The organism is Burkholderia sp. YIM B11467, from assembly GCF_052952715.1.
In genome coordinates, this window is sequence record NZ_JBQVSQ010000002.1 from 1 (window position 1) to 114,504 (window position 114,504).

At 67.5% G+C, this 114,504-nt stretch carries 98 protein-coding genes and 3 pseudogenes (1 of these 101 only partly in view); 70 read left to right on the top strand and 31 right to left on the bottom strand.

Features of this window, described 5'->3' with window-relative positions; translation table 11 throughout:
- Window positions 1-719, top strand: a pseudogene (locus tag ACTRWB_RS07225) (dicarboxylate/amino acid:cation symporter); the annotation flags it as partial.
- 2 nt (window positions 720-721) lie between these two features.
- Here ACTRWB_RS07225 and ACTRWB_RS07230 read toward each other — a convergent pair.
- Both ACTRWB_RS07230 and ACTRWB_RS07235 read right to left on the bottom strand, forming a co-directional pair.
- Window positions 722-1,111, bottom strand: a complete 390-nt coding sequence (locus ACTRWB_RS07230; RefSeq protein WP_129515293.1) for a DUF3331 domain-containing protein — start codon at window positions 1,109-1,111, stop codon at window positions 722-724.
- A gap of 44 nt (window positions 1,112-1,155) precedes the next feature.
- Complete coding sequence (locus tag ACTRWB_RS07235) at window positions 1,156-2,448, bottom strand: NAD(P)/FAD-dependent oxidoreductase (protein WP_446901423.1); 1,293 nt, start codon at window positions 2,446-2,448, stop codon at window positions 1,156-1,158.
- Between the two features lie 148 nt (window positions 2,449-2,596).
- Here ACTRWB_RS07235 and ACTRWB_RS07240 point away from each other — a divergent pair, with 148 nt between their 5' ends.
- Complete coding sequence (locus tag ACTRWB_RS07240; RefSeq protein WP_446901424.1) at window positions 2,597-3,250, top strand: TetR/AcrR family transcriptional regulator; 654 nt, start codon at window positions 2,597-2,599, stop codon at window positions 3,248-3,250.
- Window positions 3,251-3,271: 21 nt separating this feature from the next.
- Here ACTRWB_RS07240 and soxR read toward each other — a convergent pair whose 3' ends face one another.
- Complete coding sequence (soxR, locus tag ACTRWB_RS07245) at window positions 3,272-3,751, bottom strand: redox-sensitive transcriptional activator SoxR (protein WP_034180419.1); 480 nt, start codon at window positions 3,749-3,751, stop codon at window positions 3,272-3,274.
- Window positions 3,752-3,831: 80 nt separating this feature from the next.
- Here soxR and ACTRWB_RS07250 point away from each other — a divergent pair, with 80 nt between their 5' ends.
- From ACTRWB_RS07250 to ACTRWB_RS07275, 6 genes are all read left to right on the top strand, one after another.
- Window positions 3,832-5,064 (top strand): efflux RND transporter periplasmic adaptor subunit, encoded by a 1,233-nt coding sequence (locus ACTRWB_RS07250; RefSeq protein WP_446901425.1) that lies wholly within the window; start codon window positions 3,832-3,834, stop codon window positions 5,062-5,064.
- A gap of 13 nt (window positions 5,065-5,077) precedes the next feature.
- Window positions 5,078-8,251 (top strand): efflux RND transporter permease subunit, encoded by a 3,174-nt coding sequence (locus ACTRWB_RS07255; protein ID WP_412024215.1) that lies wholly within the window; start codon window positions 5,078-5,080, stop codon window positions 8,249-8,251.
- Window positions 8,248-9,750 (top strand): efflux transporter outer membrane subunit, encoded by a 1,503-nt coding sequence (locus tag ACTRWB_RS07260; RefSeq protein ID WP_446901426.1) that lies wholly within the window; start codon window positions 8,248-8,250, stop codon window positions 9,748-9,750. Before ACTRWB_RS07255 ends, ACTRWB_RS07260 begins: the two co-directional genes overlap by 4 nt.
- A 159-nt stretch (window positions 9,751-9,909) precedes the next feature.
- Window positions 9,910-10,365, top strand: a complete 456-nt coding sequence (locus ACTRWB_RS07265) for a MarR family winged helix-turn-helix transcriptional regulator (RefSeq protein WP_446901427.1) — start codon at window positions 9,910-9,912, stop codon at window positions 10,363-10,365.
- A gap of 189 nt (window positions 10,366-10,554) precedes the next feature.
- On the top strand, window positions 10,555-11,202 hold the full coding sequence (locus ACTRWB_RS07270) for a glutathione S-transferase family protein (protein WP_446901428.1): 648 nt from the start codon (window positions 10,555-10,557) through the stop codon (window positions 11,200-11,202).
- A gap of 202 nt (window positions 11,203-11,404) precedes the next feature.
- Window positions 11,405-12,922, top strand: a complete 1,518-nt coding sequence (locus tag ACTRWB_RS07275; RefSeq protein WP_446901429.1) for a purine-cytosine permease family protein — start codon at window positions 11,405-11,407, stop codon at window positions 12,920-12,922.
- Between the two features lie 115 nt (window positions 12,923-13,037).
- Here ACTRWB_RS07275 and ACTRWB_RS07280 read toward each other — a convergent pair whose 3' ends face one another.
- The 3 genes from ACTRWB_RS07280 to ACTRWB_RS07290 form a co-directional block, all read right to left on the bottom strand.
- Window positions 13,038-13,793 carry a glucose 1-dehydrogenase gene (locus tag ACTRWB_RS07280; protein ID WP_193100192.1) on the bottom strand — a complete coding sequence of 252 codons (756 nt, stop codon included), beginning with the start codon at window positions 13,791-13,793 and terminating at the stop codon, window positions 13,038-13,040.
- Between the two features lie 43 nt (window positions 13,794-13,836).
- Window positions 13,837-14,373: a VOC family protein gene (locus tag ACTRWB_RS07285; protein WP_446901430.1), complete on the bottom strand. Its 537-nt coding sequence runs from the start codon at window positions 14,371-14,373 to the stop codon at window positions 13,837-13,839.
- 188 nt (window positions 14,374-14,561) lie between these two features.
- Window positions 14,562-15,479 (bottom strand): LysR family transcriptional regulator, encoded by a 918-nt coding sequence (locus ACTRWB_RS07290; RefSeq protein ID WP_446901431.1) that lies wholly within the window; start codon window positions 15,477-15,479, stop codon window positions 14,562-14,564.
- A gap of 318 nt (window positions 15,480-15,797) precedes the next feature.
- Between ACTRWB_RS07290 and ACTRWB_RS07295 the strand changes: the two genes are divergently transcribed.
- The 4 genes from ACTRWB_RS07295 (at window position 15,798) to ACTRWB_RS07310 (ending at window position 20,323) form a co-directional block, all read left to right on the top strand.
- Window positions 15,798-17,114 (top strand): citrate-proton symporter, encoded by a 1,317-nt coding sequence (locus tag ACTRWB_RS07295; protein WP_446901432.1) that lies wholly within the window; start codon window positions 15,798-15,800, stop codon window positions 17,112-17,114.
- 147 nt (window positions 17,115-17,261) lie between these two features.
- Window positions 17,262-18,086 carry a hypothetical protein gene (locus ACTRWB_RS07300; protein WP_446901433.1) on the top strand — a complete coding sequence of 275 codons (825 nt, stop codon included), beginning with the start codon at window positions 17,262-17,264 and terminating at the stop codon, window positions 18,084-18,086.
- Window positions 18,087-18,286: 200 nt separating this feature from the next.
- Window positions 18,287-19,537, top strand: coding sequence for an MFS transporter (locus tag ACTRWB_RS07305; protein WP_446901434.1), 1,251 nt, complete (start codon window positions 18,287-18,289; stop codon window positions 19,535-19,537).
- A gap of 174 nt (window positions 19,538-19,711) precedes the next feature.
- Entirely contained in the window at window positions 19,712-20,323 is a 612-nt protein-coding gene (locus ACTRWB_RS07310; protein ID WP_446901435.1) for a cysteine hydrolase family protein, read from the top strand.
- Between the two features lie 19 nt (window positions 20,324-20,342).
- On the opposite strand, the gene ACTRWB_RS07315 is transcribed toward ACTRWB_RS07310, so the two are convergent.
- From ACTRWB_RS07315 to ACTRWB_RS07325, 3 genes are all read right to left on the bottom strand, one after another.
- Window positions 20,343-21,968, bottom strand: a complete 1,626-nt coding sequence (locus ACTRWB_RS07315) for an amidohydrolase (RefSeq protein WP_446901436.1) — start codon at window positions 21,966-21,968, stop codon at window positions 20,343-20,345.
- A 407-nt stretch (window positions 21,969-22,375) separates the two neighbouring features.
- Window positions 22,376-23,191 carry a helix-turn-helix transcriptional regulator gene (locus ACTRWB_RS07320; RefSeq protein WP_446901437.1) on the bottom strand — a complete coding sequence of 272 codons (816 nt, stop codon included), beginning with the start codon at window positions 23,189-23,191 and terminating at the stop codon, window positions 22,376-22,378.
- Between the two features lie 226 nt (window positions 23,192-23,417).
- Window positions 23,418-23,894, bottom strand: coding sequence for a nuclear transport factor 2 family protein (locus tag ACTRWB_RS07325; protein WP_446901438.1), 477 nt, complete (start codon window positions 23,892-23,894; stop codon window positions 23,418-23,420).
- Window positions 23,895-24,226: 332 nt separating this feature from the next.
- Here ACTRWB_RS07325 and ACTRWB_RS07330 point away from each other — a divergent pair, with 332 nt between their 5' ends.
- Window positions 24,227-24,613, top strand: a complete 387-nt coding sequence (locus ACTRWB_RS07330; protein WP_193100201.1) for a winged helix-turn-helix transcriptional regulator — start codon at window positions 24,227-24,229, stop codon at window positions 24,611-24,613.
- A 503-nt stretch (window positions 24,614-25,116) separates the two neighbouring features.
- Here ACTRWB_RS07330 and ACTRWB_RS07335 read toward each other — a convergent pair.
- On the bottom strand, window positions 25,117-25,488 hold the full coding sequence (locus ACTRWB_RS07335) for a YXWGXW repeat-containing protein (RefSeq protein ID WP_193100202.1): 372 nt from the start codon (window positions 25,486-25,488) through the stop codon (window positions 25,117-25,119).
- A gap of 607 nt (window positions 25,489-26,095) precedes the next feature.
- On the opposite strand from ACTRWB_RS07335, the gene ACTRWB_RS07340 reads away from it, so the two are divergent.
- Window positions 26,096-27,229, top strand: coding sequence for a porin (locus ACTRWB_RS07340; protein ID WP_446901439.1), 1,134 nt, complete (start codon window positions 26,096-26,098; stop codon window positions 27,227-27,229).
- 178 nt (window positions 27,230-27,407) lie between these two features.
- Here the strand turns inward: ACTRWB_RS07340 and ACTRWB_RS07345 are convergent, their stop codons facing one another.
- Window positions 27,408-27,806: a GreA/GreB family elongation factor gene (locus ACTRWB_RS07345; RefSeq protein ID WP_048247266.1), complete on the bottom strand. Its 399-nt coding sequence runs from the start codon at window positions 27,804-27,806 to the stop codon at window positions 27,408-27,410.
- A gap of 512 nt (window positions 27,807-28,318) precedes the next feature.
- Between ACTRWB_RS07345 and ACTRWB_RS07350 the strand changes: the two genes are divergently transcribed.
- Window positions 28,319-28,648, top strand: a complete 330-nt coding sequence (locus tag ACTRWB_RS07350) for a DUF4148 domain-containing protein (RefSeq protein ID WP_048247268.1) — start codon at window positions 28,319-28,321, stop codon at window positions 28,646-28,648.
- Between the two features lie 154 nt (window positions 28,649-28,802).
- On the opposite strand, the gene ACTRWB_RS07355 is transcribed toward ACTRWB_RS07350, so the two are convergent.
- Window positions 28,803-29,264, bottom strand: a complete 462-nt coding sequence (locus ACTRWB_RS07355; RefSeq protein ID WP_048247270.1) for a CBS domain-containing protein — start codon at window positions 29,262-29,264, stop codon at window positions 28,803-28,805.
- 169 nt (window positions 29,265-29,433) lie between these two features.
- Here ACTRWB_RS07355 and ribA point away from each other — a divergent pair, with 169 nt between their 5' ends.
- Together ribA and ACTRWB_RS07365 are read left to right on the top strand one after the other, a co-directional pair.
- Complete coding sequence (gene ribA / locus ACTRWB_RS07360; RefSeq protein ID WP_129515272.1) at window positions 29,434-30,084, top strand: GTP cyclohydrolase II; 651 nt, start codon at window positions 29,434-29,436, stop codon at window positions 30,082-30,084.
- Between the two features lie 142 nt (window positions 30,085-30,226).
- A complete protein-coding gene (locus ACTRWB_RS07365) occupies window positions 30,227-30,787 on the top strand; it encodes a GNAT family N-acetyltransferase (RefSeq protein WP_446901440.1) in 561 nt (186 codons plus the stop codon).
- Between the two features lie 21 nt (window positions 30,788-30,808).
- On the opposite strand, the gene ACTRWB_RS07370 is transcribed toward ACTRWB_RS07365, so the two are convergent.
- The 4 genes from ACTRWB_RS07370 to ACTRWB_RS07385 all read right to left on the bottom strand — a co-directional run bounded on the left by ACTRWB_RS07370 (window position 30,809) and on the right by ACTRWB_RS07385 (window position 33,567).
- Window positions 30,809-31,195: a VOC family protein gene (locus ACTRWB_RS07370; protein ID WP_048247277.1), complete on the bottom strand. Its 387-nt coding sequence runs from the start codon at window positions 31,193-31,195 to the stop codon at window positions 30,809-30,811.
- A 292-nt stretch (window positions 31,196-31,487) separates the two neighbouring features.
- Entirely contained in the window at window positions 31,488-32,252 is a 765-nt protein-coding gene (locus tag ACTRWB_RS07375; RefSeq protein WP_446901441.1) for a hypothetical protein, read from the bottom strand.
- A gap of 51 nt (window positions 32,253-32,303) precedes the next feature.
- The gene (locus ACTRWB_RS07380) at window positions 32,304-32,912 is read right to left on the bottom strand and encodes an acyl-homoserine-lactone synthase (protein ID WP_129515270.1); all 609 of its coding nucleotides are present in this window, start codon (window positions 32,910-32,912) and stop codon (window positions 32,304-32,306) included.
- 211 nt (window positions 32,913-33,123) lie between these two features.
- A complete protein-coding gene (locus tag ACTRWB_RS07385; RefSeq protein ID WP_446901442.1) occupies window positions 33,124-33,567 on the bottom strand; it encodes a DUF4902 domain-containing protein in 444 nt (147 codons plus the stop codon).
- Window positions 33,568-33,640: 73 nt separating this feature from the next.
- Here ACTRWB_RS07385 and ACTRWB_RS07390 point away from each other — a divergent pair.
- Window positions 33,641-34,063: pseudogene (locus tag ACTRWB_RS07390) on the top strand (autoinducer binding domain-containing protein); the annotation flags it as partial.
- A 35-nt stretch (window positions 34,064-34,098) separates the two neighbouring features.
- Here ACTRWB_RS07390 and ACTRWB_RS07395 read toward each other — a convergent pair.
- The 6 genes from ACTRWB_RS07395 to ACTRWB_RS07420 all read right to left on the bottom strand — a co-directional run bounded on the left by ACTRWB_RS07395 (window position 34,099) and on the right by ACTRWB_RS07420 (window position 41,222).
- The gene (locus tag ACTRWB_RS07395; protein WP_129515267.1) at window positions 34,099-34,806 is read right to left on the bottom strand and encodes an MgtC/SapB family protein; all 708 of its coding nucleotides are present in this window, start codon (window positions 34,804-34,806) and stop codon (window positions 34,099-34,101) included.
- A 307-nt stretch (window positions 34,807-35,113) separates the two neighbouring features.
- Window positions 35,114-36,658 carry a TolC family protein gene (locus ACTRWB_RS07400; RefSeq protein ID WP_446901443.1) on the bottom strand — a complete coding sequence of 515 codons (1,545 nt, stop codon included), beginning with the start codon at window positions 36,656-36,658 and terminating at the stop codon, window positions 35,114-35,116.
- Entirely contained in the window at window positions 36,645-38,690 is a 2,046-nt protein-coding gene (locus ACTRWB_RS07405) for an FUSC family protein (protein ID WP_446901444.1), read from the bottom strand. The genes ACTRWB_RS07400 and ACTRWB_RS07405 overlap by 14 nt, the downstream gene beginning before the upstream one ends.
- Window positions 38,671-39,720, bottom strand: a complete 1,050-nt coding sequence (mdtN, locus tag ACTRWB_RS07410) for a multidrug transporter subunit MdtN (RefSeq protein WP_446901445.1) — start codon at window positions 39,718-39,720, stop codon at window positions 38,671-38,673. Before mdtN ends, ACTRWB_RS07405 begins: the two co-directional genes overlap by 20 nt.
- Window positions 39,717-40,010, bottom strand: a complete 294-nt coding sequence (locus ACTRWB_RS07415; protein WP_446901446.1) for a hypothetical protein — start codon at window positions 40,008-40,010, stop codon at window positions 39,717-39,719. Before ACTRWB_RS07415 ends, mdtN begins: the two co-directional genes overlap by 4 nt.
- Before the next feature lie 309 nt (window positions 40,011-40,319).
- Entirely contained in the window at window positions 40,320-41,222 is a 903-nt protein-coding gene (locus ACTRWB_RS07420) for a LysR substrate-binding domain-containing protein (protein WP_048247295.1), read from the bottom strand.
- A gap of 188 nt (window positions 41,223-41,410) precedes the next feature.
- On the opposite strand from ACTRWB_RS07420, the gene ACTRWB_RS07425 reads away from it, so the two are divergent.
- Window positions 41,411-42,559, top strand: coding sequence for a metallophosphoesterase (locus ACTRWB_RS07425; RefSeq protein ID WP_446901447.1), 1,149 nt, complete (start codon window positions 41,411-41,413; stop codon window positions 42,557-42,559).
- Between the two features lie 10 nt (window positions 42,560-42,569).
- Here the strand turns inward: ACTRWB_RS07425 and ACTRWB_RS07430 are convergent, their stop codons facing one another.
- A complete protein-coding gene (locus tag ACTRWB_RS07430) occupies window positions 42,570-43,157 on the bottom strand; it encodes a malonic semialdehyde reductase (protein ID WP_412024238.1) in 588 nt (195 codons plus the stop codon).
- Between the two features lie 236 nt (window positions 43,158-43,393).
- Between ACTRWB_RS07430 and ACTRWB_RS07435 the strand changes: the two genes are divergently transcribed.
- From ACTRWB_RS07435 to ACTRWB_RS07470, 8 genes are all read left to right on the top strand, one after another.
- A complete protein-coding gene (locus tag ACTRWB_RS07435) occupies window positions 43,394-43,990 on the top strand; it encodes an alpha-ketoglutarate-dependent dioxygenase AlkB family protein (protein ID WP_412024239.1) in 597 nt (198 codons plus the stop codon).
- Window positions 43,991-44,293: 303 nt separating this feature from the next.
- On the top strand, window positions 44,294-44,500 hold the full coding sequence (locus tag ACTRWB_RS07440) for a hypothetical protein (protein WP_129515258.1): 207 nt from the start codon (window positions 44,294-44,296) through the stop codon (window positions 44,498-44,500).
- Between the two features lie 314 nt (window positions 44,501-44,814).
- Window positions 44,815-45,246, top strand: coding sequence for a type II secretion system minor pseudopilin GspI (gene gspI / locus ACTRWB_RS07445; RefSeq protein WP_419689171.1), 432 nt, complete (start codon window positions 44,815-44,817; stop codon window positions 45,244-45,246).
- Complete coding sequence (locus ACTRWB_RS07450; protein WP_446901448.1) at window positions 45,230-45,892, top strand: PulJ/GspJ family protein; 663 nt, start codon at window positions 45,230-45,232, stop codon at window positions 45,890-45,892. The genes gspI and ACTRWB_RS07450 overlap by 17 nt, the downstream gene beginning before the upstream one ends.
- 188 nt (window positions 45,893-46,080) lie before the next feature.
- Window positions 46,081-48,303 carry a tetratricopeptide repeat protein gene (locus ACTRWB_RS07455; protein WP_446901449.1) on the top strand — a complete coding sequence of 741 codons (2,223 nt, stop codon included), beginning with the start codon at window positions 46,081-46,083 and terminating at the stop codon, window positions 48,301-48,303.
- 42 nt (window positions 48,304-48,345) lie between these two features.
- Entirely contained in the window at window positions 48,346-50,589 is a 2,244-nt protein-coding gene (locus ACTRWB_RS07460) for a tetratricopeptide repeat protein (RefSeq protein WP_446901450.1), read from the top strand.
- Window positions 50,586-52,826 (top strand): tetratricopeptide repeat protein, encoded by a 2,241-nt coding sequence (locus ACTRWB_RS07465; protein WP_446901451.1) that lies wholly within the window; start codon window positions 50,586-50,588, stop codon window positions 52,824-52,826. Before ACTRWB_RS07460 ends, ACTRWB_RS07465 begins: the two co-directional genes overlap by 4 nt.
- Before the next feature lie 311 nt (window positions 52,827-53,137).
- Window positions 53,138-65,884 (top strand): filamentous haemagglutinin family protein, encoded by a 12,747-nt coding sequence (locus ACTRWB_RS07470; protein WP_446902030.1) that lies wholly within the window; start codon window positions 53,138-53,140, stop codon window positions 65,882-65,884.
- A gap of 440 nt (window positions 65,885-66,324) precedes the next feature.
- Here ACTRWB_RS07470 and ACTRWB_RS07475 read toward each other — a convergent pair whose 3' ends face one another.
- Entirely contained in the window at window positions 66,325-67,650 is a 1,326-nt protein-coding gene (locus tag ACTRWB_RS07475) for a substrate-binding domain-containing protein (protein ID WP_419689694.1), read from the bottom strand.
- 642 nt (window positions 67,651-68,292) lie between these two features.
- Here ACTRWB_RS07475 and gspF point away from each other — a divergent pair.
- A complete protein-coding gene (gene gspF, locus ACTRWB_RS07480) occupies window positions 68,293-69,510 on the top strand; it encodes a type II secretion system inner membrane protein GspF (RefSeq protein ID WP_419689693.1) in 1,218 nt (405 codons plus the stop codon).
- 8 nt (window positions 69,511-69,518) lie between these two features.
- Here gspF and ACTRWB_RS07485 read toward each other — a convergent pair whose 3' ends face one another.
- Entirely contained in the window at window positions 69,519-69,965 is a 447-nt protein-coding gene (locus ACTRWB_RS07485; RefSeq protein ID WP_193100218.1) for a type II secretion system protein N, read from the bottom strand.
- Between the two features lie 64 nt (window positions 69,966-70,029).
- Between ACTRWB_RS07485 and gspG the strand changes: the two genes are divergently transcribed.
- The 8 genes from gspG to ACTRWB_RS07525 all read left to right on the top strand — a co-directional run bounded on the left by gspG (window position 70,030) and on the right by ACTRWB_RS07525 (window position 75,860).
- Window positions 70,030-70,509, top strand: a complete 480-nt coding sequence (gene gspG / locus ACTRWB_RS07490) for a type II secretion system major pseudopilin GspG (RefSeq protein WP_446902031.1) — start codon at window positions 70,030-70,032, stop codon at window positions 70,507-70,509.
- 4 nt (window positions 70,510-70,513) lie between these two features.
- Window positions 70,514-71,017, top strand: a complete 504-nt coding sequence (locus tag ACTRWB_RS07495; RefSeq protein ID WP_446901452.1) for a GspH/FimT family pseudopilin — start codon at window positions 70,514-70,516, stop codon at window positions 71,015-71,017.
- Window positions 71,018-71,045: 28 nt separating this feature from the next.
- Window positions 71,046-72,389 (top strand): type II secretion system protein GspL, encoded by a 1,344-nt coding sequence (gene gspL / locus ACTRWB_RS07500; RefSeq protein WP_446901453.1) that lies wholly within the window; start codon window positions 71,046-71,048, stop codon window positions 72,387-72,389.
- Entirely contained in the window at window positions 72,353-72,865 is a 513-nt protein-coding gene (gene gspM / locus ACTRWB_RS07505) for a type II secretion system protein GspM (protein WP_446901454.1), read from the top strand. Before gspL ends, gspM begins: the two co-directional genes overlap by 37 nt.
- 165 nt (window positions 72,866-73,030) lie before the next feature.
- Window positions 73,031-73,777 carry a secretin and TonB N-terminal domain-containing protein gene (locus ACTRWB_RS07510; RefSeq protein WP_193100222.1) on the top strand — a complete coding sequence of 249 codons (747 nt, stop codon included), beginning with the start codon at window positions 73,031-73,033 and terminating at the stop codon, window positions 73,775-73,777.
- 6 nt (window positions 73,778-73,783) lie between these two features.
- Window positions 73,784-74,335, top strand: a complete 552-nt coding sequence (locus tag ACTRWB_RS07515; protein WP_048247329.1) for an RNA polymerase sigma factor — start codon at window positions 73,784-73,786, stop codon at window positions 74,333-74,335.
- An 11-nt stretch (window positions 74,336-74,346) separates the two neighbouring features.
- A complete protein-coding gene (locus ACTRWB_RS07520; RefSeq protein WP_419689687.1) occupies window positions 74,347-75,342 on the top strand; it encodes a FecR family protein in 996 nt (331 codons plus the stop codon).
- 257 nt (window positions 75,343-75,599) lie between these two features.
- Complete coding sequence (locus ACTRWB_RS07525; protein WP_226800344.1) at window positions 75,600-75,860, top strand: FecR/PupR family sigma factor regulator; 261 nt, start codon at window positions 75,600-75,602, stop codon at window positions 75,858-75,860.
- A 213-nt stretch (window positions 75,861-76,073) separates the two neighbouring features.
- Here ACTRWB_RS07525 and ACTRWB_RS07530 read toward each other — a convergent pair whose 3' ends face one another.
- Entirely contained in the window at window positions 76,074-76,898 is an 825-nt protein-coding gene (locus ACTRWB_RS07530) for a hypothetical protein (protein WP_446901455.1), read from the bottom strand.
- A 164-nt stretch (window positions 76,899-77,062) separates the two neighbouring features.
- Here ACTRWB_RS07530 and ACTRWB_RS07535 point away from each other — a divergent pair, with 164 nt between their 5' ends.
- The gene (locus tag ACTRWB_RS07535; protein WP_446901456.1) at window positions 77,063-78,712 is read left to right on the top strand and encodes a type II toxin-antitoxin system Phd/YefM family antitoxin; all 1,650 of its coding nucleotides are present in this window, start codon (window positions 77,063-77,065) and stop codon (window positions 78,710-78,712) included.
- A 25-nt stretch (window positions 78,713-78,737) separates the two neighbouring features.
- Here ACTRWB_RS07535 and gspK read toward each other — a convergent pair whose 3' ends face one another.
- Window positions 78,738-79,733, bottom strand: coding sequence for a type II secretion system minor pseudopilin GspK (gene gspK / locus ACTRWB_RS07540; RefSeq protein WP_446901457.1), 996 nt, complete (start codon window positions 79,731-79,733; stop codon window positions 78,738-78,740).
- Window positions 79,734-79,766: 33 nt separating this feature from the next.
- A complete protein-coding gene (locus tag ACTRWB_RS07545) occupies window positions 79,767-80,333 on the bottom strand; it encodes a hypothetical protein (RefSeq protein ID WP_193100227.1) in 567 nt (188 codons plus the stop codon).
- An 812-nt stretch (window positions 80,334-81,145) separates the two neighbouring features.
- Here ACTRWB_RS07545 and ACTRWB_RS07550 point away from each other — a divergent pair.
- From ACTRWB_RS07550 to ACTRWB_RS07620, 15 genes and pseudogenes are all read left to right on the top strand, one after another.
- Window positions 81,146-82,789, top strand: coding sequence for a ShlB/FhaC/HecB family hemolysin secretion/activation protein (locus ACTRWB_RS07550; protein ID WP_419689682.1), 1,644 nt, complete (start codon window positions 81,146-81,148; stop codon window positions 82,787-82,789).
- A 67-nt stretch (window positions 82,790-82,856) separates the two neighbouring features.
- Window positions 82,857-84,662, top strand: coding sequence for a DUF2341 domain-containing protein (locus ACTRWB_RS07555; RefSeq protein ID WP_446901458.1), 1,806 nt, complete (start codon window positions 82,857-82,859; stop codon window positions 84,660-84,662).
- A 27-nt stretch (window positions 84,663-84,689) separates the two neighbouring features.
- A complete protein-coding gene (locus tag ACTRWB_RS07560; RefSeq protein ID WP_048247341.1) occupies window positions 84,690-85,097 on the top strand; it encodes an ExbD/TolR family protein in 408 nt (135 codons plus the stop codon).
- Window positions 85,098-85,105: 8 nt separating this feature from the next.
- Window positions 85,106-85,804 carry a TonB family protein gene (locus ACTRWB_RS07565; RefSeq protein ID WP_446901459.1) on the top strand — a complete coding sequence of 233 codons (699 nt, stop codon included), beginning with the start codon at window positions 85,106-85,108 and terminating at the stop codon, window positions 85,802-85,804.
- A 92-nt stretch (window positions 85,805-85,896) separates the two neighbouring features.
- On the top strand, window positions 85,897-87,711 hold the full coding sequence (locus tag ACTRWB_RS07570; protein WP_446901460.1) for a putative porin: 1,815 nt from the start codon (window positions 85,897-85,899) through the stop codon (window positions 87,709-87,711).
- Between the two features lie 12 nt (window positions 87,712-87,723).
- Window positions 87,724-88,401, top strand: coding sequence for a hypothetical protein (locus ACTRWB_RS07575; protein ID WP_446901461.1), 678 nt, complete (start codon window positions 87,724-87,726; stop codon window positions 88,399-88,401).
- 58 nt (window positions 88,402-88,459) lie between these two features.
- Window positions 88,460-89,053 (top strand): YbjN domain-containing protein, encoded by a 594-nt coding sequence (locus ACTRWB_RS07580; protein ID WP_446901462.1) that lies wholly within the window; start codon window positions 88,460-88,462, stop codon window positions 89,051-89,053.
- A gap of 78 nt (window positions 89,054-89,131) precedes the next feature.
- Window positions 89,132-90,022: a peptidylprolyl isomerase gene (locus tag ACTRWB_RS07585; RefSeq protein ID WP_446902032.1), complete on the top strand. Its 891-nt coding sequence runs from the start codon at window positions 89,132-89,134 to the stop codon at window positions 90,020-90,022.
- A gap of 8 nt (window positions 90,023-90,030) precedes the next feature.
- Window positions 90,031-90,846: a hypothetical protein gene (locus tag ACTRWB_RS07590; protein WP_446901463.1), complete on the top strand. Its 816-nt coding sequence runs from the start codon at window positions 90,031-90,033 to the stop codon at window positions 90,844-90,846.
- Between the two features lie 46 nt (window positions 90,847-90,892).
- Complete coding sequence (locus ACTRWB_RS07595) at window positions 90,893-91,258, top strand: hypothetical protein (RefSeq protein ID WP_446901464.1); 366 nt, start codon at window positions 90,893-90,895, stop codon at window positions 91,256-91,258.
- A gap of 47 nt (window positions 91,259-91,305) precedes the next feature.
- On the top strand, window positions 91,306-92,721 hold the full coding sequence (locus ACTRWB_RS07600; RefSeq protein WP_446901465.1) for a Do family serine endopeptidase: 1,416 nt from the start codon (window positions 91,306-91,308) through the stop codon (window positions 92,719-92,721).
- 50 nt (window positions 92,722-92,771) lie between these two features.
- The gene (locus tag ACTRWB_RS07605) at window positions 92,772-93,254 is read left to right on the top strand and encodes a YbaB/EbfC family DNA-binding protein (protein ID WP_446901466.1); all 483 of its coding nucleotides are present in this window, start codon (window positions 92,772-92,774) and stop codon (window positions 93,252-93,254) included.
- Window positions 93,255-93,366: 112 nt separating this feature from the next.
- Complete coding sequence (gene tecA / locus ACTRWB_RS07610; protein WP_446901467.1) at window positions 93,367-93,846, top strand: type 6 secretion system effector deamidase TecA; 480 nt, start codon at window positions 93,367-93,369, stop codon at window positions 93,844-93,846.
- A 265-nt stretch (window positions 93,847-94,111) separates the two neighbouring features.
- Window positions 94,112-94,291 (top strand): annotated as a pseudogene (locus tag ACTRWB_RS07615) (hypothetical protein); the annotation flags it as partial.
- The gene (locus ACTRWB_RS07620; RefSeq protein WP_413463988.1) at window positions 94,218-95,027 is read left to right on the top strand and encodes an IclR family transcriptional regulator; all 810 of its coding nucleotides are present in this window, start codon (window positions 94,218-94,220) and stop codon (window positions 95,025-95,027) included. The pseudogene ACTRWB_RS07615 and the gene ACTRWB_RS07620, both read left to right, overlap by 74 nt.
- Before the next feature lie 37 nt (window positions 95,028-95,064).
- Here the strand turns inward: ACTRWB_RS07620 and ACTRWB_RS07625 are convergent, their stop codons facing one another.
- Entirely contained in the window at window positions 95,065-95,367 is a 303-nt protein-coding gene (locus ACTRWB_RS07625; protein WP_446901468.1) for a DUF1330 domain-containing protein, read from the bottom strand.
- Between the two features lie 136 nt (window positions 95,368-95,503).
- The gene (locus ACTRWB_RS07630) at window positions 95,504-96,583 is read right to left on the bottom strand and encodes a porin (RefSeq protein WP_129515226.1); all 1,080 of its coding nucleotides are present in this window, start codon (window positions 96,581-96,583) and stop codon (window positions 95,504-95,506) included.
- Between the two features lie 447 nt (window positions 96,584-97,030).
- Here ACTRWB_RS07630 and ACTRWB_RS07635 point away from each other — a divergent pair, with 447 nt between their 5' ends.
- The 15 genes from ACTRWB_RS07635 (at window position 97,031) to ACTRWB_RS07705 (ending at window position 111,020) form a co-directional block, all read left to right on the top strand.
- Complete coding sequence (locus tag ACTRWB_RS07635) at window positions 97,031-97,348, top strand: non-heme iron oxygenase ferredoxin subunit (RefSeq protein ID WP_006489883.1); 318 nt, start codon at window positions 97,031-97,033, stop codon at window positions 97,346-97,348.
- Between the two features lies 1 nt (window position 97,349).
- Entirely contained in the window at window positions 97,350-97,661 is a 312-nt protein-coding gene (locus ACTRWB_RS07640; RefSeq protein WP_446901469.1) for a recombinase-like helix-turn-helix domain-containing protein, read from the top strand.
- 54 nt (window positions 97,662-97,715) lie between these two features.
- On the top strand, window positions 97,716-98,786 hold the full coding sequence (locus tag ACTRWB_RS07645) for an aromatic ring-hydroxylating dioxygenase subunit alpha (protein ID WP_129515224.1): 1,071 nt from the start codon (window positions 97,716-97,718) through the stop codon (window positions 98,784-98,786).
- Window positions 98,779-99,549 (top strand): SDR family oxidoreductase, encoded by a 771-nt coding sequence (locus ACTRWB_RS07650; RefSeq protein WP_446901470.1) that lies wholly within the window; start codon window positions 98,779-98,781, stop codon window positions 99,547-99,549. The genes ACTRWB_RS07645 and ACTRWB_RS07650 overlap by 8 nt, the downstream gene beginning before the upstream one ends.
- A 29-nt stretch (window positions 99,550-99,578) precedes the next feature.
- Window positions 99,579-100,106: a cupin domain-containing protein gene (locus ACTRWB_RS07655; protein WP_048247372.1), complete on the top strand. Its 528-nt coding sequence runs from the start codon at window positions 99,579-99,581 to the stop codon at window positions 100,104-100,106.
- Window positions 100,107-100,124: 18 nt separating this feature from the next.
- On the top strand, window positions 100,125-101,021 hold the full coding sequence (locus ACTRWB_RS07660; RefSeq protein WP_446901471.1) for an alpha/beta fold hydrolase: 897 nt from the start codon (window positions 100,125-100,127) through the stop codon (window positions 101,019-101,021).
- Window positions 101,018-101,875, top strand: a complete 858-nt coding sequence (locus ACTRWB_RS07665; protein ID WP_129515220.1) for an IclR family transcriptional regulator — start codon at window positions 101,018-101,020, stop codon at window positions 101,873-101,875. The genes ACTRWB_RS07660 and ACTRWB_RS07665 overlap by 4 nt, the downstream gene beginning before the upstream one ends.
- Complete coding sequence (locus tag ACTRWB_RS07670) at window positions 101,872-102,669, top strand: SDR family oxidoreductase (protein ID WP_446901472.1); 798 nt, start codon at window positions 101,872-101,874, stop codon at window positions 102,667-102,669. The genes ACTRWB_RS07665 and ACTRWB_RS07670 overlap by 4 nt, the downstream gene beginning before the upstream one ends.
- Window positions 102,662-104,329, top strand: coding sequence for a thiamine pyrophosphate-binding protein (locus ACTRWB_RS07675; RefSeq protein WP_446901473.1), 1,668 nt, complete (start codon window positions 102,662-102,664; stop codon window positions 104,327-104,329). The genes ACTRWB_RS07670 and ACTRWB_RS07675 overlap by 8 nt, the downstream gene beginning before the upstream one ends.
- Window positions 104,322-105,137 (top strand): aspartate dehydrogenase, encoded by an 816-nt coding sequence (locus tag ACTRWB_RS07680; protein WP_419689665.1) that lies wholly within the window; start codon window positions 104,322-104,324, stop codon window positions 105,135-105,137. The genes ACTRWB_RS07675 and ACTRWB_RS07680 overlap by 8 nt, the downstream gene beginning before the upstream one ends.
- Before the next feature lie 71 nt (window positions 105,138-105,208).
- Window positions 105,209-106,699, top strand: coding sequence for an aldehyde dehydrogenase (locus tag ACTRWB_RS07685; RefSeq protein WP_446901474.1), 1,491 nt, complete (start codon window positions 105,209-105,211; stop codon window positions 106,697-106,699).
- An 18-nt stretch (window positions 106,700-106,717) separates the two neighbouring features.
- Window positions 106,718-107,680: a VOC family protein gene (locus ACTRWB_RS07690; protein WP_446901475.1), complete on the top strand. Its 963-nt coding sequence runs from the start codon at window positions 106,718-106,720 to the stop codon at window positions 107,678-107,680.
- A complete protein-coding gene (locus tag ACTRWB_RS07695) occupies window positions 107,677-108,921 on the top strand; it encodes an NAD(P)/FAD-dependent oxidoreductase (RefSeq protein ID WP_446901476.1) in 1,245 nt (414 codons plus the stop codon). The genes ACTRWB_RS07690 and ACTRWB_RS07695 overlap by 4 nt, the downstream gene beginning before the upstream one ends.
- Window positions 108,922-108,951: 30 nt before the next feature.
- Window positions 108,952-110,352, top strand: a complete 1,401-nt coding sequence (locus ACTRWB_RS07700) for an MFS transporter (protein ID WP_343493218.1) — start codon at window positions 108,952-108,954, stop codon at window positions 110,350-110,352.
- 116 nt (window positions 110,353-110,468) lie between these two features.
- A complete protein-coding gene (locus ACTRWB_RS07705) occupies window positions 110,469-111,020 on the top strand; it encodes a GNAT family N-acetyltransferase (protein ID WP_446901477.1) in 552 nt (183 codons plus the stop codon).
- Between the two features lie 24 nt (window positions 111,021-111,044).
- Here ACTRWB_RS07705 and ACTRWB_RS07710 read toward each other — a convergent pair whose 3' ends face one another.
- Complete coding sequence (locus tag ACTRWB_RS07710) at window positions 111,045-111,971, bottom strand: ADP-ribosylglycohydrolase family protein (RefSeq protein WP_446901478.1); 927 nt, start codon at window positions 111,969-111,971, stop codon at window positions 111,045-111,047.
- Between the two features lie 180 nt (window positions 111,972-112,151).
- On the opposite strand from ACTRWB_RS07710, the gene ACTRWB_RS07715 reads away from it, so the two are divergent.
- The 3 genes from ACTRWB_RS07715 to ACTRWB_RS07725 form a co-directional block, all read left to right on the top strand.
- A complete protein-coding gene (locus tag ACTRWB_RS07715; protein WP_446901479.1) occupies window positions 112,152-112,361 on the top strand; it encodes a DUF3079 domain-containing protein in 210 nt (69 codons plus the stop codon).
- Between the two features lie 199 nt (window positions 112,362-112,560).
- The gene (gene hcp, locus ACTRWB_RS07720; RefSeq protein ID WP_446901480.1) at window positions 112,561-114,228 is read left to right on the top strand and encodes a hydroxylamine reductase; all 1,668 of its coding nucleotides are present in this window, start codon (window positions 112,561-112,563) and stop codon (window positions 114,226-114,228) included.
- Between the two features lie 13 nt (window positions 114,229-114,241).
- Window positions 114,242-114,504, top strand: the 5' portion of a protein-coding gene (locus ACTRWB_RS07725; RefSeq protein ID WP_446901481.1) for an FAD-binding oxidoreductase. 760 nt of this gene lie beyond the right edge of the window; the window shows 263 of its 1,023 coding nt (coding positions 1-263); it begins with the start codon at window positions 114,242-114,244; its stop codon lies beyond the right edge, outside the window.

Genomic DNA, 114,504 nt, shown 5'->3' on the forward strand with positions numbered 1-114,504 from the left:
CTCGTGCTGCTGTGGGGCACGCTCGTCGCTGCCGGGCTGCTGTTCCTCGGCCGCCGCGTGTTCAAGCTGCTCGTGCTGATCAAGGAAGCGTTCATGCTGTCGTTCGCGACCGCGAGCTCGGAAGCCGCGTATCCGAAGATCCTCGATGCGCTCGATCGTTTCGGCGTGCGCCGCAAGATCTCGAGCTTCGTGATGCCGATGGGCTATTCGTTCAACCTCGACGGCTCGATGATGTACTGCACGTTCGCGTCGCTGTTCATCGCGCAGGCCTACAACATCCACCTGTCGCTCGGCACGCAGATCACGATGCTGCTGATCCTGATGCTCACGTCGAAGGGGATGGCCGGCGTGCCGCGCGCATCGCTCGTCGTGATCGCGGCGACGCTGCACCAGTTCAACATTCCTGAAGCCGGGCTGCTGCTGATCCTCGGTGTCGATACGTTCCTCNCTCGCTCGTCGTCATCGCGGCGACGCTGCACCAGTTCAACATCCCGGAAGCCGGGCTGCTGCTGATCCTCGGTGTCGATACGTTCCTCGACATGGGCCGTTCGGCCACGAACGCGGTGGGCAACTCGATCGCGAGCGCGGTGGTTGCGAAGTGGGAAGGCGAGTTGATGTCGGAAGCCGAAGCGCAGGCGCATGCCGCGCATCTCGACGCCGAACTCGAACGGCAGGGTAGCGATCCGGCCCAAGGCGCGGGCCGCGCGAACCCGGTCTGACGCTAGACCGTCAACGCTTCGTCGATGCACGCCGCCAGCACCATCGCGGCGGCGTTGCCCGGCGTCGAACCGAGCAATTGCGGCGCATAGACGCTGTCGCCGATCGCGATCGGCTGCCCCGACAGCGCGCAGACGCCGCGCTTGCGCGTCGTGAACAGCCGCCACTTCTGGTAGCCGTAGTGCCCGGTGCAGGCGTCGCGCCACGAAATCATCACGGTGTCGGCGGTGGGCCGTTCGAGCACGCTGATGGTCGGCCGGCTCGTCGCATCCCATGACGGTAGCCGGTCGCGCGTCACGCTGCGCCGCCGGGGCTCGCCCCACGAGACGGACGGCATGTCGAAGCTGCCGATCGCGGCAACGGTCATGAGCCAGGGCGCTATACGGTTATTCATGTCGGTGTTCCTCGAAACGTTACGCGGTGCCGCGACGCGCGGCATCACGACAGGCGGATGCGCGGCTGCACGCAGCCGTTGATCCGTTCGGCGAGCCACAGCAGGGTCGCCTTGGAGAAGCCGTGCAGCGCCTGCTGGTGCCGCCGGTAGAGCATCAGGTGGCTGAACTGCGCGAAGCGCCCCTGGATGAAGCCGCCGCGGAAGAACCCGAACTGCCCGAGCGTGCCGAACGCGTCGTAGTCGCTGATCGACACGAGCGCGCCGAAATCGTGAAAGGCGAACGGTGGAATCGGCGTGCCGTCGAGCCATGCGGGCAGGTGCTTCGCGAGATGCTCGGCCTGCTGCGTCGCGACCTGCGCGGTCGGCGGCAGCGGCCGTTCGTGGCCGTCGAGCAACAGGCTCGCGCAATCGCCGATCGCGAACACGTGCTCGTCGGCCGTTGCCTGCAGCGTGGGTCCGACGACGATCTGGTTCGCGCGGTTGGTGTCGAGCCCGTCCAGCGCCTGCATGAAATCGGGCGCCTTCACGCCGGCCGCCCAGACCATCAGGTCCGCTTCCGCGAACGACCCGTCGCCATAGTGGAAGCCGTTCGCATCCGCCGCCGTGACGCGTGTCGACGTCAGCACGCGAAAGCCGATCTGTTCGAGCCGCCGCTGCGCCGACGCGGAAATCTTCGGCGGAAACGCGGCGAGGATGCGCGGGCCGCTTTCGAGCAGCGTGAGTTGCAGCCGCTCGCGCACCGTCGCGTCGCCGTACGCCTGCGCCACTTCCAGCAAGCGGCTCAGTTCCGCCGCGAGTTCCACGCCCGTCGCGCCCGCGCCGACGATCGCGACGCGAAACGGCTCGTCGCGCGCGATGCTGCGGAACACGCGCATCCGCAACGCTTCGTTGAAGGTTTCGGCCTGCTGCTGGCTGTCGATGAAGTAGCAGTGCTCGCGCACGCCCGGCACGCCGAAATCGTTGGCCTGGCTGCCGAGCGCGACGATCAGCACGTCGTAGTCGAGTTCGCGCGCCTCGATCACCACGTCGCCGCTCTGCGAGCGGATCTCGCCGAGCTGCACGCGGCGGCGCGCGCGATCGAGCCCCGTTAGTTCGCCGGGCTGGTACGTGTAGCCGTGGTCGCGTGCATGGGCGAGGAAGATCACCTGCTGCTGCTGCACGTCGCGCGTGCCGGCCGCGATCGTGTGCAGCATCGGCTTCCAGATATGGGTCGGGCTGCGGTCGACGACGGTGACCTGCGCCCGCCCGGACCGGCCGAGACGCTCGCCCAGGCGGGTCGCGAGCTGCAGTCCGGCGATCCCGCCGCCGACGATGACGATGCGTTTAGGGGTTGTCATGGATAAATCATCACGTGATGAATAATGTATGATCCTAGCGCTTCCCGGCTCCGCGTGTCAACGGAGCGGGGCAGGCAGCCCGGTTCCGGCGACGTGAAACCGGGGCCCGAACACGGGCATTCGAACCATTCAAGGGGAGCAGGAAAACGTGGCTGAAGTCACTGAGCGCGCGCCGTCGAAGCGGCGTACGCGCGGGCGGCCGCTGGCGGATGCGTCCGTCGGTCCGGACGTGATATTGCGGGCCGCGCGCCGCACGTTCGCGAAGCGTGGCTACGACGCGACGAGCGTGCGCGAAGTCGCGCGCGAGCTGGGCGTCGACGCGGCGCTGATCGCCCATCATTTCGGTACGAAGGAAACGTTGTGGCTCGCGGTCGTCGAGCAGATCGTCGACCTGGCCACGCCGATGTTCGACGCGCTGCGTGCGTTGCACACGTCGTCATTGCCGCATCGCGACCGCGTGCGGCGTGCGCTCGAGCTATGCGTCGATCACGAGTTCGACGAGCCCGACATGGGGATGTTCTTCTCGACGGCGGCGACCGAAGTGGGCGGGCGGCTCGACCGGCTGCAGGAGCGGATCGTGCGGCCGTATCACGAGGTGATGTTCCCGCTGCTGTCGGAGGCCGTGCAGGCCGGCGCGATCCGCGCGGTCGATCCGAACGTGCTGTTCTTCATGCTCGCGAGCGCGATCGGCACGACGGTGTCGTACAGCCACATGATGCTGGAGTACACGTCGCTGCCGACGCAGCGGGACGCGTTCCGGCAGGCCGTGCTCGACGCCGCGCTCAACCTCGTCGGCGACTGAGCGCGGCGCGCGGCCTCCGCATCATTCGACGTCGGTGGGCGGCTTGTCGCCGAGCCAGCGCCGCGCGCCGGGCCCGTTGCGGCCCGCGCGATCCTCCGGGTTGGTCAGCTTGCAGCGCTTCAGCGACAGGCAGCCGCAGCCGATGCACTCGTCGAGGTTGATGTAGAGCCGCTGCAGTTCCTCGATCCGGCTCGCGACGCGCTGCTTCCAGCCGCGCGACAGCCGCTGCCAGTCCTTGTTGCTCGGGGCGGTGTCTTCAGGAAGGCTGACGAGCTGTTCGGCGATCTCGTCGAGCGAATAGCCGATCTTCTGCGCGAACACGATGAATGCGATCAGCCGCAGTACCGCGCGCGAATAGTGGCGGTGACTCGAGCCGTTCCGGTGCGACTTGATGAGCCCGCGCGTCTCGTAGAACCGCAGCGTCGACGCCGGCACGCCGCTGCGTGCGGCCACTTCGCGGATCGACATCAGCGGCCATTTCGGTTCTTCCGGGGTACCCATGACGTTCTCCGGGAAAAGCTTGACTTGAAGTTAACTTCAACTTTTATGCTACGCGGCAGTTTAACCCGTCGCGAGGCATCATGGTTTCCTTATCCCTACGCAGGACGTCGCCTTTGGGCGCCGCCTGCGCACTGCTGCTGGCGTTGTCGGGCTGTCACGACGGCAAAGGTGCAGCGTCAGCCTATTCTGTTCCCGAAGTCGGCGTCGCAACCGTCGCGCCGCGCACGGTCCGCCTCGCCGACGAATTCAATGGACGCGTCGAAGCGGTCGACGCGGTCGATTTGCGGCCGCGCGTAAGCGGCTATCTGCAGCGCGTCGCCTACAAGGAGGGCGACCTCGTCGCGCAGGGCACGTTGCTGTTCGAGATCGACCCGCGCCCGTACCGCATCGCGCTCGACCGTGCGAACGCGCAGCAGCAGCGGGCCCGCGCGGCCGCGAGCCTCGCGAACGTGCAGCTCAAGCGCGTGCAGACGCTGATCGATGCGCATGCAACGTCGCAGGAAGAACTCGACAACGCGCGCGCCACCGCCGAGCAGGCACGCGCGGACCTGCAGGCGGCCGACGCGGCCGTTGCCGACGCGAAGCTCAATCTCGGCTTCACCGAAGTGCGAGCGCCGATCGCGGGCCGTGTCGGCCGCGCGGTCGCGACCGTCGGCAATCTCGCACGCGCGGACGACACGCTGCTGACGACCGTCGTGTCGCAGGATCCCGTCTACGTGTATTTCGACTGCGACGAGCAGAGCTACCTGCGCTACAACGCGCGCCGCGCCGATCCGAAGCATCGCGCGATCGGCGCCGATCCGGTGCGCGTGGGCCTCGCGAACGAGACGGGCTTCCCGCATGCGGGCACCGTCGATTTCCTCGACAACCGGCTCGACCCGCAAACCGGCACGATCCGCGCGCGGGTGCGGTTGACGAACGCGGATCACACGTTCACGCCGGGCCTGTATGCGCGCGTGCAGCTCGTCAGCGGCCGCGACCAGGATGCGCTGCTCGTCGACGACAAGGCCGTGCTCACCGACCAGGATCGCAAGTACGTGTACGTGATCGGCCCCGGCGACAAGGCGCTGCGCCGCGACGTGACGACCGGCCGCGAGTTCGAGGGCGAGCGGATCGTCGAGAGGGGGCTGCAGGCGGGCGACCGCGTGGTCGTCGACGGCGTGCAGCGGATCTACTATCCGGGTGCGCAGGTGAAGCCGAAGGCATTGCCTGCGCGGGCTGATGCCGGTGCCGGCAATGGCAATGGTGGCAATGGCGGCACCGGCGGCGGCACGCAGGCCGTGGCCGATGCCGGCGCGCCGGCCGCGCAATAACGGGAGACATGCGATGGATTTCTCCCGATTCTTCATCGACCGGCCGATCTTCGCGATCGTGCTGTCGATCGTCATCTTCGCGATCGGCCTGATCTCGATACCGATGCTGCCGGCCGGCGAATATCCGGAAGTCGTGCCGCCGAGCGTCGTCGTGCGTGCGACGTATCCGGGCGCGAACCCGAAGGAAATCGCCGAATCGGTCGCCGAACCGCTGGAAGAGGCGATCAACGGCGTCGAAGGCATCATGTACATGAAGTCGGTCGCCGGGTCGGACGGCAGCCTGCAGGTCGTCGTCACGTTCCTGCAGGGCGTCGATCCCGACACGGCCGCCGTGCGCGTGCAGAACCGCGTGAGCCAGGCGCTGTCGCGCCTGCCCGACGAGGTGCGCCAGTACGGCGTGACCACGCAGAAGCAGTCGCCGACGCCGTTGATGTACGTGAGCCTTTATTCGCCGGACAACAGCCGCGATTCGCTGTACCTGCGCAACTACCTGACGCTGCACGTGAAGGACGAGCTGTCGCGGCTCACCGGCATCGGCGACGTTGGTGTGTACGGCTCCGGCGATTACGCGATGCGGCTGTGGCTCGACCCGAACCGGCTCGCGTCGCGCGGGCTGACCGCGAGCGATGTGATTGCCGCAGTGCGCGAGCAGAACGTGCAGGTGTCGGCCGGCCAGCTCGGCGCGGAGCCGTCGCCGAAGGCCAACGACTTCCTCGTGTCGATCAACGTGCGCGGCCGGCTGCGCACGGTGCAGGAGTTCAGCGACATCGTGCTGCGCAACGGCGACGACGGCCAGGTCGTGAAGCTGTCCGACGTCGCGCGCATCGAGCTCGGCGCGGGCGACTACACGCTGCGCTCGTATTTCAACGACAAGCATTCGGCCGTGGTCGGCATCTTCCTGTCGCCGGGCGCGAACGCGCTCGACGTCGCGAAGGCCGTGTATGCGAAGCTCGACGAGCTGTCGAAGCGCTTCCCGCCCGGCGTCGCGTACCGCCCCGTGTGGGACCCGACGGTGTTCGTGCGCGAATCGATCCGCGCGGTGCAGCACACGCTGATCGAGGCCGTCGTGCTGGTCGTGCTCGTCGTGATCCTGTTCCTGCAGACCTGGCGCGCGTCGATCATTCCGCTCGTCGCGGTGCCCGTGTCGGTGGTCGGCACGTTCGCGTTTCTGCATCTGCTCGGCTATTCGATCAACACGCTGACGCTGTTCGGGCTCGTGCTCGCGATCGGGATCGTCGTCGACGATGCGATCGTCGTTGTCGAGAACGTCGAGCGCAACATCGCACAGGGGTTGAGCCCGCGCGATGCCGCGCATCAGGCGATGCGCGAGGTGTCGGGGCCGATCGTCGCGATCGCGCTCGTGCTGTGCGCGGTGTTCGTGCCGATGGCATTCATGTCGGGTGTCACCGGCCAGTTCTACCGGCAGTTCGCGGTGACGATCGCGATTTCGACGGTGATCTCCGCGATCAACTCGCTGACGCTGTCGCCCGCGCTCGCCGCGAAGCTGCTGCGTCCGCACGGCGCGCCGAAGGACGCGCTCACGCGTGCGCTCGACCGTGCGTTCGGCTGGCTGTTCCATCCGTTCAACCGCTTCTTCGAGCGCAGCTCCGGTCGTTATCACGGCGTCGTCGCGCGCACGCTGAAGCGGCGCGGCGCGGTGTTCGCGGTCTATGCGGCGCTGCTCGCGGCCACCGCGCTGCTGTTCAACGCGGTGCCGGGCGGCTTCATCCCCGTGCAGGACAAGCTGTACCTGTTCGCGGGCGCGAAGCTGCCGGAAGGCGCGTCGCTCGCGCGCACCAGCGCGGTGACCGAGCAGATGACGAAGATCGCACTCGGCACCGACGGGGTCGAGATGGTGCCGGCGTTTGCGGGGCTGAATGCGCTGCAGGGCGTGAACACGCCGAACATCACGAATTCGTACGTGATCCTGAAGCCGTTCGACCAGCGCCACCGCAGCGCCGCGCAGATCAACGCGGACTTGAACGCGCGTTTCGCGGCCATTGGCGGCGGCATCACCTATGCGCTGATGCCGCCGCCGATCCAGGGCCTCGGCAACGGTTCGGGCTACTCGCTGTACCTGGAGGATCGCGGCGGGCTCGGCTACGGCGAATTGCAGAACGCGCTCACCGCGTTCCAGGCGGCGGTCGCGAAGACGCCGGGGATGAGTTACCCGGTCAGTTCGTACCAGGCGAACATCCCGCAGCTCGAGGTGAAGGTCGACCGGCTGAAGGCGAAGGCGCAGGGCGTCGCGCTGACCGACCTGTTCAACACGCTGCAGGTCTACCTCGGCTCGATGTACGTGAACGACTTCAACGTGTTCGGCCGCGTGTACCGCGTGATGGCGCAGGCCGATGCCGGTCACCGGCAGACGGCCGCCGACATCGCGAACCTGCGCACGCGCAACGCGAAGGGCGAGATGGTGCCGATCGGCTCGATGGTGACGGTGGGGCCCGCGTACGGACCCGACCCGGTCGTCCGCTACAACGGCTACCCGGCTGCCGACCTGATCGGCGACGCCGATCCGAAGGTGATGTCGTCGTCGCAGGCGATCGCGAAGCTCCAGCAGATCGCGAAGGAGGTGCTGCCGCCCGGCATCACGCTCGAATGGACCGACCTCAGCTACCAGCAGGTCACGCAGAGCAACGCGGCGATCGTCGTGTTCCCGCTCGCGGTGATGCTCGTGTTCCTCGTGCTCGCCTCGCTGTACGAGAGCTGGACGCTGCCGCTCGCGGTGATCCTGATCGTGCCCGTGTGCATGTGTGCGGCGCTGTTCGGCGTGTGGCTGTCGGGCGGCGACAACAACGTGTTCGTACAGGTCGGTCTCGTCGTGCTGATGGGGCTCGCGTGCAAGAACGCGATCCTGATCGTCGAGTTCGCGCGCGAGCTCGAAATCCAGGGCAAGGGCGTGATCGAGGCCGCGCTCGAGGCCTGCAAGCTGCGATTGCGGCCGATCGTGATGACGTCGGTCGCGTTCATCGCAGGCTCGGTGCCGCTGCTGATCGGCAGCGGCGCGGGCAGCGAAGTGCGCGCGGCCACCGGTATCACCGTGTTCGCGGGGATGCTGGGCGTCACGCTGTTCGGGCTGTTCCTGACACCCGTGTTCTATGTGGCGATCCGCAAGCTCGCGGGCGGCACGCCGGCCGTCTGGAGCGAACAGCACGGCACCCTTGAAGGAGAAAACCGATGAGCGCCGCTTTCCGTCTTTCCGCGCTCGCGATGTCGGTGACGCTCGCCGCGTGCGCGGTCGGCCCCGATTTCAAGCAGCCCGACACGGCCACGGCCGCGCGGTTCGCACGTGACGCGCATCCGGCCACGCAGCGCGATGCGTCGTCGTCCGATACGCTGCCCGACGCGTCGGCCGATGCCGATGCCGCGTTCTGGCGCGGCTTCGGCGATCCGGCGCTGACGCAGTTGATCGACGCGGCGCTCGCGGCGAACCAGGACCTGCAGGTCGCCGTGTCGCGCTACGACGCGTCGAATGCGCTGCTGTCGCAGGCGACCTTCGATCGTTATCCGACGATTACCGCGAGCGGCCAGATCGGCCATCAGCTGATGAGCAAGGACCAGGCGTTCGGCGCGCCGCGCAGCCAGCGCGACACGCCGACGTCCAGCATCGGGATCAATGCGGCGTGGGAGCTCGACCTGTTCGGCCGCGTGCGCCGCTCGATCGAGTCGCAGCGTGCGGAAACGGCTGCCAGCGCGGCGGACGTGCGCGCGGTGCGAGTCGCGATCGCCGGCGAGGTCGCGAGTACGTACGTCGACCTGCGCGGCTCGCAGGAGCGGTTGCGGATCGCGCGCGAGAACGCCGACAACCAGAAGCAGACGCTCGCGCTGATCAATGCGCGGGTCGGCGCGGGGCGCGGCTCCGAGCTCGATGCGGCGCGCGCGCGGGCGCAGTACGAATCGACGACGTCGCGGATTGCCGTGAACGAAGCCGCGATCGGTGTCGACGAGCACCGCCTCGCGGTGCTGACCGGGCAGACGCCGGATGCGCTGATCGGCCGGTTCGACATCCCGAACGCCGCCGCGTCGGCGGGCACACCCGTGCCGCTGCCGGCGCTGGCCGCCGACATCGATCCCGGCACGCCGGGCGACCTGCTGCGCCGGCGTCCCGATGTCGCGGCCGCCGAGGCCCGGCTGCACGCGGCGACCGCGCGCATCGGCGTCGCGACGGCCGACCTGTTTCCGCGCTTCACGCTGTCGGGGCTGCTCGGCAGCGCGACGAGCAGCTACGGGTTCTTTCGCGCGGGCAGCGACACGAACCTGATCGCGCTCGGCATCGACTGGTCGTTCCTCGACGTCGGCCGCGTGCGCGCACGGATCGCCGCGAGCGACGCGGAAGCGGCCGGCCAGCTCGCGCAGTACCGGCAGACCGTACTCGGCGCGCTGGAGGAGACCGAGAACGCGCTGCTGCGCGTCGCGCGCACGCGTGACGAGACAACGCACCTCGTGCGTGCGGCGGACGACAGCGCGCGGGCCGCGCAGCTCGCGCAGACGCGCTTCTCGGCCGGCGCGATCGACTACTACGAAGTGCTCGATGCGCAACGGACGCTGCTGCAGGCGCAGGATGCGGCAGCCGACGCCCGGATGCGCAGCGCGGCGTCGACGGTCGCGCTGTACAAGGCGCTCGCGGGCGGCTGGCCGTCGGGAACGGGGCAGGGGGCGCTCGCGCAGTCGGGGCAGTAGTGCGGGCGGGGGCGGCGCGACATCGCGCCGTCGTCGACGAACGCGCGGATCGGCCCGCCGAAGGGTGTGTATGCCACTGCAAATGCAATGACGGGGAGGGAAATCGTATCGAGGTAAAATTTAATTGCAACTGCAATTAAATGAAAGGAACGACCTGACATGAGCGCACCCGAACCCGATCTGTGGTTCTCGTTCGTCCGCGCGCACCGGACGATGATTCGCGAGATCGAGCGGCGCCTCGCGGATGCCGGCCTGCCGGCGTATGCGTGGTACGACGCGTTGTGGGGGCTCGAAAGCGGGCCCGACGGCACGCGCCGGATGCACGAACTGGCCGACGTGCTTGCGATCGAGCGCTACAACCTCACGCGGCTCGTCGACCGGCTCGAGCAGGAGGGGCTCGTCACGCGCGCCCGTTCGGCCGACGACGGCCGTGCCGCTCATGCGAGCATCACCGACAAGGGGCGGGCACTGCGCAAGAAGATGTGGAAGGTGTACCAGTCGACGGTCGCGGAACTCTTTCTCGGCCAGTTCTCCGGCAAGGATCAGGCGGCGTTGACCGTTGCGCTCGATCGGGTGACCGCCGCGGCGCGCGAAGCGGCGGCCGACGCCAGGTAGCGGCGTCCGGCACGCGCGTCGGACGCGCACCTGCCGATGCATCGCCTGCGCGGTCCGGCCCGCCCGGATCGCGCAATCTGCATATCCCTCCTTCGCGTATTGGCATGTTGCCGAAGCCACCGGTCCCGGCATAGGATTGCAATTGCAACGATTGCAGTTGCAACGCTAACCGAATGACAAGGACCCGACATGACCTCGACGCATTCCCTTACGTTCTATACGGCCGACACACCGAACGGACACAAAATCGCGATCTACCTGGAAGAGGCCGGGCTCGCGCACGACCGCGTGCACGTGAACCTGTCCGCCGGCGAGCAGCGCAGCCCGGCGTTCCTCGCGATCAACCCGAACGGCAAGATTCCGGCCATCGTCGACCACGACACCGGGCTGGCCGTGTTCGAATCCGGCGCGATTCTCGGCTATCTCGCCGCGAAGACGGGTTGCCTGCAACCCGAGACGCTGGCCGAGCGCACGGCGGTCCAGCAATGGCTGCATTTCCAGATCGGCGGCATCGGGCCGATGCTCGGCCAGCTTTGGTGGTTCCTGCGTGCATCGAAGACGGTCAATGCGGAGGCGATCGACCGTTACCGGAACGAGGCGCGGCGGCTCTATGGGGTCGTGAACGGCCGCTTGTCGGCATCGGTATATCTCGCGTCGTCGCGGTATTCGATTGCCGACATCGCCGCGTTTCCGTGGCTGCGCACGGCGTCCGAACTCGATCTCGATCTCGCCGCATACCCGCACGTCGAGCGCTGGCTCGCCGATATCGAGGCCCGGCCGGCGGTTCAGCGGGGCCTGGCCGCATGCCGCGCGCCGGCGGCCGAGCAGGTGCACTGACATTGCATCGCCCGCGCCGCACGAGCGGCGCGGCAACCGGCCGGTTACCCACCCGGAAACATTGTTCTCCTTCGTCGTAAACGTCTCGAATGCGTGATATTTGCGCCCCTCGATCCGGTTTAGAGTGGCCGCGAATCGATGACGATGTGTCGCATGGCCGCAGCCTCGGGCCGTGCAGACGCACCAGAGGAGTGGGAGACAAATGGGTGAAGGCAGGATTACGCAGGTCGAGTCGTTCGGTTTCGAGCGCATTCCCGATGCATCGCGCTATGCGCGGCCGATCGATCTGTTCAGGTTGCTGTTCGGCGGTTGCAATACGTTTTCCACATCGGTGCTCGGCAGCTTTCCCGTGCTGGTCGGGCTGTCGTTCAAGGCGGGCGTCGCCGCGATCGTGCTCGGCGTGCTCGCCGGCACCTGCATCCTCGCGCCGATGAGCCTGTTCGGCCCGCGCAACGGCACGAGCGACCCCGTGTCGTCCGGTGCGCATTTCGGCATTCACGGCCGGATCGTCGGCTCGTTCCTCGCGCTGCTCACGTCGATCGCGTTCTTCTCGCTCGCGGTGTGGAGCTCGGGCGACGCGCTCGTCGGCGGCGCGCACAACATGATCGGCGTGCCCGTCAACGGCTTCACGCTCGGCGTGGCCTACCTGGTGTTCGCGGTGCTCGTGCTGATCGTCTGCATCTACGGTTTTCGCTTCATGCTGTGGGTGAACAAGATCGCCGTGTGGGCCGCGAGCATCCTGTTCGTCGCCGGGCTTTTCGCGTTCGCCGGCCTGTTCGACATGAATTACGCCGGCACGCTGCAACTCGGCAGCGCGGGCTTCTGGGCCGCGTTTGTCGGCGCCGTGCTGGTCGCGCTGAGCAACCCGGTGTCGTTCGCATCGACGCTCGGCGACTGGGCGCGCTACATCCCGCAGCACACGCCGAAGCATCGTGTGATGGGCGCCGTGTTCGCCGCGCAGATCGCAACCTTCGTGCCGTTCTTCTTCGGCCTCGCGACTGCCACGATCATCGCGGCGAAGGCGCCCGCATTCATCGCGTCGAACGACTACGTCGGTGGGCTGCTCGCAGTCTCGCCGCGCTGGTTCCTGTTGCCGATGTGCCTGATCGCGATCATCGGCGGGATGTCGACCGGCACGACCGCGCTGTACGGCACCGGCCTCGACGTATCGAGCATGTTCCCGCGTTTCCTGAACCGCGTGCGTGCGACGCTGCTGATCGGCACGATCGCGATTGCATTCATCTTCGTCGGCCGCTTCTGGTTCAACCTCGTCGAAAGCGTCGCGACGTTCTCGACGCTGATCGATACGTTCAGCTGCCCGTGGATGGCGATCATGGTGATCGGCTACGTGACGCGCCGCGGCTACTATCTCGGCGACGATCTGCAGGTGTTCAACCGCGGGCTGCGCGGCGGCCACTACTGGTTCACGCACGGCTGGAACGTGCGTGCGATGGGTGCATGGCTGCCGGCCGCGTTCGTCGGGCTGTCGTTCGTGAACCTGCCGGGCCAGTTCGTCGGGCCGCTCGGCAACCTCGCGGGCGGGCTCGACCTGAGCGTGCCGGTGTCGCTGGCAGTGGGCGGGATGCTGTATTTCGTGCTGCTGACGCTGTATCCGGAACCGGACGGCGTGTACGGTCCGCACGGGCGCCGTTTCGTACGCGGCGGCAAGCAGACGGCGCGCGGCGTCGGCGCATCGTCGATCCAGCCGAAGGGATACTGAACGACGCGTGGCGCCTGGCCCCGGAACGACAACGCCGCCGAGCGGGCCTGGCCACCGGCGGCGTAGTCGTTTCCGTTTCCGTCAGCGCGACGGCCTGCCGGCGTGTCGAGCCGGATCAGTGGAACGTGCTGCCCGCGAGCATCCCGCCGTCGACGATGAATTCCGATCCCGTGCAATACGTGGATTCGTCGGACGCGAGGAACAGCACGAGACTGGCCACTTCGTCGGGCTTGCCGATGCGCGCGATCGGCAGGCCGCTATAGATGGAAGCAGGATCGAAGTCCGAGAATTCGGGCGGGCGCGCCATCACCGTATCGATGCCGCCCGGATGCACCGAGTTCACACGAATGCCGTGACGGCCGAATTCGAGTGCGGCGGCCTTCGTCATCCCGCGCACCGCGAACTTGCTCGACACGTACGCGCTGCCGCCCGCGACGCCTTCCATCCCGGCCGTCGACGACACGTTGACGATCGAGCCGCCGCCCGCGTCCTTCAGCGCGGCAAGCACCGACTTCATGCCGAGCCAGCAGCCGACCTGGTTCACGTCGATCACCTTGCGATAGTCGTCGAGCGAACACGCTTCGATCGGCACGAGCTTCAGGATCGCCGCGTTGTTCACGAGGATGTCCAGCCGCCCGAAATGCGCGAGCGTTGCATCGACGGCGGCCTGCCAGTCGCCTTCGCTCGTCACGTCGAGATGCTGGAATCGTGCTGCGTCGCCGAGTTCGGCCGCGACGCGCTGGCCGGCTTCGTCCAGCACGTCGGCGATCACCACGCGCGCGCCTTCGGCGACGAACCGGCGTGCCTCCGCTTCGCCCTGGCCGCGGGCGCCGCCCGTGATCAGCGCCACCTTGCCTTCGAGTCGTTTCATGCTGCTTGCTCCTGTGAGTGAGAAGGGACGCGCGCGGGTCCGCTCACGCGGAGGTGGCCGCCGCGTCGATGATGCGGACCGGATCGGTGCCGTCCCATGCGCGGGCTTCGGCGATGCCGAACGCGATCATGTCGCGCATGCCGGCGCCTTCGATCACTTCGACGCGCACGCCGGGATCGTCGGCGTCGTCGAGATACGCGACACGCGTGGCCGGGTTGTGCGCTTCGAACAGGACGCGCAGGCCGCGCGCCGTGAGCCGCGCCACCGCGGTATCGAGATCGTCGACGACCCACGCGACGTGATGCAGGCCAACGAGCGGTTGCCCGTGCGCATCGCGGTACGGCGACGGCGTGTCGTTCGTCACGTGGATCAGTTCGATCTGCAGACCGCCGCGACACGCGAGACCGACGTCCATCGTGATCGTCACCGGTTCGCCGAGATGGCGGCCGTCGAGGCGTACGTTGCGGAACACGGTCCACGGGCCGATCTCGTGGCGTGCGCGCCAGCGCGCAATGCTGCGATCGAGGTCGGCGACCACGTAGCCGATCTGGTCGATGGGGCCGAGGACTGGGTCGTTCATGTCGTCTCCGTGGCGCGGCGCGCGTGTGCGTGTGCGTGCCGCGCGCTGAATGACGGTCATGATCGCAACAAAGCGCGCGCTTCGTGCCGTCCGAACGGACTAGCGCGCGTTGTTTGCATCGCGACGATGCGGATGCGCGAGATGGAAGGAAGGTGGGGAAAGGCGAGCGTTGCGGATCGACCCGCGCGTCACCGCGCGTTCGGCCCCTTGACCGTCAGCCGGCACACGGTCGCGAGCGCGAGCAGGTTCGGGTCGCGCTCGCGCCGGTGCAGGAAGCTCAGGCCGATCGTCTGGCGGATCGTGGGGCCGGCGAGCGGCACGAGCGCGATCTTGTGCGCGAACAGGTCGCGCACGCGGCCGGGCAGAAGCGAGCAGCCGACGCCGCCCGACACCAGGTTGATCAGCGAGAAGATGTCGCCCACCCGCATCACGACATTCGGCGTGACGTCGGCCGCGCGGAACGCCTCCGTGAAGCCGTGGTGCGTCGCGAAGCCTTCGCCGAGCGACACGAACGGCACGTCGCGACACGCGCCGAGATCGATCGCATCGCGATGCGCATACGGCGAATCGATCGGCGCGGCGAAGAACATCTCGTCCTCGAACAGCGCGATCGATTCGATCTCGGCGTCCGGTTCGGGCAGCGCCATCAGCGTCGCGTCGATCGCGCCTTGCCGGAGCTTGTCGAGCAGGTCGGCGTTCGAGCCGAGCACGAGCTCGGCCTGCAGTTCGGGGCGGCGCTCCTTCAGCGCGATCACGACCTCGGGCACGGTGCGGATCGTCAGCGAATAGAGCGAGCCGATCTTCAACTGGCCGGCGCCGTAGCCGGCCGCCTCGCGCGTCGCGCGGATCCCGTCCGTCATCGTCTTCAGCACTTCGCCCGCGACTTCGGCGAGCACCAGCGCGGCGTCGGTCGGAATCAGGTTGCGCCCCTCGTGACGGAACAGCGCGCAGTGCATCCCTTCCTCGAGCGTATGCAGCGCGCGGTGCACGCTGACCGTGCTGACGCCCAGCGCCTCGGCCGCCTTCGCGAGGCTGCCAGCTTCCATGAAGGCGAGCAGCACCTCGAGCTTGCGGAACGTGATCTCTTCGTTGATGCGGTTGCGCATGATGCGGGCGACGGGAAGGGCGGCCGTCGATTCTGCCGCAGATCCCGGGCTGCAACAATGCGCGAATTACCGGGGTTTGCGCGCGGCGGGGCCAGCCGGGGAAACATTTAATCTCCGGCTAATCATCTACCGCAGGCGTTAATTGATGCGGGATTTCGGCGTCCCTATCATCGGTTCACGCCGGTCGTGCGCGCGGGCCGAGAGGGTCCGTCGGGCCTGTCTCGCATCGGCCGGCGATACGAACAGCGGGTTCGCCCATGCCTGCCGCGGAAGGCGGCAGCCATGCGGCGCGGCACCATGAGACTGCAGGAGACAAGCATGCGCGACTCACGTCGGAACTCGCGGCATCGGCAGGTGGTTGCCGCTGTCGTCGGCAATACCCTCGAGTGGTACGACTTCATCGTTTACGGTTTCTTCTCCGGCATCATCGCGCGGCTGTTCTTTCCCGCCGAGAGCCAGTACGCGTCGCTGCTGATGTCGCTCGCGACGTTCGGCGTCGGCTTCTTCATGCGCCCGGTGGGCGGCATCCTGCTCGGGCTTTATGCGGACCGCAAGGGCCGCAAGGCCGCGATGCAGCTCATCATCTTCCTGATGACGCTGTCGATCGCGCTGATCACGTTCGCGCCGTCATACGCGACGATCGGCCCGGCGGCGCCGATCCTGATCGTCGTCGCGCGGCTGCTGCAGGGTTTCGCGACGGGTGGTGAATACGCGAGCGCCACCGCGTTCCTCGTCGAAAGCGCGCCCGCGAACCGGCGCGGCCTGTATGGATCCTGGCAACTGATCGGCCAGTGTCTCGCGGTGTTCTCGGGCGCGGCGATGGGCGCGTGGGCCACGCAGTCGCTGTCGGAGGCCGCGCTGCACAGCTGGGGCTGGCGCGTGCCGTTCGCGCTCGGGCTGCTGATCGGGCCGGTCGGCCTGTGGATCCGCCGGCACATGGAGGAGACCGAGGCGTTCCTCGACGCGAGCAAGTCGACGGTCGAGCCACCGGCGAGCGTGTCGCGCGTGCTGCGCGACAACCTGCGCGGCGTGCTGGTGTCAATGGGGCAGACGATCACCGGCACGGCCGTGTTCTACGTGATGCTCGTCAACCTGCCGACGTTCGCGCACAAAACGTTCGGGCTGCCGCTCGACCAGGTCTTCAAGGTGCAGATGGTGGCGGTCGCGCTGCTGACGGTGACGATTCCGATTGCGGCGATCGTGTCCGACCGTATCGGCCGGCGGCCCGTGCTGATCGCCGGCATGCTGGCGCTGCTGACGGTCACGTATCCGCTGTTCTCGTGGCTGGCCGCGGCGCCGAGCATCGGGCGCCTGCTCGTGATGCAGCTCGTGATCTGCACGATCATCGGCATCTGCTACGGCCCCGCGCCCACCGCGCTCGCCGAACAGTTCGCGACGCGCTCGCGATCGACCGGCATCGCGCTCGCGTACAACGTCGCGGTGATGATCTTCGGCGGCTTCGCGCCGTTCATCGTCACGTGGCTGACGCACGCGAGCGGATCGCCCGTCGCGCCCGCGTGGTACGTGCTGTTCGCGGCGTCGTTCGGGCTGCTCGCAAGTGTGTTCATGCACGACGGCGCGCCGTGCGTGCTCGCACGCCGGCAATTTCAGGGCGAACCGCTGAGCGCCAAGTAGCAACGGGCTGCGGTTGCCGCTCGATTCCGGCGGGCAGGCAGCGCTGCCCGATCCGGATGCTGTCGTCGAGCGCATCGACGCGTTTGTCCCCGCGCCATCGCAGGCCGCTATGATGGTGGCACGCAAGCTCAGCGTGGGGGATGGCAAATGTTTTCAAGGTTGAAGAAACTGCTCGATGGCGGCACGGCACGCGCGGCCGTTTTGCTGCAATCCGGCCGACGGGCCGCGTGGTCGGGCGAAGCGCCGGTGCAGCCGCGCCATGTGCTGTGCTTTCTCGGCCGGGATCGAGAACTGCAGCACCTGCGCGATGCGGCGAACGCGGCGATTGCGGAATTCGCGACGGGGTTCGGCATCGATGACGCGTATTCCGTCGCCGAACCGGACGAGCGGATGAGCCGTTCGTTCGAGGTCTGCCGCGACCGCGTCGCAGCGGATGCGTGGACGCCGGCCGACGACGAAGCCGTCGGCACGCACCAGTCGGTGCTGTATGTGCTCGGCCCGCGCATGACGCGGGAGAATGCCGTGCGTGCGTCGATCGGCGCGCTGTTCCTGGTCGATCGGCTGATCGACGCCGGCGCGGTGGCGGTCAAGGGCGAGAGCGCGGGTGTGGCGCACGGGCTGCACCGGTGGCGGGAGCTGATCCGGATGGGCGCGGTCGCGACCGACGCCGACGATGCGCTTGCGCAGAACCGGGTGTGCCGGCTGGCGTTCGCGTTGCGCCCGCTGGCATCGGACGGATACTTCGAAAGCGTGGGTTTTCATCTGGCCGGCCTGCCGGACGTGCAGGTGCCGCGTTCGCGCGGCAGCGATCGCGACGCGGTTGCCGTCATCGACGGCGTTGCCGACGAGATCGTGCGGCACGGGATCGACGCGACGTTGCGCGCGCACGGTGCATTGCTGATCGACGACGCGTCTCACGACGAAGACGACTTCAAGTTCAATCCTTACGGGCTCGTCCGGCTGTCGACGTGAAGGTCGACGCGTGCCGCCGGGTCTGACCGGACCCGGGCCGGGCGCCAGGAGTTGGCGTCGGGCATCGCGGCGATCGATCGGTTGCAGCGTCGGGTCGGGTATCGGCACGGCCGATGATTAGCATCGCGGGCGGCGGCCTACCGCGGCCGCCGCCCGATCATTACGCTTGGGCGATCATCCACTCTGTCCGGAAGGTCGCCATGTCCCGGCTCGACTACAAGCTGCTCGGCCCCTGCCTGCTCGCCATCGCGATCGACGCGATGGGGTTTGGGCTCGTTTATCCGATGATGTCCGCGATCTTCAGCGATCCGCACGCGGGCATCCTGCCGGCCGACGCCGGCGCGCACGCGCGCAATTTCTACCTCGGTCTCGGCTACGGGATCTACCCGCTGTGCATGTTCTTCGGCTCGTCGCTGATGGGCGAACTGTCCGATCGCTACGGCCGCCGCAGGATCATGCTGCTGTGCGTGCTCGGCCTCGCGGCCGGCTACGCGATGATGGCGGCCGGCGCATGGCATGCGAGCGTCGCGCTGCTGCTGGCCGGGCGCGGGCTCACCGGCCTGCTGGCCGGCTGCCAGGGCATCGCGCAGGCGGCGATCACCGACCTCAGCACGCCCGAGACCAAGGCGTACAACATGAGCATCATGTCGCTCGCGTTCAGCGCGGGCGTGATCGTCGGCCCCGTGCTCGGCGGCGTCACGTCGGACCGGACGATCTCGCCGCTGTTCGATTACGGCACGCCGTTCGTGCTGGTCGCGGCGCTGTCGGTGGCGTGCGCGTTCTGGACCTGGGTGTCGTATCGCGATTCGGCCGCGCCGCGCGGCGATACGCGCATCGATCCGCTGCTGCCGCTGCGGATCATCCGGGAGGCCGCGCGCCAGCGCAATGTCGCGTTCCTGTCGGCGGTGTTTTTCCTGATGCAGGTCGGTTACGGGCTCTACCTGCAGACCATCATGCTGTTGCTGCAGGCGAAATTCGGCTACACGAGCGCACGGCTCGGGCTGTTCAGCGGCGTGATCGGCCTCTGTTTCGTGTTCGGCCTGCTGTTCGTCGTGCGGCTGATGCTGCGCGTGTGGCGCGTGGTCGATATCGCGAAGACAGGCCTGCTGGTGGCCGGTGTCGGCCAGATCCTGTCCGCGCTGTTTCCGCACGAGCCCGTGCTGTGGGCGCTCGCGATGGTCGTCGGCTGTTTCGACATGGTCGCGTACACGACCATGTATACGGCGTTCTCCGATGCCGTCAGCGCGGACCGGCAGGGCTGGGCGCTCGGCGTCGCGGGCTCGGTGATGGCCGTCGCGTGGGTCGTGACGGGCGCGCTCACGAACCTGCTGCCGGTGTTCGGCGAGATCGGCCTGCTGTTGATCGGCGGCGCGGGTTTCCTGCTCAGCTTCGTGATGATGGCCGCGTACGGACGCACGCGGCCGGGCGCGCGAACGGCCGCGCTGTCGTAGGCGCTCGCGCACGTTGGCCCGATCCTGTCGGACGTTGTCCTGCGGGCCGCTGTCGCGCGAAGCCGCGCGGCCCGACACTGGCGCCTCGCGGTCGGGGAGGCCCCAGGCCGCGTCCGGCGGCGCCGGCAGCCCGGCGCGCCGTCCCGTTCGATGTGCCAACCGAGAGAGCGACCCATGCAACATCCGACCATCCGTACCCTGGCAGGCGCGACGGCGCCGACGTCGATCGACGCTGCCCGCACCGCGCTGCTGGTGATCGATTTCCAGAACGAATATTTCAGCGGCCGGCTGCCGATTCCGGAAGGACCGCGCGCGCTGGACAATGCGCGGCGCGTGATCGCGTTCGCCGATCGCGCGGGCATTCCGGTGTTTCACGTCCAGCACGTCGATACGGCCGACAGCCCGATCTTCGCCGACGGCAGCGACGGCTTTCGCTTTCATGCGGACCTGCAGCCGGCGCCGCATCACGCGGTCGTGAAGAAGACGTCAGTGAGCGTGTTCCCGACGACGGACATCGACGCGCGCCTGAAGGCGGCCGGCATCGACACGCTGATCGTCACGGGCCTGATGACGCATGCATGCGTTGCCGGCGCGGCACGCGATGCGGTGCCGCTCGGTTATGCGGTGATCGTCGTCGACGACGCATGCGCGACGCGCGACCTCGATGTCGCGGACGGCGGCACGGTGCCGCACGGCGACCTTCATCGCGCGACGCTGGCCGCGCTGTCGGATACGTTCGGCGACGTGCTGACGACCGGGCAGGTGCTCGCGCTCGACGTCGCCTGACGGTCGCCCGATCCGCGCTTCAGTCGGCCCAGCCCGGCGCGGCGTACACGACTTCGCCGCGGAAGCACGTCTCGATCACGCGGGTTTGCGCGAACGTCTCGACCGGGTGCGCGAACGGATTGCGGTCGAGGATCGCGAAGCTTGCGTCCTTGCCCGCTTCGAGCGAGCCCGTGCAGTCGTCGAAGCGCAGCGCATACGCGGTGTTCACCGTATAGGCTTCGAGCATCGTGAGCAGGTCGAGGCGCTCGTGCGGATTCCATGGCGGGCTGTCGGGCTGGTCGATCAGCAGGTGCGTGACGCCCGTCTGGATGATCTGCATCGGGTCCATCGTGCTGACCGACCAGTCGGAACCGGCCGCGAGCATCACGCCCGCGTTGCGCATGCTCCGGAACGGGTAATTGCGCGCGGTGCGCTCGGCGCCGAGCAGGTCGCGATAGAGCTGTTGCTGCTCCTCGCGCGCGGCCGTCCACAGCGTCTGCACGCTCGCGATCGCGCCGAGCCGGTTGAAGCGGCTCATGTCGGCCGGATCGACGAGCTGCAGGTGCGCGAGCTGCGCGCGCCGGTCACGCATCCCGTTGCGGTACTGCACGTACTCGAGCGCGTCGAGCGTCATGCGCACCGCGCGGTCGGCGAGCGTGTGGAAATGCAGGTCGAAGCCGGCCGTATCGGCGAGCAGGCAGATCTCGTTCAGCGCGTCCTGGCTCCATAGCGCGAGGCCGCAGTCGTCGGTGCCGGCGTACGGCTCGAGCAGCGCGGCGGTCTTCGATTCGGGCACGCCGTCGACGAAGATCTTCACCGTATGCAGGCGCAGGTTGTCGCATTCGTATTCGCGACGCCACGCGACGAAACGTTCGACCTGCTCGCGCGGGTCGCGGCGCGGGTTCGCATAGAGGCCCGCGCTCATGTAGGCCTTGAGCGTGCCGGCGCGCTGCGCGGCGGCGTAGGCCTTGAGTTCGGCCTCCTCGACGCGCGCGTCGAACCAGCCCGTGATGCCGAAACCATGCGCCATCGCGTGCGCTTTTGCGAGCGATTTCGGGTAGCCGGCCGGGCTCAGTTGCGGAATGATCGGGCAGATACGGTAGAACGCCGCTTCATGCACGACGCCGTTCGGCGCACCCGCCGCGTCGCGCTCGTAAACACCGCCGGTCGGATCGGGCGTGTCGGCGTTGATGCCGGCCGCTTCTAGTCCCTTCGTGTTGAGACAGCCGCTGTGCACGTCGAAGCCGACCACGAGCAGCGGCCGGTCGGGCACGATCCGGTCGAGCAGCTCGCGGGTCGGATACGCGCCGAACGCGGCGAGGTTGGCGCCGCCGAGATAGACCCACGGTTCGTTCGGCGTCGCATCGGCGCACGCGCGGATGCGCTGCAGGATCGTGTCGGGATCGTTGATGCCGGACAGGTCGAAGTCGCCGAGGATCTGGTGGCCTTCGAGCGGGTGCACGTGACCGTCGATGAGGCCCGGCAGCATCAGCCGGCCGGCCAGGTCGACCATCCGTGTCGCGGGGCCGACCAGCGGGCGGATGTCGTCGTCGCGGCCGACCGCGACGATCTTGCCGTCCTTCGTGGCGAGTGCCTGCGCGAAGCGGCGCTGCGCATCGCCCGTGTAAAGCAGGCCGTTCAGATAGATGGTATCGGCGTGTTGCATGTGTCTCCTCCGGATCGGGGGCTGATCGACGGGCGCACGTGTCCCGCGGGCGGGCCGTCTGGCTCGTCCGGTCTCGTGTACCCGGTCGGGTTGGAATGGGGTGTGGCTTTATGTGCCGGTGCTGCGCGGCAGGGGCGGCGGTGGGCCGCGTCGAATGCCGGTCGCCGCCGGCGCGTCATGCCGGTTTCGCCGACGCGTCCGTGTCGGCAAATCGATGGGCGGCGCGCTCGCGGCCGTGCGGGCCGGCGTCCATCCGGTATGCGGCATTCCGTGTCTCCGTGGCATCCGACGCGTTCCTGTCGTCGGGTGAGTCAGATACTAGGAGCGGGGCGGCCGGCTGTCTGTCATCGTTTTGAGGACAAACCGCGACAAAGGCGGAGGGTGCTGCGATGACGCGATGGCGTCGTCTAGTGACCGCGGTCTTCCGGTGTATCGTCTTCGGTCACGCACCACGCGAACAGCCCGGCCCGGTTCGGGACGCCGAGCTTCGCGAGCGCGCGCCCGAGATAGGTGCGCACGCTGCTCGGCTTCAGCGCGAGCGTGTCGGCGATCTGCGGGACGGGTTGGCCCTGCAGCACGGCGCGGCACACGAGCCGTTCGCGCTGCGACAGCGCCGCGCCGCTGGCCGACAGCCGCTGTTCGAACCGCTGCAGCAGCGCGCCGTCGTCCGAACGCGGCGTCAGGCGTGCGAGCCGCGCATGCTGGATCAGGAGCGGCAGCACGAAATCGCCGAGCTGCCGCAGCAGCGCCAGTTCGGCCAGCGTGTACGACGGCTGGCCGCGTCGGCGGAACAGCGAGAACGCATAGACGTAGTCGCGCTCGCTGCCGAGCAGCGTGCAGTCTTCGCCGAGCTCGCCGAGCGCGAATTGGCGGCCGTACTCGGTCGCCGTGTCGATTTCCTCGTTGCACGAGAACACGAGCTGCGAATCGGTGGTGCGCTCGATATGCGGGAGCAGCGTGTCGGTGCGCCACTCGCCCTGTGTATACAGATCGAGCGCATGGCGCGTGCCGTCGGGGTCGTCGCCGCCGGCGAAGAACAGCACGTCGACGCTGTCGACCGATTTCGACGGCGCGTCGCGCCGGTAACGCGTCGCGACGCTGTAATGGGACTGCGGGTCGACGGTTTCGCGCAACCACGCCCAAAGCCGGGCGGGAAACTGCGGACTGCCGAGGCTGGCGACCAGGTCGCCGGCGTTGCTCAGGGAAATATGGGCGGGGCTCATCGTTGACACCGTCTTCGCGAACGGCCGCGTGTGCCGGCCGTGCTTCGTGTGCGGCCGCGCGCTGGCGGAGCGGCCGGCGGTGCGGTCAGGCGAGACGGAGGCCGGCGCGGCGGCGATGCTCGATTGTAGGGGAGTTCGCCGGCGCGGGGCAGCCGCGCCTCGCCGGTGCGGCTGCCGGATCGGTCGTCAACGGGCGGTGCGCTTCGTCGCGCACCGGCCCCGCGCGTCAGAACATCGTGTTCTGGTTCGCGGGTGCGTCGGGCACCGGCTGGATCACGTCCCAGTGCTCGACGATCTTGCCGTCCTTCACGCGAAAGATGTCGACGACCGCTTCGCCGCGATCGCCCGGACGCTCGGTCGCATGCACGTGCAGGTACACGAGGTCGCCGTCGGTCGCGCTGCGGACGATGCGTGCGCGCGATGCCGGGTTCTTCTGGAAGGCGCCGACGAAGTACGACACGAACGGCTTCTTGCCGTCCGGCACGTGCGGGTTGTGTTGCTTGTAGTCGTCCGCGACGACGGCGGCGGCTTCGACTGCTTCGTGCTTGTTGAAGAAGCGGTCGTAGAACGTCAGCACGAGCTGGCGGTTCGCTTCCTCGGCTGCCAGGTCGCGTGGGGCCGGGCCGGCGGCCAGCGCGGCGGCCGACGCAGCCAGCAGGACGAATGCGGCTACGGCGCGAACGGGGGAGCGGAGCGATGACATGTAGCGTTTTCCTTGTCTGATGGTTCGTGGGTCGGCGCGCGATGCGCGACCGCGGGTTGCGCCGATCGTGATGATCGACGGGGCATGCGGGCGTGGCTGCAGGCACGCATGCGCCGCAGCGATGCAAAGGGCTCGCCGTGAAGCCCCTGCGTCGCGGCTACTCAAATTGCGACGCCGCGCGGCATCGTCATGCTTCGTTGAACTGGCGAATCCGGGCGGCTGCCGGGCCGATCGAATGGTACAGTTGCCGCGAACCCGTCACAAGAAGTCACCGCGGTGTGAACAGGTCACACCGCGATGACCGTGCGTTGCCCGTGAAAGAGAATCCCGCCATGCCGTTGCCGTCCGCCGACGAAACCGTCGAACTCGATCAGCCGTGCCCGATCCGCGATGTGCTCGACCGCATCGGCGACCAGTGGAGCCTGCTCGTGCTCGAAGCGCTGTCCGGCGGAACGATGCGCTTCAACGAACTCGGCCGCGCGATCGGCGATGTGTCGAACCAGATGCTGTCGCGCACGCTCAAGCGGCTCGAGCAGGACGGCTTCGTCAGCCGCACGCTGTTCGCCGAAGTGCCGCCGCGCGTCGAATATGCGCTGACCGACCTCGGGCGTTCGTTCCTGACGCCGATGCAGGCGATGATCCGGTGGGCCGACGAACATCATCGCGCGATCTGCGCGGCGCGCCGTCGTGCGAGGGAGTCAGAGGGTGGGGGGCGCTGAGCGGAACGCGTGCACCGTTTCGTCGATTGGCGGTGTGCCGCAGATGGCGCGCGATGCGATGAGAGATGGCCGGATGCATACACATCGGCATCGCATGATTTCGTTATCCGAAGAGTTTCGTCAGGATCGAAGGCCTGTCGATGCCTTGCCGTGTTGGTCGGACATGCGGCAATGCGCTTGCGACGCGACGCCCGGATCGATGGCTTGGCATCGGGGCGAACGAAACATGCAGCCCTTTGCTGGCCGGCGTGCGATCAGAGAGCGGCAGGAATCCGGTCGATGCAGGATTGCGCGCCGGGGATCGGCGGGCATGTTGATTGCCGACGTGTTGCCTGATTGAGGCTTTAGCGTCGGTTTGGACGGCCGGGATCGTCCCAGGGAAGGGCAGGCGGCGCAGGATTCGCGCGCGCCTGGCCTGGCGCCATGCTTCCATGCCCGAACGGCGCGGATTCGTGCGTGCCGTCAGGCTCCGGACCCTCCATCGGCCGGAGCCGGTCGGCGGCCTAGCGCCACGAACCGTCGACGTAGATCCACACCTGCCCCTGGCGACGCCAGTAGCCGGGAACCCACCGACGCCCCGGGCGCCGTGCGACCCAGCGGCCGGACACCCATATATAGCGGCCGCGCTGCCAGCTCCAGTAACCGTCCGTCCATATATAGCCATGCGGCCGCGGCGGCGGCGGGCGGCGGTCGTGCCGGGCCGCCGGCGGCCCGAAGCCCGGGCGGTCGGCGTAGGGCGGCCCGCCGGGCACGCGGTTCGGGCCGGACGGCCGGTACACGGGCGGCGCGGGCTGGGCCGAGGCGGCGCGGAGCCAGCCGGTGCCGACAAAGGCGGCGGTCAATCCGATGGCGCGCAACAACGAGCGTCGATTCATGGCGTGTCCTATTCTGAAATCGGGTTCGCCTTACATTAGCCTGCCGGTCGACGGGCCGGGTTACGCAGGCGGTTAAGCCTGTTACCGCATGTCACGGCCGGTGGCCGAGCCGGCTGCCGCCGCCACACGGGGCCGTTCGGGCATGCCGCGCGGTTGCGTGACGTCGGCTTCGTCCGACCGACCGGATGTTTATCCGCTGTCCGCCCCGTTTCAGGAATCCGGAACCCTACATTCGAGGTCGGATTGGGTAAAAATTGCCGATTTATGGGGTTTGCCCGGAGTGGTTTGTTGTTTCTATGCAACCGTCAAGACGATGACATGAAAGAATGATGCGATGAAAGCCTCCAAAAAGCTGCCGTCAAGAGGCCAAAAACAAGCGTTAAAACAAATACTTATAACTCGGCCCCACTTTCATTATTTCTAGTTCTGGAAAAGCTTATTTCTTTATTCGCGGATCGCGCCCCTAGGGTACACCCCTAAACTCACGGTTCCCAAACGGGCAACTATCCGGGCGCGGCCAGCAGGACCGATGGCGTTCCCGGGCGGTTGAGACCGTTTATGAAACAAGGTCGCGAGACCTGCCTCTTTTTAGAAGGGAGCTCCACGAATGAACAAGACTCTGATCGTTGCAGCAGCTGCAGCATCGTTCGCTACCGTCGCTCACGCGCAAAGCAGCGTCACGCTGTACGGCGTGCTGGACGCAGGCATCACCTACCAAAGCAACGTCGCAACGGGCGTCAACGCAGCTGGCGTGCCGGTCAACGGCAAGTCGCGTTGGGCGATGGGTTCGGGCATTGACCAGAGCCGTTTCGGCCTGCGTGGCTCGGAAGACCTGGGTGGCGGCCTGAAGGCAATCTTCACGTTGGAAAGCGGCTTCAACATCGGTAACGGCAAGTTCGCGAACGGCAACGGCGGCATGTTCAACCGTCAAGCTTTCGTCGGCCTGTCGAGCCAGTACGGCACGGTCACGCTGGGTAAGCAATACGACGCAACGCAAGACTACCTGGCGCCGCTGACGGCAACGGGCTCGTGGGGCGGCACGTACTTCGCGCACCCGCTGAACCTTGACCGTCTGAGCACGAACGGCGATGTCGCACAGAACAACACGGTCAAGTTCACGAGCGCGAACTACGCTGGCCTGCAATTCGGCGGCACGTACTCGTTCTCGAACAACACGAACTTCGCCAACAACCGTGCGTACAGCGCGGGTGCTGCATACCAGTTCCAAGGTCTGAAGCTGGCTGCTGCATACTCGCAAGCGAACCTGGGTGACGGCACGAACGCAAACGGCGCAACGTCGTCGGCGATCGGTGGCATCGCTAGCCAAGGCCGCGTCCGCACGTACGGTGCTGCTGCTGGTTATGCATTCGGCCCGGCGCAAGTCGGTGCTGCATGGACGCAAGCGCGTCTCGACAACAATGCAGTCGGTAGCCTGGGCTCGGTGCGCACCGACAACTACGAAGTCAACGCAAAGTACAACCTGACGCCGGCTCTCGGCCTGGGTGCTGCTTACACGTACACGAACGCGAAGATCAACAACGGCAGCACGCACTGGAACCAGTTCGGTCTGCAAGCTGACTACGCACTGTCGAAGCGCACGGACGTCTACGCACAAGCTGTGTACCAGCGTGCAGCGAAGAACGGCATCGGCGCATCGATCTACAACGGCGACAACTCGGTTCTGCCGAGCTCGTCGATCAACCAAACCGCAGCAACGGTTGGTCTGCGTCACCGCTTCTAAGCGTGACGGCGGGGTAACCCGCTTCGCAGCATCGAAAAAGGCGCCTTCGGGCGCCTTTTTTTCGTCAGCAGCATGCGATGGCGACAAGCCGGATCGTCCGGACGCAAAAAAGCGAGGCCTGTGCCTCGCTTTTTTCGTTCTGCGCCCGGTGCGGCGCGGCGCTGGCCGGCCGGCGGCGTCAGCGCGTGTATTCGCCGTTGGCTTCCGGCTGGAACACGATCGCGGCGACCTTCATCAGCTTTTCGGCGCCGCTCGGCTGCATCACCTTGACCATCTGGCCGCGTTGCGTACCCAGCAGTGCCATGCCGACGGGTGAGAACACGTTCAGGCGGCCGAGTTCAAGATTGGCGGCGTCCGGATAAACAATCGTCCAGGTGGCCTGTTCCTGGGTCGCTTCGTCGAGCAGCGTGATCTGCGAGTTCATCGTGACGACGTTTGCCTTGATGGTGTCGGGCTCAACGATGTCGGCGCGCTCGAGCAGCGTGTCGAGCATCGTCTGGAAGCGCGGGTTGTGTTCGGCGTGCTTCTCGAGGCGAGCGACGTCGAGTTCGGTCAACTGATAAAGGCGTTGTTTCATGGAAGTTCTCCAAATGATCGGCAGGGGCAGGCGTGGCGTGCCTATGAGGATCGCCCGGAGCCTGTCTGACCTGGCTCCGGGAGGAGACAGAACCGTCAGATCAGGCGCCGGGCAGGGGCGAGCGGCGCCTGGGCCGTGCGTCGAGCGAGAGGATGCGCCGGATGGCCGGCGTGCGCGCGCACGCCGGCCGGGCCGGACGGCGAAACCGAAAGGGGCGTGTGCGCGTGCATGGTGGATGGAATATCGACAGGCGAATATAAGCTTACGATTCTACAACACAACCTTCCGGACATGTGACCTGCCTGTTGGCGTTTCGTCTGCGATTGTTGTGTAGATGAAGTAAGTGATGGCAGCCGCGTCCAGAAACAGTGGGCGATTTTTTCCAAAATCGCAACGCTGTATGTTCAAACTAAGGGTTTCCCCTTGGGATGACGCGCACTACACTGGATTCATTCGCTTCAGACAGTCCTGCCGAGGCGACGTCAAAAGAGAACATATTCCGGAGGTAAATCATGAAGTCGATCATCTACGCAGCCATCGCCGCATCCGTCCTTGCCGCTCCGATCGCATCGTTTGCGCAGTCCGAACAGGGGCTGACGCGCGATCAGGTCAAGGCCGAACTCGTGCAACTCGAACAGAATGGCTACAAGCCGCTGGCGAGCGATTCGCAATACCCGAACAACATCCAGGCCGCCGAACAACGGATCCAGCCGAATCAGCCGATGCTCGCGCAGGCCGATACGAGCGGCTACGGTGCGGTGGCCACGGGTGCCGGCCAGGCAGGCCGTCGCATGACGCGGGAAGCACCGAACCCCGTGAACTCGGTCTATTTCGGTAACTGAACGTCCCCGGGTCTGCCCAAGCGCACCAGTTAATCGACGAGACGCGCGCCAGCCGCGCGCGTCGTTCGCCCGCAGGAGCAGAACCTCCGTCGCCGCATTCCGGCGGCTTTCCGCCCAGACGCTGACGCGTTTGGGCCTTTTTTGCTGGAGCGGGTCAGACGGACGTGACCGCGGGCGTGCCGTGAATATAGTGTTCGAGCTGGCTGATCGTGAACTGCTGATCGGCAATCACGCTCTTCACGAGGTCGCCGATCGAGATGAGGCCGATCAGCTTGCCGCCGTCGAGGACGGGCAGGTGGCGCATCCGGTGCTCGGTCATCAGCGCCATGCACTCGTCGGTGGATTGCGACGGTTCGACGTAGCGCACCTTCGCCGTCATGATTTCCTCGACGCGGGTGGCTTTCGACGAACGATCCTGCAGGACGACCTTGCGCGCGTAGTCGCGCTCGGTGACGATGCCCGCGATGTCGTCGCCGTCCACGACCAGCAGCGCGCCGATTCCCTTCTCCGCCATCAGCTTGATGGCGTCGTAGACGTAATCGGTTTTCTTGACGGTGTAGATGGTGCGGCCCGAATCCGGCTTGGCCTTGAGAATCTGCGCGACAGTCGTGCTCATTCGCTTTCTCCGTGTGCAGGTCGATGCGAGGCGTGCTGCGTGTCACCCGATGAGCCCCAGTATAGCCGGGCGGGCGGCGGCAGTCGCGTGACGTTTCCAGATTAGCGGTAAACTCCGGTCACGCACTATCCACACAAGTCCTACATTCCTGAACGTTTCGATTGAATTCATGATGTCTTCGCGTCCCCAATCGCCCACGCCGGGCAATGGCCATGCCGACGAGTGCGTGACGCTCGTCGCCACGGCGTCGCTGCCCACGCGCTACGGCACGTTCACGTCATACGCGTTCCGCGTATCGGGCAGCGATGCCGAACATCTCGCGCTCGTGATGGGCGACGTGGCCGGCGAGCAGTCCGTGCTGACGCGGCTGCATTCCGAATGCCTGACCGGCGACGTGTTCGGCTCGTACCGCTGCGATTGCGGCGAACAGCTCGATCTCGCGTTGCGCTACATCGCGGCAGAAGACCGCGGCGTGCTGCTGTATCTGCGCGGCCATGAGGGCCGCGGGATCGGCCTGAGCAACAAGATCCGCGCGTACGCGCTGCAGGAGCAGGGGCGCGACACCGTCGAGGCGAACCTCGACCTCGGCCTGCCTGACGACGCCCGCGAATACGACTCGGCCGCCGCGATCCTCAGGATCCTCGGCGTGACGTCGGTGCGGCTGATGAGCAACAACCCGGAGAAGTTCGACACGCTCGCGAAGCACGGCATTCCTGTCTGTGAGCGCGTGGCGCTTGCCGTGCCGGTGCGTGAGGAAAACGAGCGTTATATCCGCACGAAGCAGATGAAGTTTGGGCACTACTTCGAAGAAAACGAGTAACCGCAGCGGGCGCCCTGGCGCCCGTTTTTCGCTACTTGTTCGTCCGATCGCCGCCTCCCGAGGCGGCGATCGCGTTTTTCCCCTTCATCCGTTCGGCGGCCGGGTTCGTGACGTTGCCCGCGTTGCGTCGTCGAGATCATCCATGATCACGCCTCCGAAGATCGATACCGAACGTCTGACACTGCGTCGCTGGCGACCGTCGGACGCGGGTGCGCTTTCGACGATGCATGCGCATCCGGACGTCACGGCATGGCTCGCGCGCGGCCCGATGTCCATCGATGAGGCGAGCGACGTCATCGCACGCTTCGAAGCGCATTTCGATGCACACGGGTTCGGTCCGTGGGCGGTCGAGCGCCGCACCGACGCGATGCTGATCGGGCTTTGCGGGCTGTCGCACGAAGTGCGCGCAACGCATCCAATGGCGCCATGCGTCGAGATCATGTGGCGGCAGGCGCACCACGCATGGGGGCACGGCTACATCGCCGAGGCCGCCGCCGCGGCATTGGCCGACGGATTCGACCGCGTCGCGCTCGGCGAGATCTTCGCGTGGACAGCAGACACTAACCTGCGATCACAACACGTGATGCAGCGGCTCGGCATGCAGCATCAGCCCGCACGCGATTTCGATCATCCCGCGTTGCCGGAAGGGCATGCGCTGCGGCGGCACGTCGTGTATGTCGCGCGCCCAGGCGGCTGCGCCTGACGACTCACGCGCGCCTGCCTGTCAGCGCCATGTGCCGTTCTGCAGCACGATCCGGTAGCCGTCGGCATCCTCGAAGGTCTGGCCTGATATTTCCCAATACGGATTGAACGACGTCACCGGCATGAAGCCGTGTGCGGCCGCGCGCTCGCATGCGGCTTCCCATTCCGGGCGATCGGGCAGGTAGAAGACGATCAGGTCCTCGGGTGTCGGGGACGGTGCGATCGGGTGGTCCGGACAGTGCGTGAATTCGAAGTGGTAGTCGAGACCTTCGCGCCCGAGCATCACGCCGGAAAAACCATCGTGATCTTCGAAGCGCGCGAGCACCGACAAGTCGAGGGCGTCGCGATACATGCGCTCGGTTCTGGCGAGATTGCCGACCGGGCGGGCAATGCGCAGGTGTGCGTGCAAGATGGCCTCGGGGGAGCGTGGCAGACCCGCCGATGATAATCCGGTCGATCGAGATCGTGGCGCGCCGGAATGCTCAAGCAGTCGGGCGGCGAAGGGGAGGGGTGGTATGGCCCCGCAATCCGCGCGGGCAATAAAAAAGCCCGCTGCTTGAGCGGGCTGAATCCATGTTTGGAGACATGGAGGAGACAGACGTAAATTTAAGGGAAAACCCGGAGGTTGGCAAGCCCCCCGTTGTAACCATGCAACTCGCTGCGATACCGGCCGCGTCGCATCGACGCGGCCGTTGCCGCACTCACATGCCGGCGGCCCGCGCGTGCGCCGCAAACGCGCTGAACCGTTCCTGCGCGACCGGCAACGCGTACTTGTCGCGCATCTCCGTCTCGATCCACGCACAGGCCTCGCGCGCGCAGTCGGTCAGCGCGTGCCGCGTCGTGTGCCCGTCGATGTCGTAGACGAAACGCACGCCGACCTCGTCGTCGGCAACCTGTCGCTCGAGCTGATTGAGATGCAGTTGCGGCCCGTGCTGATGCGACAGCGCACGCAGCTCGTCGAAGTGATATTCGAGCCAGTCCGCGAAGAACAGTGCATCGCTATGGCACGGCAGGCGGAAGGCCGCGCTGCGCGACGGGCGCGGCCCGGTCTCGCCGGCCGCCGCGTGCGGTTCGCCGTCGGGGGCGATGGGCGTGTCGACAGGCGCGAGCGGGTGCTGAATCCGCCGGTAAGGCTCGTGATCGCGCAGCGCATGCCACAGCAATTCGTCGCCGGCGGCGCCGGATGGCTGCATCGTCAGGTCGTGCCGGCCGTCGCCGGTCGGGGCGATGTCGCGGATCACGAGGCGCAGCGAGCAGAGCGGCTCGTCCGCGACCAGCAGCGTCGCCGGACGCGGCAGCCCGCAGACGAGCGGCGCGGCGCCGGCGGCACGAAACACGAGCCCGCGGCGGTCGAGCCGCACGAGCGGCAGCGGCCTGGGGAACGACGGATAGGCGACCGCGATGCGGGCGCCGTTGGCGCTCGTCAACCCGGGCATCATCGCGCGAAAGACCTGAGACTGGTCCACGTTGGTTCTCCTTCGTTACGATGCCGCCCGACCGGAAACGCGCGTTCCGGCTCAGGCGGCGATGGCTTGCCGGGCAGCCTGCCCCGGCTCGATTCCTAGTGCCGCAAACGTTTGCGAATCGATATCGATCCAGCACGCGACCACCAGACGCCCGTCCACCTGCTTCGGCGGGCCCGCCCGGTGCGCGTGTATGCCGATCCGGCGGAACAGCCGCTCCATGCTCGCGAACGTCACGCCGATCAACTGCCGCGCGCCGAGCTGCGCCGCGCATTCGACGACGGCCGCGAGCATCGGGCGCACGGCCCATTCGGCATTGCCCGACCCGCCTTCGTCGTCGGTCGCCGCGAACCTGGACAGCTCCCAGACCGCGGCCGATTTCGGCAGCGGCATGTCCTCGGCGATCAGCTCGGAGAACAGCGACTCCAGCAGATACGGGCGCGTCGTGGGCAGCAGGCGCGCACATCCGCACATGTCGCCGTCGGCGTTTCGCGCGAACACGTAGACGGTATCGTCGCGATCGAACTGGTCGCGCTCGAAACATTCGTTCGCCGACGGAAGCGTCCAACCGAGCTGTTCGATGAACACGCGGCGCCGATAGCGCCCGAGATCCGCTGCAAGTTCGTGTGGCAACCGCCCTTCCTCATGAACGAAGGTCTGCATGGGTGTCCTCGGATCTGTGCTTTTGTATGCATGCATTACATCGCGCAGCACGAGGAGGCTGTAACTGGTAACTCTTACAGGTTGGCGGCGTAAAAACGCCATTTAGGACGTGGTAACGGTTTCTTGATCGACGGGATTGAAAACCGGGCCGCTTTTGCTTATAAAGAGCGCCAGCGTTGCTGAATTAATCCGAGGAATGCTCGACCGGTTGTCACTGGAGCGTGGGACCGGCATGATAGGCGTCGTTGCGATCGAGCAGGGCCGACGTGACGGCGGCGGGCCAGTCGATGCGGGCGAGCCGCGCGGCGAGCGCGGCGGCCGTGCGGAACATGCCGATGTCGGTGGCCGTCGCGTCGACGACCATCACGTTGCTGCGGACGTCGCCGCCCGCGATGACGAACATGCCCGTTGCGCGTTCGAGGTACCAGTCCCAGCCGACCGTCACGTAAGGGACGCCGGCACGGGCCGCGCGATGCCATTCGGTATAACCGGCGAGGCGCGCGTCGATCGCGTTGTCGCGCAGTTCGGCAAGCAGCGATGCATCGAGGCCGCTTGCGACATGGTCGAGCGCAAGCACGGCGAGTGAGCCTTCTGTCAGGCGCACATAGCCGTCCGCGGACGGGCCGGAGACCGGATGCAGCAAAGGTGAAGTCATGCGCGGAATGTAGCAGCCCCAAACGGGTGCTGAAACCTGACAAGTATGACAGCGTGACGTTGTCGGAGAACGAATGGAACTGCGCTGGCAGGATGCCTATCAACAATTCAGCGCCGCGGAAGACGAGCAGCAACTCTTCCAGCGGATGGCTGCCTATTCAAAACGCCTGGGGTTCGAATACTGCTGTTACGGCATTCGCGTGCCGCTGCCGGTATCGAAGCCGGCGGTCGCGATCTTCAATACCTATCCGGAAGGCTGGATGGCGCACTACCAGTCGCGGAACTACATCGATATCGATTCGACGGTTCGCGACGGCGTGCACAGCACCAACATGATCGTCTGGCCGGACGTCGACCGGATCGACCCGTGCCCGCTGTGGCAGGATGCGCGCGACTTCGGGCTGTCGGTGGGTGTCGCGCAGTCGAGCTGGGCGGCCCGCGGCGCGTTCGGTCTACTGAGCATCGCGCGCCATGCCGACCCGCTGACGCCGGCCGAGGGCGGCGGCGCCGAATACGGCCGCCGCCACGCCGCTCACTCCATCAACGGCTCCGCTTCCTTCGCGGTCCAGCTCACGCTGGAAATGCTCTTCTCCATGCTCATCCGGCTCGCGATCTGCTCGAGCTTCTGCTGATCCTTCGGATGCAGCTTCAGCGTCGCGGTCACCTTCAGCCGGTCCGGCTGATCGGGCACGTCCTCGCTCGTGAGGCTCTGGAACGACAGCGGCTTCGCGTACATCGAGTTCGACAGCAGCGTGCGGATGTGCACCTCGTCCGAGGTCAGGCAGATCACGGTGATCTGGTATTCGCGCACGAGATCGGCATTCGACACCGGTGTCGCGTTGATCGCCTGGCTGACGCCGCGCAGCACCGTATTGGTGAGCAGCACGACGCCCGTGCCGGCGAGCGCGGGCGCGAAATGACCGGAGCCGGACAGCACGCCGACGGCGGCGGAGCACCACAGCGTCGCGGCCGTGTTGATGCCCTGGATCGAGCCCTTGTCGCGCATGATCACGCCGCCGCCGAGAAAGCCGACGCCCGACACGACGTACGCGGCGATCTGCGTGACGCCCGCGACGCCGTTGCCAGTCAGCACGCCGAGCGTGACGAACAGGCACGCGCCGCTCGCGACGAGCGTGATCGTGCGCAGGCCGGCCGTGCGCTGGCGCATCTGGCGCTCGAGGCCGATGGCGACGCCGCAGGCGAACGCGGTGAAAAGACGGAGTGCGAAATCGAAAGTCATGGTTGTCCTGCCGTGCAAGGAGCGCATGCCGGCTCGCGTCGCTGCGGCGTTATGCCGGAGGCGACGCGAAGATAGCCGTCATCGCGCGGTACTGTACCGCGCGAATGCGTCATTCAGTGTGAAACGGTAGGCGTGCGGGCTCGCGGAACGCGAGCCGGGGCAGGAGAGCTGCGGCGGACAGGCGTTCAGGCGGCAAGCGGCGCACGCAACGGAGTGCTGCAACTGTCCACGATGGTTCCTGAAGGAAGAATGGGCGGCATTCTAGTAGGCGGCGCGCGCATGCGTCAACCGCCTTGCGGCGGTTGCGCTACTGCGCCGAGCCGATCGTCCCCGTCGCGAGCGCGAGCGCGGCGGCCGCCGACAGCGCGCCGGCGTAGCTGTCGACCTCCGCGTTGCGGGCCGCGAGCAGCTGGCTTTGCGCGATCGTCGCATCGGTCACCGACCCGACACCGTTGCGGTACGCGGTCAGCGCGGCATCGTAGCTCGTCTGCGCGGCGTCGACGAGCGCCTTGGCGGCGTCGTGCGACGCGAGGCTCGTCTGCACCGCGTTCTGCGCGGCGACGACCTGGCGGACGGCTTCTTCCTTGGTCCGCGTGAGGCGCGCGGAGGCGCTTTCCGCATCGTTGCGCGCCTGCATCAGCACGGCCGAGCGCAGGCCGCCGTCGTACAGCGGGATCGTCACGCCGAGGAACACGCCGCCGCCGTAGCGGCTGCCGTTCAGGTTGACGGTCGGCGCCTGGTCGCCGATCGCGGGCAGCGCGGTGATGGCCGTGCCGCCGCTCGCATACGACGTCGACGCGGACAGGAACACCTTCGGCATGAAGGCGGCCTCGGCGGCCTTGATCTTCGCGCGATTGGCCTTTTCGAGCGCAAACGCGCCCTGCAGGTCGGGGCGGCGCGCGATCGCGTCCGACACGATCGAATCGACCGACGAACCGAGCGCGGGCGGCAGCGGCCGCTTCGGCAGCGCGGCGATCGTCGGCTTCGATAGCGGCGAGATGCCGAGCGCGGACACGAGCGCGAGATAGCTGTCGCTCTGTGCGCCGTTCGCCTGCACGAGCGCGAGGTTCGCCTGCGCGCGGTTCTGGGTCGCCTGAGCGAGTTCGACGACCGTGCCGACGCCGTGCTTGAGCCGCGCGCGGGAGGCCGCGAGGATCGCATCCGAGTTCGCGAGGCCCTGCTGCGCGCTGAGTGCGCGCGAGCGTGCGGCTTCATAACGGTAGTACCCGACCGTCACGTCGTGGATCACCTGCTGGTGTACGGCCGTGAATGCGACGTTCGACGCGATCGATGCCTGTTCGGCCGCTTCGACGCGCGCCGCGCGGCCACCGAAATCGAACAGCAGCCATTGCAGCGACAGCGCCGAGATCGTTCCGTGCACGGTGGTGTCGCTCGACGAGTCGCCGAGGATCGTCGACGTCGAACCGTGGCTCGCCTGGTACGCGCCCATCGCCGTTGCCGACAGCCGCGGCAGGTAGGCGGCCTTGGCAAGGCCGACCGCGAGCGCCGCGTTGCGCGCGTCGTTCCATGCGATGCGGGTCAGCGGGTTCGCCGATTCGGCGAGATCGATCAGCTCGGGCAGCGTGTACGCATGTGCGGAATCGAGCGCGGCCGGCGGCGATACCGACGCGAGCGCCGGCGACGCGGGCAGCGTGTAGTCGTGCGCGCCTTGCGCGGACACGCGCGGCGGGCCCGGCACGATGTCGCCCGCGGCCGACGTTTGCGGCTGCCACGGGCGGTCGGACGCCTCCGGCGCCAGATCGATCGACGACGTCGCGCAGCCGGCCAGCGCGACGGCGGTCGCGAGGGCGGCGGCGGCGATCGAGGCGGCCGGCGGTTCAGGTAGGCGCATGAGGGACAGGCTCCTTCGGTGTGGCTTGACGGGCGGCGTCGGCGATGTGCGCGAGCCGCGTGTCGATCAGGTTCAGCAGCGCGTCGCGTGCGGGGTCGGTGGGGGCGGTGCTCGGCGGCGGGGCCGGCGGCGCGGGTGAATCCGCGTGCGGTGCGGTTTCGTCGTCGCGGGGTTCGACCACGCGTGCGAGCTGCGTGCCGATCGCCGCGTCGCCCGGTGCGCGTTCGGCGAGCAGGAACAGCGGGCCTTCGAGCGCGCCGAGTTCCGCGAGCGCGCGCCGTCGCGCGGCGAGCCACGTCGCGGCCGGCCGCACCCATGACGGTTCGTAGTGGATCAGGCCGAGTTCCTGCGAGATCGCGCCGTGGCGCGCGAACGCGTCGGCGGCCAGCGCGCGCCGCTCGGCCGGCTGAGCGATCTGCGCGAGGCGCTGCCATTGGTCGAGCAGCGCTGCAAGCGCCGTGTCGATCTGCTTGCCGATGCTGACGGGCCAGATGCGCGTGAACACGAGATACACGACCACGTTGCCGAGCAGGATGCCGATCGTGCGATCGCGCGCGAGCGTCAGGTCGAAGCCGGGGCCCGCGCCCTGGATCACGCACAGGAAGAACGCGAATGCGACCTGGAAGCCCGCGTACGCGATGCGCGGCGACCCGAAGGCGACCCATGCGGCCAGCCACGCGCCGGCGAACACGAGCGCCATCAGCTCGCCGATCGACGACAGCGACGGCACGACGAACACGAGCGCGGCGGTGCCGAGCAGCGCGCCGACGATGCAGCCGGCGATGCGCAGCGTGAGCTTCTCGACCGTTTCAGCCGTCGAGCCGAGCGACACCATGTAGCAGGTGATGAAGCAGGTATGGATGCCCGACCAGTCGAGCTGCGAGTACAGCAGGTAGCAGAACATCGCCGCGGCGGTGGTTTTCAGCGCGTAGCGGATGTGGTCGGGGTTGGTGCGCGCGTCGGGCAGGAAGAACCCGCCGCGTGGTGCGGGTGGCGCAGGGGGCGCGGCGGGTTCGGCTGCGGCATCGGCCGGCGCGTCGGTGGCGGCCGGTTCCGCGAAGTGCGTGATCGCCGTATGCAGGTCCGTCGCGACGACGCGCGCGAGCGGCGCCAGCGCATCGGCAGCCGGCAGCGCGAGCGTCACGTCGACCGGATAACCGCCGTGTTCGAGGATGGCGGACATGTCGTCGAGCGTCGTCGCGATCGGCTCGACGAACGCATCGGGCAGCCGCGCGTCCGGTTCGCGGTCCGCGAGCGCGACCGCCACGAGCAGCGCGGTGCTCGACGCGATGGCCTGCCGCAGCGCGACGACGTCGGCGGCCGACGACGAGCCCTCGAGCTTCGACAGCTTGAGCCACGTGAGCAACTGCTTGTCGCCTTCGCGCAGGCTCGCGTCGAACGCGGCGCGCGTGTCGCTGCCGTCATCGCCGTCGTCGCCGCGCAGCCGCCGCGCGGCGAGCCGCAGCCGCTTCGCGAGCTGCGCTTGCGCGAGCTTGCGCGGCGACGGCGCGATCAGCAGGTTGACGACGATCGCGACGCCGACCGGGATCGCGACCATCAGCCACGCATAGAGCAGCGCGCGCGTCGCAGCTTCGCCGAACGGCGCGAGGCCGAGCTGGTCGAGCCCGAAGCCGACGATCATCGCGAGGATCGCGCCGACCGGGCGCAGCTTGCTCGCCGACGTCAGGTAGAGCAGGCCGACCGACAGCACGGCCATGCACGCGACGCGGAGGATCGAATAGTCGATGCTGAAGATCGCGACGCCCATCACGAGCGCGATCACGATCGTGACGAGCAGCAGCATCGCGACCGCGAGCACGACGCTCGTCACGCGGTCGGCGCGGTTCAGGAAGAACACGACGTACACGGAAATCGCGGCTTCGGGCGTGCCGTACCCGCTCGTCACGAGCACGACCAGCGCGCAGATCAGCGCGACCCGCACGGCCATCACCGCGCGCCCCGGAAACGGCACGAGCAGTCGCAGGACTTCGCGCGGGCCCGGCGAGCGGACGTCAGCGGCAGGCTGAGCCATGCCGGACCTCGACGATCGCGCTCGCGCCGACGCGCACGAGCTTGCCGTCGGGTTCGTCGAGCTTCACGCGCACGGGGAAGCGCTGCGCGACGTGCACCCAGTTCACGGAGTTCTGCACGATCGGCAACGAGCGCGGCAGGTTGATGCGCGCGCTGTCCGCGATGCCCGCACCGATGCCGACGACCTTGCCCGTCATCGGGCGGTCGCGGTCGATCATCGAATAGACGGTCGCGCAGTCGCCGAGCGCGATGCGGTTCAGCGACGTCTCGCGGAAATTGCCGACGGCGAACCATTCGCTCGCGTCGATCAGCGTGAAGATGGACTGGTTCGGCGCCAGGGTTTCGCCGGCGAGGACGCTGAGGCCCGTCACGAGGCCATCGTGCGGCGCGCGCACGATCGTATCGTCGAGCGCGTGCTGCGCGCGGGCCAGCGCGGCCTCGCGCGCATGCAGCGTCGCGATCGCGTCGGCCTCGTCGCCGATCGTCTGCGCGGACGCGCGCTGCTGTTCCTGCGCCTGCGCGAGCGACACGGCCGCGTCGCGCTGGCGGACCTTCGCCTGGTCGAACTGCTGCGCGCTGACATAACCCTGCGCGGCGAGCGGCGCGAGCCGGTTCACGTCGCGCGTCGCGAGGTCGGCGTTCTGCGTCGCGCGCTTGACCTGCTCGGCGGCGACCGCCGCGTTCGAGCGCTCGCCGATCAGCGAACGGCGGCGCGTATCGAGCGATGCGCGTGCGAGCTCGAGGTCGGCCTGCGCCTGCGCCACCGTCAGCCGGTACGGCACGGGATCGATTTCATACAGCAGGTCGCCCTTCGCGACGCGCTGGTTCTCGTGCACCGCGAGCCGCACGATGCGACCGCCGACAGGCGACGCGACGTGCACGACGTCCGCATCGATCGACGCGTCGTCGGTGGACGGGTAGGCGGTCGTGCGGTGGTACGCATACGCGAGCGCCGCGATGCCGAGCGCGACGATCGCGAGCGCGATCACGCGGCCTTTCATGGAGGGGCGGGCGGTTCCGGCGGCTTTCATGCGAACGGCCCCGTGCCGGCGAGCCAGACGAGCACGGCGACCACGAGCCCGATCGCGGTGCAGACGGCCAGCTGGTAGGGCACCGTGGCGGCCCAGCCGGTCGCGACGAACAAGCGGTGCGCGACGATCGCGCCGACGATGCCGACGATCGCACTGACGAGCCAGAGCGGGAAATACGCGCCGAACAGGACGTACGACGGTGCGCCGCGTGATGCGCAACCCGCGAGCGGCAGGGCTGGCGCCAGGACGGCGGCGACGCGCAGGGGCGCACGCGGCATTGTTTTTCTCATGGTGTGACGAGCTCGACGATGGGGGGGGATGCCGGGCGCGGCGCAATGCGGTGCGTCGCCGCGACGACGATTCCGCGATACGGAGCCGATAATAAATCAGCAGGATGCGGACCGCCAGCAGTCCGTCCGGCGGCGCGTTTCGGCAGCGGCGACCAGGTCGTCACGATTCTGCCAGCGCAAGCTCGTATAGGGTTGCTAACAGACTGTAAAGCATCGTCAGACAAAAGCAGGGTGGCGGACTTTGTCATGTCGATGCCGTGGAATCGGTGCGGAAGCGGCCGATTGCCACTCGAATACATGGGAATCCGGTCAGTCTTGCCGGTTGCGGGCATCCTCGACGAGCAGGTCGACGAGATCGCGCGCGAAGCGCGGCAGCGCGTCGAGATCGGCGACGCAGATCTGCAACTGGCGTTCGGCCCAGTCGTCCTCGAGCGCGACGACGCGCAGCGCCATCGTCTTCGCGTGGCGGCGCGCGGTCCCTTCGGGCAAGACGCCGACACCGACGTTCGCCTCGATCATCCGGCAGGCCGTCTCGAAGTTGCTGACCTGGATGCGCCAGCGCAGCGTGCGCTGCACGTCGGCGGCCGCGCGCTTCAGGAAGTTGTGGAGCGCACTCGCCTCGGGCAGGCCGATGAAGTCGTGGTCGAGCGTCGCGACGAACGGCGTCGATGCCAGGCTGGCGAGCGGGTGCCCGAGTGCCGTGGCCAGCACGAGGCGGTCGCTCCGGTACGGCATCGCCTGCAACCCTTCGGTGCGCACGTCGCCGGCGACGATGCCGATGTCGACCACGCCTTCCTGCACCGCGCGCACGATGTCGGGGCTCAGCCGCTCCTGCATGTCGATCGTCACGTCGGGATGCTTGACGAGATAGTGGCGCAGCACGGCCGGCAGGAACTCGCTCATCGCCGTGGTGTTCGCGAACACGCGCACGTGGCCTTTCACGCCCGACGCGAATTCCTGCAGATCGCCTGTCAGTTGCTCGAGCTGGCGGAGCACGCGGTGCGCATGCGTGAGCAGCGTTTCGCCCGGCGCGGTCAGCGTGACGCCCTGGCTCGTGCGGCTCAGCAGTTTCACGCCGACCTGCTCCTCGAGATTCTTGATGCGCATGCTGGCCGCGGGCACGGACAGGTGCGCGCGCTCGGCGCCGCGCGTCAGGCTGTTCGCCTCCGCGATGTGGGTGAAGAGTTTGAGGTCGACGAGATCGAAGCGCATGGCGGTGGCGGCGGGAGGATGGCCGATTATCGCGCGAAGCCGCGCGAGGCTCCACCGGCGGCCGCGACCGGTCGTCGCGGCCGGGATCTGTGTACCATCGTGCGTATGACGCAAAGCGCGGCACGGGGCATCACGGCCCGGTGCGATGCGCGTCGCGGAAGCGGTATCGCAACGAAGGTGAGTGTTCCATGCGAAGTTTCTTTGTCCGGTTCATTGCAATCGGCGTGCTGTTCCATCTGTACGTCGGGATGCGGATCATTCCCGATGCGTTCGCGTCGCCGGTCGCGCGCACGATCGCGGCGCTCGTGCTGGCGAGCTTCGTCGTGCTGATCCCGGTCGGCATGTTCTCGCGTCGTTTCGACGAGGGCTGGGCCGCGACGCTGGCCGGCTGGGTCGGCTCGCTCGTGATGGGCTTCTTCTCGTCGCTGCTCGCGCTGACGTTGTTGCGCGAATTCGTGCTGCTCGCCGTGCTCGCATGGCGGCAACTCGGGCACGACGGCGCGTGGAGCGGCGCCGCGGCCGACACGGCGCTCGGCGTGCTGGCGGGCGCCGTGCTCGTCACCGCGATCGGGTTTGTCGGCGCGCGCCGCACGGCGGCGGTCAAGCGCGTGTCGATTCCGGTCGCGGGGCTGCCGGCCGCGCTCGACGGGCTGTCGATCGTGCAGCTGTCCGACATCCACGTCGGGCCCACGATCAAGCGGCCCTATGTCGAACGGATCGTGCGTGCGGTCAATGCGCTCGATGCCGACCTCGTCGTCGTGACGGGCGACGTGGTCGACGGCTCGGTCAAGCGCCTGCGCGACCACACGGCGCCGCTCGGCCGCATGCAGTCGCGGCACGGCAGCTTCCTCGTGACCGGCAATCACGAGTATTACGCGGGTGCGCATGCGTGGATCGATGAATTCCGCCGCATCGGGCTGACGGTGCTGCTGAACGAGCACGTGCTGATCGAGCACGGCGGCGCGCGCGCGGTGCTCGCGGGCGTGACCGACTTCACGGCGGGCGGGTTCGATCCCGCGCATCGCAGCGACCCCGCGCAGGCGCTGGCGGGCGCGCCGCACGACGTCGGCACGAAGATCCTGCTCGCGCACCAGCCGCGCAGCGCGGAAGCGGCGAACCGAGCAGGTTTCACCGTGCAGTTGTCGGGACATACGCACGGCGGCCAGTTCCTGCCGTGGCCGCCGTTCGTGCGGATGCAGCAGCCGGTGATCGGCGGGCTCAGCCGCTTCGGCGATCTGTGGCTCTATACGAGCCGCGGCACCGGCTACTGGGGGCCGCCGAACCGCTTCGGCGTGCCGTCCGAGATCACGCTGATCCGGCTGACGCGCGGCGGTTAGGCTGCTGCTGTTACTCGATGCGGGCGATATCGTCGAAGTCGAAACGCGGGCTGCGCGGGAACAGGCCGGCCGGATCGCCGTAGCCGAGATTCACGAGGAAGTTGCTCTTGATCGCGGTGCCCGCGAAGAACGCGGCATCGACCTTCGCGCCGTCGAAGCCGGACATCGGGCCCGCGTCGAGGCCGAGCGCGCGCGCGGCCAGGATCAGGTACGCGCCCTGCAGCGACGAGTTGCGGAACGCGGTGGCCTCGATCAGCGCATCGTTGCCGGCGAACCAGCTGCGTGCGTCGGCGTGCGGGAACAGGCGCGGCAGGTGGTCGTGGAACGCGAAATCCATCGCGACGATCACGGTGACGGGCGCGGCCATCGTCTTCGCGAGATTGCCTTCGGACAGCGCGGGTTTCAGGCGTGCCTTCGCTTCGGGCGACTTGACGAACACGAAGCGCGCGGGGCTCGAGTTCGCCGACGTCGGGCCGAATTTCGTCAGGTCGATCAAGCGGTGCAGCAGCGCGTCGTCGACGGGTTTGTCCTGCCACGCGTTGTGCGTGCGCGCGGTGAGGAACAGTTGGTCGAGGGCGGAATCGGAGAGTGTCGTCATGATGGGATCCGGGAAGAGGGCGGCCGGGTCGCGCCGGCCGGCATGGCGAAAGAAAGCGGCGCTCCCGGCAGGGCGCGCCGCGACACGCCGCGATGATAGCGTGATGCGCGAAAGCGCATCGCGGCGCGCGGTGGTTTCCTTTCATCGTCGAATGAGAGCGCATGGCGGCGTGCGGCGCCGTTGGCTAGTATGCAGGCATGCACTGTTCGCTCCGTTCATCACCCGTTCCCTCCGACATGTCGACGCCCGATCTCTTTGCTGACACGCCCGCGCCCGACGTGGACTGGTACCCGGACTGGCTCGCGCAAGCCGATGCCGATCGCGTGCTGGCCGCGCTGATCGGCGAGGTCGCGTGGCGACAGGACACGATCCGCACGCCGCGCGGACGCATTCCGTTGCCGAGGCTCACCGCATGGCAGGGCGAGCCCGATGCCGTGTACGTGTATTCGGGGATCCGCAACGTGCCGGCACCGTGGACGCCGGCCGTGCTCGACCTGAAGCGGGCGGTCGAGGCGACCTGCGGCGCGCGCTTCAACAGCGTGCTGCTCAATCGCTACCGCAACGGGCAGGACAGCCTCGGCTGGCATGCGGACAACGAGCCCGAACTCGGCGACGCGCCGGTGATCGCGTCGGTGAGCCTCGGCGCGATGCGCGTGTTCGATCTTCGCCATCGCGCGACCGGTGTCACGCATGCGTATCGGCTCGTGCACGGCAGCCTGCTCGTGATGCGCGGCCGCACGCAGGCCGAATGGCAGCATCGCGTGCCGAAGGCGCCGAGCGTGCAGGGCGAGCGCGTCAACCTGACGTTCCGGCGCGTGATGCCGGCCGGATAGATCGCGCCCTGTTTCCACAATCCATGAATGACCGATGCAGGCAATCGGTCTTGTGTGCGGCACGTTGCCGCACGAGGGCCGTACGGTGTGGCCCGATATGGCCCGGAGGCCCGTGCCATATGGGTTTCAGGCGGATTCGATCGACCGCCCGGTTCCGATAGATGAGTGAAACCTCTGATGGTGCGTCGCAACAATCATTGACTAGACTGTCGAATGGCAGAAACGCGTCGCATCCCGGCGCGACCTTTTCGACATGCCCCGTGTGTTGCCGATGCAACGCGTAAGGGGGCAGGAGCATAACGCGTGACCCTATTCGACCCTTCCTTCGAACCCTCGCTGCACGTCTTTGAACAAGACGGCGGATGGCAATGGGCGCTGACGGTGAAGCGGGCGACCGGCGTCGGTGTGAAAGTCGTCGCATTCAGCCAGGAAGGCTTGCGCGGCGAAGCCGAGGCTTACGCCGCCGGCCAGCTTGCCCGTGCCGAGTATGACGCCGCCGTGACGGCCTGACGCCGTCGCGGCGCTCCCGCCCGAGGATCGCCTCTACCGCCCACCGCCCGTTGCCGGGCGGTTCTCTCCCGATCGTTTTCCGTTTTCCGTCGGCCGCGATGCATGCATCGAGCGACACCGCGCGTCGCACGCGGTGCGCCGGCGCGCGTGTCCGTTCGCGCTTGTCGCGCCAAATGGTCCGTACCATTCGACACGTGTGTGCCATACGCGGCGCTTAACGTCTTCGCACGGCGTCCGTCGCGCCGGCGATGCGGCCTGCGCCGCAGTCTGGACGCCGGACGCCGGGCGGCGACCCATCGACAAGAACGCAGGTCATGTGCGACGACAGAACCGACTACAACCGCCATGCGCGCGGCCGATCGCGCATCGCGCGGGCGCCGGAACGGGGATTCACGCTGATCGAGGTGCTGATCGCGCTGGTGATCGTGGCGGTCGCGCTCGGCGCCGTGATGCGCGCGATCGGCGCGCTCGCGTCCGATACCGATACGGCCCGCATGCGCCTGCTCGCGTTATGGAGCGCCGACAACGCGCTCGGCGAGATCCGCATCGCATCGACCTGGCCATCCGTCGGCACGAACACGTTCGCGTGCCCGCAGGGCCGCTACCGGTTCGTGTGCCGACAGTCGGTGGCCGCGCTGCCGAGCCCGCTCGTGCGTCGCGTGACGGTGAGCGTCTTTCCGTCCGCGTCGAGCCGCAACGTGCTAGCCGAAGTCGTCACGGTGATCCAGAATGAAGCGCGCCGTTGAACCGCGCGCGGCGGCGCGCGCCCGCGGCTTCACGCTGATCGAGATGCTGGTCGCGATCACGCTGCTCGCCGTGATCGCGCTGCTGTCATGGCGCGGCCTCGACGCGACGATCCGCGGCCGCGACGATATCGCGTCGAATCTGGCGCAAACGCGTCTGCTCGGCCGCTATTTCTCCCAATTGCAGTTCGACCTGACGAACCTCGTGACGGCCGACGAGGTGTTCGGGCCGCCGCTGCGCATCCGCCCGAACGAACTCGTGATGGTGCGCCATCTCGGGGTCGGCGGCGGACCGACGCAGATGCAGGTCGTGCGTTACCAGCTCAAGGGGCGCGAACTCGTGCGCAGCGCGTCGCAGCCGCTCGCGTCGCTGGCCGAGGTCGACGACGCGCTGCATCACATGGATGCGTTCGCGCGTGTCGTCGTCAGCAATGATGCGCGCTCGATGCAGCTTTCCGTGTGGATTCCGCCGGGGGGATGGACGACGAGCCAGACCGTCATCGAACAGGCCTACGCGCAGTTTCTCGCGCAGCACGGCATCAGCAACTCGACGTCGATCGGCGCGCCGGTGCCGCGCGGCGTCCGCTTCACGGTCACGATGGGCGCGCCGGCGGTCGAATTCGTGCGGACCATCCCGATTGGTCAATGAAAGCGCGATGCCGTCTGGCGCACGCGGCCACGCCCGGAAAGCCGTTCCGTCCCCCGGACAAAATGGTCCGTAACTTTCGTCATACGTCTGTTATTGGCTGTCCATTAGTCTCGTGACGAGCATGACCGCCGCGACCGGTTCCATCGACCGGTTCAGCGGCGGCATCGGCAACCGGGAAGGGGGCGAACGTGACGGTCGAGCACCGGCATGATGCACACGCGGGCGCGTCGGGGCACGACGCGCGCGGGCAATGGCAATCGGCGGCGATCCTGAGCCGCGCGCAGCAATGGCACGGCGCAGGCCGGTTCGACGACGCGGCACGCGAATATCTCGCGGTGCTCGCGAACGAGCCTGATCATCCGCAGGCGCTCCATCTGTACGGGGTGCTGCAATTTCAGCGCGGCGCGGCCGACCATGCCGAAGCGCTGCTGCGCCAGTCGATCGCGATCGAGCCGGACGCGCGTGCGCTGTCGGATCTCGGCGCGATCGCCGGCGAGCGCGGCCGCATCGACGAGGCGCTGGACCATTTCGCGGCCGCGCTGCGCGCGGCGCCCGACGACGTGCAGACGCTCGTGCGCCGCGGCAACACATTGATCGGCCTGCGCCGCTACGACGACGCGCTCGCGTCGTTCGACCGTGCGCTCGCGGTGTCGCCGCTCGTGCTCGACGCGCTCTGCAATCGCGGCGGTGCGTTACGCGCGCTCGGCCGCCTCGACGACGCGCTCGACACCTACGACCGCGCGCTGATGGTCGATCCGCATTCGTTCGAATCGTGGTTCAACCGCGGCCTCGTGCTGCGCGAGCTGCGGCGCGCGGCCGATGCGCTGCACTGCTTCGATCGCGCGAACGCGATCCGGCCGGGCGTCGCCGCGATCATGGCCGAGCGCGGCCGCACGCTCGCCGGGCTCGACCGTCTCAACGAAGCGCTTGCCGCGTTCAACGAGGCGATCGCCGCCGATCCCGCGCGGCTCGACGCGCTCTGCGACAGCGCGGCCGTGCTCGAACGGCTCGGCCGCGCCGACGAGGCGCTCGCGCGTTGCGAACGCGTGCTGGCGCGCGATCCGGATCACGTCCGTGCGCTCGCGAGCCGCGGCAATGCGTTGCTGCAGCTCGAGCGTCACGATGAAGCGCTCGACAGCTACGACCGTGCGCTGGCGCTCGATCCGCGCTCGATCGACACGTTGTGCAATCGCGGCGCGACGCTGCGCGAGCTGAAGCGCTTCGACGCGGCGCTCGCCAGCTACGATGCCGCGCTGGCGCTCGATGCGCACTTCGCCGAAGCGTGGACGAACCGCGGCAGCGTGCTGCAGGACCTGCACCGCTACGACGACGCGATCGCGTCGCTCGATCGTGCGCTCGCGCTGCGCCCCGATCAAGCGACGCAGTGGCTTGCACGCGGCAACCTGCTGGCCGACCTGGGGCAGGTGGACGTTGCACTGGCCGCCTACGACCACGCGCTCGCGCTGCAGCCCGATTTCGCCGGCGCGCATTGCGCGCGCGCCGCGCTGCACCTGACGGAAGGCGATTTCGCGCGCGGCTGGCACGGGTACGAATGGCGGCTGCGCGACGCGCGGTTCGCGCGGCATGCGCGGCCGTTCACGCAGCCGGCGTGGCGCGGCGACGAACCGCTCGACGGCAAGACGATCCTGATCCATGCGGAGCCGGGCCTGGACGACACGCTGCAGTTCTGTCGTTATGTGCCGCTCGTCGCCGCGCGCGGTGCACGCGTGGTGCTCGAGGTGCAGCCGGCGTTGCGTGCGCTGATGGCGTCGCTCGCCGGTGCGGCCCACGTGATCGCGCGCGGCGAGCCGCTGCCCGCCTTCGACTGCCATGTGCCGCTGCCGAGCCTGCCGCATGCGTTTCGCACCGACGCCGACACCATTCCGAGCCCCGCCGCGTACCTGCATGCGGATCCGTTGCGCACGCGCCAGTGGGACACGCTGCTCGGCGAACGGCGCAGGCTGCGCATCGGGCTCGCCTGGGCGGGCCATCCGGCGCACCGAAACGACGCCGGCCGGTCGATCGATTTCGCGCGGCTTGCGCCGCTGTTCGATCTCGACGTCGACTGGATCAGCCTGCAGAAACCCGTTCATGAACACGACGAAGCGCTGCTGGCGGACACGCCGGTACGCCGCGTCGACGACGAACTCGGCGACTTCGCCGATACGGCCGCGTTGATCGGCGCGCTGGATCTCGTGATCGCGGCCGATTCCGCGGTCGCGCATCTGGCGGGTGCGCTGGGCGCGCAAGTCTGGGTGCTGCTGCCCGACCCGCCGGCCTGGCGCTGGATGCGTACGCGCGGCGACAGCCCGTGGTATCCGTCCGCGCGGCTGTTTCGGCAGCCTGCGCCCGGCAACTGGGCGGATGCGATCGGCGCGGTGCGCGCCGCGCTCGAACCGATGACACGTTAGACACAACTCGCGATACGAACAGCGACCAGTGGGGGCCACACGATGACACCAAACGGGGAAGGGACGTCCTTTGCGAGCGCGCCGGTCGCGCCGGATTGCCGTCCGCCCGATACCGCGCAGCTCGAACGGCTGCTCGTGCGTGCGCGCAAGGCGCATCACGAGGGCGCGCTGCAGCATGCGGAGAACGCGTATGCGGAACTGCTGGCGCTCGATCCCGAGCATCCGGAGGCGCTGCACCTGCTCGGTGCGGTGCGTTTCCAGCAGGGGCGGCTCGACGATGCCGAGCCGTTGATGCGGCGCTCGGTCGAGCGCCAGCCGGTGCCGCTCGCGCTGGCGAACTACTCGGCGGTGCTGGCCGGGCTCGGGCGCGAGCACGATGCGCTTGCGCGCCTCGACGAGGCGCTCGCGATCAATCCGGTGCATCAGCGCGTGCTGTTCCAGCGGGCCGGCCTGCTCGCGCAACTCGCGCGGTACGACGAGGCGCGCGCGGTCTACGATCGCCTGCTCGAACTGACGCCCGGTTTCGCCGACGGTTATGTGAAACGCAGCGACATGCTGCGTGCGCTCGGCCGCTTCGATGACGCGCTCGCCGACTGCGACCGCGCGATCGCGCTCGCGGGCCGCACGTTCGACGCGATGCGCGGGCGCGGGCTCGCACTGCGTGAGCTCGGCCGCTATCGCGACGCGGCGGACAGTTATGGCCACGCGCTCGCGCTGCGGCCGGGCAGTGCCGATGCATTGTTCCTGCGCGGCGTCGCGTATCTCGACCTGCACGACCCCGAACACGCACTGGCGGATTTCAATGCGGCGATCGCGGCGAGCCCCGCGTTCATCGACGCGATCTTCAACAGTTCGGTCGCGCTCGAACAGCTTGGTCGGCACGACGAGGCGCTGATGCGTTGCGACCGTGCGATCGCGATCGATCCGCGCCATGCGCGCGCGCTCGCCAATCGCGGTAATGCGGCGAGCCACCTGGGCCGTTATGCGGATGCGGTCGACAGTTATGCGCGCGCGGTCGACGCCGAGCCGGGCAGCACGGGCGTGCTGTGCAACTACGCGAGCGCGCTGATGCGGGTCGACCGTCACGACGACGCGCACGACATGTGCGACCGTGCGCTGGCGATCGATCCGCACTACGCGCCCGCGTCGTTCACGCGTGCGCGCGTCCGGCTCGAAACGCATCGTTACGACGACGCGCTCGACGATCTCGCGCGCGTGATCGTCGCGACGCCGCGCGACAAGTTCGCGCATTTTCATCGCGGCAGCGCATTGTCCGCGCTGCGGCGGCACGAGGATGCGCTGCGCGCGTATGCGGAAGCGATCGACATCGATCCCGACTACGCGCACGCGCACTGCATGCGCGCGTTCCTGTGCCTGTCGATCGGCGACTTCGCGGCCGGCTGGGCCGAATACGAATGGCGCTGGCGCGACAGCCAACTCGACGGCAGCCGGCGCGACTTCGCGCAGCCGCGCTGGACGCACGGGATGCCGCTCGACGGGCAGACGATCCTGCTGTATCCGGAGCAGGGCCTCGGCGACACGTTGCAGTTCTGTCGTTACGTGTCGCTCGTGAAGGCGCTCGGCGCACGCGTCGTGCTCGAGGCGCCCGTCGAGTTGAAGGCACTGTTCGCGACGCTCGACGGTGTCGACGTGCTCGTCGCGCGCGGTGATCCGCTGCCGCCGTTCGACCTGCATTGCCCGCTGCTGAGCCTGCCGCTCGAATTCCGCACCGATCTGTCGTCGATACCGGCGGGCGCGCCGTACCTGCGCGCCGATCCCGCGCGCGTCGAGCGCTGGCGTGCGCGCCTGGGCGCGGCCGACCGGCCGCGTATCGGCCTCGTGTGGGCCGGCAACCCGCTGCACCTGAACGACCGCAACCGATCGATCACGCTCGCCGACCTGCTGCCGCTGCTCGACGACCGCTACGAATGGATCAGCCTGCAGAAGGTGATCCGCGACGAGGACCGTGCGGCGCTCGACACGAGCGCGATCCGCTTCGTCGGCGACGAACTGACGGATTTCGCCGAAACGGCCGCGCTGATCGATGCGATGGATGCGGTGATCAGCGTCGACACGTCGGTCGCGCACCTGGCCGGCGCGCTTGGCCGGCCGCTTGCGGTGATGCTGCCGCACACACCCGACTTCCGTTGGCTGCTCGATCGCGACGACAGCCCGTGGTATCCGGGCGCGCGACTGTTCCGCCAGCCGGAGGGCGGCCAGTGGGCGCCGGTCGTCGAGCGGATTCGCGACGCACTGCCGGCGCTGGTGACGGGAGCGCTGCGATGAGCACGGCGCAGGCACCGGCGTATGGCGCGGGTGCCGCGCCGCTGCGGGCCGCCGTCGACGATGCGCTGCGCAATGCGCGCGCAAGGCTCGAGCAGCGCGATTTCGCGGGGGCGGGCAAGCTTTACGAGGGCGTGCTGGCGATGATGCCCGACCATGTCGAGGCGCTGCATCTGCTCGGATTCGTGCATCTTCAGCGCGGCGATCCCGCGCGCGCGGAGCCGCTGATCGCACGGTCGATGCGGTCCGGGCTGAACCAGCCGTGGAATTTCGCGAATCATGCGGCGGCGCTGACAGGCGCGGGCCGTCATCGCGAAGCGCTCGAGGCGGCCGCACAGGCGCTCGCGCGCGATCCCGGCCATGCGCCCGCGCAGGCGGCGCGCGGCGACGCGCTGCACGCGCTCGGCCGGCATGGCGAAGCGGTCGGCGCCTACGATCTCGCGCTGACGCGCGAGCCGGGCCGCACGTTGACGTGGGTCCGGCGCGGCGAGGCATTGCGCGCGCTCGGCCGGCCGGCCGACGCGGTGATCAGCATCGAGCGCGCGCTGCGGATCGATCCGGACGACCCGGCCGCGCTCGCCGAACGCGGCCATGCATTGCGAGCGCTGGGTCGCGGCGACGAGGCACTGCATTGCTTCCAGCTCGCGATGGTCGTGCGCGGCAAGACGCCCGATCTCGTCTATGCGTGCGGCTACACGCTGATCGAGCTCGGTCGCCCGGCCGAGGCGCTGGCGTGTCTCGACGAAGCGCTCGCGCGTCTGCCGGACGATACGCAACTGCTGTTCGTGAGCTGTGTCGCGCTCGATCTGCTGCATCTGCGCGACGAGTTGCTGAAGCGCAGCGACCGGTTGCTTGCGCGCGACCGCGACAACGTCGGCGCGTGGGTCGGCCGCGGCAACGCGCTGCTCGGGCTGCGGCGCCATGAGGAAGCCGCGCACGCGTACGGCGAAGCCCTCGCACGCGCGCCGGCGGATTTCGACGCGCTGCGCAATCGGGCCGGCGCGCTGCGCGCGTTCGGCGCGTACGACGAAGCGCTCGCGCATTACGACCGTGCGCTCGAAGCGCGCGGCCCGCACGCGGAAGTGCTGTGCAATCGCGCGATCGCCCAGCAACTGCTCGGCCGCTACGACGATGCGCTCGCGAGTTACGCGGCGGCGGCCGGCGCGCAAGGCCGGACGGCGCAGGAGATCTACACCCGCGCGGTCGCGCGCCAGCAGCTCGGCGACTACGACGCCGCGCTTGCCGATTTCGCGCTTGCCTGCGTGCGTGATCCGAATCACGGCGTCGCGCGTCGGTCCGAGGCGTTCTGCCGGTTGGTGATGGGCGACTTCAATGCCGGCTGGCGGCAGCACGAAGCGCGCTGGGATGCCGCCGACGTGATGCTGCACCGGCGTCATGCGGACCGCCCGCAATGGACGGGCGACGAACCGCTCGCGGGCCGTACGCTGCTGCTGCATGCGGAGCAGGGTTTCGGCGACACATTGCAGTTCTGCCGCTACGCGAGCCTTGCGCACGAGCGCGGCGCGACCGTCCTGATCGATGCACCGGCCGCGCTGGCCGATCTGCTCGGCACGCTGCGCGGCGTGAGTCGCATCGTCGCCGACGGGCAGCCTGCGCCGGCGTTCGATCTTCATTGCCCGATGATGAGCCTGCCATTCGCGTTCCGCACGACGCTCGACACGGTACCGGCCGACGTGCCGTATCTGCGTGCCGACCCGCGGCGCGGCGCCGCGTGGGTCGAGCGGCTCGATGCGATCGCGCCGGCGCGACGCTTGCGGGTAGGGCTCGCGTGGTCGGGGAATCCGGATCACGCCAACGACGAAAACCGGTCGATGACGTTCGCCGCGCTCGCGCCGCTCGTTGCGCTCGACGCGACCTTCGTGAGCGTGCAGGTCGGGGTGCGTATGCGCGATGCCGAAGCGTTCGCGGCAAGCGGCGTGCTGTCGTTCGAAGCGGAACTGAAGGATTTCGCGGAAACGGCCGCGCTCGTCGACGCGCTGGATCTCGTGATCGCGGTCGATACGTCGGTCGTGCACCTGGCCGGTGCGCTCGGGCGCCCCGTGTGGGTGCTGCTGCCGCGCGTGCCGGACTGGCGCTGGCTGCTCGAACGCGCCGACAGCCCGTGGTATCCGGGCGCGACGTTGTTCCGGCAGCAGCGGCCCGGCGACTGGCCGGCGCTGGTCGAACGCGTGGCGCAAGCATTGGCGGACCGCATCCGTGCGCACCGCGAAACGGCGTGACCGGCCGACTGTGACAAAAGCTACGGACCTTTCACGCGCGGCCGGAATGGTCCGTAACACCCGCCACGCCGCTGCCATCGGGCCTTCGTATGTTCTTGTGATTCCAGCGTCCGGGTTCGGGCCCGGGCGCAACGACGAAGCGCGACAACGGATCGGCGCCGCTTTCGGCGCGATCGTCGTCAAGCGCAATTTCATAGGATTCGGGGTGAAGAATGGCAGCACGCGCACGCACGGCACGACAACCTGACGCGACGGGTTCGCGCCCGGTCCTGAAATCGGAACTGCGGCCGCTGGTCCGGGCCGTGGCCCTGATGCTGCTGGCGGGCGTGTCCGCGCACGCGCAGGCGGCCGGCATCATGAACCTCGGCGCGGCGACCGCGCGCGCATCGGGCGGCGGTGCGGGCGGCGCCGGCGGCGCGCCGGGCATGCCGAATCTCGGCGTGTCGCCGCAGCAGGCGCAGCAGGCGAGCCAGCCGTCGATCCGCAACCTCGGTTATGCCGCGCATGCGATTGCCGCGCAGATCGCCGCGCAGCAGAACGCGGCCGCGGCGGCCGCGAAGCTGCCGTCGACCGTGCCGAACGGGCTCGCGCCGGGCGGGTTGCAAGTGGCGGCCGGCGCGACGAGCGACACCAGCAATCCGGTGCTGTGGTTCAACGCGAACGCGCCGACGCAGAACGTCGACGCGAACGGGCACGTGAACGTCGACGTCAAGCAGACCGGGCAGAACGCGGTGCTGACGTGGGAGACGATGAACGTCGGCCGGCAGACGACGCTGAACTTCGACCAGTCGGCCGGCACGCAGACGAACGGCGCGAACAACTGGGCCGTGCTGAACCGGATCAACGACCCGAGCGGGCGGCCGAGCCAGATTCTCGGCAACATCACCGCGCAAGGGGCCGTGTATGTGATCAACCGGAATGGCGTGCTGTTCGGTGCGGGGTCGCAGGTCAATGTGCATTCGCTGGTTGCGTCGTCGCTGAACCTGCTCGATATGAAGAATCAGTTGGTGCCCACGCCGGCGGGTATCGTCGCGAGCAACCAGCAGTTCTTGAGTTTGCCGGCGGGGACGACCGGTGGGCTGGCTTATCCGGAGTCGGGGAGCTCGAACGGGACGGTCGGGGCGGGGGGCAAGCCGAACGAAGTGCTGGGGCTCGGTAATCAGGCGCTGCTGACCGGTACGTATCAGGCACCGGGCGACGTCACGATCGAGCAGGGCGCATCGATCACGACGCACACCAACGGCACGGCAAGCGACGGCGGCTTCGTGCTGGTTGCGGCGCCGAACGTGACGAACGCCGGCAGCATTTCGGCGACGTCGGGGCAGGTCGTGCTCGCGGCGGGCGTGGGGGTGAGCCTGCGGCCGAACGGAGCCGGGACGACGGGCAACCCGCAAGTCCTGCTGCCGGAGTTGAGCGGGCAGATCGTGGCGGTCGATCCGGTCACCGGGGCATCGATCGACGTGACACCCGCCGGCACGCTGACGAACACGGGCATCGTGCAAGCCGCGCGCGGCAACGTGAACCTGCTCGGCAGCCGCGTTGCGCAGAACGGTGTGGTCGGCGTGACGACGAGCGTGAACACGCCGGGCACGATCACGATTTCGACGGCGGACGAGTACGCGTCGAACAATCCGCTGGGCATTCCATATCCGAATCAGGTCCTGAGCGGCGTCGACAACGTCAACCGTGCCGGCCTGCTGAGTTTTGGACCAGGTTCGGTAACGACGGTACTGCCGGACAACAACGGCCAGATCGCGACGTCGACACCCGGCACGACGTTCACGCCGGGCGGCATCACGATGACGGCCGGTTCCGTGTGGTTCCAGGGCGGCTCATTGATCGAGGCGCCGGGCTCGAACGTATCGGTGACGGCTTATGCGCCGTCGATCGTGACGAACAAGGTGCCGGGTCAAACCGCGGTGCCGGGCCGGATCTACGTGGACGATGGCGCGACGATCGACGTGTCGGGCCTCGCGAACGTGCAGGTGCCGATCTCGCAGACGCTCGTAACGGTCGACCGGATCGGCCAGAACGAACTGGCGGATTCGCCGCTGCTGCGCAACAGCTTTCTGTTCGGGTTGAAGGGCGTCGTCGTCGACAGCACGTTGACGGGCACGCGCAGCGACGGCGTGCAGTGGGTCGGCAGCCCGATCCTGAACCTGTCGGGTTACGTGAACCTGATTCCGCGCACCGTCGATCAGTTGCTGACCAACGGCGGCACGATCACGCTGTCGGGCAACGAGGTGGTGACCGCGACCGGTTCGTCGATGAACCTGAACGGCGGGTATGTGCATTTCAACGGCGGGATGATCAACACGACGCGGCTCGTCGATGCCAATGGTGCAATCGTGCCGATCGGGCAGGCGAGCCCGTACGACCGCTATGTCGGCATCGCCGGGCAGTTCGTCGAAAGCCATCCGCGCTGGGGCGTCACGAAGTCCTGGTTCAACCCGCTGCAGACGGGCGGCACGTACCAGTCCGACTACATCGTCGGCGGCAATGCGGGCACGCTCGATCTGTTCGCGTCGCAAGCGCTGGTGCTCGACGGCGACATCAGCGCGCAGGCGTTCGGCGGCGCGAAGCAGATGCAGGGCAACAGCCTGCCGTCCGGCGGCACGTTCAACCTCGGCGCCGATCCGAAGCTGGCCGGCGGTACGCTGGCCGGGATGACGTGGAACACCGTCGCCAACCCGACGATCACGTTCAACGGCATTTCGGGCTTCGCGATCCTGCAGGACAACGCGCCGCAACTCGGCGCGCTGATGCCGGGCTTCTCGATCGGTACGCCGCTCGACAAGACCGCGTACCAGTCGCTGGCCGCCAACGATCCGAACAACTTGATGACGACTCAGGTCGTGCCGGTTGCGAAGCTGAACAACGGCGGTTTCGCGAACCTGAACGTGTCGGAGGACAAGAACGCGGGCAAGGGCATCACGGTCGCACAGGGTACGCAATTGAACCTGCAGCCGGGCGGGTCGATCTCGCTCAACAGCACGGCGATCGGTGCCGACGTGAATGTCGCGGGGCGACTGTCCGCACCCTCCGGTTCGATTTCGATCACGAGCGGGGGCAATGTCGTCGTCGGGCCGCAGGGCGCGATCAGCGCGGCTGGCCAATGGGTGAACAACGACGTGCAGGCCGCGCCTGGCACGACGCCCGGCAACAGCCAGTTCATCAACGGCGGGAGCATTGCGCTGTCGGCGACGCAGGGATCGGTCACCGTGAACGGCAATGCCGTCGACACGACGGGCTCGGTACTGCTGCAACCGGGAAGCGTGCTCGACGTATCGGGCGGCGGTGAAATGCTCGCGAACGGCCAGCTGTTGCTCCAGAACGGCGTACCGGCCGGGCGTGGCGGCAACGTTTCGTTGAAGACCTATGCGGTGCCTGCCGGGGGCGCGCAGTTCGGCGATACGGGGGACGGCGGCGCGATCCTGCCGAATGCGCAGCCGACAGCCGGCACGATCGCGATAAACGGCTCGATCCTCAGCGAGGGCTTCTCCGGTGGCGGTACGCTGACGCTGCAGGCGCTCGGCTTCCGGATCGGAGGGGCGCAGGCTGCGGCGTCTCCTTGGGACGTGTACCTGCCCGAGTCCTTCTTTTCCCGACAAGGTTTCGGCAAGTATGTGCTGAACGCGTACTACGACTCGACCGTCGCACCGGGCGCAACGGTCGCGCTGACGCAACTGAACCGTATTCCTGATGTGCTGACACTCCAGCAGACAGGCTCGGGGGCAAATCTGACGGCGGCGGGCCTGACGACGATCGGCCAGTTGGACGCGTATCACCGCCAGCCAACCAGCCTGGTGTTGACGGGCGGGAATGAAGTGGCATGGCAAAACGGGACGGGTATGGCGGTGTCCTATCCGGGGGTGACCGGTGCGGTCACGCTGTCGTCCGGCGCATCGATCAATGCGGATGCCGGGGCGAGCGTGGCACTCGCCTCGCCAAAGCAGGTCACAGTGCTCGGTTCGGTAGTCGCTCCGGGCGGTTCGATCACGTTGAGCGCGGATACTGGCGGCGCGAATGTACAGCCGGGACAATTGAATGTCTTCACGCCGAGCAACAGCCGGTCGGTCTGGCTTGGGTCCGATGCGACGCTCGACGTATCGGGTGTCGGGCTTGCCGATCCGCTTGCCGTGCCGGTCAAGATTGGCGGAACCACAGTCGTGCCAAATGCCGGCAAGGTGTTGCCGGGTGGGTCGGTTACGCTGTCGAGCGATTCAGGCTACGTGGTTGCGCAAACCGGTTCGACGATCGACGTGTCGGGCACATCGACGAACTTCGATCGTCTGCAGGCGAACGGCACTTATGCGTCGCAGCCCGTGTGGAGCGATGCCGGTTCGATCACGCTGTCGGCCGCGTACGGCCTCTTCGCGGACGGGACGCTGGCCGGCCACGGTGGCGCGTCGCAGGCGCGCGGCGGCACGCTGACGATCCTGCCGCATCAGAACAGTAGCGCGGCCGGTGCGACCGCGCTCGTCGTGCGGCAGGGCGGTTCACTCGTTCCCGCCGGACTTGTGCAGGGTCAGGATTTCTCGACCGCGATCGATCCGACCACCGGGCAGCCGATCGGCCAGCCGACCGGCGTGATCCAGTTTGCCGCCGATCGCCTGAGCGGTTCGGGAATCGCGAATCTCGTGCTGGGCGACAGCACACCGTCCCCGATTCCTGTGGCGGTGCCGCCGATCGTGTTTGCCGGTGACGTGAATCTGACGTTACCCGAATCGGTGACGCTGAATACCGGACGAATCGCGGCAATCGGGATGGATCAGCTTTCAACGCTGCTGTCGACGCCGGCCAAACCGGCTAGCGGCAGTTCGGCGCTCGCGGACCTGCTCGCGCGGCCACCGGCCCGTCCGCTCGGCACGACGGTGACGATCAACGCGCCTTATGTCGCGCTGGCGGGCCCGACCGCGACCTCGGCAACGCCCGCATTCGCGCCGGTCGCGACGCTGTCCGATGCAACGCTGAACGTGAACGCGTCGTTCGTCGATCTGCGCAATCAGTTCCAGCTGAACAACATCGGTCAAGCGAATCTTGCGAGCAGCGGCGATATCCGACTGAGTTCGACCAGTGTGACGCAGTCGGGCAAGGCGCTGCTGCCGGGCGTGCTGTACACGCCGGGCAATGTGACGTTCAGCGCCGCGAGCCTGTATCCGGCTACCGGCAACACCTTTATCGTCGATGCGGTTGGTCCGGTCGATTCGTCCACCGGCAAGCCCGCGCCGACCACCGTCACGTTCGGCACGACCGGCTCGTCGGGCACGCCGCTGTCGGCGGGCGGCACGCTGCTCGTCGACGCGACGAACATCATGCAGGGCGGCGCCGTGCGCGCGCCGTCGGGCACGCTTGTGTTCGGTGTCGGCGATCCGACGAGCGCCGCGACGCAGCAGCAGTTCAGCAACCTGCCGCTTGTCGCGACCGATTCGGTGACGTTCGCTAACGGCAGCGTGACGTCGGTTTCGAACGGCGGATCGATCATTCCTTATGGCACGACGATCGACGGCGTCGAATGGCAGTTCAACCCGCTTACAGGCACGACGGGCTCCGATCTGAATGCGCCGCCCGCCAAGTACATCGGCGTGAACGGCACCAGCGTCGCGCTCAACAAGGGCGCGACGATCGACCTGTCCGGCGGCGGCGACCTGCAGGCCGCCGAATGGGTGCCGGGCACGGGCGGCACGCGCGACGTGCTGTCGCAATACAACGTGAGTTATGCAAGCGGCAAGGGTGCGACGGCGGTGCCGGTCAATGCGGGTGCCGGGAACGTCTACGCAATCGTGCCGGGCGCGCAATCGCCGGTTGCTGCGTACGATCCGCTGTTCGCGCAGACAGTGCAGCCGGACATCGCCAGCAACGGTACGCCGACAACCAAGACCGTGGCGCTCGGCGTCGGCCAGGCCGGGATGAACGACGCGATCGGCAAGGCCGTCTACCTGTCCGGCGTGCCGGGACTCGCGGCCGGCTACTACACGCTGCTGCCGGGCAAGTATGCGACGCTGCCGGGCGCATACCGCGTGACGGTGTCGGCGACGACAGGCAACGTCGTGCCGGGCGCATCGCAGGTGCTGCCGGACGGCACTGTCATGACGGCCGGGTACTTCGCCGATGCGGTGACGGGCGGGCGCAGCGCGACGCCGACGCTCTTCAACGTGCAGTCGGGCGCGGTGTGGCAGCAGTACTCGCAGTACACGCTGAAAGGCGCGAATACCTTCTTCACCGCGCAGGCCGCGAAACAGGGCAACGTGACACCGCCGCTGCCGGTGGACGGCGGCCAGCTCGTGCTGGCCGCGACGAAGGCGCTCACGCTCGGCGCGACGCTGAACGCGGCGGCGGGTGCGGGCGGCGCACCGGCCGAAGTCGACATCGCGTCGCAGGACATTCAGATCACCGGCAACGGCAGCGGGGCGCTGCCCGGTTATCTGCAGATCGGCGGTGATGCGCTCGATTCGCTCAATGCGGGCAGTCTGCTGATCGGCGGCACGCGTGCCGCGACGACGAAGGGTGTGACGATCACGCCGATCGCGAACAGCGTGGTGGTGTCGAACGACGGGAACTCGTCACTGAAGGGCCCGGAAATCCTGCTCGTGACGAAGACCGATGCGAGCGGTACGGATTCGAACGCGGCAAACGGCTTGCGTGTCGACGCAGGCGCATCGATCGTGGCGGCAGGCGACTATCCGGCTGCGAAGGATCAACCGATCACGATCGCCGGCGACGGCGCGCTGCTGCGTGTGTCGAATGGCGCGATGGCGCCGCTCGCGCGCACGGGCGGCACCGGCACGGGGCTGCTCACGGTTGGCGCAGGCGCGACGCTGTCGGGCGGCCAGGCGCTGATGCTCGACTCGTCGGGCAATCTGAAAGTCGACCCGAGCGCGGTGCTGTCGGCGAAGGCGATCACGGCGGACGGTTCGGCGATCACGTTCACCAATGCGACTGGCGCGGCCGCTGCGAACCTGCCGGGCTTCGTGATCGATCAGGCAGGACTTGCGCAGCTCGCCAACGCGGATCTGGTTTCGTTGCGCAGCTATGGCGCGATGGGTTTCGTCGGCGACGTGAACGCGACGTTCGGCAAGAGCGTCGACCTGAGCGCGGGCACGTTCACGAGCGATGGCGGCCGCGTGACGCTGAACGGGCAGCAGATCGCGTTCACGAACGAGACGGGTGCGCCCAACGGCACGGTCGTGCCGGGCAACGGCACGCTGACGGTCAACGCGAAGGAGATCGACTTCGGCACGGGCACGAAGACGTTGAGCGGATTCTCGTCGGCGAACATGACCGCGAGTGGCGGCATCGTCGGGCAAGGCACGGGGACGTTCGATTTCGGCGCGCTGCCGGTGACGCTCAATGCACCGGTGTATTTCGCCGATACGAGTTCCGCGGCGACCGTGAAGACGACCGGCGCGTTGACGCTGAACGGCGCAGCGGGCACCGCGTTGACGAAAACGCCGGTGGGTGGCGCATGGCATTTCATTGGCGGCACGCTCGCCGACAACGGCGCGATGATCGCCGCACCTGCCGGCAACGTGAGCCTCGAGGCGACCACCGGCAACCTGACGATCGGCAGCGGCTCGACCGTCAGCTCTGCGGGCGTGTCGAAGCAGTTCTTCGACGTGACGCAATACGCGCCGGCCGGTTCGATCGTCCTGACCGCCGATGCGGGGACGGTCGATGTGCAACCGGGCGCGACACTCGATTTCTCGGGTGCGAAAGGCGGCGGCGCGGCGGGCAGCCTGACGCTGTCGGCGCCGAAGCAAGTCGTGAATCTCAACGGCGCGATCAAGGGTGGTGCGACGAGCGGCTATGCCGGCGGCTCGCTGTCGCTCGATACGGCGGGTGCGACCGATCTCGATTCGATGGCGAAGACGCTCGCATCGAGCGGCGTGAACCAGTCGATTGCCGTTCATACGAAGTCGGGCAACCTGACACTGTCGGCCGGCAATGCGCTGACCGCACGCTCGGTGTCGCTGACGGCCGATGGCGGCGCGGGCAATGCGTCGGATACGGCGAACGGCAACGTGAACGTGCTGGGGACGATCGATGCATCGGGCAAGTCGGGCGGGCAGATCGACCTGTACGGGCGTAGCGGTGTCGACCTGGAGGGGACGCTGCTCGCGCGCGGCTCCGATCCGACGCAGCGCGGCGGCAAGGTGAACATCGGCACGAGCGCGGTATTCGATCCGACCGTTGCGAATCCGTACAACGCGACCTACGGTTACGAGAACATCGATCCGTCGCGCTCGGGGTTGATCCGGGTCGGCGCGAATGCGCTGATCGACGTATCGGGCGGGATGGCCGGCGGATTGTCGGGCGGCACCGTAAGTTTCCGCGCGCCGCTGCTTGCGGACGGCAGCGTCGATGTCCAGTTGCCGAACGCGTTCAACAGCGGCAAGGGCATCGTCGGTTCCCGTGCGACCACGCTCGAGGCCTACGCGGTGTGGAGCACGACCGACGCGACGTCTGGCGCACGGCACTTCGACGGCATCGTCGATCCGGCGGGCTGGTACGACAGCAACGGGCATTTGCTGGCCGGCACGTTCACCGCGCAAGGTACCAATCCGCCGACCTTCACGTTCATGCCGGACGCGAACGGTGACGGCGGCGGCACGCTGAAGAACAACGCGACGGGCGCGCAGGTGGTGCTGACGGGCAGCCAGGCTGATCTGGCGTCGCTGTACAACGGCGTCACGTCGATCGGCTTCCCGGGGATGAACAGCGCGTACTTCGTACCGACGACCGCGAACGCCGATCATCAGAATTACTACGGCGGACAGATCGTCAAGGCGAGCGACGGCACGTTGTCGATGACGCCCGGCACGCTGATGGGATTCATTCAGGGCGGGCTCGGCGCCAATGGGCCGAAGCTGCAGGGATCGACGGCGAACATCGCGAATTTCCGGGTCGCGCCTGGTATCGAGTTCGACAACCCGGGCACGGCGATCAACGGCGGCAACATCTCGATCCTGTCGAACTGGAATCTCGGTGCGGGTCTGCCGAACAACAGCGGGACGATCGTGCCTTCATATCGCTACAACGGGACGGTCGCGCCGATGCTGACGTTCCGGGCGACGAACAATTTCGATGCGGAAGCGAGTATTACCGATGGATTTTTCCAGAGCCAGGTGGCGACGATTCTGGGGGCGACGGGGAGTGCTTCAGCCGGCGGAACCTACGCGGGCGCGCTGACGCTGTACAACAACCTGCTGTCGGTTGATAACCCCGCGTCGATAACGGTCCAGTTCTATACCGGGGCGGCGCAGTCGCTGGCATCGTTCTCCAGCAGCCCGCAGAACCCGTTGTACGACCCGAACGTGCCACTGGGCGCTCCGCTGACGAACCAGGCGGCCCAGTACTATTCCAACTATCTTCAGTACGCGAATTCGTGGGGCGTGTATTACGGCGATTGGGCCAGCGGTCTGTACACGTCGCACATCCTGCCTTACAGCCCGTTGCATACGCCGGCACCCGTCCTGTCGAAATACGCGTCTTACGCGGACTATGCAGCAGCGTACTTTGGCCCCGGAAGCTGGTTGAACGGCTACACCAATGTTTCCATCGTCGGGCTGGTCCGAAACGGCACGACCGTGACCCCCAAGTTCGGAACGCCGACGGCACCGAGTCTGCCGACGAGTGCCGGCGATTACGGACAATATATTGCCCTGTACAACAACTACCTTAACAAGGTGTCCGGTACAAAGCCGCTGAACAGCCCTCTGCTGCAGCCGCAAGGTGTTTACAGCTTCTTCTTCGCGCCGACGGCACCGACGTCGATTCCGTTCGCCGGCGTGAATATCGGTGCATTGGCCGGCAACCTGCCGGCCAACGTTGCGACTGCCGACAATCCGTTGCCGATCAGTTTCGCCGCACTGTTGGGCGGACAAAGCTCGTCCTATCGCATCATCGCCGGCGCGGACCTGGCCAGTGCCAATCCGCTTGCCGTGCAACCTGTTGCCGCATTCAACGCCGGCGGCGCGCCTGCCGGTGACGTGACGCTGAGCCAGCACACGGCCTACGTCGATTCGAAGGGGCTGACATTGCTTCAGCCGACGACGATTCGTACCGGCACCGGATCGATCGACATTGCCGCGGGCAACGATTTCACGCTGGCGGATACGACCGCGCCTGGGGTGGTATATACGGCGGGTGCGCCTGCGCAGGGTTCGCCTGCGTTGGGTATTCCGACGGCAGTTATGAAGGGCGGCCCGGGCATGCAAGACATCCTGGTTACGCCGACCGTGAATCCTGATTCGGCCGGCGACATATCGATCCGTGTGCAGGGCGATATCAACGGTGTCCAGAACGTGACCGATGCAACAGGTGCGGTGACCGGCGGCGCCGGGAACAGCATCAGCCAGTACTGGTGGCAGTGGATGCAGATTACCCCGGGGACAACCGCGAGTAACGTTGCCATCCTCGCTCCGCTGACCCGGACCTCGATCGATTTCGGTGCGTTCGACCAGGGCGTGATGAGCGTCGGCGGCAACGTCTCGGTCATTGCCGGCGGCAATATTTCGGACCTGGCCGTATCGTTGCCGACCACGTGGTACCTGAACGGAAACAGCAAGCCCGTCACCGTCGGCGGCGGAAATCTGACGGTGCGAGCGGGCGGCGACATTCTGAGCGGCGACTACTTCGTGGCGAAGGGAACGGGGACGATATCGGCTGGCGGAAGGATCGGGTCGGATATTTCCGTGGCATCTCGGCAAATTGGCGTGGCTCCGATTGACGTGTCGACGGTGCTTGCAACGCAGGACGGAATATTCGACGTTACCGCGCGGCAGGGCGTGGATATTGGCGCGGTACTGAATCCGTCTTATTCGAGCAGCTATGCGCAGAGCGGCGGGCAGCCGACTGCAGTAGTCCGTCTTTTCGATTACGGCCAGTATGCTGACAACCAGGGTTATTCGTCGACTTCCGCGGTCAATGTGCTATCCACGACCGGCGACGTCCGGCTTGGTACACCCGGTGGCATGTTGACCGGTGCGAACGGCGTGTTGCCCGCCAGCATGAATCTGACTGCGTTCGACGGTGCGATTGATATGCAGTCCGGCGGGGTTCTCTATCCGTCGGCTGTGGGTCAGTTGAATTTGATCGCGGACCAATCGGTGACCCTTTCCAATGTATCGGCCAAGCGAACTGACGCCGCATTGCCCGATACGTTCGGTTTGTCCGACGCCGATCCATCGCAGATGCCTTCGCCGACAAACCCGCAACTGAAGGTAACCATTCCGGCGTTGACGAATACGACGCTCGCCGCACATGCGCAAAATGCGCTTCATGGCGACGATTTGCAGCCCGCGCGCCTTTACAGTCTGAACGGAAGCATCGTCAATGGCACCGTCGATACTCCCGGCAATAGTGACGACTTCTACCGGAGTCTCGTCACGCTGTCGATCGACAAGCCGGCGCTCGTGCAGGCCGGGCTGGACATCGTGAACCTGGCGTTCTGGGGGCAGAATCTGCGAAGCTCCGATGTGACGCGCGTCGTCGCAGGGAGGGACATCTACGACACGCCGATTCCGTTCCTTGGAGGCGGCGCAGTTCCGGTTCTGTCGCTTGGCGGGCCGGGTTGGTTTGATATTCAGGCCGGACGCAATATCGGCCCGCTGACGAGCCAAGCCGAGTTGTATAACCAGAAAGCCAACACGGGTGGAGTCGCGCACCCGTTCACCGGTATCGATGCAGTCGGTAACGCGAACAACCCGAACCTGCCGCACGAGAGCGCGAACGTTAACGTGCTGTTTGGCGTGGGCCCCGGTGTCGATCTACCGGGGTTCGTCTCGACCTATATCGCGCCGGGCAGCTCGGTTGCCGGCGTGCCGAGCGCGACGCCCGCGTTGATCGCGTTCATGGAGCAGTACGACGCGGGGCTCGGCGTCGATACGGGATTGCAGGCGGACAAGGACGCCGCGCTGGCCAAGGTCGGCCGGTTGACGGCCGACGACGCGTGGAAGCAATTCCAGGCGTTGCCGTCTTACGTACAGCAGCTCTTCGCGGAAAAGGTGTTGTTCGGCGTGCTTGCGCAGGTTGGTGCGGACTTCAACGACCCCGCGAGCCAATACAACGGCCAGTACGCGAGAGGTTACCAGGCGATCAATACGCTGTTCCCGGCTTCGTTCGGCTATACGGCGAACAATCTGGGTGGTGGTTCGAATGGCGCGAACAAGCAGGTCGGCACGGGCAACCTCGATATCCGCAGCACGACGATCCAGACGCAGCAAGGTGGCGACGTGACGATCCTCGGGCCGGGCGGGCAAGCGCTCGTCGGCAGCACGACGGCGCCGCCGCAGATCGTGGACGCCAACGGGAACGTGGTGGCGGGCCCCGGCACGATGGGGATCCTGACGCTCGAGAAGGGCAACGTCGATATCTTCACGGACCAGAGCGTGCTGCTCGCGCAGAGCCGGATCTTCACCGAGCAGGGCGGTGACATGACGATCTGGAGTTCGAACGGCGACATCAACGCGGGCAAGGGCGCGAAGACGTCGGCCGATACGCCGGCGCCGCAGTATGTATGCGATGCAAACCATTACTGCACGGTCGATTCGCGCGGGCAGGTGACGGGCGCGGGTATCGCGACGCTTCAAAGCATACCGGGTGCGCCGAAAGGCACGGTCAATCTGATCGCGCCGCGAGGGACCGTCGATGCGGGTGACGCGGGTATTCGCGCGGGCAACCTGAACGTGGCAGCGTTGCGTGTCGTGAACGCGGACAACATCCAGGTGACGGGCAAGGCAACCGGTATTCCGCTCGTGCAAGCCGTGAACACGGGAGCGCTGACGGCGGCGAGTTCCGCGGCATCGGCCGCGAGTCAGGCCGCGCAGGATATCGCGAAGAACAATGCATCGGGCGTGGCTCCGCGTCGCTGGACGATCAGCGTGCAGGTCGAAGGCTTTGGCGATAACGGTCCGGATGGCGGGTCGAAGCGACGCAAGTCGGAACAGGTTGGCTACGATTCGTCGAATTCGGTTTCGCTGTTGGGATTTGGAGCGGCCGGGTCGACGCAGCGGACGCTGCTCAGCAAGGAAGAGCTCGCGAAACTGAACAGGTTCTGATCAGGCTGCATCGGTATCGATAGAATCGAACCGGAAGAGAATGCCCCGCCTTGGAAGGTCGGGGCATTTTTTTTAACCATTGCCCGGGACGCGCGTGGTTTGTCTGTCCAATGGCTTGTCGATACAGCCGGATTCCTTTCCCGCTGGCGCAGGTCTGCATACCCGGAAAATCCCGACCAGAGACTGTCCGGAATCGAACGGCTTGACGTGCAACTTGATGCCCGCGTTACTCGGTTACTCGGTTACGCGGGCCAGGGCAGTCGGGCAGGCGAACCGGAGGGCGCGGAAGGGGGATCTGCCTGGGGCGGTGCGAAGGGCCGGTTCGTCGCGTGGCCTCTCGTCGAGAGCGTTGTATCGCAATGGTGCCCGTGCATGAAAAAACCCGCCTCGAATGCTCGAGGCGGGTTCGACAGGACGCGTTGAATCAGTAACGATCCGGATTAACGACCGGTATACAGCACGCCACAGATCCCTGCGTCGCCGATGTCCAGGTTGTTCCCGCTCGAGTTGCTCAGGAAGTTCGCGGAGATGGCGCTCTGGAAGCCCGACGGCACGGTGTCGAAGCCGTTGCCATGAACGACCGACGCGTAGCTGGAGTTCGTGTAGTGGTTGTTCAGGAAGTCGTGAACCGCCGTTGCAGCAGCGCCGTTGGCATAGCACTGGCTCAGGATGATCTGGCTCGTGCCGGAAACCGGATAGCCGGCAGACGGGTTGGCCAGAGCGTTGTACGCTGCGCCGGAAACCGGGACCCATGCATTCGGATCGGCAGGGTTGGACGGTGCGGAGATCGTACCCAGTGCCGTCGTCGCATTCGCATAAGTCGGCGCGTAGTACGTGCTGTTCGACGAGTTGTACAGGCTGGCGATCGGAAGCTGCAGCGCGCCCGACGACGTCACGACCGCGCTTTGCGACGCGAGGAACGTGTTCGTGTAGTCCGGGCTCAGGTACGCGACGGCAGCCGTACCGGCCGACGACAGCGACGCGAGCGAGCCGCGGACGCCGCCGCTACCCGACGCACCGATGAAGTTCGACGGCACGCCCGACGGGAAGGCGGTCGTGTTCGCGAACGTCAGCGAGTCGACGAACGTCACACCGGCCTTCGTGTTGGCCGACGTACAAACCGCAGCCAGGTGGCGGGTCAGCAGTTCGGTCGTGCCGCTGCCGTCCGCGCGATAGACGACCTTGATCGGGGCGGTCGACGCATACGCCGAGTTGGTTTCCGGGTTGGTCACTTGATTCCAGCTCGTGAGTGCGCCCGAGAAGATGCCGCACAGATCGTTGTCATTCAGCGCGATGCTGTGCGCTTGACCCGGCGTCGTTTGCGGCGTCGTCGAGCTCGTCACGGCCGGGCCGTTGACGACCGGCACCGTGATGGCCGTCACGATATACGGAATCTGGATCAGCGGGCCGCTGTTCGAGCCGACCGTACCGGAGTTGTACGCCGTGACCTGAGCGGGCGTCAGCGCGGCATCGCTGTTGGCGAAGTGAACCGTGCCCGAGACACCCGCGCCGAAGAACGTCGGCTGGTTGTTCAGGAATGCGTTCTGGCCGGCACCCGAGCCGACCGAGTAGTACGTGAACGTGCCTTCGGACGTGCCGAACAGGCCGATTTCGCTGTTGGCGTTGCTGACCGAGCCGATCGTCGGAGCGACGAGCGACGAGCCGCCGCCTTGAATCACCGGGCCTGCGGCCATCGCGAGCGATGCGCCCATGCCCGAAACGACGAGAGCCAGGACCTGACAGATCTTGCGCTTGCTGGATTTCATGAGAAATTTCCTTGGACGAAGATAAACGGGAACCCCTGCAACAGCGGTTGGAATACTTGTGAACCGCCGGGTAAATGTAGGGGGAAATCCGTATGACGCGTGTGAATTTTTAATAACGAATGGTACGTAACATTTTTATTGATATCGGGAGCGCGTTATCCGGATTGGCGGCGCATTAATTCGAGACCGATTCATGGGGTTCTCGATTCCCAGATGTTGGGAATGTGGCCGTGCACCAGGGCGAAGCCTTGTATTGCCGGGCTGTTGGTGCGCAGAACAGCGCTATCGCAACATCAAGTCAGTTTCGTGGCGAATGCTACGGAACATTTCTTCCATAAACGAATGGGTGATCCGGTTGAGATATTCCTGAAATTGACTGGATAGTTTTGATAAGCGAGCATCACTTTATGATTGCGAGATGGTTAATGCTTGAATAATTGATGTGGTCGCTCAAGATGAAATCGTTTCCCCGATATAAGAATAACGACCAAAAGTAATAAGACCCGAAAAGAACAAAAAAGGTAGCCCAACATCCGTCACAAATTTGCGCCGGTTCGCTCCTTAGTCTTCCCCGTCGACTCCGTCGGGCGCGTTGCGCGACGTCGTCGGAACAAGTCCTATGCGTGACACGAGGGCACAGACATGTCGGCATTCCGCTACGAAGCGATCGATCCCACCGGCCGCACGCTGAAAGGCGTGCTCGAAGCCGACAGCGCGCGCGCCGGGCGCAGCCATCTGCGCACGCAGGGGCTCACACCGCTCGTCGTCGAGCTGGCCGCGCAACGCCTGCATGGCGCGCGCCAACAACGTCTGTCGTTCGGCCGCAAGCTGTCGCAGCGCGAGCAGGCGATCCTCACGCGCCAGCTCGCGAGCCTGCTGGTCGCGGGGCTGCCGCTCGACGAAGCGCTGTCGGTGCTGAGCGAGCAGGCCGAGCGCGAATACCTGCGTGAGCTGATGGCGTCGATCCGCGCGGAAGTCGTCGGCGGCCATTCGTTCGCGAATGCGCTCGGCCAGCATCCGCGCGATTTTCCGGAAATCTACCGCGCGCTCGTCGCGGCCGGCGAGCATACGGGCAAGCTCGGCATCGTGCTGTCGCGTCTCGCGGACTACATCGAGCAGAGCAACGCGCTGAAGCAGAAGATCCTGCTCGCGTTCACGTATCCGGGCATCGTCACGCTGATCGCGTTCGGCATCGTCACGTTCCTGCTGAGCTACGTGGTGCCGCAGGTGGCGAACGTGTTCACCAGCACGAAGCAGCAGTTACCGACGCTGACGGTGGTCATGATGGCGCTGTCCGATTTCGTGCGGCACTGGTGGTGGGCGTCCTTCCTGGCGACGATCGCGATCGTGTTCGCGATCCGCAAGGTGCTGTCGCGGGAAGGGCCGCGGCTCAGGTTCGATCACTGGCTGCTGACCGCGCCGCTCGCGGGCAAGCTCGTGCGCGGCTACAACACGGTGCGCTTCGCCAGCACGCTGGGCATCCTGACCGCGGCCGGCGTGCCGATTTTGCGCGCGTTGCAGGCGGCCGGCGAGACGCTGTCGAATCGCGCAATGAGCGCGAACGTCGACGATGCGATTGTGCGCGTTCGCGAAGGCTCAGCGCTGTCGCGCGCGCTGGCCCACACGAAGACGTTCCCGCCGGTGCTCGTGCACCTGATCCGCTCGGGCGAGGCGACCGGCGACGTGACGACGATGCTCGACCGCGCGTCAGAAGGCGAATCGCGCGAGCTCGAACGCCGCACGATGTTCCTGACGAGCCTGCTCGAACCGCTGCTGATCCTGGCGATGGGCGGCGTGGTGCTCGTGATCGTCCTCGCGGTGATGATGCCGATCATCGAGCTGAACAACATGGTGCAGTGACGCGCGGTTCAGCGCACGAACGCGTTCGCCTTCTGTACGGCGGGCAGCGCGATCTCGCGTTGCAGGCCGTTGCGGTCGACGACGATCGAGCGCGCGCGCACTTCGGCGAGCTTCGCGGCTTCGCCGATCGCCGAGCCGATGCGCACGACGCGCGCGGCTTCGCCGCCGACGCTGACGATCGCGGCCGCACGTCGTGCATCGAACGCGAGCACGCCGAGCAACTGGATGGCATCGCGGCCATCGTCGGGCTTGGCACCGAAAAGCTGCGCGCTGGCCGTGACGTCGAACGGCGCGGGCGGTGCGGTACGGGCGGGTGCCGGCGCATCGGGTGCATTCAGCAGGCGCGCGGCCCATATCGACACGGCGACGAGCGCCGTGCCGGCGACAAGGGTCGCGACGAGCGGCAGAAGGTCGACGCGAGACGGAACGGTGCGGAGCAGGGCGAGCGGTTTCATGGCGACGGATCGATTCGATGAACAGGGAACGGTTTCCATTCTTTGACGCAAGGGTGAATGCATGATGACGACGCACGACGCAGCGCGAACATCGCACGCAAGGCTGGCGCATGAACTTGCACGCCGTCGTACGCAACGCGGCTTCACGCTGATCGAGATCATGGTGGTCGTCGCGATCCTCGGGATTCTCGCGGCACTGATCGTGCCGAAGATCATGAGCCGCCCCGACGAGGCACGGCGCATCGCCGCGAAGCAGGACATCGGCACGATGATGCAGTCGCTGAACCTGTATCGCCTCGACAACGGCCGTTATCCGTCGCAGGAGCAGGGGCTCGCTGCGCTGATCCAGAAACCGACCACCGATCCGGTGCCGAACAACTGGAAGGACGGCGGTTATCTGGAGCGGCTGCCGAAGGATCCGTGGGGCAACGCATATCAATACCTGAATCCGGGCGCGCACGGCGCGATCGACGTGTTCAGCTACGGCGCGGACGGCAAGCCGGGCGGCGAGGGGAACGATGCGGACATCGGCTCGTGGCAGTAACGGCATGACGATCGCACGCGTCAGGAAACGTCGCCCGCTCGCGGCGCGTCGCGCGGCGGGCTTCACGCTGCTGGAGATGCTCGTCGTGCTCGTGATCGTCGGGTTGCTGGTCGCGGTCGTGACGCTCGCGCCGTCCCGTAATCGCCGCACGGATCTGGCCGAGGAGGCGCAGCGGCTCGCGAACCTGCTCGAATCGGCCGGCGACGAAGCGCAGGTGCGCTCGATGCCGATCGCGTGGCAGCCGGTGGGCGGCGGCTACCGGTTCGTGCAGCGCACGGAAAGCGGCACGTGGGCGCCGATGACGGACGACCTGTATCGCGCTCGCCGCTGGGGCACCGAGGTGACGGGCGTGTCGGTGCGTTACACGGGCGGCGGTGAAACGCCGTCGCGTATCGTGCTCGGTAGCGAAAGCATCGACGTGCCGGTGACGATCACGCTGTGGTCGGGCGACGTGCGGATGGCCGTGGTCGGCACGGGCATCGGCAACTTTGTCGTCCGTCGGCCATGAGCGGCGCGTGCGGCGCCCGGGAGGCGCGATGTCGAGCCTGATCGTGCTGCTGCCGTCGATCGGCACGTTCGATGCGGAAAACTGGCAAGCGGTCGCGATGCCGTACGCGCTGTTCGACCGGCGCGGCCAGCTCGTCCGTGCGGGAAGTGCACATCGCGATGCGTGGCCGAAGGCCGCGTCGACGGTGCTCGTGCTTGCCGCGCGCGATACGTTGCTCGTCGACGTGACCCTGCCGCCCGTGACGGGCACGAAGCTGCGGCGCGTGCTGCCGCATGCGGTCGAGGAATACCTGATCGGCGATGCGCAGCAGAGTCACGTCGCCGTCGGCCCGGCTGCGAGCGGCAATGCGGCGCGATCCGTGGCGGTGGTCGATCGCAAGCGGTTCGGCGAAGTGATCGACTGGTTCGACACGGCCGGCCACCGGCGCGTGCGTGCGGTGCCATTGATTCATTGCATGGCGATGGGCGGTGGCGAGCAAGCGGATGGCGACGAGCACAGCGAAGCGACGCCAACCGCGGGCGGCGAAGCCGATGTGTTGATCGTGAGTCCGCCTGTACCGAGCGAGATCGTTGGCGAAACGGTAGCCGACCCGCCACGGCTCGAACTGGCCGTCCGGCGCGGAACGTCGGGGTTCGGTCTTGAAACGCGCGCGTCGGCGCTGGACGCAACGATTACCGAGTTGCCGAAACACGAATCCGTTCGAGTCCATGTGCTGGTTGTCGACGCTCATGACGATGTCGAAAGCGGCGCTGCAACCACATCGGGCATGCTCGAACGCGGGGCCGGACATTCGGAGATGCTGCCCGTCGCACGCACATTGCCGTGGGAAGTGCTTGCACGCGGCGCGCTCGACTGCAGGTTCGACCTGTGCCAGTTCGAATTCGCACGCAACACGCGCGCCGACGGTGGCGGATGGCGTCGCTGGCGCGTGCCCGCCGGTCTGGCGATCGTGTCGGCCGTCATCGCGATCGCGACGATCAACGTGCAGTGGTTCCAGCTGCGTCATCGCCAGGATGCATTGAATGCGCAACTGACTGCCCGCGTGAAAGCGGCTTTCCCCGACACGACGGTGATGCTCGACCCGCCGATGCAAATGCGGACCGGGCTCGAACGCTTGCGCACAGCGGCCGGCGAGCTGCGGGCGAACGATTACCTGGTGCTGTCGGCATCGTTGTCGCGTGCGCTTGGCCCGATCCCGTCCGATGCGATCGCGACGCTCGACTACCGCGACGGCGCACTGGCTGTCGCATTCCGTCCCGGTACCGCCGTCGACGGCGACGGATTCCGCCAGCGCCTGCAGGCGCAGGGCGTGACGGCCAACGAGGAGGATGCGAAATGGATGCTCGGCTCCACGCGGCCCGCGCCGCGCTGACGCAGTGGCTCGACGGCCGTTCGCCGCGCGAGCGCGTGCTGCTGGCGGGCGGCGGCGCGCTGTTGTTCGCGGCACTGGTCTACAACGTGATGTGGGAGCCCGCATACACGGGCCGCACCCGGATCGCGGCAAACCTGCCCGCATTGCAGATGCAGGTGGCCGAAGCCGGCGGGCAACTCGCGGAGGCACGGCGGCTGCGTGCGGCCGCCGCGATCCGGCCGCCTGCCGGTGCTGCGCTGCGGGACGCACTTGCCGCGTCGCTCGTGCAGGCCGGCATCGCGAAGGCGCAAGTCGCGGTGCTGGGCGAAGGCATCCAGGTGGACGCAAAGGGCGTGTCGTTTGCCGCATGGATGGACTGGCTCGACCGCATGCGCCACACGCACCACGTTCGTGTCGTGAGCGCCCACGCGAGCGCGGACGGCAAGCCCGGCGTGACGTCCGTTTCGGCGCTGCTGCAGCTGCAAACGGCCCGTTGAATGCGTGCTTCGCGAAAACCGAGGAAAGTATTGAGTCGCTTCGCTGCACGGTTCACCTGACTGTCATAGTGCCCGCTCACAATCTGTCGTTCGTTTGCCACGGAACCGCTCACGGGGGTGCGCGTTTCGCCGGCAACGTGCAACTCCACTTCCGTCCAGGGATTCATGACTCGTTCACGGGCGCCGACCGGTGTCCTGGCGCTCGTTGCGTGGCTCGCGTTCGTCGTGCTGTGCATGCGCGGCGTGCAGGCACAGGAGACCGGTTCCATCGGCCGCCAGCCGGGCAGCGTGGTGCGTTTCGATCTGCCCGCGCAGCCGCTCGCGAAGACCTTGCAGGACTTCGCGCGGATCACCGAGCTGATCGTGCTGGCGCCGGCGCCGCTGCTCGACGGGCGTACGAGTGCGCCGGTCCAGGGCGAATTCGCGCCGCGCGACGCGCTCGAGCGGATGCTGGCCGGAACGGGGTTGCGTGCGGAATTCTCGCGTCCGGACGAAGCGATCATCGTCGCGCAGCCGGCCGCCGAGATGGCGCCCGCCACGGCTGACACGCCGGCGGATGCGGCCTTGCCGATCGACGGGATCGGCGATTCCGGAGATCGGCGCGCGTTCGCGGGCCTGCTGCAGGCGCATCTGATCGATGCGTTGTGCGCGCAGCCGGCGGCCGTGCCGGGCAGCTATCGACTCGTCGCGCAGGTGCGCATCGACAACAGGGGGGCGGTGGTGGCGGTCAACATGGTGGCATCGAGCGGCTCGGCCGCCCGCGACGCGGCGGTGATGCGCGCGCTGCGTGCGTTGAAGCTGGACGATGCGCCGCCGGCAGACCTGCCGCAGCCGGTCACGATCCTGCTGCGACCGGCCGGCAACGGCGTGCATTTCCGTTGTCCGGCGCCGCAGCCGGCCGTTCGGGGCTAGGCCGCCATGTCCGACAGCAACCGCACCGGGCTCAGGAAGCTGCTGGCGACGCGCTATGCGTACCTCGTCAGGCGCCTCGAGCGTGTGACGGGGTCGAAGGACGGCGCCGCCGACGCGCTGCACGAAACCTGGCTGCGCCTCGAGAACGCGAACGTCTCCACGCAGGTGACGAATGCGGACGCTTATATACTCGGGATGGCGAACAATGTCGCGATCGACCAGCATCGCCGCGAACGGCGCCATCTGCACGACGACGATGTCGAGACGCTGCTCGAGATGCCCGACGAGCTGGCCGACCCCGAGCGCATCGTCGCGGCGCGCCGCAAGGTCGAAACGCTGAAGGACGTGCTGCGCGGCCTGCCGCCGCGGCGCCGCGCGATCCTGCTGGCCGCCCGCGTGGACGGTCTGCTGAACCGCGAGATCGCCGAGCATTTCGGCATTTCGCTGCGGCTGGTCGAAAGCGAGCTGAGCGCGGCAATGAAGTACTGCCTGCAGCGCATGCAGGAAGAAGACGGTGATTCGTACACGGGTGCGCGAGGCGGCCCGCGTAAATTTTGAGCATCCGGACGATGACGAAAGCCCAGGCCGAACCTGCCCACGACGAACTCGACGAAGCGAGTGCGTGGCTGTTGCGTCTGCGCTCGGGGGACGCGAGCCAGGCCGAAGCCGACGCGTTCGAGCGCTGGTGCGCCGATCGTCCGCAAGCCGCCGATCTGCTGCGCGACACCTGGAGCTCGCTGCGCACGGCTGCGACCGAACTCGCGCACGAGGAACGCGCGGCCGCTGCCTGGGCAAACGTTGCAAAGCGCGAGCGCACGATGCGTACCGGGCGGCGCGCGTTCATCGGTTTCGCGGTCGCGGCCGGCGGGTCGTGGCTCGCGCTGCGCCCGCCGATGCAGTTGTGGCCGTCGCTCGGCGACCTCGCGGCCGATTACCACACGGGCACCGGCGAGCAGCGCAGCGTCGCGCTGTCGTCGCGCGTGACGGTGGAACTGAATACGCAGACGCGTCTCGACGTGTTGGCCGCGAGCGATGCCGCGCACGGCGTCGAAGTCGTCGCGGGCGAAGCGGAGATCGACGCGGCCGCACCGCCGGCCGACCGCGCGACGCCGATCCAGCCCGTCACCGTGGTTGCGGGCGGCGGCCGCATGCAGGCGAGCGTCGCGCGCTTCAACGTGCGGCGCACGGGTTCGCAGGTGTGCGTGACCTGCCTGTCCGGCACGGTCGCGCTCGAGCATCCGCGCGGCGCGCGCACGCTGAAGGCCGAGGATCAAGTCGTCTACGACGATCGCGGCGTGCAGCCGGTGGCGCGGATCGATCCGGGCGCGGTCAGCGCATGGCGGCGCGGCATGCTGGTGTTCAACGGCGTGCCGCTCGCGGATGTCGTCGACGAGATCAACCGCTATCGGCGCGGCAAGGTGATCCTGCGCAGCGCGTCGCTTGGCACGAACCGGATGCAGGCGCAGTTCCCGATCACGCGGCTCGACGACGTGATCGACATGGTCGGCCGACTGTATGGCGCGCACATCACGCGCCTGCCCGGCAATATCGTGCTGCTGAGCTGACCGGCTTCCCGCGCTTAACTTCCCCGTCTTCCTTCCGTCGGCGATTGATTCGCCTCCTTTCCGGCTGTCCGCGCACTGCGGGTTACGGCCGTCCGATACGACCTGATCAATGAGGGCCGGCAAACGCCGGGCCGTCTGTCATGACGGCCCGGTGGAGCGTCGTCGGACCCGAGGCGTGGGTGGCAAGCGCCCCGGCCGCGCAGCGATGCGCGGTGCGGGGGATGTGTGTCGATGGAGCTTCGGGCGGTGGCGTGATCATGAACGAATCGCAACGGGATGCGGATTCCGGCGACGCGAACACGCGCGCCGACGCGATCCGCGAGGGCGCGGTGCGCTGGCTGCTGTGGCTGCGCGCCGGCGACACGACGGAACAGGAACTCGACGCTTTCGCACGCTGGCGCGCGCTGAGCGACGAGCATGCGCGCACGGTTCGCGAGCTGATCTGGATGTGGGCCGTGCTGGAGACGGTCGGCCGCCAGGAGCCGGGTGAGCCGGGCGGGTCGACGCGCACGCACTGATGCGGTGCGCGGGTGTCGCAAGAAAGTCTGCGGGTTAGGCGGGCTCGCTTCGACCTTGTATATGAGAGAGCGAGGGGGCCGTGAAGAGGGGGCGTAGAGCGGGACCGGGGGCGGCTTGGCCCCCGGATCACCGCTGACGCGGCGGGGCGGCGTGCGGCGAGGTCTGGCCGGCCGAGCCCCGGAAGCCCGGATTCACGCGTCGGGATTCAAGATTCAGGATGGCGCCCCGTGCTGCAGGCCGGCGCGTGCGCCGCTCCACGCGGCGTCGAGCGGATCGCCGGCGTCGCGCAGCGGCTCGCGCAGAAACGGAAAGCGTTCGACGAACGGTGCGGATTCTTGCAAGGCCACGATATGGTTGACCATCCATTGCAGCAGCTCGCCGCCGTGCCGGACCTGTTCCGCGCGCCAGTCCGGCATCGTCGAGAAGAGTGCCGAGAAGCCGCTCCAGCGCGACGGACGATCGTTGTCGCCGGGCCGGAAATAGGTGTTCATCGCAACGTCGTGCGCGTCGGTCAGCGTGCCGACGAACAACCCGTGCGGCGTCGGCACGCCGATCTGCTGCCAGCCTTCCGCAAGTGCGAGCGAGCGCATCACGCGCGCCGCGACGAACGCGATGCGCGTTTCATGCTCGATTTCCGCAAGCGACATCACGCCGTTGCGCTGCATGCAGCGCGCGACCGCGTGCGGCCGGATCGCGTTCGACGCGAAGCTGCGCAGCACGAGGTCGGGTACCGTCAATTGCAGCTGGAATTCGCGCAGGCCGTGCTCGGCGCTCATCGTCGAGAAGTTGACGAACAGCCCTTCGGCATGGCCGAGCGCGCCGACGTACGGCTCGAGCCCGAGGCGCGCGAGCTTCGGTGCGATCTGGCGTTCGAGCAGCCGCATCAGGTTGCGGCGGTTGCGCACGCCCGTGAAATCGTCGATGCCGCGCGTGACGATGTCGCTGATTTCCCAGCGGCGCTCGTCGGCGACGAGCCGCGGAGAGCCGCTCAGGTCGAACCGGGCGCGGCCGTGCGCCACGCGTGGATCTACGTACATGCCGGTGCCTCGTGCATCGATTGCGGGCGGACCGCCGCGACGGCGCGGCGTCGCGCGGATCGGGTCGCCCACGATGCTGCGGCGTCGAAAACGCTTCGTCAAGTGCGATTGCGCCGCGCCGCGGTCAGGCGGGTGCAGCCGGACGAACAGTGTGGAGTGAACGGATGATGCGAACGATCGTGGAACGCTTCGTCGAACAGAGCCCGATGACGATCATGACGCGGCTCGTGTTGCAATGCGCGCTGCATGACGACTGGATCGATAGCGCGGCCGAAGCCGACGAAGAACCCGACGACGAGTCGATCCGCGAGACGCTGTTCGCGCTGGCGGTCGACGCGATCGCGGCGCTTGCCGCGCGGACGCAGATGCCGCAGGCGGCGCCCGGAAGCGCGCTGTCCGCGTCCGGCGCCGCGGTGGCCGCGCTCCACGACGGCATGAGCCGGTGGCGGGCCGGCTGGGGGCGCGCGCTCGTCAGGGACAGCGTCGACCTGCTGTTGCCCGTCGCGGCGGCGCGGGCCGACGAACGTGCGCGCGCGCTCGGCGGGATGCGGCTGCGCGTGCTGGACGGCGCGGGCGACGGTTGCGCACCCGGTGCCGGCTGCGGTTGCGGTCGTGCCTGCGACGACCCGGCACGCGATGCGGCGATGGGCCTGACCGGCGCACGCGTGCTGCCGGTCTACGATCCGGATCTCGCGATGATCGTCGATCTGCTGCCGGTCGAACGCGGCCGCTCGCATGAACGCGCGTTCGTCGGCGCGCTGCTGGAAACGGTGAGGCCCGGCGAGCTGTGGATCATCGATGGCCGTTTCGATACCGATGCGATCGTGTCGGGCTGGCCGCGCCGCGGCGGCGCGTTCGTGCTTCGCGACTATGGCAACCCGGCGGTATGCCGGCCGCTCGGCGGCTGGCGCGATGCCGGTCGGCTCGATACCGGGTACCTCCGCGAGCAGGCCGTCGGCATCGCGGGCGACGGCGACGTGGCCGGTACGCTCAGACGGATCGAATGGCGCGATCACACGCTCGACGGCAGTCCGGGCGCGACGATCGCGGTGCTGACGAACCTGCCGGTCGAGCAGTTCGACGCGTGCCAGGTCATGCAGTTGTCGCGCCGTCGCTGGCGCGACGCGCTGCCGTTGCCGCTCGACCCCGTGCTCGGTGCCACGCTGTTCGGCGGCGTACCTGCGCGTGCGTCGTTGCTCGCGAGCGGCATCGCGGCATTCGCGTACAACGCGTTCAGCGTGATGATGCGCGTCGTCGTTGGCGCGCTCGGCCTTGACGAACGCGATGCGGAACGCGTGCCGTTGCATATCGCCGACAGTGTCGCGGCAACCTATGCGGGGATGATGATCGCGCTGCCGCCCGGCTGGTGGCGGCGCTATGACCAGCTACCCGCGACGACGCTCGGCCAGATCGTGCGGATGCTCGCGGTGCACGTCGATCCGCGCAGCGAGCGGCGCAGGCGCCGCGACAACCGTCTGTCCGCGAAGTCGCAGGCGCTGCTGCGCGCGGCGACGCTCGAACACCTGCTGCACGACGATGGCGGCGATCCGGCCGCGAACGTGTTCAGCCTGCGCACGATCGCGATGGCGACGCGCGACTTCAGCAGCAATCCGTCGAAGGCGTTGCGGCATGCGGGCGAGGCACTCGTGATGGTCACGAAGTACAACCGGCCGATCGCGCTGCTCGTGTCGATCGACGACTGGAACCGGCTGCTGGGCGAAGTGCGCGAGACGAATCTCACGCGGCTGTCGTTCGATTGCGCGGCAGCGCAGGGCGCGCGTTCCGTCGCGTTGAGCGAATCGTCGCTGAACTAGCCTGCGGTTCGGGCTGCCTTCGCGCTCAGCTCGTGAGCCGATGGACCCAGATCACCGATGTCCACGTGAAATTGCCGCTGCCGTAGCGCGCGATCAGCGTGTCGACGCGCGCGTTGATGCGTGCCGAATGCACGCGGCAATGCACGAGGAAATAGATGCTGTTGACGCCGACGGCCGATCCGTCCGGCAGCGTCGGATTGCCGCCGCGCGCGGGCAGCAGGTATTCGGCGATGTCGCCGGTGCTGACGAAGTACGCGGTGGCGCGCCGGTCGACGAGCCGCTTGGCCTGGCTGGCCGACAGGGTCGGAATCGCGGCGACCAGCACGGGCTCGGCCGCGGTATTGGCGTTGACGGTGGTCAGGTCCGGCAGGATCGTCGCGAACGGCGCCAGCGTGTCGATCGCATGCGCGTCGTAGCCGGGGATGCGCGCGAGATCGTCGATGGAAACGAGTTGCAGCGGCCAGCCGTCGGGGCCGTTCGTGTCGCGCAGCGAGCGCAGCATGTAGTCGGCCGTCAGCTGCGCGAGCGCGGGATCGAGCGATAGCTGACCGAGCAGCCGCCGGTACGCCAGCACGCCTTCGCCATTGGCCTGCCACGGCTTGCCGGGCGCGGCGCGCGACACGAGGTTCGTCAGGTTGAAGCGGGCCTGCGCATCCTCGACATGGCCGGAAATCCACGCACGCGACAGCTCCGCGTTGACCGCCGCGGCGTCGGGCGGCAGCAGGTCCGCGAGCTGCACGTCGGCGGCCGGCGACGACCACGGCTGGCCGACGAACGTGACGTTCGACGTCGCGCTCTGCGCGCGCAGCGTCGCACGCGCCCATTCGACCGCCGCGCGCTCGACCCACATCGTCTGCGTCGCGAGCCGCTGGTTCTCCACGTCGCGCGTCGCGACCTGCTGGCGCCACAGCACGCTTGCCGCGAGCGTGGCGGCCAGCGCGACGACGAGCAGCACCGTCACGATCGCGATACCGCGTTCGCGCGGCGCTCGCGCGTTCCCGAACCTTCCGTCTCGATGCATTCGCTTGGCTCCCGCAATGGCGCGCGACGGCGCTCAGTCGACGAACGCCAGCCACGCGTGTGCGATGCTCGCATGCGCAGATGACGTGACGCCGAACATCGCGGTGAGCCCGGCCACCCAGAACGCGAGCGTCGCGGCATGCGTGCCGTCGGCGCTCACCGCGAGCGGACCGACCAGCGACGCGATCGAATGCGAGCGCCACAGCAGCAGCACGAACAGCGCGCACCCAACCGCCATCGCGACGAAGAACAGGTAAAGCGCGACCGTCGAACGCCGCGTGAACGGCGTGCGGTGATGCCGCTGGTTCGCCGCGACGATCGCGGCACCGTTCGCGACCGGCACGATCGCCATCGCGAGCATCCAGAACAGCGGCTGATCGCTCGACGCGTTGATCAGCAGCAGCGTGCCGATCGTCCAGATCGGCGGCGCGAGCAACGTGAGCACGACCCACGACACCAGATGCCAGACCAGCCAGGGCGCGCGCCAGCGCAACGGGCGCCGTGCCGCGGCAAAGGCGGCGGACGGCCGCCGGCCGGCGGTCGCGGCATCGCCGGCAAGGCGCCCGGCGAGCCACCGTACGAACATCGTGGCGAATGACATGGAGGAATCCTGGCGTTGACGTGTTTGGTTTTTACCCTTTTACCCAATAGCTAGGACGAAGCGAGCGGCCACAAACCGCAGGATTTCGCACGACCGGGACGTTTCCTGCGGCGCCGCATCACGAACGCGGTGCGCGGAAACGGTCTCGCGCGCATCTCGTGAATATCTTCAGTGGAATGTCACAAAAACTTCCCGGTTGAAACCTGAGGATTGTCGTGCCGCACGAAAGGGCAACGCGCCAGGCGCGTCGCCTTCGGAGCGGCAACACGTTTGCCGGCGATCGCGCACGAGCGCGACGTCCACGAGCCTTGACGGCCATGGCGGACGAAACGCACACGAAACGGGGGCCACGCACATTCCTGCGCAACGTCCCGCGCGATTCGCGCGGGCTGCCGTTGCGCGCGCATTGCAGGCCGCACGCTGGCGGCCGTGTCTCGCTTCGGGCGTCGCGTCGGACGGCCCGCAAAAAAAGTTTGCGGCAATGCGCGCCCGGTTCCGTCTAGGTAGGTGAGAGCGGCGATTCGAGCGCCGCACACGATCGTCGTTGCCGACCGACGCAGCAGTGCCGCTGTGTCGCCAGGTGGCCGATCGTGACGATGCGCGCCGGAGGTTGCGGGTTTTCCGGATTCGCTTCGTCCTTTCCGGTAGATGCGTCGAGCGCACCGGGTACGGGAATCGGGAAAAGCATCGAGCAAATCATGCTAAGGATGACGAATAAATCGTCATCAAAGTGAAACAGGCATTTGATAGCGGAGCAAGCGGCTGGCGCGGTGCGCTTCGTTGCGATCCGGAACAACAAAGGGGAATGGCGCATGCCGCCGAGAGTAGACCGCAAGTCACGCGAACGATGGCGGCTGAAGTGCCGATGCCTGGCCGGCGCCGTGCTGGTCGGAGGGCTGGGCCTCGCGCCGGGCATTCATGCGCAGGAAGCCGCACCGGCCGCGAAGACGGCCCCGCAGACGTTCGACGTGAATGCCTTCGTGGTGCGCGGCAACACGACGTTGCCGACGCTCGAGATCGAGAAGGCCGTGTATCCGTTCGAAGGGCCGGGCCGCACGCTCGCCGACGTGAACGCGGCACGCGACGCATTGCAGAAGGCGTACCAGGAGCGCGGCTACCAGTCGGTCGTCGTCGAGCTGCCGCAGCAGCAGGTGAAGAACGGCGTGATCCTGCTGCAGGTGGTTGAGGCGAAGGTCGGCCGGTTGCGCGTCGACGGCGCGCAATACAACTCGCCGCAGAACATTCGCGACGCGGTGCCCGCGCTGGCCGAAGGCCAGGTGCCCGATTTCAACCAGGCGCAGCAGCAGCTCACCGACCTGAACCGCTCGGCGGACCGGCAGGTGATCCCGGTGCTCAAGCCGGGCGCGATGCCGCAGACGGTCGATGTCGACCTGAAGGTCGACGATCACAGCCCGCTGCACGGCACGCTCGAACTGAACAACGACAACAGCCCCGGCACGTCGACGCTGCGCACCAGCGCAAGCCTCAGCTACTCGAATCTGTGGCAGCTCGGCCACGTGATTTCCGGCACCTATGTGCTTGCGCCGCAGCATCCGAACGACGCGCGTGTCTACGCGTTCTCGTATCTCGCGCCGATCAAGGATTCGCGCTGGAGCTTCCTCGCGACGGTCGTGCACTCGGACAGCAACGTCGCGTCGGTCGGCAATACCAACGTGCTCGGCAAGGGCACGACGTTCGGCTTCACCGCGATCTATTCGCTGCCGGCGTCGGAAACCTACGCGCATTCGGTCAGCGTCGAGATCGACCGCAAGCATTACGACGAGAACGTGTCGCAGCCGGGCCAGGGAATCTCGACGGCGCCGCTCACCTACGTGCCGGTGACGCTGTCGTACAACGGCCAGCTGAGCCTGAAGAACTCGCAGACGTCGTTCTCCGCGTCGATGACGACGAACATCCGCGGCCTCGGCAGCGACTGGGGCGCATGGGACAACAAGCGCTACAACGCGACGCCCGATTTCGTGTACGGCAAGTTCGACGTCAACCACACGCAGCGCTTCGCGAACGACATGCAGGCCAATGCGCACGTGAACGCGCAGATCTCGAACTCGCCGCTCGTGTCGAGCGAGCAGTTCGCCGCGGGCGGGATGAACAGCGTGCGCGGCTACATGCAGGCCGAGAACACGGCCGACAGCGGCGTGATCGCGTCGCTCGAAGTGCGCAGCCCGTCACTCGCGAAGTGGCTCGGCGGCGCGGTCGGCAGCCGCCTGAACGAGTGGCGCTTCCACGCGTTCTTCGATGCCGCGCACCTGTGGCTGCTGAGCCCGCTGCCGGAGCAGACGTCGCGTTTCAACCTGATGAGCGTCGGCGTCGGCACACGGCTGCAGATCATGAAGTACGCGAGCGCGGATTTCGAGGCCGGGTGGCCGCTGAAGGCGGGCGTCTATACGCGGCAGTACAGCCCGCGGTTCGATTTCTACGTAAGGCTGGGGTTCTGACGGATTTTTTTTGACCGTGCCGGGGCGATGCGACGAGCGCGGCGCCCGCACATTCGGGGAGTGGATCGTGAAGCGAGTCTTGTTTTTCCTGTTGGCGGTGATGCTCGGCGTGCTGCCCGGCATCGCGAACGCATGGTGGCAGAACGACTGGTCGTACCGGAAGGCGATCACGATCGACGCGAGCGCGAAGGGCGCGAATCTCGCCGAGTCGGCCGGCCGCGTGCCGCTGCTGATTCGCCTGCACTCGGGCAACTTCCAGTTCGACGGGCTGGCCGACAACGGCGCCGATATCCGCTTCGTCGCCGCCGACGACAAGACGCCGCTGAATTACCACGTCGAGCAATACGATCCGGTGCTCGGCGTCGCGCTGATCTGGGTCGACATTCCGAAGATGCCGGCCGGCGCCGCGGAGTCGATCTGGATGTACTACGGCAACAAGAAGGCGCCGGACGGCAGCAAGCCGGCCGAGACCTTCGATGCCGACTACACGCTCGTGTACCACTTCAACGGCGCGGCGGGTGCGCCGCCGAAGGATATGACCGCGTACGGCAACAACGCGCAGAACGCATCGTTCCGCACGGTCGAGGACGGCATCGTCGGCAAGGGCGCACGGTTCGACGGCAGCGGGTCGTTGACGCTGCCGGCGAGCCCGTCGCTGAACCTGGCTGCCGGCGGCAGCTTCACGTTCAGCGCGTGGGTGAAGCCGTCGGCGCTGGCGCCGAACACGCTGCTGTACAGCCGCCGCGACGGCGCGAACGCGCTGCTGATCGGCCTCGACAACGGCGTGCCGTTCGCGCAGGTCGACGGTGCCGCCAACAACCCGGCACCGGTGCGGACGCCGGCCGCCGCGCCGGTCGCCGCAAACCAGTGGACGTATCTGGCCGTCACGGCCGACGGCAAGAACCTGACCGTCTACGTGAACGGCAAGCAGGCCGCGCAGGTCGCGGCGACGCTGCCCGCGCTGAACGGCGTGGCGACGATCGGCGCGGATGCGGCCGGTGCGCCGGCCGGGCTGGCTGCCTACACGGGCGCGCTCGACGAACTGCGGTTGTCGAAGATCGCGCGCTCGCCGGCCGCGCTCGCCGTCGACGCGCTCGCGCAGGGCTCGGAATCGAAGCTGGTCGCGTATGGCGCCGACGAGAAGCAGTCGGGCTTCGGCTTCGGTTACTTCGGCGTGATCGTGCAGTCGGTGACGGTCGACGCGTGGGTCGTGATCGCGATCCTGCTCGGCATGGCGGTCGTGTCGTGGGTCGTGATGTGGACGAAGGCGCGTTACGTCGGCACCGTCGACAAGGCGAACCTGTATTTCGTGCAGCGTTTTCGCGAAGTGGCCGGCCGTCACCTGGTCGGTCTCGCGCATGTCGACGAAGCGAGCGACGACGGCCGCCGGCTGTATCAGTCGTCGCTGTACCGGCTGTACAAGGCCGGCGTGCACGAAATCCACAGCCGCGTGGACGGCAACGGCCGCACGGTGATCACGTCCGAATCGATCGAGGCGATCCGCGCGTCGATGGACGCGACGCTCGTGCGCGAGAACCAGCGGCTGTCGAAGTCGATGGTGCTGCTGACGATCGCGATTTCGGGCGGCCCGTTCCTTGGCCTGCTCGGCACGGTGGTCGGCGTGATGATCACGTTCGCGGCGATCGCGGCGGCCGGCGACGTGAACGTCAACGCAATCGCACCGGGTATCGCGGCCGCGCTGCTCGCGACGGTGACGGGCCTGTTCGTCGCGATTCCCGCGCTGTTTGGCTACAACTACCTGCTGATCCGCAACAAGAACGTGACCGCGAACATGCAGGTGTTCGTCGACGAATTCGTCACGCGCCTTGCCGAAGCGCATCGCACGCCCGATCACGCGGTGCTGGCCGACTGACCGCACTGAACGCAGCAGGAGATCACCATGCAGGTTCAGGACGACGACAAGCCGTACGACGACATCAACATCACGCCGATGCTCGACCTCGCGTACGTGCTGCTGATCATCTTCATCATCATGACGACCGCGTCGGTGCAGGGCATCAAGGTCGATCTGCCGAAGGCGAGCTCGTCCGCGAGTCTCGCGAAACCGAAGACGAAGGCGATCACGGTCGCCGATTCGGGGCAGGTCTTCCTCGATGCGTACCCGGTGACGATGGACGAGCTCGAGAGCCGGCTGCGCACCGAGAAGGCGACCAATCCGGAATTCCCGATCGTGCTGAAGGGCGACGCGGCCGTGCAGTACCAGAAGGTCATGGACGTGCTCGACCTGCTGCGTCGCCTCGACCTGTCGCAAGTCGGTCTCGTGACCGGCAGGGCGAAGCAGGGTTAGGGCGCGCAATGGAAATGACCTACAACGGCGGCCCGCCGGACAAGGGCCCCGGCCGCTACGTGAAGCCCGTCGTGATTGCGCTCGTGCTCGCGGGGCTGGCCGCGCTGATCTGGCGTTTCGCGGGCGATACCGCGGGCGTGAAGCGCGTGAGCGCGCCGCAGGTGACGACGGTGATCCCGTTGCCGCCGCCACCGCCGCCGCCGAAACAGAAGCCGCCGCCCGAGAAGGTGAAGGAAGAGGTCAAGACGCCGATCGACCGACCGACGATCGCGCCGAAGCCGTCCGAAGCGCCGAAGCCGTCGGACAACCAGCCGAAGCAGATGACGATGAATGCCGATGCGCAGGCCGGCAGCGACAACTTCGGCATCGGCGCGGGCGACGGTTCCGGAATGATCGGCAGCGGCGGGGGCGGCAAGTTTGGCAATGCGAGCTACGCGCAATACATGGTGTACGTGCTGCAGCGCGCGATCGAGCAGGACAAGGGCGTGCAGGAGGCCGGCGGCGCGCGCTTCGCGGGCAACCTGAACCTGTGGATGGATCCGTCGGGGCGAATCACGAAGGTGACGATCGCGCAGTCGACCGGCGACGCAAAGATCGATGCAGCCGTGGTCGCGGCGGTCGAAGCGCTCGGCAAGGTCGACGAGGTGCCGCCGCCCGCGACCGCGTATCCGGTACTCGTCAAGCTCCAGGGACGCAAGCCGGCATGACGACGCGTGCGCGAAATGGCGAATGAATCATGGGGCAGCGCCGTCGCACGGTTGCTGCCGGAAAAGAAACGAAAATTGTTCGGAGTGCTTCGATGATTCGTAAGATGAACGGACGGGGTGGGGTGCCCCGCAACGGCGCGCTGCCCGCGCGCCTGTCGCGCGTCGGCGCGGCGGTGCTGACGCTCGGGCTGACGTGCGCGTCCGGCGCGCATGGGCAGTCGCTCGAAGCGCAGGCGGCATCGGGGAAGGCCGCGCCGACGGAGAGCGTGGTGATCAACCTGATCAACCTGCTCGTCAAGCGCGGCGTGCTCACGCAGCAGAACGCGAACGAGCTGATCAGCGAGGCGCGTACGGAAGCCGTACAGGCGAGGGCCTCGCGAGGGGCCGGTGCACCCGTGGTGGCCGGCGCCGGTGTGGTCAACCCGCCGACGCAGCCGGGCGACGTCGCGGTGCCGTACGTGCCGCAGCTCGTGCGCGACCAGATCCGTGACCAGGTGAAGCAGGAAGTGATCGCGCAGGCGAAGGCCGAGAACTGGGCGCAGCCGAACACGTTCCCCGACTGGGTGTCGCGCATCAAGCTCGACGGCGACCTGCGCGTGCGCGACGAATACCATTTCTACGGCAGCCGCAACGCGAACAACGTAACGAACTTCGCGGCGATCAACCAGGGCGGCGGGTTCGACATCAACCCGAACACCAACACGACGCAGTTGCCGACGCAGAACACCACGCAGAACCGCAACAACCTGCTGCGCTACCGCGCGCGGCTCGGCGTGACGGCGACGCTGTCCGACGACATGATCGCCGGCATCCAGCTCGCGAGCGGCAACGACAACGGGCCGGTGTCGACCACGTCGACCGCCGGCGGCGGCTTCGCGAAGAAGAACATCTGGCTGAACAAGGCGTTCTTCGCGTACAAGCCGACGTCGTGGCTGAACCTGACGGCCGGCCGTTTCGACAATCCGTTCTTCAAGTCGGACCTGGTGTTCTCCGACGACCTGATGATGGACGGGCTCGCCGCGAACCTGCGCCATGCGCTGCCGTGGAATCCCGACGTCACGTTGTTCGGCACGCTCGGCGTGTTCCCGATCCAGTACACGAGCGAGAACTTCCCGTCGAACAGCACCGACAAGGCCGGCAGCGACACGAAGTGGATGTTCGGCGCGCAGTTCGGCGCGGACTGGAAGATCGATGCGAAGAACCGGCTGCGCGGCGCGGTCGCGTACTACGACTTCCAGAACATGCGCGGCACGCTGTCGTCGCCGTGCGCGCTGTATCTCGGCGCGACGAGCTGCAACACCGACAACGAGGCGCCCGCGTTCATGCAGGGCGGCAACACGCTGATCGCGCTGCGCAACATCGTGCAGAATCCGAACCTCGCGCCGGGGATGACGCCGCAGCCGCAGCTCTTCGGGCTCGCATACAACTATCGGTTGCTCGACCTGAAGGCGCAGTGGGACACGGTGGTGGCCGATCGCTTCAAGCTGCGTCTCGATGGCGAATACGTGCGCAACCTCGCGTACAACGACAACAAGGCGTTCGCCGCGGCGTCGCTGCCGGTCAACAACTACGAATCGACGTCGGTGAACGCGACGCGCGCCGACTACCGCAGCGGGCCGAACGGCTTCCTCGCGAAGGCGACGATCGGCGAGCCGGAGCCGCGCGAGAAGGGCCAGTGGAACTTCTCGATCGCGTACAAGTACCTGCAGCCGGACGCCGTGCTCGACGCGTTCAACGATCCCGACTTCCATCTCGGCGGCACCAATGCGCGCGGCTACGTGCTCGGCGCCGCTTACGCGGTCGCACGCGACACGTGGGTGTCGGCCCGCTACCTGAGCTCGAAGGAAGTGTACGGGCCGCCGGTATCGATCGACGTGCTGCAGATCGAGCTCAATGCTCGCTTCTGACCGGAGCCGCGAATGAACACTACCTTTCGCACGATGTTCTCGGCCGGCGTGGCTGGCGCGCTGCTGTTCGCGGCCGCCGGCGCGCACGCGCAGAGCATCGAGGACAAGCTGCGCAGCCAGTTGCGCTCGACCGTGCAGGAGCTGCGCCAGCTGCAGGACAACCAGGCGCAATTGCAGACCGACAAGGCGGCGGCCGAGAAGCAGCGCGACGACGCGCTCGCGCAACTGAAGGCGTTGCAGGGGCAACTCGCGACGGCGCGCGGCGATTCGGGCGCCGAGGCGGCCGCGAAACGCGCGCTCGCGCAGGAGCGGGCGGGTCGCGAGCAGGACGCGAAGTCGCTGGCGAAATACAAGTCGTCCTACGAGGATCTGCTCGCCGTGTCGCGTGCCCGCGATGTGCAGCACACGCAACTGCAGAAGGATGTTGCCGCGCGTGACACGCAACTGAAAACCTGCCAGGCACACAATGCCGACCTGTATCGCGTGGGGCACGAGATTCTCGACGCGTACGAGCATGTCGGGTTCGGCACGCTGTTCTCGTCGCGGCAGCCGTTCGCGCAATCGGCGCGCGTGAAGTACGACGATCTCGCGCAACGCTACGGCGATGCGCTGTATGCGGGCAAGTACGACCCGGCCGCGCGTCCGGCCGTCGCGGCGCCGGCGTCGGCCGCGTCCGCGAATGCGCAGTGAACCTGGGGCCGGCGCAGGGCATCAACCGATCGATTCGATGAATACGGGGAAGACAGACATGCAAGACAAGCAACCGAACGCCGGCGACGAACGCGCGGCAAACGATGCGCCGATCGAAGCGATCAGCGCCGACCGCCTTGCCGACGTGCTGCGCCGCGCGGGCTACCGCGTAACGGCGACCGAGCAGAACGGCACGGTGCAACTGATGAGCGCGAGCCAGGGCATCGGTTTCGCGGTGCGCTTTGGCAACCCGGCCACCGCGCCGGCGCCGCAGGGCACCGATGCTGAAGCCGCCGCGCAGCCGTACATCGACTACACGCTGTCGTGCGTGCTGCAGGTGCAGGGCGAGTTGCCGACCGAACTCGTCGCGGACTGGAACCGGACCAAGCGCTTCGCCCGTCTCGCGAGCCACGGGCCGTTTCTCGCGCTGGAGATGGACGTGGTCGTCGCGGGCGGCGTGTCCGAGCGCTACCTGCGCTCGACGATCGAGCTGTGGGATCGGCTGATTCAGGAATTCCTGCTGCACCTGCGCAACCGTCCCGCGATGGCCGAGCAGGACGCGGCGCGTGTCGCGGCGAGCGAACCCGCCAGCGCCTCGGTCGCCGGAGCGGCCACCGAGGCGGCTGGAATCGAGGCTGCCGCGCAGTCGTGATCGCCGTGAGCCGGATCGGCGCCGTGAGCGCCGGCACGGCGTCCGCATTTCAAGAACAATCGAGAGGGCCATCGAATGATGATGACGAAGATGAAGGTGCTGGCAATGGTTGCAGCCGGTCTCGTGCTGGGTGCGCCGCTCGTTGCGTACGCACAGGATGACGTGATCGCGAACGCCGCGCAGGCATCGGTCACGCAGGCCGACATCGCGGGTCTGCTGAAGGCGGTGAGCCCCGAAGGACGCGAACGCCTCGCGGCCGATCCCGCGGCGCTGGACCAGGTCGTGCGTTCGACGCTCGCACAGAAGGCCGTGCTGGCCGAAGCGAAATCGAAGGGCTGGGACAAGCAGGCCGAGGTGCAGGCGGCCGTCGAGCAGGCGCGGCGCGATATCGTCGCGCGCAGCTATCTGACGTCGGTGAACGCGCCGCCGGCCGACTATCCGTCGGACGCGGAGATCCAGTCCGCGTATGACACGAACCGCGCGGCCTTCACCGCGCCGCGCGCGCTGCACGTCGCGCAAATCTACATCGCGGTGCCGCCGAACGCGGACGCCGCGACGCTCGACAAGGCGCGCAAGCAGGCGGCCGATCTCGCGAACCGCGCACGCAGCGGCGATTTCGCGGCGCTTGCGAAAGCGAACTCGCAGGACAAGGCGAGCGCCGCGAACGGCGGTGATCTCGGTTTCGTGCCGGACGCGTTGATGGTGCCGGCCGTCCGGCAGGCGGCCGACGCGCTGAAGCCGGGCCAGGTCTCCGCGCCGATCCAGACGCCGGCCGGTTTTCATGTGGTGAAGCTGATCGACGTGCGCGCGGCCGCGCCGCGCCCGCTGGCCGACGTGAAGGAACAACTGCGCGCGATGCTGCGCGCGCAGCGCACCCAGCAGAATGCGCAAGCGTATCTCGCGAAGCTGGCCGCGAATGCGCCGATCAACGAAGACGCGCTGAAGAAAGCGCTCGCGTCCGCCCGGTAGGCGCGCTCATGGCACCTGTCCGTTCGACGCCGCGCGTCGAGGCGCCCGACGCGCGCACGCCGGGGCGCCGCCGCCCGGCCGCCGCCGCCGACCGTCCGCGTATGCCGAAGGCGCACCCGTGGCCGGGCCGGCCCGGCGAATGGCCGACGCATTGCCCGCTGTGCTTCGGCGCGCTGGAGCCGTTGCCCGGTGCGGGCGGTTATGCGCGGCACCGGAGCACGCGCTGCTCCGCGCAGTGCGTGCTCACCACGCGCCAGTATCAGCCGGAGGAACTGGCGATACGCGGCTCGCGCGACGTGCAGGTCGCGGCGCTGCATCGCGAGCGCTTTATCGCACATTGGCAGCGTCACTACATGCTGATGCGCCGCGTGTGGCCCGCGCTCACGATCGGTCGTTTCATCGCGGTGATCGCATGCGTGGACGTTGCGGATCTCTGGTCGTACCGGATGTTGCGCGACGACGATCTCGCGGCCGTGCTGCTCGTGCTGGCCGGTTTCCTGCGCGTGCCGGATGCGCCGGACACCGATGCGCGCACGCCCACGGTGCGCTGGGTGAGGTTCTGGTTCGACGCGAGCGTGCGCGACGTCGGCGATCTGTGGACGGCCGGCAATGACGCGCCGCCGCTGTTTCGCGTCGACTATCGGGAACCGCTTGTCACGCCGTATCCGACCGGCGCGCAGGTGCAGGCGTGGCAGCCGGTCGACGGCATGCGCGATGCATGGGTGCGGCACGCCGATGCGCATGAGCCGGCCGTCGACGCGACCGATCGCGCGGCATTCGCGCGTTTTCTGGCGCGCGCGCCGGTGTCGGGTACGAGCGTATGAGTGCGGCGGCGCACGCGCGATGGGGCTATTTCTGAAGGAGGCGCGGATGAAGATGCGGCGAGACGGAATCGCGACGATCGTCTGCCTGCTGCTGGCGGCCGGCGCACACGCGCAGGGCAGCCGCGCGGCGGCGCCGGCCAACGCAGGGTCGGCAACGAAGCCGGTGTGCGTCGATGCGGAAGTCGACGGCAAGCGCGCGCTGTCGTACGACTGCCTGAGCCAGCAACTGAAGCCGAAGGCCGAGCCGCAGACCGGGGCATCGCAAACGGATTCGGAGCGGCTGTCGAAACAGCCGTCGAACCGTCTCGGCACGTTCAACCTGTCGACCGAGCAGAACCGCTTCGGTTCGAACTGGGGCCGGTCGGTGACGCCGCAGCGACCCAATGCGCCGGTCGCGGTGCCGCCGAAGTGACGCAGGCGATTGCGATTGCAGCGCGGGCATCGACGAGGAACAGCGACATGAAAGCGGGCAAGCATACGGGCCGGACGAGCGTGCTGCGGGCGATCGCGGGCGGGCTCGCGTTCGCCTGCGCGTGTGCGACGGCACTGGCCGCCGAGCGGCCCGCGCAGGCGAACGCAAGCCCGCCGACCGTCGCGCTGCCGAACTTCGCCGCGCTGGTCCGGCGCGTCGGCCCGGCCGTCGTCAACATCAGCGTCACGCGCGAAGTCACGCAGATGGGCATCCAGTTGCCGCCCGGCATCGCGCCCGATCACCCGCTCGCACCGTTTCTCGCGCGGCGCGTGATCGGCAACCGCGAGGAAGTGAGTCTCGGCTCCGGCTTCATCGTCAGCGCGGACGGCGTGATCCTGACCAACCGGCACGTGGTCGGCGATGCGACCACCATCGACGTGAAGCTGACCGACAAGCGGCAGTTCAAGGGGCGCGTGATCGGCAGCGATCCCGTGTCCGACGTCGCGGTGATCCGCATCGACGCGCACAACCTGCCGGTTGTCGCGACCGGCGACCCCGCGCGCGCCGAAGTCGGCGACTGGGTGATGGCGATCGGTTCGCCGTACGGGTTCGCGAACACGGTCACGCAAGGCATCGTCAGCGCGAAATCGCGTTCGTTGCCCGGCGAGCGCGCGATTCCGTTCATCCAGACCGACGTGCCGATCAACCCCGGCAATTCGGGCGGCCCGCTGTTCGACCTCGGCGGCCGCGTGATCGCGATCAACTCGATGATCTTCTCGAAGACGGGCGGTTATCAGGGGCTCGCGTTCGCGATTCCGATCGACATCGCGCTCGACGTGAAGGACCAGTTGCTGCGGACCGGCAAGGTCACGCGCGGCCGGCTCGGCGTGGCCGTGCAGGAAGTGAGCCAGGCGCTCGCGCGTTCGTTCGGCCTCGCGAGCCCGGACGGCGCGCTGATCACGATGGTTGAAGCGGACGGCCCGGCCGCTCACGCGGGCCTGCAGGCGGGCGACGTCGTGCTCGCGGTCGACGGCAAGCCGGTCGCCGAATCGGCCGACCTGCTCGGCACGGTCGCGAGCATGCGTGCCGGGCGGCAGGCCGACCTGCTCGTGTGGCGCGCGGGGCGGGCGATGCACGTGATCGCGACGGTCGGCGCGTTCGACAGCGGCACGGCATCGGCCGGCGGTGAGCAAGGGCCCGCGCGGTTCGGGCTCGCGCTGCGTGCGGCGACCGAGCAGGAACGCCAGCGGCTCGGCGTCGGCCAGGCGCTCGTCGTCGAGCAGGCGAGCGGCCAGGCCGCCCGCGCGGGTTTGCAGCCCGGCGACGTCGTGCTGTCGGTCAACGGTACGCCGGTCGCGAGCATCGGCGCGCTGATGACCGAGATCGACGCCGCGCACGGCAACGTCGCGCTGCTCGTCCAGCGTGGCGGTACGCGGCTGTATGTGCCGATCGAAATCGGTTGAACGGGCGCGGCAACGCGGCACGTGAGCGAATCGTCGAAACGGGAGGCGGGATGAAGCGATTGCAGAAGTGGGGTGCGTCCGGGTGGCTGCGGGCGATCGCCGTCGGATATGCGCTGGTCGTGGGGGCCACGCCGGCCGTCGCGCAGACGGCCGACGTGCCGCAGACGTGGATCCGTTATGGCCAGCTCGCCGGCCAGCAGTTCCAGGCTTGGCTCGAAGCGGACGGCGATGCGGCCGACCGGCTGCATCGTTATCTCGAGACGCGCGTGCTGAATGCGAGCGCCGATGCGCCGCCGCCCGCGATCGTCGTGCGCGCGTGGATCGGCGCGAACGGCGCCGTCACGCGCGTCGAATTCGCGTCGCTCGGCGACGCCGACGCGGACGCGACGCTGCGGCAACTGCTCACGGCCGGCCCGCTCGCGGAGCCGCCGCCGCCCGACATGCTGCAGCCGCTGCGCGTGCGCCTGCGGCTCGCGCCGAATCCTGACGCGGCGGCCGCCGCCGCACCGGCGTCGGCGGTACACACGCCGTGACGCTCGGAGGCGGAAGCTGAAGCCTGGCCGATGTCGGTGGATATCGTAATAAGATATGAGGTTATTGCGTTGGCAGGACGCTGACGACCCTTTTCGTCAAAAGGAGCTACCCATGCAACTGACCCAGTTAGGCGGACATGTCGCCCAATCCGGTTTCCCAGAACGGCAGAAACATGCGCAAGCGCTGATGTTCGGCATGGCCAACATCAACGAGTACGTGTCCGCCGGCGTTTGTTACGACGCCGCGGCCTATGTCAGGTACCTGCTGCGCGGCGACGCGATGATCGCGCCCGGTGCGCTGCTCGACACGGTCGGCCAGCTCTGGAAGACGCGTTTCAACTTCGAGGCCGGCGATCAGTGGGACGGGCGCGCCAGCATTCCGGCGGGAACCGCGGTCGGCTTCTCCCGGAACGGCAATGTCTTTCATGCGGCGATCGCGGTCGGCGGCAGCCGGATCCGGGCGGTAAACGGTGGCCGTCTGGGCAGCGGATGGCTGTATGCGGTCGATCTTGCACGGGAACTCGCGCCGGATGCGGCCGGCGGCTTCACGTACGACCGCGCGAACATCCGGGTTCATCTGTCGCGCCTGTAGGCAACCCGGCATCGAATACCGCGCCGGCCGCCGTCCTTCGGCCGCTCGCGGCGCGCACGGACCGGGCGGCGGTTTCCCGCCGTTCGGCGATTTCCGCATGGCGTCGCGCTGTCCATCGCTGCTATCCTCTCGACCGTGAATGACTCTTCATGGGGTCGCGGATGCGCATGCTGCGTCGCGGCGATGCGCGCGGGTACGAGCCTGCGTGCGCGCTGAGGTAGCATGACTGAATATCCACGATGATCCATGGCCTGTTTCGTGACTGATTTCCTTCCGTCCATGTCCACATGGTCAAGACAACGATGAGCGGCGCTCCCGAATCTGCGTCGCCCGGCGACGACGAATCGTCCGGCGGCGCGTCGTCCTATCTGGTGCCGGGGCTCGAACGCGGGCTGCGGATTCTCGCCGAATTCTCCGCGCGCGAGCCCGTGCTCGGCGCGCCCGAATTGTCCAAGCGCATCGGCATCCCGCGCACGACCACGTTCCGTCTGCTGCAGACGCTCGAGGCGCTCGGCTTTCTCGAGCGCGTGAACGGCGACCGCTATTTCCGGCTCGGCGTCGGCGTGCTGCGGCTCGGCTTCGAATACCTGAACTCGCTCGAACTCACCGATCTCGGCGCACCCGTGCTCGAACGGCTGCGTGATTCCACGGGCTTCTCGACGCACCTGCTGATCCGCGACCAGCGCGACGTCGTGTTCGTCGCGAAGGCACAGAGCAACGCATCGATGTTCGGCTCGGTGAAGGTGCATGTCGGCACGCGCTTGCCCGCGCACGCGACCGTGCATGGCCATGTGCTGATGGGCGACCTGACGCGCGACGCACTGCGTCAGCTCTATCCGGAGAAGCGGCTCGAACAGTTCACCGAGCGCACGCCGGGCACCGTCGACGAACTGTACGAACGCGTGCGTCAGTACGCGCGGCTCGGCTACGCGGTCAGCGAGGCGGCATTCGAGAGCGGCATTTCGGCTGTCACGGCGCCGGTGCGCGATCATTCGGGCTCGATCGTCGCGGCGATCACCGCGACGGTGCCGCGCTCGGAGATCGGCGAGGCCGGCGAGAAGGAGCGGCTCGTCGAAGCCGTGTGCGGTGCGGCGGTCGACCTGTCGCAGCGGCTCAACTATCGTCCGCTCGAAAGCGATCCGACCTTCGCGCACGCACGCCACAAGGTCGCGATGTTCTGATCGCGCCGACGCGCGGCCGGCCGGGCCGCCGTCGTGCTCACGCGCCCGGTGCGGGCAGGCCGTGCACGAGCAGCGCGAGCGTGTCCGCGCCCGCGTGGCGATCCACGGAAATCGCCTGGTAATCCGGCGACTCGATGAACCGGCGCGCTGCTGCTTCGTCGGGAAACGACATCAGCACCACCTTGTTCCGGTCCCATTCCCCGTCGAGCGTCACCGGCGCGTCGTCGGCCGCGAGCAGGCGGCCGTCGAACCTGCGAAATACATCCATGAAGCGCGCCTGATACCGGTCGTATGCGTCGCGCTGCATGAAGCGAAGTTGCGCCAGCAAGTAGACGGCCACGGTCGTCTCCGTTCATCGGAATTCGCCGATGCTACCCGTTGCCGGCGCGACGCGGACGGCCTCGCCAAAGACAAGAGCGGCCCGCGGGCCGCTCTTGTTTCGTTTCGGGCGCCGAACGCCCGATGCGTGAACCTGCTCAGAACGAGTGGTGAATCCCGGTCAGCACGATCACCTGGTTCGCGGTGCTCGACACACCGGCCGTGAAGAGCGCCGCCTGCGCGCCGCCCGAGCCGTGTTCGACCAACACGTTTGCATAAAGCTGCGTGCGCTTCGACAGCGCATAGATGTCGCCGAGCTCGACCTGCGTCCAGCGGCGGCCGGCCAGCGTCGTGGTCGCCGCGCCGCCCGCGATCGTGTTGAACGCGCTGCTGCGGTAGTTCACGCCCGCGTCGTAGCTCTGGAACGTGTCCGAAAAGCCGTTCGACTGCATCTTCGTGCGCGTGTAGAGGCCGTGCACGAGGAAGTCGCCGAACTGGTAGGACGCGCCCGCGCCGATGTTCTCGACCTTGTTCGCGATGTAGCCGTTCGCGGTGTTCTGCCCCTGGAACGAAGCGATGCCGGTCTGGCTGATCAGGATCGAGCGGTCGTGCTCGTTCGAATACACGGCCGACGCCTTGAACGGCCCGTTCGCATAGTTCAGCGCGACACCGACCGACTTGCCGGTCGAGAAGTTCGTCGTGTTGCCGAGCGCCATCGTCGCCGCGGCCGAGAAGCCCGCGTAGGTCGGCGAGCGGTATTTGACCGAGTTGTTGTACGGCACGTTGCCGGTCGCGGCGAGCCCGTCGATGTTGCCGGGGTGGAACGCGTACCAGCTCATCGCGAGGTAGGCCGTGCTGAGCGGATCCAGATAGTCGAACGACAGCGGCGTCTGGCGGCCGAGCGTCAGCGTGCCGTAGCGCTCCGAACTGAGGCCGACGAACGCCGCGCGGTTCCAGATCGTGTTCGCGGTCGCGAACTGGCCGTTGTTCGTATAGAAGCCGTTTTCGAGCTGGAAGATCGCCGACAGGCCGTCGCCGAGGTCTTCCTTGCCCTTCAGGCCCCAGCGATCGGGCTGCGTGTTGCCCTGGATCATCGCCCACTTCGCGTGGCCGCCGACGTTGTTCACGTACGCGACGCCTGCGTCCAGGCTGCCGTACAGCACCACGCTGCTCTGCGCCCACGCGCCGGACACGGCGCCCAATCCGATGACTGCTGCTGCTACCGCATGCTTGACCATTTGATCTCCTGACTCTCCAACCTGATGAAAACGTGCCGTGGCGGCATGCGCGGTGACGGCCGGCCGTCGCGCGTGTTCCACCGCCGGGTGGGCATTTTGTATGTTCCATATAAGGAACAGTGTGCCTCTGATGGAATGGAGTATAGAGGCGTCATGCGCGTGATCAAAAATAAATTTTTCGGGACGGATGGGTTCCCGGACGCCGCCCGACACCGGTGCGAGACGCCCACAAAAAGGGCATAACTCCCCGCCACACAACAAAAATTTACATTTGATGGGGTAGGCGGAAGCAATGATCGACCCGGCGGTCGGTGTTTTCCCTAGGGCATGCAGCTTTTTGTTTTACTCGTGGAAAGTCGCTCCTATAATCACCATCCATAAACTGACGTTCCTAATATGGAACAAAAGAGAAGCAAACCGAGAGTCGATCAGAAGGAAGGGTGTGAGATGTCTGAACAATGGATTTGCGCCGGACACGCCGGCGCGCTGTCGGAAGACACGCCGATCGAGTTCAAACGGACCGACGGCGTCGAAATCGGGATCTACCGCGTCGGCGACGACGTGTATGCGCTCGAGAACGTGTGCCCGCATGCGTACGCGCTGCTCACGCAGGGGTTCGTCGACGAAGGCACGGTCGAATGCCCGCTGCACGAGGCCGTGTTCGACATCAAGACGGGCGAATGCCTGAAGGGTCCGGGCGGACGCGCGCTGAAGCAGTACGCGGTGCGCCTCGCCGGCGAGGAAATCCAGATCAAGGTGGAATGACATGAAAGAAGCGACCGTCAACTTCAATCCCTTCCTGAAGCCGTGGGTGGCGCCGCAGCCGAACAACGTCGCGGGCAAGGGGCAGATCGAGATCCCCGGTCAGGTCGAGAACCGGATCTGGCAGAACCGCAAGGCCGAGCCGACCCAGTACGAGAACGACTTCGGCGATGCGCTCGAACGCGTGTTCGAAGCCGGCGCGACCGAGCTGGACGATGTCGTCGCGGGCCTGAACCGCATCGGTTTCCGCGCGCCGGACGGCAAGACGTGGACCCCCGAGCGCTTCCGCGCCGAACTGGCCTCGCTCGCGGAATGACCGCGCCGAGCGCGTGACCGCCGACCCGACGACAACCGCATCCGGAGCACACTGATGACGTCCCCCGTACAACATGCAGTCCAACACGACCCGGTCCGTGACTATCTCGACCGCGGCATCAAGAACTACTGGTATCCCGTCGCGCCGAGCTGGCAGGTGTCGAACGCGCCCGTCGGCCTCACGCGCCTGTCCGAGCAGATCGTGCTGTGGCGCGATCACGAGGGCAAGGTCCACGCGCTGGAAGATCGCTGCCCGCACCGCGGCGCGCGCCTGTCGCTCGGCTGGAACCTCGGCGGCAACATCGCCTGCTGGTATCACGGCATCGAAGTCGACGGCGGCGGCACGGTCAATCGCGTTCCGGCCGTGTCGAACTGTCCGCTCGAAGGCACGAAGTGCGTGAAGTCGTATCCGGTCGAAGAGAAGGCCGGCGCGATCTTCCTGTGGTTCGGCGATGAAGCGCACGGCGAGCCGGCGCCGCTGAACCTGCCCGAGGAACTGGTCGCCGACGAATACGCGCACTTCCTGTGCGTGTCGAACTGGAAGTGCAATTACCAGTACGCGATCGACAACGTGATGGACCCGATGCACGGCGCGTACCTGCATGCGACGTCGCACTCGATGGCCGAAGGCGACAAGCAGGCCGACATGCGCGTGCGCAAGACGGAAACGGGCCTGATGTTCGAGAAGATCGGCCAGCGCGACGTGAATTTCGACTGGGTCGAACTCGGCGAAACGGGCTGCCTGTGGATGCGCCTCGCGATTCCGTACAAGCAGAAGTTCGGCCCGGGCGGCAACTTCGGGATCATCGGCTTCGCGACGCCGGTCGACGGCGACAACTGCCAGGTCTACTTCTGGCGCACGCGCAAGGTCGACGGCTGGCAGCGCGACGTGTGGCGCTTCATGTACCGCAACCGCCTCGAAGGCTTGCACTGGGACGTGCTCGAACAGGACCGCTACGTCCTCGAAAGCCTCGCGCCGCAGGCACGCGATCACGAATACCTGTACCAGCACGACATCGGCGTCACGCGGGTGCGCCGGATGCTGCGCCAACGCGCGCAGGAACATCTGTCCGCGCTCGACGCGCATCGCGCGGCGCAGGCCGCTTCGGAGCCCGCGAATGGCTGAGCGCGCTCCGGTCGTGTCGCTCGCGGGGCGCCGCGTGCTCGTCACGGGCGGCGCGCGCGGTCTTGGTGCGGCGTTCGTGAAGGCGCTCGTCGCGGCGGGTGCGCAGGTCGCGTTCGGCGACGTGCTGGTCGACGAAGGCCGCGCGCTTGCCGAGGAGCTTACGCAAGCCGGTCATGCCGCGTTTTTCTTCGCGCTCGACCTGGCCGATCCGGCGAGCGTCGACGCCTTCGTCGCGCAGGGCGCGGCGGCGCTGGGCGGCATCGACGCGCTGATCAACAACGCGGCAATCACGAACTCGGGCGGCAAGCTGTCGACGGAGCTGGACGTGTCGACCTGGGACGCCGTGATGAACGTGAACGTGCGCGGCGTGTGGCTCGTCAGCAATGCAGCGCTGCCGCACCTCGCGCAGTCGGGTCGCGGCGCGATCGTGAACCTCGCATCGGACACCGCGTTGTGGGGCGCGCCGAGGCTGCTCGCGTACGTCGCGAGCAAGGGCGCGGTGATCGCGATGACGCATGCGCAGGCACGCGAGTTCGGCGTGCACGGCGTGACGGTCAACGCGATCGCGCCGGGGCTGACCGAAGTCGAGGCAACCGCCTACGTGCCGGCCGAGCGCCATGCGTTCTACATGCAGGGCCGCGCGCTGACACGCGCGCAGGTGCCGGACGACGTGACGGGCCCCGTGCTGTTCCTGCTGTCGGACGGCGCGCGCTTCGTGACGGGCCAACTGCTGCCGGTGAACGGCGGCTTCGTAATGAATTGATGTTTTCACTCTGAATGAAGGAGAGGACGATGGCGGACGCCGATCTCGATCGCAAGTCGTGGGACCAGCCGGAAGGCGCAAGCTTTGAAGACTGGATGGAAGGGCGCGTGGCGCGTTATGCGACGCGGCGCTACGACTGGGACGCGCTGAAGTTCCAGGCCGACTACGACCCGAAGTACCGCCGCGCGCAGATGCGTTATGTCGGCACGGGCGGCACGGGCGTCGCGAAGGACGTCAACACGGTGCCGGCCGGCAACTTCACGTTCTCGACGATGGTCATCCCGGCCGGCAACATCGGCCCGAGCCACATCCACATCGACGTCGAGGAAATCTTCTTCGTGCTGCGCGGCAAGATGAAGGTGATCTGCGAGCGCGACGGGCAGACGTGGGAAGCGATCCTCGGCGAGCGCGACCTGATCTCGGTGCCGCCGGGCGTGTATCGCACGGAAATCAACATCGGCGAGGAAGACGCGCTGATGTGCGTGATGCTCGGTTCGTCGAAGCCGATCACGCCGACCTATCCGCCCGATTCGCCGCTGGCGAAGATCAAGCGTTGAGCCGGGGCGGGTGAAGCAATGAGTGTCATCGACAAACGTGAACGCGACCGCACCGCGGCGTTCGCCGCGCTGCTCGGGCAGTTTCCCGAGCAGCGTTGCGCGGCCGGCGCGGCGGGCACGATCGGTTATCGCGAGGCCGGCGCGCAGCATGCGGGCCGCGCGCTTCCGGTCGTGCTGCTGCACGGGATCGGCTCGGGCGCCGCATCGTGGGTACGCCAGCTCGACGCGCTCGGCGCATCGCGGCGCGTGCTCGCGTGGGATGCGCCCGGCTACGGCGTGTCGACGCCCGTGCATGGCGCGTCGCCGGCCGCCGCCGATTACGCGGCGTCGCTGAACGCGTGGCTCGAGGCACTCGGCATCGAACACTGCGTGCTGGTCGGTCATTCGCTCGGCGCGATCATCGCGGGCGGTCTCGCCCGTGCGATGCCCGCGCGGATCGCCGGCCTGCTGCTGGTCTCGCCCGCGGGCGGCTACGGCAGCGCCCCGGCCGAAACGCGCGAATCGCGCCGCGACGCGCGGCTCGCGATGCTCGCGGAACTCGGCCCGGAAGGGCTCGCCGAGCAGCGCAGCGGCAACATGCTGTCGGGTTTCGCGAGCGAGGATGCGCGTGCGTGGGTGCGCTGGAACATGGCGCGCATCGTGCCGGCCGGCTACGCGCAGGCCACGCATCTGCTCGCGAACGCCGATCTCGCGACCGATCTCGCCGGTTTTCGCGGCCGCACGGCCGTGGCCGTCGGCGCGAACGACGCGATCACGCCGCCCGCCGCCTGCGAGCGGATCGCTGCGGCCGCGCAGGTCGGGCTGCAGGTGATTCCGCAAGCAGGACACGCCGGTTACGTGGAAGCGCCGGCCGTTTATTCCGCACTGATCGGCACGTTCTGCCGTCAGTGCGATACGCAGCGAGGGCTGGTATGAGCGAACCGCTGCAACAACACGAATCCGAGAACGCGAAGGCGGAAGCCAGCTACGTGGTGCCGGGCCTCGAACGCGGGCTGCGGATTCTCGCCGAATTCTCGCCGCGCGAGCCCGTGCTCGGCGCGCCCGAGTTGTCGAAGCGGCTCGGCATTCCGCGCACGACGGTATTCCGTCTGCTGCAGACGCTCGAATCGCTCGGTTTCCTCGAGCGCGCGGACAAGGATCGCAACTACAAGCTCGGCATCGCCGTGCTGCGGCTCGGCTTCGAATACCTGAGCTCGCTGGAGCTGACCGATCTCGGCCTGCCCGTGATCGAAAGCCTGCGCGATGCGACCGGCTTCACGACGCACATCGTGATCCGCGACGGCCGCGACGTGGTGTTCGTCGCGAAGGCGCAGAGCCAGTCGCCGGTGTTCAGCTCGATCCGCGTGAACGTCGGCACGCGCTTGCCCGCGTATGCGACGACGCACGGCCACGTGCTGATGGGCGACCTGTCGCTGAAGGAACTGCACGCGCTGTATCCGGAGCGCGCGCTGAACCGGATGACGAGCGCGACGCCGGAGACGGTCGACGCGCTGTACGAAGTGATCCGCGAGGATGCGCTGCGCGGCTACGGCGTCAGCAATTCGTCGTTCGAGCGCGGCATCTCGGTGGTCACGGCGCCGGTACGCAACGAGACGCAGAAGATCATCGCGTGCATCACGGTGACGGTGCCGCGGCCGGAGATCGACGCGGCGCTGATCGCCGACGGGTTGATCGACAAGGTGCAGCGCGCGGCGGCGGAACTGTCGCGGCGGCTCAATTACCGCTCGGATGACGAGCACACGTTTCTGAAGGCTTTAGGACTGCGATGATTCAGATCGATCTGACCGGGCAGGTTGCGGTGGTGACGGGCGGTTCGTCCGGCATCGGCCTCGCGACTGCCGAACGGTTCCTGCAGGCCGGCGCATCGGTCGCGATCTGCGGCCGCGACAGCGACCGCCTTGCGCGTGCCGAAGCAACGCTCGGCGAAAAATACTCCGACGCGCAACTGCTCGCCGAGCGCTGCAACGTGCTCGACGAAGCCGACGTGGCCGCGTTCGCGCAGGCAGTGTCCGCCCGCTTCGGCCGTGCCGACATGCTGGTCAACAACGCAGGCCAGGGTCGCGTGTCGACCTTCGCCGACACGACCGACGACGCATGGCGCGAAGAGCTCGAGCTGAAGTACTTCAGCATCATCCGCCCGACGCGCGCGTTCCTGCCGCTGCTGCGCGGCGCGCAGGCACCGACGATCACGTGCGTGAATTCGCTGCTCGCGCTGCAGCCCGAGCCGCACATGGTCGCGACGTCGTCGGCGCGCGCGGGCGTGCTGAGCCTCGTGAAGTCGCTCGCGACCGAACTGGCGCCGCAGCGCATCCGCGTGAACTCGATCCTGATCGGCATCGTCGAGTCGGGCCAGTGGCGCCGCCGTTACGAAACGCAGGCGCAGCCCGGCGAAAGCTGGGAAGCGTGGACGGGCGCGCTCGCCCGCAAGAAGAACATTCCGTTGAATCGCTTCGGCAAGCCCGACGAGGCCGCCTGGGCACTTTTTTATCTCGCAACGCATCTGTCGTCCTACACGACGGGCAGCCATATCGACGTTTCTGGAGGCTTTGCACGCCATGTCTGAAAAAACCACGGTTGGCGAGCTGATTGCCGCCTTTCTCGAGCAGTGCGGCGTGAAAACCGCATTCGGTGTCATCTCGATCCACAACATGCCGATCCTCGACGCGATCAACTCGCGCGGCAACATTCGCTATGTCGGCGCGCGCGGCGAAGCCGGCGCGGTGAACATGGCCGACGGCCTGGCCCGCGTGTCGGGCGGCCTCGGCGTCGCATTCACGAGCACGGGCACGGCGGCGGGCAACGCGGCCGGCGCGATGGTCGAGGCACTGACGGCCGGCACCGCGATGCTGCACATCACGGGGCAGATCGAGACGCCGTACCTCGACCAGGATCTCGCGTACATCCACGAAGCGCCCGACCAGCTGACGATGCTGGACGCGATCTCGAAGGCCGCGTTCCGCGTGCGTACGGTCGAAACCGTGCTGCCGACGATCCGCGAAGCCGTGCGCATCGCGCAGACCGCGCCGACCGGCCCCGTGTCGGTCGAGATTCCGATCGACATCCAGGCTGCCGAAATCGAATGGCCGGAAGACCTTGCTCCGGCGCACGTCACGGTGCGCGAGCACGACGAAGCGCGCGTCGCAAAGCTCGCCGATGCGCTCGCGGCCAAGCGCCGCCCGCTGCTGTGGCTCGGCGGCGGCGCGCGTCACGCACGCGAGGAAGTCGAACGCCTCGTGAAGCTCGGTTTCGTCGTCGTGACGAGCGTGCAGGGCCGCGGCGTGCTGCCCGAGGATCACCCGGCGACGCTCGGCGCGTTCAACGTGCACGCGTCCGTCGAAGCGTTCTACAAGACCTGCGACGCACTCGTCGTCGTCGGCTCGCGCCTGCGCGGCAACGAGACGCTGAAATACAAGCTCGCGCTGCCGCAGCCGCTGTTCCGCGTCGATGCCGACGCGCTTGCCGACAACCGCGGTTATCGCAACGAGTTGTTCGTGCACGGCGATTCGAAGCGCGTGCTGGCCGAGCTGGCCGACCGCCTCGAGGGCCGCCTGTCGGTCGATCCGCAGTTCGCGGCCGATCTCGCGGCGGCGCGCGATCAGGCGGTGACCGACGTGGCGAAGGGCCTCGGGCCGTACAAGCAGCTCGTCGATACGCTGCAGGGCGCCGTCGGCCGCGACTACAACTGGGTGCGCGACGTGACGATCTCGAACAGCACGTGGGGCAACCGCCTGCTGCAGATCTTCGAGCCGCGTGCGGGCGTGCATGCGCTGGGCGGCGGTATCGGCCAGGGGATTCAGATGGGCATCGGCGCGGCGCTGGCGGGCGCGGCGGCGAAGACGGTCTGCCTCGTCGGCGACGGCGGCCTGATGGTCAACGTCGGCGAGCTCGTGACGGCCGTGCAGGAAAACGCGAACGTGATGATCGTGCTGATGAACGATCAGTGCTACGGCGTGATCCGCAACATCCAGGACGCGCACTACGGCGGCCGCCGCTGCTTCGTGCAATTGCACCAGCCCGATTTCGCGCAGTTCTGCGCGAGCTTCGGCCTCACGCATTACCGGATCACGTCGCTCGACCAGGCCGAAGCGATCGTGCGCGAAGGGATGGCGAAGGAAGGCCCGGTGATGGTCGAAGTCGACATGCTGTCGGTCGGCTCGTTCGCATCGCAGTTCGCAGGCCCGCCGGTGAAGAAGGAAGCGCCCACGGAGCGCCAGTATGCGTAACGCGCACGCACCCGTCGACGTCGTGATGATCGGCTTCGGTGCGATCGGCGCGGCCGTGTACCACGCGGTCGAGCACGATGCGTCGCTGCGCATCGCGCACGTGATCGTGCCGGAACACCAGCGCGCGGCGGTGCAGGGCGTGCTCGGCAGTGCGGTCGAGGTCGTGTCGTCGGTCGACGCACTGGCCCGTCGCCCCGAGTTCGCGCTCGAATGCGCGGGCCACAGTGCGCTCGTCGATCACGTCGTGCCGCTGCTGAGGGCCGGCACCGACTGCGCGGTCGCGTCGATCGGCGCGCTGTCCGATCTCGCGCTGCTCGACGTGCTGTCGCGGGCGGCTGACGAAGGCAACGCGACGGTGACGCTGCTGTCCGGCGCGATCGGCGGCATCGATGCGCTGGCTTCCGCGCAGCAGGGCGGCCTCGACGAAGTGCTGTACGTCGGCCGCAAGCCGCCGCTCGGCTGGCTCGGCACGCCGGCCGAGGAATTGTGCGACCTGCGCGCGATGACCGAGGAAAAGGTGATCTTCGAAGGCACCGCGCGCGACGCCGCGCGGTTGTATCCGAAGAACGCCAACGTCGCGGCGACCGTCGCGCTGGCGGGCCTCGGCCTCGACGCGACGCGCGTGCGCCTGATCGCCGATCCGGCCGTCGAGCGCAACGTGCACCGCATTACCGCGCGCGGCGCATTCGGCGAGATGTCGCTCGAAATGAGCGGCAAGCCGCTGCCGGACAACCCGAAGACGTCCGCGCTGACGGCGTACAGCGCGATCCGCGCGCTGCGCAACCGCGCGGCTCGCTGCGTGATCTGACGGGCCACCAAGCGTCCGCCCGCGCCACGGCGAGGGCGGCTGTGCAGAGACAGATTTGTGGGACTTGTGACATGACTCCTTTCGATACGAGCCTCGTACCCGACGGCAACATCCTGATCGGCGGCGAATGGCGGCGCGGCCGTGGCGCGCCTTACGCGAGCATCTATCCGGCCGACCAGTCGCTGAACATGGAAGTGTCGACCGCGAACGCGGAAGACGCGGCCGAAGCCGTCGAGGCCGCCGATGCCGCATGGCGCCGCGCCGACTGGGCCGGGCTGAAGCCGCACCAGCGCGCACAGGTGCTGTACCGCATCGCGGATCTCGTCATGCAGCGCCACGAGGCGCTCGCGAACCTGCAGCGTCGCGACAACGGCAAGCCGATCGGCGAGACCCGCGTGCTGGTGGCCAGCGCCGCGAACACGTTCCGCTATTTCGCGGCCTGCCTCGAAACGCTCGACGAGGAGCTGACGCCGTCGCGCGGCGACTACCTGACGATGAGCGTGTACGAGCCGATCGGCGTGATCGCGGCGATCACGCCGTGGAATTCGCCGATCGCGTCCGACGCGCAGAAGCTCGCGCCGGCGCTCGCGGGCGGCAACGCGGTAGTGCTCAAGCCGGCCGAAGTCACGCCGCTCGTGTCGCTCGCGCTCGCGCGCATCTGCGAGGAAGCCGGCGTGCCGAAGGGCGTGTTGAGCGTGCTGCCCGGCAAGGGTTCGGTGATCGGCGACGTGCTCGTGCGTCATCCGCTCGTGAAGAAGGTGTCGTTTACCGGCGGCACCGAAGTGGGCCGCGGCATCGCACGCATCGCGGCGGAAAAGCTGATGCCCGTGTCGCTCGAACTCGGCGGCAAGTCGCCGACGATCGTGTGCGACGACGCCGATCTCGATCACGCGGTCAACGGCGTGCTGTACGGCATCTTCAGCTCGTCGGGCGAAGCGTGCATCGCCGGTTCGCGGCTGTTCGTGCAGCGCGCGGTGTACGACGAATTCATGCAGCGCCTGGTTGCGGGCGCACGCAAGCTGCGCGTCGGTGACCCGACGCGGCCCGATACGCAGATGGGGCCGCTGATCACCGCGAAGCACCGCGAATCGGTCGAACGTTACGTCGCACTCGGCCTGGAAGAAGGCGGCCGGTTGTTGTGCGGCGGCGAGCGGCCGTCGGGCGACGGGCGCGAGAACGGCTTCTTCTATCAGCCGACGATTCTCGAAGGCTTGCCGAACAGCGCGCGCATCTGCCAGGAAGAAATCTTCGGGCCCGTGCTCGTCGCGATGCCGTTCGACGATGAAGCGTCGTTGATCCGGCAGGCGAACGACAGCGTGTTCGGCCTTGCCGCCGGCATCTGGACGCGCGACTACAAGCGTGCGTGGCGCATCGCGCGTGCGCTGGAGACGGGCACCGTCTGGATCAACACATACAAGCTGTTCTCGATCTCCACGCCGTTCTCGGGCTGGAAGGAGAGCGGGATGGGCCGCGAGAAGGGGCGTCTCGGCATCCGCGAGTACATGCAGCAGAAGAGCCTCTACTGGGGCTTGAACGACGCGCCGCTGCCGTGGGCGAACTGAGCGAAGGGGAAAAACGCAATGAGCATTCTGGGAATCGAGCAGATCACGTACGGTGTCGACGATCTCGCCACCTGCCGGCGCTTTTTCGCCGACTGGGGGCTGAAGGAAGTCGAGCACGACGACACGCAAGTACGCTTCGAGACGATGAACGGCTGCACCGTGCTGGTCGTCAAGGCTGACGATCCGGCGCTGCCGCCCGCGTTCGAAGCGGGCCCGACGGTGCGTGAAGTCACGTGGGGCGTCGCGACGCAGCAGGAACTCGACGCGCTGCGCGGCAAGTTCGCCGGCCAGCCCGGCTTTTACGCACGGAAGGATGCGCTCGGCTGCACCGACCCGAACGGGATGGCGATCCGTGTCGAGGTCACGCGCAAGCGCACGCTCGACATCACCGGCTCGCCATCGAACGTGTGGGGCCAGACGCTGCGCGTCGACGAGCCGAGCCCGATCTATGCACGCGCGGAGCCGGTCGAGGTCGGGCATGTCGTGTTCTTCACGAACTGCCTCGACGCACAGGAAAAGTTCTATCACGAGCTGCTCGGTTTCGAGACGTCGGACCGCTACCCGGGCCGCGGTGCATTCATGCGCTGCGCGCCGCACGGCGGCCACCACGACCTGTTCCTGCTCGCGTTGCCGAACGGCAAACGCGGCCTGAACCACGTCGCGTTCACCGTGCGCGATATCCATGAAGTGTTCGGCGGCGGCATGCATATCGACCGCTGCGGCTGGGAGACGCAACTCGGCCCGGGCCGTCACCCCGTGTCGTCCGCGTACTTCTGGTATTTCCAGAATCCGGCCGGCGGCCTGATCGAGTACTACGCGGATGAGGACGTCCTGACGCCCGAATGGCAGCCGCGCGAATTCGAGCCGGGCCCGACCGTGTTCGCCGAGTGGGCCGTCGACGGTGGCCTCGACGGCAACACGCGCCGGCAGAAGAACGCGAAGGCGCCGGAAGGCAAGTTCATGACGGAGCGCAAATCATGACCGAAGCGAACACGTCCGCGCAGCCCGCACCCGGCACGGTCGTCGTGATCGGCGGCGGCCAGGCCGCCGGCTGGGTGCTGAAGACGTTGCGCGCGGAAGGCTACGCGGGTCGCCTCGTGATGATCGCCGACGAGGCGCACCTGCCGTACGAGCGTCCGCCGCTGTCGAAGGCCGTGCTGGCCGGCGATGCCGATATCGAAACCGTGCGCGTCGTGCGTCCCGACGAATTCGACGCGCTGAACGTCGAGGCGTGGCAGCCGGAACGCGCGGCATCGATCGACCGCGCGCGCCGCGTGGTGACCACCGCCAGCGGCCGCGAGATCGCATACGACCGGCTCGTGATCGCGACCGGCGGCACGTCGCGCCGCCTGCCGGACGCGATCGTGAAGACGCCGAACCTGCACTACCTGCGCACGCTCGACGAAGCGGCCGCGCTTGGCGAGAAACTGCGCGCCAGCCGACGCGTGCTCGTGATCGGCGGCGGCTGGATCGGTCTCGAAGTCGCGGCGACCGCGCGCAAGCTCGGCATCGAGGCGGTCGTGGTGGAAGGCGCGCCGCGGCTGTGCGGCCGCTCGGTGCCGCAGATCGTGTCGGATTTCCTGCTTGACCTGCATCGCTCGAACGGCGTCGACGTGCGTCTCGGCGCGGCGCTCGCGTCGCTCGACGCGCAGCCGGGCGACGCATCGAAGGTGCGTGCGACGCTGGCTGACGGCACGACGATCGACGCCGATTTCGCGGTGGCCGGCATCGGCCTCGCGCTGAATGCGTCGCTCGCGAGCGACGCGGGGCTGGCCGTCGACGACGGCATCGTCATCGATGAATTCGGCGCGACCAGCGACCCGGCGATCTTCGCGTGCGGCGACGTCGCGAACCATCACAACGGCTGGCTGAAGCGGCGCGTGCGGCTCGAATCGTGGGCCAACGCGCAGAACCAGGCGATCGCGGCCGCGAAAGCCGTGCTCGGCGTGCGCGCGCCGTACGCGGAGATTCCGTGGTTCTGGTCCGATCAGTACGACGTGAACCTGCAGATCCTGGGCGATCTGCCGGCCGATGCACAGCTCGTCGTGCGCGGCGAACTCGCCGCGCGCCGCGCGACGCTGTTTTTCCTTGGCGACGGGCATGTGAGAGGTGTCATCGCCGTGAACAACGCACGCGAGCTGAAGCTCGCGCGCAAGTGGATGAACCAGGGCCGGGCAGTGGATACGGAAGCCCTGGCAGACACGACCAAAGCGCTTGCCTGACCGGGCAGAGAGACTACGGAGACACCCCGCATGAGCACTTTCGACAACGTCGTGGCCGGTCGCGCCACGATGGAAGCTGCCGCCTCCACGCCCGGCGCGATCATCGCGCGGCTCGAGCGGCTTCCGGCCAACGCGATGCAGATCCGCGCGCGCGTGCTGATCGGCACCGCGACGTTCTTCGACGGCTTCGACGTGATCACGATCGCGGCGACGCTGCCGCTGCTGATTCACAAATGGGGGCTGTCGCCGACGCAGATCGGCATGCTGATCGCGTCCGGCGCGATCGGCCAGCTGATCGGCGCATTCCTGTTTCCCGCGCTGGCCGAGAAGCATGGCCGCGTGAAGGCGATCGCGTGGAGCTCGGCCGTGATCGGCATCACGAGCATCGCATGCGGCTTCGCGCCGACCTTCGAGATCTTCGTGCTGCTGCGGATCCTGCAGGGGCTCGGGCTGGGCGGCGAGCTGCCGGTCGCCGCGACGTACATCAACGAGATCACGCGCGCGCATGGCCGTGGCCGCTTCGTGCTGCTGTACGAGATTGTGTTCCCGATCGGCCTGCTCGTGTCGATGGCGCTCGGCGCGTGGCTCGTGCCGCGCTTCGGCTGGGAAATCATGTACTTCGTCGGCGGGCTGCCGCTGATCCTGTCGCTCGTGCTCACGCGTCTCGTGCCGGAATCGCCGCGCTGGCTCGCATCGCGCGGGCGGCTCGCGGAAGCCGGGCGCGCAACGAGCGTGTTCGAAGCGTCGGTGCGCGGCGAGCTGCCGCCGGTCACGCAGGTGGCCGCGTTCGACGAGATGGTGCGCCAGCATCCGAAGCGCAAGATGAGCGACCTGTTCAGCGCCGCGTATCGCAAGCGCACGCTCGCGGTGGCGACGTTGTGGGCGACCTGCGGGTTCATCCAGTACGGGTTGTCGACGTGGCTGCCGACGATCTACAAGAACTTCTATCATGCGCCGCTGCAACTCGCGCTGAACCTCGCGGTGATCGGCTCGGTGATGGGCGTGCTCGGTTCGCTGGCGTCGGCGCTGCTCGTCGACAAGCTCGGCCGCAAGCCGGTGATCGTGTGGTCGTTCGTGCTGTGCGCGCTGTCGCTGGCGTTCGCGGGCATTTATCACGCGTCGTCGGTGTATGTCGTCGCGATCTTCTGTTCGCTGTCGCTCGGGTTGATGGCGTCGGGGTTCATTACCGCGTACGTCTATACGCCGGAACAGTATCCGACGAGCATCCGCGCGTCGGGCTGCGGGCTCGGCAGCGCGTGGTTGAAGATCGCATCGTTCGTCGCGCCGATGGTCGTGCCGCACGCGATCATCGGCGGGAACCTCGCACCGGCGTTTTACCTGATCGGCGTCGTGCCGCTGATCGCCGCAGTGACCGTGCACTTCGTCGGGATCGAGACGAAGGGGAAGGTGCTCGAGGCGCTTGAGGCATAAGCGCAGCCGATAGCGGCGGATGAGATGAAATGGCCCGGACGATGTCCGGGCCTTTTTGCGTTTGGCGTTAGGCATGTTCTAATCCAGCGTCCATGTTCCCGATCGCTGCCGCTGCCATGCCCATGTTCGAACCCGTCACGCTCGATACGCCGCGTCTTCTTCTGCGTCCGCTTCGCGAAGCCGATGCGCACGCACTGTTCGATCTCTGGTCGGATGCCGAAGCGATGCGCTATTTCTCGTTCTCGCCGATGACGCATATCGAGCAGGCAACGGAGCGCGTTGGACGCAACCTGACGACGTCCGCCAGCGGGCAGGATCTGATCTGCGTGCTCGAACTGCGGGAATCCGGCGAAACGCTCGGCGAATGCGTGCTGTTCCATGCGAACGAGCAATGCCGCCGTGCCGAGATCGGCTTCAGCCTGCGGCGCAAGTACTGGAGCGGCGGATATATGCGCGAGGCGACGTCCGCCATGATCGATCATGCGTTCGACACGTTGCGGCTGAACCGGCTCGAAGCCGATATCGATCCGCGCAACGCGGCGTCGGCGCGGCTGCTCGAACGGCTGGGCTTCGCGCGGGAAGGGCTGCTGCGCGAACGCTGGATTGTCGGCGATGAAGTGTCGGACAGCGCGCTGTACGGTTTGCTCGCGAGCGATCGCCGCGGGTGACGCGGCGGGGCCGGTGCCGGTCGCTCACAGTCTCGCGAGCCAGCCCTCGACCATTGCTTTCCCGCGCAGTATCGCGACCCACCGATCCGGCAACGCCTGCTCGCCATACAGCGCACCGGCGAGGCTGCCGGCGATCGCAGCCGTCGTATCCGTGTCGTTGCCGAGCGCGATCGCGCGCTTCACGCAGTCTTCGTAGCTGCCCGTCGACAGCAGGCAGTGGATCGATGACCAGAAGCTGTCGACCACATAACCGGACCCTTGCGGCGCATCGAAGCGGCCGTCGAGCACGATCTTCAGCTCGATCTCGTCGGCCGTGCCTGCGTAGCGCGCCAGCAGTTCGTCTTCAGCCGCGCGCACCGCATCGGGCGCCGGCTGGCCCTCGACGATCCCCAACGCCGTCAGGCTATAAAGCGCGCAGCAAAGCTGCGAGCGCACGTGGCCGTGCGTGACGACGCTCTGCTTGCGTGCGAGCCCGATCGCTTCGTCGCGTGACGCGGCAATCATGACCACGGGAAAGCAGCGCATCAGCGAGCCGTTGCCGTTGTCGCGCTCGTCATCAGGCCCGGCGGTTGCCGGTGCCGCGCCGGCCGCCAGCGCGTGGAACGCACGCTGCGTCTGCAGGCCGACGTCGAACACACGGCCGTCCGGCGTGAATGCGCCGCGATGAAACCAGTCCTGCAGGTTGTCGGCCAACGTGTCGAGATTCAGGTCGCGGTCGTGCAACAGCGCGTCGAGCAGCGCGAGCGCCTGCGCGCCGTCGTCGCTCCAGGTGCCGGGCGGTACGCCGTCGTGCGCGCGTGCAAAGCCGGGCGGCGGCGTCATGTCGATCATGGCGGGCGGCGGGATCGATGCGGCGTCGTGGAATTCGTACGGCACGCCCAGCGCGTCGCCGATCAGCAGGCCAAGCAGGCCGCCGCGCAGGCGGGAAAGTCGGTTCGGAGTGGCGGTCATCGAAAGGTGGCCGGGTGGAGCGGCTCGCGTCGCGGAATACCGTGCAGACTAGACCAATCGCATCGGCGTGCCTAGCTGATGCGATGCGGCCAGTGCGAATGAATGCCGCATGGCCCGCGTGCGCCGGTGAACTAGAGTCGAGCGGTAGCGGATCAAACCACACCGGGAAGACGACGCGCGATGGCCAAGAAATTTCCCCTGCATCCCATGCATCCGGAGAGGATCTGCTGGGGATGCGACAACTATTGCCCGACACACGCGATGCGCTGCGGCAACGGCTCCAGCCGCACCCAGCACCCGAGCGAACTGCTCGGCGACGACTGGTATCGATACGGCGACTGGGGCATCGAAGGCGCGGAGGCCGACGACGCGTCCGAACCCGGCGGGTAGCGATAGCGACAAGTTGCCTCACCCGCGAGCGTCCCGTTTCTTGATCTGCATCACGGTGGCGAAAGGCGTGCCGAAACATCATGAAAAAGATGCATAAGAAACGCATCTTGAAGCGGGCGAGACGTCCGGCGGCAAGGAACCCGCGTTCCGCCGTCGTGTGCGCCGACCCGCGCCCCCATGATCGAGAAAGGAGAGCACCGTGTTTTGCTACCAATGCGAACAGACCGACCGGACTGGCGCGCGGCCCGGCTGCGCGTCGGCGAAGGGCAACTGCGGCAAGGATGCCACGACGGCCGATCTGCAGGACCTGCTGGTCCATGCGGTGAAGGGCATCGCGCAATACGGCGCGATCGCGCGCGCCGCGGGCGAGCCCGATCGCGATGCCGACCGGTTCGTGCTGTACGCGATGTTCACGACCCTGACCAACGTGAATTTCCATGCGGCACGCTTCGTCGCGCTGCTGCGCGACGCGGCGCAGACGCGCGACCGCGTGAAGGCCGCGTGCGAAGCCAACGCACGGGCGGCTGGAGCGGCCGTTCCTGCGCCGCAGGGGCCGGCGACGTGGCAGCCGGCGGGCGATCTCGCCGGCCTGCTGGAACAGGCCGCGACCGTCGGCATCGACACGGGCCTCGACAAGGTGGGCGCAGATATCGTCGGCCTGCGCGCGCTGGTGCTGTACGGGCTGAAGGGCGTGTGCGCATACGCGCATCATGCGCGGGTGCTCGGTTACGAGCGCGACGACATCTACGAGGGTATCGAGGCGGCGCTCGCGTTTCTCGCGAGCGAGCCCGACGACGTCAACGCACTGCTCACACAGGCGCTCGATCTCGGCCGGTTGAACCTGACGGTGATGGAACTGCTCGACAGCGCGAACACCGGCCGTTTCGGCGCGCAGCAGCCGACCGCCGTGCGCGTGTCGCCGGTGACGGGCAAGGCGATCCTCGTGTCGGGCCACGATCTCGGCGATCTGCACGCGCTGCTCGAACAGACGGCCGGCACGGGCATTCACGTGTACACGCACGGCGAAATGTTGCCGGCCCACGCGTACCCGACGCTCAACGCATTTCCGCACCTGGTCGGCAACTACGGCGGGGCGTGGCAGGACCAGCAGAGCGACTTCGCGCATTTCCCCGGGCCGATCCTGATGACGTCCAACTGCATCATCGAGCCGATGCCGCAATACCGGCAGCGCATCTTCACGACGGGGCCGGTCGGCTGGCCGGGTGTGCGCCATCTCGAGCATCACGATTTCTCCACGCTGATGCGCGCCGCGCAGGCGCTGCCCGGTTTCCCGGCCACGGCGCCGGAAGAGACGATCACGGTCGGGTTCGGCCGGCATGCGGTGCTCGGCGTCGCGGACCAGGTCATCGACGCGGTCAAGGCCGGGCAGATCCGCCATTTCTTCCTGATCGGCGGCTGCGACGGCGCGGCGCCGGGCCGCAACTACTACACCGAGTTCGCGGAGCAGGCGCCCGACGACACGGTCGTGATGACGCTCGGCTGCAACAAGTACCGGTTCAACCGGCACGCGTTCGGCGATATCGGCGGCATTCCGCGGCTGCTCGACGTCGGGCAGTGCAACGACAGCTATTCGGCGATCCGGATCGCAACGGCGCTCGCGGACGCGTTCGATTGCGGCGTGAACGACCTGCCGCTGTCGCTCGTGATCTCGTGGTTCGAGCAGAAGGCGGCGGCCGTGCTGCTGACGCTGCTCGCGCTCGGCCTGCGCAACATCCGTCTCGGGCCGACGCTGCCGGCGTTCGTCACGCCGGGCGTGCTCGCGGTGCTGGTCGAGCAGTTCGGCATCCAGCCGATCGGCGACGCCGGTGCCGACCTTGCCGCGTCGCTGGCGCGCAAGGCCGCGTGAGCGGGATCGTTCGATGACTTATCGGATCGAGATCACGACGCGCGACGGCGAACGGTTCGGCTTCGGCTGCGACGCCGAACAGGATTTGCTCGCGGCGGCGGCCGACGCAGGCATCACGCTGCCGTCGCAGTGCCGGCGCGGAAGCTGCGGCGCGTGCCAGGCGACCGTCGTCGACGGTGCGTACGAGATGCAGGCCGACAGCGCCGGCGTGCTGCCGGTCGGCCAACGCGGCGCGGTCCTGTTGTGCCGGACCACGCCGCGCGGCGATCTGCGGGT

Bases quoted from the DNA above. Each gene is read 5' to 3' on its own strand.
- ACTRWB_RS07230 (WP_129515293.1), bottom strand. From the start codon at position 1,111: ATGAATAACCGTATAGCGCCCTGGCTCATGACCGTTGCCGCGATCGGC.
- ACTRWB_RS07235 (WP_446901423.1), bottom strand. From the start codon at position 2,448: ATGACAACCCCTAAACGCATCGTCATCGTCGGCGGCGGGATCGCCGGA.
- soxR (WP_034180419.1), bottom strand. From the start codon at position 3,751: ATGGGTACCCCGGAAGAACCGAAATGGCCGCTGATGTCGATCCGCGAA.
- ACTRWB_RS07250 (WP_446901425.1), top strand. From the start codon at position 3,832: ATGGTTTCCTTATCCCTACGCAGGACGTCGCCTTTGGGCGCCGCCTGC.
- ACTRWB_RS07255 (WP_412024215.1), top strand. From the start codon at position 5,078: ATGGATTTCTCCCGATTCTTCATCGACCGGCCGATCTTCGCGATCGTG.
- ACTRWB_RS07260 (WP_446901426.1), top strand. From the start codon at position 8,248: ATGAGCGCCGCTTTCCGTCTTTCCGCGCTCGCGATGTCGGTGACGCTC.
- ACTRWB_RS07265 (WP_446901427.1), top strand. From the start codon at position 9,910: ATGAGCGCACCCGAACCCGATCTGTGGTTCTCGTTCGTCCGCGCGCAC.
- ACTRWB_RS07270 (WP_446901428.1), top strand. From the start codon at position 10,555: ATGACCTCGACGCATTCCCTTACGTTCTATACGGCCGACACACCGAAC.
- ACTRWB_RS07275 (WP_446901429.1), top strand. From the start codon at position 11,405: ATGGGTGAAGGCAGGATTACGCAGGTCGAGTCGTTCGGTTTCGAGCGC.
- ACTRWB_RS07280 (WP_193100192.1), bottom strand. From the start codon at position 13,793: ATGAAACGACTCGAAGGCAAGGTGGCGCTGATCACGGGCGGCGCCCGC.
- ACTRWB_RS07285 (WP_446901430.1), bottom strand. From the start codon at position 14,373: ATGAACGACCCAGTCCTCGGCCCCATCGACCAGATCGGCTACGTGGTC.
- ACTRWB_RS07290 (WP_446901431.1), bottom strand. From the start codon at position 15,479: ATGCGCAACCGCATCAACGAAGAGATCACGTTCCGCAAGCTCGAGGTG.
- ACTRWB_RS07295 (WP_446901432.1), top strand. From the start codon at position 15,798: ATGCGCGACTCACGTCGGAACTCGCGGCATCGGCAGGTGGTTGCCGCT.
- ACTRWB_RS07300 (WP_446901433.1), top strand. From the start codon at position 17,262: ATGTTTTCAAGGTTGAAGAAACTGCTCGATGGCGGCACGGCACGCGCG.
- ACTRWB_RS07305 (WP_446901434.1), top strand. From the start codon at position 18,287: ATGTCCCGGCTCGACTACAAGCTGCTCGGCCCCTGCCTGCTCGCCATC.
- ACTRWB_RS07310 (WP_446901435.1), top strand. From the start codon at position 19,712: ATGCAACATCCGACCATCCGTACCCTGGCAGGCGCGACGGCGCCGACG.
- ACTRWB_RS07315 (WP_446901436.1), bottom strand. From the start codon at position 21,968: ATGCAACACGCCGATACCATCTATCTGAACGGCCTGCTTTACACGGGC.
- ACTRWB_RS07320 (WP_446901437.1), bottom strand. From the start codon at position 23,191: ATGAGCCCCGCCCATATTTCCCTGAGCAACGCCGGCGACCTGGTCGCC.
- ACTRWB_RS07325 (WP_446901438.1), bottom strand. From the start codon at position 23,894: ATGTCATCGCTCCGCTCCCCCGTTCGCGCCGTAGCCGCATTCGTCCTG.
- ACTRWB_RS07330 (WP_193100201.1), top strand. From the start codon at position 24,227: ATGCCGTTGCCGTCCGCCGACGAAACCGTCGAACTCGATCAGCCGTGC.
- ACTRWB_RS07335 (WP_193100202.1), bottom strand. From the start codon at position 25,488: ATGAATCGACGCTCGTTGTTGCGCGCCATCGGATTGACCGCCGCCTTT.
- ACTRWB_RS07340 (WP_446901439.1), top strand. From the start codon at position 26,096: ATGAACAAGACTCTGATCGTTGCAGCAGCTGCAGCATCGTTCGCTACC.
- ACTRWB_RS07345 (WP_048247266.1), bottom strand. From the start codon at position 27,806: ATGAAACAACGCCTTTATCAGTTGACCGAACTCGACGTCGCTCGCCTC.
- ACTRWB_RS07350 (WP_048247268.1), top strand. From the start codon at position 28,319: ATGAAGTCGATCATCTACGCAGCCATCGCCGCATCCGTCCTTGCCGCT.
- ACTRWB_RS07355 (WP_048247270.1), bottom strand. From the start codon at position 29,264: ATGAGCACGACTGTCGCGCAGATTCTCAAGGCCAAGCCGGATTCGGGC.
- ribA (WP_129515272.1), top strand. From the start codon at position 29,434: ATGATGTCTTCGCGTCCCCAATCGCCCACGCCGGGCAATGGCCATGCC.
- ACTRWB_RS07365 (WP_446901440.1), top strand. From the start codon at position 30,227: ATGATCACGCCTCCGAAGATCGATACCGAACGTCTGACACTGCGTCGC.
- ACTRWB_RS07380 (WP_129515270.1), bottom strand. From the start codon at position 32,912: ATGCAGACCTTCGTTCATGAGGAAGGGCGGTTGCCACACGAACTTGCA.
- ACTRWB_RS07385 (WP_446901442.1), bottom strand. From the start codon at position 33,567: ATGACTTCACCTTTGCTGCATCCGGTCTCCGGCCCGTCCGCGGACGGC.
- ACTRWB_RS07395 (WP_129515267.1), bottom strand. From the start codon at position 34,806: ATGACTTTCGATTTCGCACTCCGTCTTTTCACCGCGTTCGCCTGCGGC.
- ACTRWB_RS07400 (WP_446901443.1), bottom strand. From the start codon at position 36,658: ATGCGCCTACCTGAACCGCCGGCCGCCTCGATCGCCGCCGCCGCCCTC.
- ACTRWB_RS07405 (WP_446901444.1), bottom strand. From the start codon at position 38,690: ATGGCTCAGCCTGCCGCTGACGTCCGCTCGCCGGGCCCGCGCGAAGTC.
- mdtN (WP_446901445.1), bottom strand. From the start codon at position 39,720: ATGAAAGCCGCCGGAACCGCCCGCCCCTCCATGAAAGGCCGCGTGATC.
- ACTRWB_RS07415 (WP_446901446.1), bottom strand. From the start codon at position 40,010: ATGAGAAAAACAATGCCGCGTGCGCCCCTGCGCGTCGCCGCCGTCCTG.
- ACTRWB_RS07420 (WP_048247295.1), bottom strand. From the start codon at position 41,222: ATGCGCTTCGATCTCGTCGACCTCAAACTCTTCACCCACATCGCGGAG.
- ACTRWB_RS07425 (WP_446901447.1), top strand. From the start codon at position 41,411: ATGCGAAGTTTCTTTGTCCGGTTCATTGCAATCGGCGTGCTGTTCCAT.
- ACTRWB_RS07430 (WP_412024238.1), bottom strand. From the start codon at position 43,157: ATGACGACACTCTCCGATTCCGCCCTCGACCAACTGTTCCTCACCGCG.
- ACTRWB_RS07435 (WP_412024239.1), top strand. From the start codon at position 43,394: ATGTCGACGCCCGATCTCTTTGCTGACACGCCCGCGCCCGACGTGGAC.
- gspI (WP_419689171.1), top strand. From the start codon at position 44,815: ATGTGCGACGACAGAACCGACTACAACCGCCATGCGCGCGGCCGATCG.
- ACTRWB_RS07450 (WP_446901448.1), top strand. From the start codon at position 45,230: ATGAAGCGCGCCGTTGAACCGCGCGCGGCGGCGCGCGCCCGCGGCTTC.
- ACTRWB_RS07460 (WP_446901450.1), top strand. From the start codon at position 48,346: ATGACACCAAACGGGGAAGGGACGTCCTTTGCGAGCGCGCCGGTCGCG.
- ACTRWB_RS07465 (WP_446901451.1), top strand. From the start codon at position 50,586: ATGAGCACGGCGCAGGCACCGGCGTATGGCGCGGGTGCCGCGCCGCTG.
- ACTRWB_RS07470 (WP_446902030.1), top strand. From the start codon at position 53,138: ATGCTGCTGGCGGGCGTGTCCGCGCACGCGCAGGCGGCCGGCATCATG.
- ACTRWB_RS07475 (WP_419689694.1), bottom strand. From the start codon at position 67,650: ATGAAATCCAGCAAGCGCAAGATCTGTCAGGTCCTGGCTCTCGTCGTT.
- gspF (WP_419689693.1), top strand. From the start codon at position 68,293: ATGTCGGCATTCCGCTACGAAGCGATCGATCCCACCGGCCGCACGCTG.
- ACTRWB_RS07485 (WP_193100218.1), bottom strand. From the start codon at position 69,965: ATGAAACCGCTCGCCCTGCTCCGCACCGTTCCGTCTCGCGTCGACCTT.
- gspG (WP_446902031.1), top strand. From the start codon at position 70,030: ATGACGACGCACGACGCAGCGCGAACATCGCACGCAAGGCTGGCGCAT.
- ACTRWB_RS07495 (WP_446901452.1), top strand. From the start codon at position 70,514: ATGACGATCGCACGCGTCAGGAAACGTCGCCCGCTCGCGGCGCGTCGC.
- gspL (WP_446901453.1), top strand. From the start codon at position 71,046: ATGTCGAGCCTGATCGTGCTGCTGCCGTCGATCGGCACGTTCGATGCG.
- gspM (WP_446901454.1), top strand. From the start codon at position 72,353: ATGGATGCTCGGCTCCACGCGGCCCGCGCCGCGCTGACGCAGTGGCTC.
- ACTRWB_RS07510 (WP_193100222.1), top strand. From the start codon at position 73,031: ATGACTCGTTCACGGGCGCCGACCGGTGTCCTGGCGCTCGTTGCGTGG.
- ACTRWB_RS07515 (WP_048247329.1), top strand. From the start codon at position 73,784: ATGTCCGACAGCAACCGCACCGGGCTCAGGAAGCTGCTGGCGACGCGC.
- ACTRWB_RS07520 (WP_419689687.1), top strand. From the start codon at position 74,347: ATGACGAAAGCCCAGGCCGAACCTGCCCACGACGAACTCGACGAAGCG.
- ACTRWB_RS07525 (WP_226800344.1), top strand. From the start codon at position 75,600: ATGAACGAATCGCAACGGGATGCGGATTCCGGCGACGCGAACACGCGC.
- ACTRWB_RS07530 (WP_446901455.1), bottom strand. From the start codon at position 76,898: ATGTACGTAGATCCACGCGTGGCGCACGGCCGCGCCCGGTTCGACCTG.
- ACTRWB_RS07535 (WP_446901456.1), top strand. From the start codon at position 77,063: ATGATGCGAACGATCGTGGAACGCTTCGTCGAACAGAGCCCGATGACG.
- gspK (WP_446901457.1), bottom strand. From the start codon at position 79,733: ATGCATCGAGACGGAAGGTTCGGGAACGCGCGAGCGCCGCGCGAACGC.
- ACTRWB_RS07545 (WP_193100227.1), bottom strand. From the start codon at position 80,333: ATGTCATTCGCCACGATGTTCGTACGGTGGCTCGCCGGGCGCCTTGCC.
- ACTRWB_RS07550 (WP_419689682.1), top strand. From the start codon at position 81,146: ATGCCGCCGAGAGTAGACCGCAAGTCACGCGAACGATGGCGGCTGAAG.
- ACTRWB_RS07560 (WP_048247341.1), top strand. From the start codon at position 84,690: ATGCAGGTTCAGGACGACGACAAGCCGTACGACGACATCAACATCACG.
- ACTRWB_RS07565 (WP_446901459.1), top strand. From the start codon at position 85,106: ATGGAAATGACCTACAACGGCGGCCCGCCGGACAAGGGCCCCGGCCGC.
- ACTRWB_RS07570 (WP_446901460.1), top strand. From the start codon at position 85,897: ATGATTCGTAAGATGAACGGACGGGGTGGGGTGCCCCGCAACGGCGCG.
- ACTRWB_RS07575 (WP_446901461.1), top strand. From the start codon at position 87,724: ATGAACACTACCTTTCGCACGATGTTCTCGGCCGGCGTGGCTGGCGCG.
- ACTRWB_RS07580 (WP_446901462.1), top strand. From the start codon at position 88,460: ATGCAAGACAAGCAACCGAACGCCGGCGACGAACGCGCGGCAAACGAT.
- ACTRWB_RS07585 (WP_446902032.1), top strand. From the start codon at position 89,132: ATGATGACGAAGATGAAGGTGCTGGCAATGGTTGCAGCCGGTCTCGTG.
- ACTRWB_RS07590 (WP_446901463.1), top strand. From the start codon at position 90,031: ATGGCACCTGTCCGTTCGACGCCGCGCGTCGAGGCGCCCGACGCGCGC.
- ACTRWB_RS07595 (WP_446901464.1), top strand. From the start codon at position 90,893: ATGAAGATGCGGCGAGACGGAATCGCGACGATCGTCTGCCTGCTGCTG.
- ACTRWB_RS07600 (WP_446901465.1), top strand. From the start codon at position 91,306: ATGAAAGCGGGCAAGCATACGGGCCGGACGAGCGTGCTGCGGGCGATC.
- ACTRWB_RS07605 (WP_446901466.1), top strand. From the start codon at position 92,772: ATGAAGCGATTGCAGAAGTGGGGTGCGTCCGGGTGGCTGCGGGCGATC.
- tecA (WP_446901467.1), top strand. From the start codon at position 93,367: ATGCAACTGACCCAGTTAGGCGGACATGTCGCCCAATCCGGTTTCCCA.
- ACTRWB_RS07630 (WP_129515226.1), bottom strand. From the start codon at position 96,583: ATGGTCAAGCATGCGGTAGCAGCAGCAGTCATCGGATTGGGCGCCGTG.
- ACTRWB_RS07635 (WP_006489883.1), top strand. From the start codon at position 97,031: ATGTCTGAACAATGGATTTGCGCCGGACACGCCGGCGCGCTGTCGGAA.
- ACTRWB_RS07640 (WP_446901469.1), top strand. From the start codon at position 97,350: ATGAAAGAAGCGACCGTCAACTTCAATCCCTTCCTGAAGCCGTGGGTG.
- ACTRWB_RS07645 (WP_129515224.1), top strand. From the start codon at position 97,716: ATGACGTCCCCCGTACAACATGCAGTCCAACACGACCCGGTCCGTGAC.
- ACTRWB_RS07650 (WP_446901470.1), top strand. From the start codon at position 98,779: ATGGCTGAGCGCGCTCCGGTCGTGTCGCTCGCGGGGCGCCGCGTGCTC.
- ACTRWB_RS07655 (WP_048247372.1), top strand. From the start codon at position 99,579: ATGGCGGACGCCGATCTCGATCGCAAGTCGTGGGACCAGCCGGAAGGC.
- ACTRWB_RS07660 (WP_446901471.1), top strand. From the start codon at position 100,125: ATGAGTGTCATCGACAAACGTGAACGCGACCGCACCGCGGCGTTCGCC.
- ACTRWB_RS07665 (WP_129515220.1), top strand. From the start codon at position 101,018: ATGAGCGAACCGCTGCAACAACACGAATCCGAGAACGCGAAGGCGGAA.
- ACTRWB_RS07670 (WP_446901472.1), top strand. From the start codon at position 101,872: ATGATTCAGATCGATCTGACCGGGCAGGTTGCGGTGGTGACGGGCGGT.
- ACTRWB_RS07675 (WP_446901473.1), top strand. From the start codon at position 102,662: ATGTCTGAAAAAACCACGGTTGGCGAGCTGATTGCCGCCTTTCTCGAG.
- ACTRWB_RS07680 (WP_419689665.1), top strand. From the start codon at position 104,322: ATGCGTAACGCGCACGCACCCGTCGACGTCGTGATGATCGGCTTCGGT.
- ACTRWB_RS07685 (WP_446901474.1), top strand. From the start codon at position 105,209: ATGACTCCTTTCGATACGAGCCTCGTACCCGACGGCAACATCCTGATC.
- ACTRWB_RS07690 (WP_446901475.1), top strand. From the start codon at position 106,718: ATGAGCATTCTGGGAATCGAGCAGATCACGTACGGTGTCGACGATCTC.
- ACTRWB_RS07695 (WP_446901476.1), top strand. From the start codon at position 107,677: ATGACCGAAGCGAACACGTCCGCGCAGCCCGCACCCGGCACGGTCGTC.
- ACTRWB_RS07700 (WP_343493218.1), top strand. From the start codon at position 108,952: ATGAGCACTTTCGACAACGTCGTGGCCGGTCGCGCCACGATGGAAGCT.
- ACTRWB_RS07705 (WP_446901477.1), top strand. From the start codon at position 110,469: ATGCCCATGTTCGAACCCGTCACGCTCGATACGCCGCGTCTTCTTCTG.
- ACTRWB_RS07710 (WP_446901478.1), bottom strand. From the start codon at position 111,971: ATGACCGCCACTCCGAACCGACTTTCCCGCCTGCGCGGCGGCCTGCTT.
- ACTRWB_RS07715 (WP_446901479.1), top strand. From the start codon at position 112,152: ATGGCCAAGAAATTTCCCCTGCATCCCATGCATCCGGAGAGGATCTGC.